Annotated in this window: 85 protein-coding genes and 2 pseudogenes (1 of these 87 running past the window's edge); 39 read left to right on the top strand and 48 right to left on the bottom strand. The window is 61.1% G+C overall.

Translation table 11 applies throughout. The features are described 5' to 3' along the window. The 15 genes and pseudogenes from CHB97_RS20170 to tssA all read right to left on the bottom strand — a co-directional run. Positions 1 to 276 (bottom strand): annotated as a pseudogene (locus tag CHB97_RS20170) (transposase) (its annotated part extends 7 nt beyond the left edge of the window); the annotation flags it as partial. A gap of 162 nt (positions 277 to 438) precedes the next feature. Next, the gene (locus tag CHB97_RS20165; protein ID WP_160106073.1) at positions 439 to 1,158 is read right to left on the bottom strand and encodes an ankyrin repeat domain-containing protein; all 720 of its coding nucleotides are present in this window, start codon (positions 1,156 to 1,158) and stop codon (positions 439 to 441) included. Next, positions 1,155 to 4,097, bottom strand: coding sequence for a type VI secretion system tip protein TssI/VgrG (gene tssI / locus CHB97_RS20160; protein ID WP_089289807.1), 2,943 nt, complete (start codon positions 4,095 to 4,097; stop codon positions 1,155 to 1,157). Before tssI ends, CHB97_RS20165 begins: the two co-directional genes overlap by 4 nt. Before the next feature lie 24 nt (positions 4,098 to 4,121). Beyond that, positions 4,122 to 4,676: a hypothetical protein gene (locus tag CHB97_RS26150; RefSeq protein WP_143271073.1), complete on the bottom strand. Its 555-nt coding sequence runs from the start codon at positions 4,674 to 4,676 to the stop codon at positions 4,122 to 4,124. Positions 4,677 to 4,711: 35 nt separating this feature from the next. After that, the gene (locus tag CHB97_RS20155; RefSeq protein WP_089289806.1) at positions 4,712 to 7,510 is read right to left on the bottom strand and encodes a type VI secretion system Vgr family protein; all 2,799 of its coding nucleotides are present in this window, start codon (positions 7,508 to 7,510) and stop codon (positions 4,712 to 4,714) included. 67 nt (positions 7,511 to 7,577) lie between these two features. After that, a complete protein-coding gene (locus tag CHB97_RS20150) occupies positions 7,578 to 8,240 on the bottom strand; it encodes an OmpA family protein (RefSeq protein WP_089289805.1) in 663 nt (220 codons plus the stop codon). Positions 8,241 to 8,356: 116 nt separating this feature from the next. Further along, positions 8,357 to 10,981, bottom strand: coding sequence for a type VI secretion system ATPase TssH (tssH, locus tag CHB97_RS20145; protein ID WP_089289804.1), 2,625 nt, complete (start codon positions 10,979 to 10,981; stop codon positions 8,357 to 8,359). Next, positions 10,981 to 12,042 carry a type VI secretion system baseplate subunit TssG gene (gene tssG, locus CHB97_RS20140; protein ID WP_089289803.1) on the bottom strand — a complete coding sequence of 354 codons (1,062 nt, stop codon included), beginning with the start codon at positions 12,040 to 12,042 and terminating at the stop codon, positions 10,981 to 10,983. The genes tssH and tssG overlap by 1 nt, the downstream gene beginning before the upstream one ends. 9 nt (positions 12,043 to 12,051) lie before the next feature. After that, positions 12,052 to 13,974, bottom strand: a complete 1,923-nt coding sequence (tssF, locus tag CHB97_RS20135; RefSeq protein WP_089289802.1) for a type VI secretion system baseplate subunit TssF — start codon at positions 13,972 to 13,974, stop codon at positions 12,052 to 12,054. Positions 13,975 to 13,976: 2 nt separating this feature from the next. Next, a complete protein-coding gene (tssE, locus tag CHB97_RS20130) occupies positions 13,977 to 14,480 on the bottom strand; it encodes a type VI secretion system baseplate subunit TssE (RefSeq protein WP_089289801.1) in 504 nt (167 codons plus the stop codon). Then, positions 14,473 to 15,324 carry a type VI secretion system accessory protein TagJ gene (locus CHB97_RS20125; protein WP_089289800.1) on the bottom strand — a complete coding sequence of 284 codons (852 nt, stop codon included), beginning with the start codon at positions 15,322 to 15,324 and terminating at the stop codon, positions 14,473 to 14,475. Before CHB97_RS20125 ends, tssE begins: the two co-directional genes overlap by 8 nt. Positions 15,325 to 15,439: 115 nt before the next feature. Then, the gene (locus CHB97_RS20120; RefSeq protein WP_089289799.1) at positions 15,440 to 15,934 is read right to left on the bottom strand and encodes a type VI secretion system tube protein Hcp; all 495 of its coding nucleotides are present in this window, start codon (positions 15,932 to 15,934) and stop codon (positions 15,440 to 15,442) included. A 78-nt stretch (positions 15,935 to 16,012) separates the two neighbouring features. Continuing rightward, a complete protein-coding gene (gene tssC, locus CHB97_RS20115; RefSeq protein WP_089289798.1) occupies positions 16,013 to 17,512 on the bottom strand; it encodes a type VI secretion system contractile sheath large subunit in 1,500 nt (499 codons plus the stop codon). 5 nt (positions 17,513 to 17,517) lie between these two features. Further along, the gene (gene tssB / locus CHB97_RS20110) at positions 17,518 to 18,021 is read right to left on the bottom strand and encodes a type VI secretion system contractile sheath small subunit (RefSeq protein ID WP_089289797.1); all 504 of its coding nucleotides are present in this window, start codon (positions 18,019 to 18,021) and stop codon (positions 17,518 to 17,520) included. A 71-nt stretch (positions 18,022 to 18,092) separates the two neighbouring features. Continuing rightward, on the bottom strand, positions 18,093 to 19,100 hold the full coding sequence (tssA, locus tag CHB97_RS20105) for a type VI secretion system protein TssA (RefSeq protein WP_160106071.1): 1,008 nt from the start codon (positions 19,098 to 19,100) through the stop codon (positions 18,093 to 18,095). Between the two features lie 322 nt (positions 19,101 to 19,422). Between tssA and tagH the strand changes: the two genes are divergently transcribed. The 8 genes from tagH to CHB97_RS26880 all read left to right on the top strand — a co-directional run bounded on the left by tagH (position 19,423) and on the right by CHB97_RS26880 (position 32,085). Continuing rightward, entirely contained in the window at positions 19,423 to 20,619 is a 1,197-nt protein-coding gene (gene tagH / locus CHB97_RS20100; RefSeq protein ID WP_160106069.1) for a type VI secretion system-associated FHA domain protein TagH, read from the top strand. Positions 20,620 to 20,711: 92 nt separating this feature from the next. Then, positions 20,712 to 22,049 (top strand): type VI secretion system baseplate subunit TssK, encoded by a 1,338-nt coding sequence (tssK, locus tag CHB97_RS20095; protein WP_089289794.1) that lies wholly within the window; start codon positions 20,712 to 20,714, stop codon positions 22,047 to 22,049. After that, positions 22,046 to 23,374, top strand: a complete 1,329-nt coding sequence (tssL, locus tag CHB97_RS20090) for a type VI secretion system protein TssL, long form (RefSeq protein ID WP_089289793.1) — start codon at positions 22,046 to 22,048, stop codon at positions 23,372 to 23,374. Before tssK ends, tssL begins: the two co-directional genes overlap by 4 nt. A gap of 70 nt (positions 23,375 to 23,444) precedes the next feature. Next, complete coding sequence (gene tssM / locus CHB97_RS20085; protein WP_089289792.1) at positions 23,445 to 26,969, top strand: type VI secretion system membrane subunit TssM; 3,525 nt, start codon at positions 23,445 to 23,447, stop codon at positions 26,967 to 26,969. Continuing rightward, on the top strand, positions 26,969 to 27,685 hold the full coding sequence (tagF, locus tag CHB97_RS20080) for a type VI secretion system-associated protein TagF (protein WP_160106067.1): 717 nt from the start codon (positions 26,969 to 26,971) through the stop codon (positions 27,683 to 27,685). Before tssM ends, tagF begins: the two co-directional genes overlap by 1 nt. Then, positions 27,682 to 28,485: a PP2C family serine/threonine-protein phosphatase gene (locus tag CHB97_RS20075; RefSeq protein WP_089289790.1), complete on the top strand. Its 804-nt coding sequence runs from the start codon at positions 27,682 to 27,684 to the stop codon at positions 28,483 to 28,485. Before tagF ends, CHB97_RS20075 begins: the two co-directional genes overlap by 4 nt. 167 nt (positions 28,486 to 28,652) lie before the next feature. Further along, positions 28,653 to 30,512 carry a serine/threonine-protein kinase gene (locus CHB97_RS20070; protein WP_160106065.1) on the top strand — a complete coding sequence of 620 codons (1,860 nt, stop codon included), beginning with the start codon at positions 28,653 to 28,655 and terminating at the stop codon, positions 30,510 to 30,512. Continuing rightward, a complete protein-coding gene (locus CHB97_RS26880; protein WP_244559632.1) occupies positions 30,397 to 32,085 on the top strand; it encodes an alpha/beta fold hydrolase in 1,689 nt (562 codons plus the stop codon). The genes CHB97_RS20070 and CHB97_RS26880 overlap by 116 nt, the downstream gene beginning before the upstream one ends. On the opposite strand, the gene CHB97_RS26145 is transcribed toward CHB97_RS26880, so the two are convergent. After that, positions 32,067 to 32,564, bottom strand: coding sequence for an alpha/beta hydrolase (locus CHB97_RS26145; RefSeq protein WP_143271068.1), 498 nt, complete (start codon positions 32,562 to 32,564; stop codon positions 32,067 to 32,069). The two genes, CHB97_RS26880 and CHB97_RS26145, sit on opposite strands and share 19 nt — an antisense overlap. 123 nt (positions 32,565 to 32,687) lie before the next feature. Between CHB97_RS26145 and CHB97_RS26510 the strand changes: the two genes are divergently transcribed. Next, positions 32,688 to 32,831 (top strand): hypothetical protein, encoded by a 144-nt coding sequence (locus CHB97_RS26510; RefSeq protein ID WP_160106063.1) that lies wholly within the window; start codon positions 32,688 to 32,690, stop codon positions 32,829 to 32,831. A gap of 239 nt (positions 32,832 to 33,070) precedes the next feature. Here the strand turns inward: CHB97_RS26510 and CHB97_RS20055 are convergent, their stop codons facing one another. Beyond that, a complete protein-coding gene (locus tag CHB97_RS20055; RefSeq protein ID WP_089289786.1) occupies positions 33,071 to 36,103 on the bottom strand; it encodes a choice-of-anchor L domain-containing protein in 3,033 nt (1,010 codons plus the stop codon). A 147-nt stretch (positions 36,104 to 36,250) separates the two neighbouring features. On the opposite strand from CHB97_RS20055, the gene CHB97_RS20050 reads away from it, so the two are divergent. Then, positions 36,251 to 38,674: a caspase family protein gene (locus CHB97_RS20050; RefSeq protein WP_160106061.1), complete on the top strand. Its 2,424-nt coding sequence runs from the start codon at positions 36,251 to 36,253 to the stop codon at positions 38,672 to 38,674. Between the two features lie 11 nt (positions 38,675 to 38,685). Beyond that, a complete protein-coding gene (locus CHB97_RS20045; RefSeq protein WP_089289784.1) occupies positions 38,686 to 39,075 on the top strand; it encodes a DUF4280 domain-containing protein in 390 nt (129 codons plus the stop codon). A 428-nt stretch (positions 39,076 to 39,503) separates the two neighbouring features. Here CHB97_RS20045 and CHB97_RS20040 read toward each other — a convergent pair whose 3' ends face one another. Beyond that, positions 39,504 to 40,721: a glycosyltransferase family 4 protein gene (locus CHB97_RS20040; RefSeq protein ID WP_089289783.1), complete on the bottom strand. Its 1,218-nt coding sequence runs from the start codon at positions 40,719 to 40,721 to the stop codon at positions 39,504 to 39,506. Positions 40,722 to 40,733: 12 nt separating this feature from the next. Between CHB97_RS20040 and CHB97_RS20035 the strand changes: the two genes are divergently transcribed. After that, positions 40,734 to 41,507 carry an alpha/beta fold hydrolase gene (locus CHB97_RS20035; RefSeq protein ID WP_089289782.1) on the top strand — a complete coding sequence of 258 codons (774 nt, stop codon included), beginning with the start codon at positions 40,734 to 40,736 and terminating at the stop codon, positions 41,505 to 41,507. A gap of 549 nt (positions 41,508 to 42,056) precedes the next feature. Here CHB97_RS20035 and CHB97_RS20030 read toward each other — a convergent pair. The 4 genes from CHB97_RS20030 to CHB97_RS20015 all read right to left on the bottom strand — a co-directional run bounded on the left by CHB97_RS20030 (position 42,057) and on the right by CHB97_RS20015 (position 47,070). Continuing rightward, positions 42,057 to 43,178, bottom strand: a complete 1,122-nt coding sequence (locus CHB97_RS20030; protein ID WP_089289781.1) for a PepSY domain-containing protein — start codon at positions 43,176 to 43,178, stop codon at positions 42,057 to 42,059. Position 43,179: 1 nt separating this feature from the next. Next, a complete protein-coding gene (locus CHB97_RS20025) occupies positions 43,180 to 45,507 on the bottom strand; it encodes a TonB-dependent receptor (protein WP_244559630.1) in 2,328 nt (775 codons plus the stop codon). A gap of 79 nt (positions 45,508 to 45,586) precedes the next feature. Then, entirely contained in the window at positions 45,587 to 46,567 is a 981-nt protein-coding gene (locus tag CHB97_RS20020) for a FecR domain-containing protein (protein ID WP_089289780.1), read from the bottom strand. Then, on the bottom strand, positions 46,567 to 47,070 hold the full coding sequence (locus CHB97_RS20015) for a sigma-70 family RNA polymerase sigma factor (protein WP_089289846.1): 504 nt from the start codon (positions 47,068 to 47,070) through the stop codon (positions 46,567 to 46,569). Before CHB97_RS20015 ends, CHB97_RS20020 begins: the two co-directional genes overlap by 1 nt. Positions 47,071 to 47,551: 481 nt before the next feature. Between CHB97_RS20015 and CHB97_RS20010 the strand changes: the two genes are divergently transcribed. Together CHB97_RS20010 and CHB97_RS20005 are read left to right on the top strand one after the other, a co-directional pair. Next, entirely contained in the window at positions 47,552 to 49,696 is a 2,145-nt protein-coding gene (locus CHB97_RS20010; protein WP_160106059.1) for a TonB-dependent receptor, read from the top strand. 10 nt (positions 49,697 to 49,706) lie between these two features. Continuing rightward, positions 49,707 to 50,918, top strand: a complete 1,212-nt coding sequence (locus CHB97_RS20005; protein ID WP_089289778.1) for an MFS transporter — start codon at positions 49,707 to 49,709, stop codon at positions 50,916 to 50,918. Here CHB97_RS20005 and CHB97_RS20000 read toward each other — a convergent pair. Both CHB97_RS20000 and CHB97_RS19995 read right to left on the bottom strand, forming a co-directional pair. Next, entirely contained in the window at positions 50,885 to 54,010 is a 3,126-nt protein-coding gene (locus CHB97_RS20000; protein WP_089289777.1) for a hypothetical protein, read from the bottom strand. The two genes, CHB97_RS20005 and CHB97_RS20000, sit on opposite strands and share 34 nt — an antisense overlap. After that, on the bottom strand, positions 54,007 to 54,888 hold the full coding sequence (locus CHB97_RS19995) for an ABC transporter ATP-binding protein (protein WP_089289776.1): 882 nt from the start codon (positions 54,886 to 54,888) through the stop codon (positions 54,007 to 54,009). Before CHB97_RS19995 ends, CHB97_RS20000 begins: the two co-directional genes overlap by 4 nt. A 217-nt stretch (positions 54,889 to 55,105) precedes the next feature. Here CHB97_RS19995 and CHB97_RS19990 point away from each other — a divergent pair, with 217 nt between their 5' ends. The 10 genes from CHB97_RS19990 to CHB97_RS19945 all read left to right on the top strand — a co-directional run bounded on the left by CHB97_RS19990 (position 55,106) and on the right by CHB97_RS19945 (position 68,094). Then, complete coding sequence (locus tag CHB97_RS19990; RefSeq protein ID WP_089289775.1) at positions 55,106 to 56,200, top strand: HlyD family secretion protein; 1,095 nt, start codon at positions 55,106 to 55,108, stop codon at positions 56,198 to 56,200. Continuing rightward, complete coding sequence (locus tag CHB97_RS19985; RefSeq protein WP_244559629.1) at positions 56,197 to 57,750, top strand: MDR family MFS transporter; 1,554 nt, start codon at positions 56,197 to 56,199, stop codon at positions 57,748 to 57,750. Before CHB97_RS19990 ends, CHB97_RS19985 begins: the two co-directional genes overlap by 4 nt. 10 nt (positions 57,751 to 57,760) lie before the next feature. Continuing rightward, positions 57,761 to 59,497: an ABC transporter ATP-binding protein gene (locus CHB97_RS19980; RefSeq protein WP_089289773.1), complete on the top strand. Its 1,737-nt coding sequence runs from the start codon at positions 57,761 to 57,763 to the stop codon at positions 59,495 to 59,497. Further along, positions 59,491 to 61,272, top strand: coding sequence for an ABC transporter ATP-binding protein (locus CHB97_RS19975; protein WP_200820038.1), 1,782 nt, complete (start codon positions 59,491 to 59,493; stop codon positions 61,270 to 61,272). The genes CHB97_RS19980 and CHB97_RS19975 overlap by 7 nt, the downstream gene beginning before the upstream one ends. Before the next feature lie 136 nt (positions 61,273 to 61,408). Beyond that, positions 61,409 to 62,344 carry an AraC family transcriptional regulator gene (locus CHB97_RS19970; protein ID WP_244559628.1) on the top strand — a complete coding sequence of 312 codons (936 nt, stop codon included), beginning with the start codon at positions 61,409 to 61,411 and terminating at the stop codon, positions 62,342 to 62,344. A 103-nt stretch (positions 62,345 to 62,447) separates the two neighbouring features. Then, positions 62,448 to 63,455 (top strand): AraC family transcriptional regulator, encoded by a 1,008-nt coding sequence (locus CHB97_RS19965; RefSeq protein WP_089289772.1) that lies wholly within the window; start codon positions 62,448 to 62,450, stop codon positions 63,453 to 63,455. 223 nt (positions 63,456 to 63,678) lie between these two features. After that, the gene (locus tag CHB97_RS19960) at positions 63,679 to 65,922 is read left to right on the top strand and encodes a TonB-dependent siderophore receptor (protein ID WP_244559627.1); all 2,244 of its coding nucleotides are present in this window, start codon (positions 63,679 to 63,681) and stop codon (positions 65,920 to 65,922) included. Then, positions 65,916 to 66,206, top strand: a complete 291-nt coding sequence (locus CHB97_RS19955) for a hypothetical protein (protein WP_143271066.1) — start codon at positions 65,916 to 65,918, stop codon at positions 66,204 to 66,206. Before CHB97_RS19960 ends, CHB97_RS19955 begins: the two co-directional genes overlap by 7 nt. Then, entirely contained in the window at positions 66,203 to 66,508 is a 306-nt protein-coding gene (locus tag CHB97_RS19950) for a hypothetical protein (protein WP_089289769.1), read from the top strand. Before CHB97_RS19955 ends, CHB97_RS19950 begins: the two co-directional genes overlap by 4 nt. Continuing rightward, on the top strand, positions 66,505 to 68,094 hold the full coding sequence (locus tag CHB97_RS19945; protein WP_089289768.1) for a PepSY domain-containing protein: 1,590 nt from the start codon (positions 66,505 to 66,507) through the stop codon (positions 68,092 to 68,094). The genes CHB97_RS19950 and CHB97_RS19945 overlap by 4 nt, the downstream gene beginning before the upstream one ends. A gap of 291 nt (positions 68,095 to 68,385) precedes the next feature. On the opposite strand, the gene CHB97_RS19940 is transcribed toward CHB97_RS19945, so the two are convergent. From CHB97_RS19940 to CHB97_RS19930, 3 genes are read right to left on the bottom strand one after another with little or no spacing between them, the layout of a single operon-like run. After that, on the bottom strand, positions 68,386 to 69,648 hold the full coding sequence (locus CHB97_RS19940; RefSeq protein WP_200820037.1) for an MFS transporter: 1,263 nt from the start codon (positions 69,646 to 69,648) through the stop codon (positions 68,386 to 68,388). Then, on the bottom strand, positions 69,645 to 70,673 hold the full coding sequence (locus tag CHB97_RS19935; protein ID WP_089289767.1) for a methyltransferase: 1,029 nt from the start codon (positions 70,671 to 70,673) through the stop codon (positions 69,645 to 69,647). The genes CHB97_RS19940 and CHB97_RS19935 overlap by 4 nt, the downstream gene beginning before the upstream one ends. 9 nt (positions 70,674 to 70,682) lie before the next feature. Further along, positions 70,683 to 72,710 (bottom strand): TonB-dependent receptor, encoded by a 2,028-nt coding sequence (locus CHB97_RS19930; protein ID WP_089289766.1) that lies wholly within the window; start codon positions 72,708 to 72,710, stop codon positions 70,683 to 70,685. 162 nt (positions 72,711 to 72,872) lie between these two features. Here CHB97_RS19930 and CHB97_RS19925 point away from each other — a divergent pair, with 162 nt between their 5' ends. After that, positions 72,873 to 73,817, top strand: a complete 945-nt coding sequence (locus CHB97_RS19925) for an AraC family transcriptional regulator (protein WP_089289765.1) — start codon at positions 72,873 to 72,875, stop codon at positions 73,815 to 73,817. On the opposite strand, the gene CHB97_RS19920 is transcribed toward CHB97_RS19925, so the two are convergent. Beyond that, the gene (locus tag CHB97_RS19920) at positions 73,775 to 74,236 is read right to left on the bottom strand and encodes a hypothetical protein (protein WP_089289764.1); all 462 of its coding nucleotides are present in this window, start codon (positions 74,234 to 74,236) and stop codon (positions 73,775 to 73,777) included. The two genes, CHB97_RS19925 and CHB97_RS19920, sit on opposite strands and share 43 nt — an antisense overlap. Then, entirely contained in the window at positions 74,236 to 76,302 is a 2,067-nt protein-coding gene (locus tag CHB97_RS19915; protein WP_200820036.1) for a TonB-dependent receptor, read from the bottom strand. The genes CHB97_RS19920 and CHB97_RS19915 overlap by 1 nt, the downstream gene beginning before the upstream one ends. Before the next feature lie 112 nt (positions 76,303 to 76,414). On the opposite strand from CHB97_RS19915, the gene CHB97_RS19910 reads away from it, so the two are divergent. After that, on the top strand, positions 76,415 to 77,308 hold the full coding sequence (locus CHB97_RS19910; RefSeq protein ID WP_160106057.1) for a helix-turn-helix domain-containing protein: 894 nt from the start codon (positions 76,415 to 76,417) through the stop codon (positions 77,306 to 77,308). Between the two features lie 312 nt (positions 77,309 to 77,620). Here CHB97_RS19910 and CHB97_RS19905 read toward each other — a convergent pair whose 3' ends face one another. The 3 genes from CHB97_RS19905 to CHB97_RS19895 are packed head-to-tail and all read right to left on the bottom strand — an operon-like array spanning position 77,621 to position 80,868. Next, positions 77,621 to 77,803 (bottom strand): hypothetical protein, encoded by a 183-nt coding sequence (locus CHB97_RS19905; RefSeq protein WP_089289763.1) that lies wholly within the window; start codon positions 77,801 to 77,803, stop codon positions 77,621 to 77,623. After that, positions 77,800 to 78,873 (bottom strand): PepSY domain-containing protein, encoded by a 1,074-nt coding sequence (locus CHB97_RS19900; protein ID WP_089289762.1) that lies wholly within the window; start codon positions 78,871 to 78,873, stop codon positions 77,800 to 77,802. The genes CHB97_RS19905 and CHB97_RS19900 overlap by 4 nt, the downstream gene beginning before the upstream one ends. A 6-nt stretch (positions 78,874 to 78,879) precedes the next feature. After that, positions 78,880 to 80,868: a TonB-dependent receptor gene (locus CHB97_RS19895; protein ID WP_160106055.1), complete on the bottom strand. Its 1,989-nt coding sequence runs from the start codon at positions 80,866 to 80,868 to the stop codon at positions 78,880 to 78,882. Positions 80,869 to 81,092: 224 nt separating this feature from the next. Here CHB97_RS19895 and CHB97_RS19890 point away from each other — a divergent pair, with 224 nt between their 5' ends. Then, a complete protein-coding gene (locus CHB97_RS19890) occupies positions 81,093 to 82,022 on the top strand; it encodes a helix-turn-helix domain-containing protein (RefSeq protein ID WP_160106052.1) in 930 nt (309 codons plus the stop codon). Between the two features lie 99 nt (positions 82,023 to 82,121). Here the strand turns inward: CHB97_RS19890 and CHB97_RS19885 are convergent, their stop codons facing one another. Together CHB97_RS19885 and CHB97_RS19880 are read right to left on the bottom strand one after the other, a co-directional pair. Beyond that, positions 82,122 to 83,258 carry an ROK family transcriptional regulator gene (locus CHB97_RS19885; RefSeq protein ID WP_160106050.1) on the bottom strand — a complete coding sequence of 379 codons (1,137 nt, stop codon included), beginning with the start codon at positions 83,256 to 83,258 and terminating at the stop codon, positions 82,122 to 82,124. Between the two features lie 246 nt (positions 83,259 to 83,504). Next, a complete protein-coding gene (locus tag CHB97_RS19880) occupies positions 83,505 to 84,809 on the bottom strand; it encodes an MFS transporter (protein ID WP_089289758.1) in 1,305 nt (434 codons plus the stop codon). A gap of 892 nt (positions 84,810 to 85,701) precedes the next feature. Between CHB97_RS19880 and CHB97_RS19875 the strand changes: the two genes are divergently transcribed. Both CHB97_RS19875 and CHB97_RS19870 read left to right on the top strand, forming a co-directional pair. Then, positions 85,702 to 88,215, top strand: coding sequence for a TonB-dependent receptor (locus CHB97_RS19875; protein ID WP_160106048.1), 2,514 nt, complete (start codon positions 85,702 to 85,704; stop codon positions 88,213 to 88,215). 241 nt (positions 88,216 to 88,456) lie between these two features. Further along, positions 88,457 to 89,368 (top strand): phosphodiester glycosidase family protein, encoded by a 912-nt coding sequence (locus CHB97_RS19870; protein ID WP_160106046.1) that lies wholly within the window; start codon positions 88,457 to 88,459, stop codon positions 89,366 to 89,368. A gap of 179 nt (positions 89,369 to 89,547) precedes the next feature. Here CHB97_RS19870 and CHB97_RS26875 read toward each other — a convergent pair whose 3' ends face one another. The 3 genes from CHB97_RS26875 to CHB97_RS19860 all read right to left on the bottom strand — a co-directional run bounded on the left by CHB97_RS26875 (position 89,548) and on the right by CHB97_RS19860 (position 93,005). Beyond that, entirely contained in the window at positions 89,548 to 90,051 is a 504-nt protein-coding gene (locus tag CHB97_RS26875) for an MMPL family transporter (protein WP_244559626.1), read from the bottom strand. Positions 90,052 to 90,120: 69 nt separating this feature from the next. Beyond that, complete coding sequence (locus tag CHB97_RS19865; protein ID WP_244559625.1) at positions 90,121 to 91,917, bottom strand: RND family transporter; 1,797 nt, start codon at positions 91,915 to 91,917, stop codon at positions 90,121 to 90,123. Beyond that, positions 91,914 to 93,005, bottom strand: coding sequence for a YCF48-related protein (locus CHB97_RS19860; protein ID WP_089289755.1), 1,092 nt, complete (start codon positions 93,003 to 93,005; stop codon positions 91,914 to 91,916). Before CHB97_RS19860 ends, CHB97_RS19865 begins: the two co-directional genes overlap by 4 nt. Positions 93,006 to 93,293: 288 nt before the next feature. Between CHB97_RS19860 and CHB97_RS19855 the strand changes: the two are divergent. After that, positions 93,294 to 93,530, top strand: a pseudogene (locus CHB97_RS19855) (helix-turn-helix domain-containing protein); the annotation flags it as partial. Between the two features lie 290 nt (positions 93,531 to 93,820). Here the strand turns inward: CHB97_RS19855 and CHB97_RS19850 are convergent. Beyond that, entirely contained in the window at positions 93,821 to 94,969 is a 1,149-nt protein-coding gene (locus tag CHB97_RS19850; protein WP_160106044.1) for a cell wall metabolism sensor histidine kinase WalK, read from the bottom strand. Next, the gene (locus CHB97_RS19845; RefSeq protein WP_089289753.1) at positions 94,966 to 95,658 is read right to left on the bottom strand and encodes a response regulator; all 693 of its coding nucleotides are present in this window, start codon (positions 95,656 to 95,658) and stop codon (positions 94,966 to 94,968) included. The genes CHB97_RS19850 and CHB97_RS19845 overlap by 4 nt, the downstream gene beginning before the upstream one ends. Positions 95,659 to 95,829: 171 nt before the next feature. Here CHB97_RS19845 and CHB97_RS19840 point away from each other — a divergent pair, with 171 nt between their 5' ends. Together CHB97_RS19840 and CHB97_RS19835 are read left to right on the top strand one after the other, a co-directional pair. Beyond that, positions 95,830 to 96,510 (top strand): outer membrane protein, encoded by a 681-nt coding sequence (locus CHB97_RS19840; RefSeq protein ID WP_160106042.1) that lies wholly within the window; start codon positions 95,830 to 95,832, stop codon positions 96,508 to 96,510. 38 nt (positions 96,511 to 96,548) lie between these two features. Further along, positions 96,549 to 97,202 (top strand): DUF3313 domain-containing protein, encoded by a 654-nt coding sequence (locus tag CHB97_RS19835; protein ID WP_089289751.1) that lies wholly within the window; start codon positions 96,549 to 96,551, stop codon positions 97,200 to 97,202. Between the two features lie 141 nt (positions 97,203 to 97,343). Here the strand turns inward: CHB97_RS19835 and CHB97_RS19830 are convergent, their stop codons facing one another. From CHB97_RS19830 to CHB97_RS19820, 3 genes are all read right to left on the bottom strand, one after another. After that, a complete protein-coding gene (locus CHB97_RS19830) occupies positions 97,344 to 100,406 on the bottom strand; it encodes an efflux RND transporter permease subunit (protein ID WP_089289750.1) in 3,063 nt (1,020 codons plus the stop codon). Then, positions 100,403 to 101,407: an efflux RND transporter periplasmic adaptor subunit gene (locus CHB97_RS19825; RefSeq protein WP_200820035.1), complete on the bottom strand. Its 1,005-nt coding sequence runs from the start codon at positions 101,405 to 101,407 to the stop codon at positions 100,403 to 100,405. Before CHB97_RS19825 ends, CHB97_RS19830 begins: the two co-directional genes overlap by 4 nt. A 207-nt stretch (positions 101,408 to 101,614) precedes the next feature. Beyond that, a complete protein-coding gene (locus tag CHB97_RS19820; RefSeq protein ID WP_089289748.1) occupies positions 101,615 to 102,232 on the bottom strand; it encodes a TetR/AcrR family transcriptional regulator in 618 nt (205 codons plus the stop codon). Positions 102,233 to 102,332: 100 nt separating this feature from the next. Here CHB97_RS19820 and CHB97_RS19815 point away from each other — a divergent pair, with 100 nt between their 5' ends. Continuing rightward, complete coding sequence (locus CHB97_RS19815) at positions 102,333 to 103,793, top strand: efflux transporter outer membrane subunit (RefSeq protein ID WP_089289747.1); 1,461 nt, start codon at positions 102,333 to 102,335, stop codon at positions 103,791 to 103,793. An 85-nt stretch (positions 103,794 to 103,878) separates the two neighbouring features. Here the strand turns inward: CHB97_RS19815 and CHB97_RS19810 are convergent, their stop codons facing one another. After that, positions 103,879 to 104,391, bottom strand: a complete 513-nt coding sequence (locus CHB97_RS19810; RefSeq protein ID WP_200820034.1) for a TetR/AcrR family transcriptional regulator — start codon at positions 104,389 to 104,391, stop codon at positions 103,879 to 103,881. Positions 104,392 to 104,544: 153 nt separating this feature from the next. Between CHB97_RS19810 and CHB97_RS19805 the strand changes: the two genes are divergently transcribed. The 3 genes from CHB97_RS19805 to CHB97_RS19795 all read left to right on the top strand — a co-directional run bounded on the left by CHB97_RS19805 (position 104,545) and on the right by CHB97_RS19795 (position 107,276). Beyond that, entirely contained in the window at positions 104,545 to 105,327 is a 783-nt protein-coding gene (locus CHB97_RS19805) for an SDR family oxidoreductase (protein ID WP_089289745.1), read from the top strand. 117 nt (positions 105,328 to 105,444) lie between these two features. Further along, positions 105,445 to 106,332 carry an alpha/beta fold hydrolase gene (locus CHB97_RS19800; protein ID WP_200820033.1) on the top strand — a complete coding sequence of 296 codons (888 nt, stop codon included), beginning with the start codon at positions 105,445 to 105,447 and terminating at the stop codon, positions 106,330 to 106,332. A 128-nt stretch (positions 106,333 to 106,460) separates the two neighbouring features. Then, a complete protein-coding gene (locus tag CHB97_RS19795) occupies positions 106,461 to 107,276 on the top strand; it encodes an oxidoreductase (protein ID WP_089289744.1) in 816 nt (271 codons plus the stop codon). Positions 107,277 to 107,332: 56 nt separating this feature from the next. On the opposite strand, the gene CHB97_RS19790 is transcribed toward CHB97_RS19795, so the two are convergent. The 4 genes from CHB97_RS19790 to CHB97_RS19775 are packed head-to-tail and all read right to left on the bottom strand — an operon-like array spanning position 107,333 to position 110,872. Continuing rightward, complete coding sequence (locus tag CHB97_RS19790) at positions 107,333 to 108,346, bottom strand: aldo/keto reductase (RefSeq protein ID WP_089289743.1); 1,014 nt, start codon at positions 108,344 to 108,346, stop codon at positions 107,333 to 107,335. A 12-nt stretch (positions 108,347 to 108,358) separates the two neighbouring features. Next, complete coding sequence (locus tag CHB97_RS19785; protein WP_089289742.1) at positions 108,359 to 108,961, bottom strand: NAD(P)H-binding protein; 603 nt, start codon at positions 108,959 to 108,961, stop codon at positions 108,359 to 108,361. Between the two features lie 40 nt (positions 108,962 to 109,001). Continuing rightward, positions 109,002 to 109,991, bottom strand: coding sequence for an aldo/keto reductase (locus CHB97_RS19780; protein WP_089289741.1), 990 nt, complete (start codon positions 109,989 to 109,991; stop codon positions 109,002 to 109,004). A 47-nt stretch (positions 109,992 to 110,038) separates the two neighbouring features. After that, a complete protein-coding gene (locus CHB97_RS19775; RefSeq protein ID WP_089289740.1) occupies positions 110,039 to 110,872 on the bottom strand; it encodes an SDR family oxidoreductase in 834 nt (277 codons plus the stop codon). Positions 110,873 to 110,999: 127 nt separating this feature from the next. Between CHB97_RS19775 and CHB97_RS19770 the strand changes: the two genes are divergently transcribed. The 3 genes from CHB97_RS19770 to CHB97_RS19760 all read left to right on the top strand — a co-directional run bounded on the left by CHB97_RS19770 (position 111,000) and on the right by CHB97_RS19760 (position 114,269). Further along, positions 111,000 to 111,923 (top strand): LysR family transcriptional regulator, encoded by a 924-nt coding sequence (locus tag CHB97_RS19770; protein ID WP_089289739.1) that lies wholly within the window; start codon positions 111,000 to 111,002, stop codon positions 111,921 to 111,923. Between the two features lie 124 nt (positions 111,924 to 112,047). Further along, entirely contained in the window at positions 112,048 to 112,626 is a 579-nt protein-coding gene (locus tag CHB97_RS19765) for a TetR/AcrR family transcriptional regulator (RefSeq protein WP_089289738.1), read from the top strand. A 203-nt stretch (positions 112,627 to 112,829) separates the two neighbouring features. Continuing rightward, complete coding sequence (locus tag CHB97_RS19760) at positions 112,830 to 114,269, top strand: NAD-dependent succinate-semialdehyde dehydrogenase (RefSeq protein WP_244559624.1); 1,440 nt, start codon at positions 112,830 to 112,832, stop codon at positions 114,267 to 114,269. 60 nt (positions 114,270 to 114,329) lie between these two features. Here the strand turns inward: CHB97_RS19760 and CHB97_RS19755 are convergent, their stop codons facing one another. Next, complete coding sequence (locus CHB97_RS19755; protein ID WP_089289736.1) at positions 114,330 to 115,223, bottom strand: LysR family transcriptional regulator; 894 nt, start codon at positions 115,221 to 115,223, stop codon at positions 114,330 to 114,332. Positions 115,224 to 115,343 lie beyond the last annotated feature (120 nt).

Genomic DNA, 115,343 nt, shown 5'->3' with positions numbered 1-115,343 from the left:
CGGTCGATCAGTGCCTGGCCCCACGGTCCCGCATAGGCCAGGAACACACCAACCTGGCAATTCTCAATCCGGCCCGCCGTGCCCGAATATTGACGGCCGACACCGACCGAATGCGCGCCCTTCTTCACAAAGCCGGTCTCATCCACCACAAGGACGCCCTCCCCGCCACTCAACGCCTCAAGCACATAGGCCCGAACCGGTCCGGCAGACCGCATCCGCATCCCAGCGCGAGCGCCCCAGCAGCGATTGCATCCGATAAGGCCGTGAAAGACCCGCGCGCACGAGCGCTGGGCTGGCAGTCACCAGCATCATATCCGCCAAGGGTCAAACCCTCGGTAGAGTGGTATACCCAAGTGACGGGAGAATCCCGGAACTGGGTATACCTAAGCCCGTGCGGCGTTTGAGCATTTTGCCGAATTTATTAGGCACTTGGGTATATCATTCCTGCCTCCCCTCACCCCGCGGAGGCCAGTCCTCGCGCCCAACCCACGCCCGCACGTCGATCGGATGTGGCGGCGGCCATGGCAACCCGGCATCCCGCCATCGGGCCAGAATTTCCTGACAGGCTGCGCCATCCGGGCTAGCCTTGTTCATACGGGACCGGTGGGCATAGATGCCGATCGTGAAGCCACCCTTGTTGGCCTTAGACAGGGATGCTCCATGATCTAGCAACATTCGGACGATCCGCCAGTTCTCGGCGCCCGCCGCCGCGAAGGAGGGCGGGGTGTCGAAATCGTCCGGCTCATCCACCCGGGCACCAGCAGACAACAGCAGGGCGACACCGTCAGCGGAGCCAATCAGAGCAAGCCGATAGAGAGCGGGCTGCGATGACATCTTCCCATTGGGATCGGCACCGCCGGAAATCAAAATCTTGGCTATAGACAGGTCCGGAAAACCAACGGCGATTGTCAGAGGGGCTCTGTCAGGGGCCCCATCCGGATGAGCACCGGCCTTCAACAGGGTGGAGACCATTTTCAGATTCCGCCGCTCTGTCGCCACCAGCAGAGCCGTCTCGCCATCATGGCCCGCGATGTTGACCAGAGCCTGATCCCTTTGCAAAAGGCGCAGGACAGTGCGCGTGTCACCGTCGGCCACCGCTTCGATGAACTGGCGGGCTGCGGGGTCATCGAAACTGTCCGGCAGGAATTGGTAGGTCACCTTGATACTCCACCTGCGTTACGATGGGCCTTCTCAAGGCCCTTGATAACCGACTTGATTCTATGTCGCTGAAAACTGTTGTCGTCCAGCCAGGAGGCGTCTTCATCAAAAGGCTCTGGTAACGCAACCCGCCGACCATAGGCCCTGGGCAGGGTTGCTCCCAAAGCCTCACTATCCGATCCCACATAGAGGCCGGCAGCAACACCTGCCCATGGGTTGACGGCACCAACAACCAAGCTCGATGGCACCGCCAGAACCAGTTCGCGATTATCCTGCACGTTGGACAGGAATTCGCCGGGAACATAGTAAGCCGTCACATCGGCGGGAGGCGCATCGCTATAGGCTGCAACGGTGTCGGGATGCAGCCCGGCAGCATTAAAAGTTATAGCAGGGCGGCCCGTTGCCACCGCCGCTGCAGATGCCATGCCGCCACCGAGGGAATGACCGGTGAAGGAAACCTTGCCATTGGTGGCAATGTTCATTTCACGTGCCAGCTTGATGGCCTGTTTGTAATGTTCGTTCTCGGCACCAAAAGCCTGAAGGGCATTGTCTTTTATGTCAGCGAACTTGCTGAAGTCTGTTCCACGGTAGGCAACAACATATTCTGGGCCGTCGATGCCATCCTTTTTGTAAACTTCCGCCCGGAAATTGGTCTTTGGATCGTTAAGGGAGGAAGGGTTGATGCCCAACATCCGCAGCTCGTCCTGACTCACCACACTGTATCCAGGCGGAAGCGTCGGATCCTCACCATATACATGCTGCGACAGCAACCCCATATCAAGGGCATGTCTGGCTTCCTGTTCGGGTGAAAGGGGAGTTGGTGTGGTGGCTTCCCCCTCCCCGACCGCTTGCTTACGCAAGTCAGCCCCCGCATCCTCCTCAGCCTTCAGTCGCGCCTGGGCCGCCGCCCGACCGTCTTCCGCCATTCTGGCGGCGATGCGGGCAATACGGTGGCGGTTGGCCGCCAGGCGGCTAATCCTGCGGGCGCGGGGGCGGCCGCCACCCCTGCCCGGCTCGCTGTCGGGGGCGTGCTGTGCCTCGTCCGGTTCGGTAACCTGTGCCTGCAGGGCGCTGGGCGAACCACCGCTATTCACCAGAACCAAGTTGCCAGAGATCGTGACACCCGTGGGGCCGATGGTGATGAAACCGCCGCTGGCTTTCAGCGAGATCGACAAGCCCGCCTCCACCGCCACCTCAAGGCCCGCCTTCAACGCATAGTTCTGACCAATCTCCCGGTGCCTATCCAATCCCACCATCAGCGAGGCGTTCGCATCGACATTCTGATATCGGTCTGTCCAGACGATGTCGTGGTGATTGCCCTCGACCATGGCCTTCTTGTCGCGCCCGACGGTCTGATGGCGGTCGCCGCCCATGCTTTCGCGGTGGCTGGCGCGGACCTTCACATCCAGGGCACGTTGGGCATGGATAAAGACCTGCTCCCGGCCCGCCTTGTCCTCAAACCGGAATTCATTGCCACCCGCCCCACCCTTCGACGAACTGCTGCGCCAGCCAGATTGCGTGGCCCGCTCCGGCAGCCCAAAAGGCGGCTGTGCCTCGCCATTATAGACAGCACCCGTCACCAGCGGGCGGTTGGGGTCACCATCCAGGAAGCTGACCACCACCTCCTGTCCCACGCGCGGCAGAAACTGCGCACCCCAACGGCGACCCGCCCAGGCCTGCGCCACCCGGACCCAGCACGAACTGTTCTCGTCGGCATTGCCTTCCCGATCCCAGGGGAAATGTACCTTGATCCGACCATGCCGGTCGGTCCAGATCTCCTCGCCCGCCTTGCCCACCACCATCGCCGTCTGCGGCCCCCCCATCCGCGGCCAGGGCGTACGTCGCGGTGTGCGGAACGGCACCGTGCCCGGCACCAGCGCGATCCGGCACAGGTACGTATCCTGTTCCCCATCACCGCCCCCGCCTCCCTCATAGGCGTCAGACACCATCTCAATCGAGGTCTGCGTCACCAGATATTCGCGGTTCTGGCTGGATATCGGGTGGTGGGTCAGACGGAACAGCATTCCAGCCGCCAATCCCGTCACATTGCTTTCCGCCAGGATCGTCTCGTGCAATCCCTGCTGCGCCTCAAGCCGCACGCGCGCATAGGGCATGGCGTTCTCACCCCGCCGACCCGAGGGCTGATAGGCCATGTTGGATGGATATTCATACACCTCCATGCCCGACATCTCATGGGCATGCGGCATCGACAGCGGCGTGCGCAATTGGGCGCGCGGGTTCTCAAAATCATAATCGTCAACAATGTGCGTACCCGCCGTCACCTCCCGCGAAAGCGTCCAGCCCGTCACCACACGAAGCCGTTCCCGCTGCCGCTTCTCCGGCTGAAACCGCACCTGGCTAGACGGCGACAGCGGGTCGTGCGACGCCGCACCATCGGCAAGCACCAGAACATGGCGGCCATTCTCGTGGCTGAAATAATAATAGATGCCCTCATGCTCCAGCAGCCGGCTGATGAAGGCGTAATCACTCTCCTGATACTGAACGCAATATTCCCACGGCAGATACGTCCCCGAAAGCCGGTCGGAAAGGTCGGTGAAACCGCGCCCCCGAAGCACCTTCTTCACGATCTCCGGCACCGTCTCGCCCTGGAAAATCCGGCTGTCGCGGTTGCGCGTCAAAAACCAAAGCCAGGGCCGTACCTCCGCCCGGTAAAGCCCGTAACGCCCCTCTGAACCCAGATGCGTGAAACGAGACACCAGACCGTGAAAATAACGCACCGAACTCCCGCTCGTTACACGAACACTCATCTCACGGCCCAGAACCGCGTCAAAATCAACCGACGAAAGCATCGTCAATACATCAATATGGTACAAAAACAGGCCGCCAAGCTCCTCATGCCCAGACATGCGCCGGAACAGCAATACGTCCTCCCCAAGGGAGCTTAATACTGAGATGTCGCGGTAAACTTGCGTCAGCATTATAGACTCTCAATCAAAAAACATTCAATCACTAACCTTGAAAGCGACATATTCGTGATTATCATCTATTACTGCAGAAAAGTTGTATAAATCAGACATGGCGTAGCTTTTTGGAAATAAATATGGATTCATATCATATATATCTCTTGGATTTGATATATTAATATTTTTATTATCATTTACAACCGATAGATAATCGAAGTACACTGAATGTATTTTTCTATCCTCAGTGCCATTTAATTTATCAACAATGTAAAACTTTGTGTAATTCTCCATATCAAACCACCCCTGCCCAATAACTTTTGCTATCCAAAGTTCCCTAATGACCGCACCAGATGTAACGTCACATATATTATATATATCATAATTAATACCAGAGTCTTTTATTCTAAACAACGCTCGATATCTGCCGTCATTTACCCTCGACCCAACCCACATCAACACTTTAAACTTTCTGTATATCTCTCTCCAAAAAATATCATGACTAGAAACGACTGCCATATTAGTGCCAAATTCAATAAGCCATGCAGCCGCCACATCCAAACGGTCAATTACACATCCAACCGAATCTTTTTGCATTTTATTTTCCTTTCCCACTGGACTTTATCACAAAATCAATTCCCAAGTTTTTTATAAGGATTTATGTCACCCTTAGTATGACCACTCCACTTCCAGAACTGGTATAATCTACTTGGAAAGAAATTAAATGAACCAACATATTTTTCGTCAGTAACAAGGTCTCCGTTTTTGTCGAAAACAGCCTCCTGGTACCCATCCTTGCTAACATATTTAGAATTTTGCAGCATACTAATACCAGTTGGTACTTTAACATTAATTCCAAATAAATTCTTATCTTGAAATTTTACATGCGGGTCTATTTCCGGGACATTAATATCAAAAACTCCAAAATCTATATTCCTCACTGGACTGTGATAAATACTTTCATAATCTTTCATTTTTATAAAGCCTCTTTCTATTGCCTCCTTTTCACTTTTTGGTGCATTCATATTCAATATGTATCTATATTCTTTATGAATTGTTTCGTTATTTGTAGTCAATTTTTCAGCAAAATCTTCACTAGTAAACAGCATCTCCACGACAGCTGGATCTAAATTTTTAGATGTTTTTTCCTTATATATTTCAATACTTTCCTCTAAACTCATGCCAGTCCTCTCTTTGAATTTATCCTTAAATTCCGGACTAGCCTCCCCAAGATTTATTTCTGATGAATTGACAATTACTTTGTTGACAGTTTCAATAACGGGCGTTCCATTCAACAGGGCAGTTGCCTGTGCCTCGTTCTCCTTGACCTTGGCCAGCACCTGCGCGTTCTGCTCTGCTGCCGCTTTCCGCTCCGCGTCGGCCTTTGCCTTGGCCTCCGCCCATTCGGCGGCGGCACGTTTATTGGCAATGGCGGCGATACGTCGGCGGTTGGCCGCCAGGCGGCTAATCCTGCGGGCGCGGGGGACGCCTCCGCCCTTACCCGGTTCGCTGTTGGGGGCGTGCTGTGCCTCGTCCGGTTCGGTAACTTGTGCCTGCAGGGCGCTCGGCGAACCACCGCTATTCACCAGGACCAAGTTGCCAGAGATCGTGACACCCGTGGGGCCGATGGTGATGAAACCGCCGCTGGCTTTCAGCGAGATCGACAAGCCCGCCTCCACCGCCACCTCAAGGCCCGCCTTCAACGCATAGTTCTGACCAATCTCCTCATGATTATCCAGGCCGACCATCTGTGAATAGTTCGCATCGACATTCTGATATCGGTCTGTCCAGACGATGTCGTGGTGATTGCCCTCGACCATGGCCTTCTTGTCGCGCCCGACGGTCTGATGGCGGTCGCCGCCCATGCTTTCGCGGTGGCTGGCGCGGACCTTCACATCCAGGGCACGTTGGGCATGGATAAAGACCTGCTCCCGGCCCGCCTTGTCCTCAAACCGGAATTCATTGCCACCCGCCCCGCCCTTCGACGAACTGCTGCGCCAGCCAGATTGTGTGGCCCGCTCCGGCAGCCCAAAAGGCGGCTGTGCCTCGCCATTATAGACAGCACCCGTCACCAGCGGGCGGTTGGGGTCACCATCCAGGAAGCTGACCACCACCTCCTGTCCCACGCGCGGCAGAAACTGCGCACCCCAACGGCGACCCGCCCAGGCCTGCGCCACCCGGACCCAGCACGAACTGTTCTCGTCGGCATTGCCTTCCCGATCCCAGGGGAAATGTACCTTGATCCGACCATGCCGGTCGGTCCAGATCTCCTCGCCCGCCTTGCCCACCACCATCGCCGTCTGCGGCCCCCCCATCCGCGGCCAGGGCGTACGTCGCGGTGTGCGGAACGGCACCGTGCCCGGCACCAGCGCGATCCGGCACAGGTACGTATCCTGTTCCCCATCACCGCCCCCGCCTCCCTCATAGGCGTCAGACACCATCTCAATCGAGGTCTGCGTCACCAGATATTCGCGGTTCTGGCTGGATATCGGGTGGTGGGTCAGACGGAACAGCATTCCAGCCGCCAATCCCGTCACATTGCTTTCCGCCAGGATCGTCTCGTGCAATCCCTGCTGCGCCTCAAGCCGCACGCGCGCATAGGGCATGGCGTTCTCACCCCGCCGACCCGAGGGCTGATAGGCCATGTTGGATGGATATTCATACACCTCCATGCCCGACATCTCATGGGCATGCGGCATCGACAGCGGCGTGCGCAATTGGGCGCGCGGGTTCTCAAAATCATAATCGTCAACAATGTGCGTACCCGCCGTCACCTCCCGCGAAAGCGTCCAGCCCGTCACCACACGAAGCCGTTCCCGCTGCCGCTTCTCCGGCTGAAACCGCACCTGGCTAGACGGCGACAGCGGGTCGTGCGACGCCGCACCATCGGCAAGCACCAGAACATGGCGGCCATTCTCGTGGCTGAAATAATAATAGATGCCCTCATGCTCCAGCAGCCGGCTGATGAAGGCGTAATCACTCTCCTGATACTGAACGCAATATTCCCATGGCAGATACGTCCCCGAAAGCCGGTCGGAAAGGTCGGTGAAACCGCGCCCCCGAAGCACCTTCTTCACGATCTCCGGCACCGTCTCGCCCTGGAAAATCCGGCTGTCGCGGTTGCGCGTCAAAAACCAAAGCCAGGGCCGTACCTCCGCCCGGTAAAGCCCGTAACGACCCTCTGAACCCAAATGCGTGAAACGAGACACCAGACCATGAAAATAACGCACCGAACTCCCGCTCGTTACACGAACACTCATCTCACGGCCCAGAACCGCGTCAAAATCAACCGACGAAAGCATCGTCAATACATCAATATGGTACAAAAACAGGCCGCCAAGCTCCTCATGCCCAGACATGCGCCGGAACAGCAATACGTCCTCCCCAAGGGAGCTTAATACTGAGATGTCGCGGTAAACTTGCGTCAGCATGGAGGCGGGTCCATTGCTCTGGAACGATGCCGGTGCCCTTTATGGGCGAAAAATGATGCGGTGGTGCTTACATCACCTGCCCCACATTGAAGATTTCCACCCGTCGGTTAGCCCCATCAAGGGGGTCCGTCGGCTTGGCAAGACGGTTTGCGCCATAACCCTGCACCTCCAAACGGTTAGCGGGAATAGAGAACTTCTCAACCAGATAGGCACGGGCGGCGGTCGCCCGACGCTTTGACAGGCGACGGTTATAGTCATCTGTCCCCTTCGCATCGGTATGGCCGGCGATTTCGAAACGGGACTGCTTGAAACTTTCGGACGCCAGAATTTCACCAAGCTCATCAAGAACCCGCTTGGCCTCTGCTGTCAGCACATCGGAGTTGTAATCGAACGTTATCTGCAATTCGACGCGCAGCCGTTCATTGACAACGGGCGGTGATGACACCCCAATATCGACACCCATGCCCCTGCAATGTACATCAGGAGGGGGATTGGGCAATTTGCAGGCCTCCCCCTGTTCTGCCAGGCGACGCCTGATTTCCTCCTTTGACAATTTCCCATCATTGGCCCCCGCCATGCCAACGGCAAGCCAGCCGAACAACCCGGCACAGATCAATGCACGCTTGAAACTGATCATGATCAGTATCCTTTCCACCGGCGCAAAGCCGACTTGCTGATAAAATCTGTCATACCAATCTCCCTTGATCGTGACCGATCCAGGGAGATTCATGTTCACTCATGCGCCGGGCGCTGCCTCCGGCAGCTTGGCTTACCCCGCTACCAAGCGGCGGGCCGGCGGTCGCCGGCCTCCAATCCGCCAAGGGTCAAACCCTCGGCGGATTGGTATCAGTCGAAATCGTAAGAGAAGTCGCCACCAACCACACCCAGGCGGACCTGTGCGATGCTCCGGCCTTCCAGCATACGCTGCAGCAGGGCACCGCTGATCTCCGGTAGAATGGTGTTGGTCAGGATCGCGTCGATCATCCGTCCGCCGCTTTCCACTTCGGAACAGCGGCTGGCCACGAGGTCGACCACCGCGTTATCATAGATAAACGGCACGCTATGCGTGCGCTCTACCCTAGCTTTGATCCGGTCGAGTTGGAGGCGGATGATGGTGGCGATCATCCCCCCGTCCAGCGGGTAATAGGGGATGGTCACGATCCGACCCAGCAGGGCCGCTGGGAAAACCTTCAGCAGCGGTTGCCGCAAGGCTTTGGCCAGGGCTTCGGCATCGGGTGCCAGATCTGGGTCCGCGCACATGTTCATGATCAGGTCGCTACCGACATTGGATGTCAGCAGGATCAGGCAGTTGCGGAAATCAATGTACCGGCCCTCCCCATCCTCCATAAAGCCTTTGTCGAAAACCTGGAAGAACAGCTCATGGACATCCGCATGGGCTTTTTCCACCTCGTCCAGCAGCACCACAGAATAGGGCCTGCGGCGCACCGCCTCGGTCAGCACCCCGCCCTCGCCATAGCCGACATAACCTGGCGGCGCGCCTTTCAGGGTGGAAACGGTGTGTGCCTCCTGGAATTCCGACATGTTGATGGTGATGACGTTCTGCTCACCACCATAAAGGGCTTCGGCCAAGGCCAGCGCCGTTTCCGTCTTGCCGACGCCCGAGGGACCGCACAGCATGAACACCCCAACCGGCTTGGACGGGTTGTCCAGCTTGGCGCGCGATGTCTGGATACGACGTGCGATCATGGCAAGACCATGTTCCTGACCGATCACCCGCTGTTTCAGCGTGTGTGCCAGTTTAAGAACAGTTTCGATCTCGTTTTTCACCATCCGGCCAACAGGAATGCCCGTCCAGTCGCCAACTACGGCGGCCACCGCCTGTTCGTCCACGGTCGGCAGGATCAGGGGATCGTCACCCTGCCACTCCACAAGCCTCGCCTGCAATTCCGCCAGTTCCGCCTGCTTTGCCAAGCGCGCATCCGCATCAAATGCGTCTTGGCGCAGGCTTGCACGCAAAGCCAGGATACGGTCCACCAGGGTCTTTTCCTCCTGCCAGCCGACCTCCAATATTTTGAGCCGCTCCTCCTCCTCAGCCATACGCTGGGCATTCGCGGCAGCGCGAGCGGTCGTGACGATGCCGGTCGCACTCTCCTTTTCGATGATCGCCTGTTCCATCCGCAGCGCCTGAATGCGGCGGCGGCAATCTTCCACCCTGGCAGGCACCGCATGCTGGCCGATGGCGACCCGTGCCGCCGCTGTGTCCAACAGGCTTACCGCCTTGTCGGGCAACTGCCGGGCTGGGATGTAGCGGTGGGAAAGCCGTACCGCCGCCTCCAGCGCCTCATCCAGGATCTGGACCTTGTGATGGGCCTCCAGCATCGGGCTAATGGCACGCATCATCAAAATGGCCTTGTCCTCGGACGGTTCCTCAACCTGAATCACCTGGAACCGCCGGGTCAGGGCCGGGTCCTTCTCGAAATATTTCTTGTATTCGGCCCAGGTGGTGGCGGCGATCGTGCGCAGGGTGCCGCGCGCCAATGCCGGTTTCAGCAGGTTGGCGGCATCGCCGGTTCCGGCGGCACCACCGGCACCGATCAGGGTATGGGCTTCGTCGATGAACAGGATCACGGGCTTTGGAGAGGACTGGACCTCGTCGATCACCTGCCGGAGGCGGCTTTCAAACTCGCCCTTCATCGAAGCGCCAGCCTGCAATAGACCGATATCAAGCGTGCGCAGCGATACCTCCCGCAAGGCAGGTGGCACATCACCAGAAACAATGCGCAGGGCGAACCCTTCAACAACCGCCGTCTTGCCGACCCCGGCTTCCCCCGTCAGAATCGGGTTGTTCTGCCGACGCCGCATCAAGATATCGACAACTTGGCGGATCTCATCATCACGGCCCAGGATTGGGTCAATCTCACCCTTGCGGGCCTTCTCGGTCAAATCCACCGAGAACCGGGACAAGGCCGTCTGATTCTGGGTGAGCGGTGGGGCTGCGGAATCACCAACACCGATACCGGCCCGATAGTCCCCCTCCGGTGAGGTACCGACAATGGCAGCATAATTCTCGATAAGCTCGGTCGCCTTGATCTTTCTGAATTCTCGGGATAAGGCAGGAAACAGGTGCTGAAGCTCATCGGTCAGCAGCACGCCCGCCAGGACATGGCCGGTGCTGACGCGTGTGGAGTTGAGCATCAGGGATGCCGTTACCCATCCACGTTCAACCGCTTCGATGATATCGGTGGACAGGTCATCAATTTCGGTTGCTCCACGTGGCAGGCGCTCCAGCGACGCAACGAGGTCCCGCGTAAGACGCGCGCGGTCAAATGCGAAATGGCGGATAATCCGGTGAAGGTCGCTGTCCGGCAGTTGCAGGATCTGGTGTACCCAATGGGCCAGTTCGACTTCAGGATTGCCCCGCTCCTTACAGAACCCCGCGGCACTGGTGATGCTGCTGTTCGCCAGCGGCGTCAGTTTGCCGAACAGGGAAACCCGGTTCATTACCATCATTATTCATTCCCCCAGTTTCCGGGCTTGGCAGTCGTATCAATGACCATGGCCAAATCAGCGCGATCCACAGTGGCGGTGCCGGCCAGCAGCCAGCTGGTCCAACCCAGACGGCTTTTGCCGTCCAGCCGCAGGCGTGGTGTTTCAGCCGCGCGAAGCAACAGGCGCAATTCAAACGAGTATTCGTCGCCGCAGTAACCCCGTATCAGCGCCACCAAAGCCGCAAGCGCCCTGCGCCCCGGCAGCATGCCGGTATAGTCGTCCAGCCCCATGGGCCCGATGGATAGTTTGAACCGATGCTGGACATCACGCACCCGGCGCCCAAGGGGCAGCCCCTGGCCGAGAGCCCCCGTCGACAGGCGGCCCAGATACCAACGCACGTCGTCAGGTAGTATCATCCATGCAGCCTGGAACTCCTCGACCACCACCGCCAAGCCCAGATACCCGACCAAAAGAGCCTTAAGCCCGTCCGGATTGGGGGCCTGATGGACGTATCGGCCCGCATGGTGGAACTTGAAAGGGTCGGCCACCAGATCACGACCGCGCAGGGATGACATCCCCATGCCGATCAGAGAGGCGACGAAACCTTCGACCGGATCAGTGTCAGGTCGATCTTGATTGACCGTCGGTTCGGCACTGGCCCAGGCGCGATAGAACAGAGTCAAAAGCCGGTGATGGAACATATCGACAAAGTGCCAGGGTGTGGTGTCCCCTTGGCTACGGATACGCTCCAGAAACAGTTCGGTCAGATGCAGGGGAAGTGGCCCATTCCCCCCAAACAGGCCCGGACCATGGACCAACAGATGCGGCACGCGCCCTTGCTCGCGGTATTCGATGCCAGCCAATTGGGTGGGGGGAAAGGACATGGACAATGCCTGCCCCACACGGACCGGTTCCTGCCCTGCCCGGACCCTGGCCCCCCCCAGCCGGGGTAAATGCGCATATGCGCATTCGATGCGCCGTAAAGCGCTGAATAGGCTAAACCGGGTGGGGCGGCGGCGTATTTCAGCCAGATGCCGCAAGGCACCATATCGTATTCGGTGGGTCGGGGCAGCGCTGACCATGACCGTCCCCTACAACAAATCGCGTCGGCCAAGGCGGGCTGGCCAGCGGCATATTTCACCGCGCCCGCCGCGCGTCACCGTTTCTGTGAAACTGTTAACCGATACATATTTGGCAAAGAACTCCGCCAGCACCGAACCAAGAACAAAGGTGCCGCTTCCCTCATAGGCCAATTCGTCCAAGGTAACCGCCACTTCCAGGCCACGCGCATAAAGCAGGGCGGTGCGGTTGGGAACCCTGCGGACGATGGCCTTGGTTTCCACGTGGCGAATGCCATCAATCTGTGCCGCCACCTCCGGCGCCGCCAAGGGGGCATACAAGGACAGAAGCTCCCGCAGGGCCGAGGCCCCTTTGGATTCGCCACCGTCACATAGCGACAGATAGTTCAGTGACAAATGGCTGATGAGACGCCAGGAGGGAGCCATGGCGAATGATGAACCCTGCGCATCGTCGGCCTGATGGGGCAGAAACGCCTCAGGTATCGGCGGGAATGGTTTACTCTGTACAACCATCTTGCGGACCGAGGCGACAGGCGCACCATAGGCCATGTCAAAATGCCCGTTGGCCGGTTCCGGCATCTCAATGGGCAGGTGGCGGTTGGTACACAGTACCGTTGCCCCCAGTTGACGCAGGGAATGGCGGTAAGGCTGCTCCTGCGTGTCAACAAGCGAGAGGAAAATGTCGCTGCCAACATAGCCGGAGAGCAGGCTGTTCTGTCGGCGACGCTGTCCGCGGGGCAGTATCGCCGGACGCCGCTGCACAGAGAAAAAGGCCCGCCCCTGGGATTGGGCGTTGTGCTTCTCGTCAATCGAATAAAATGGCGTGAATATCTGTTCCACACCGGACCCGTAGCCGGTCACGGATTGCACGGAATGAACCTCGAAATCCATCGGGCGGGTGCGATCCGGCACCAGATGGAACTCCGTGTCATGCGTGTTCAGATGGATGCGGTCGGCCCGTTTTTCAAAAAGATTGATGGCCGGCGTGCAGAACAGCGCAAAATTGCTGGCATCCACGGCATTGAAAAGACGGCTGTTGGCTCGGTTGAACAGAAAGATCAGGTCCAGTTCCTCCGAGGCGCACTGCTTCAGTGCTGGCTGTAGGCCCTTTGCTTCGAAAAACATAAAGCGGGACGGCAGCGCGAAATATTCCTGCAGCAGCCGGTATCCGTCGAACGATCCGGATGCGACCGGCAACAGCGCTTCGTCCGGCGTATAGCCACGGCGCGTCACTGCCGTGGCAGGCAATGTCATCTGCCAGCTTTCGCCGCGTCCTGCCGGACGCACCGCCAAGCCCACCGATTGCGACAATATCTGTTCCAGCAGGAGCGCCGGAAGCGCACCCACGCCCTGCAGGAAGAAACACAGGCGGTCCAGCGACAGCTCGTCCATGGTCACACCGCCGAGGGTTGAGAGCCGGACACGCAGGCCAGCCTTCGCCCCTTGTGCGCCGCCCGGGACAAGGGCGTTCACCGCACCCGCCGATGGCAGATAATCTGCCTGCCGGATGGCAAGCGGCCACAGCATCACATCATGCGCCGTTCGGTATTCGCAGGGCGTCTGCATCCCATTGCCGATGAAACTGCGTAATGCTGTTTTACGCGGCAACTGATAGCCATCGGTCAGGTTTCCCGCGTACGGGTTGGGCTCAAACCGCACAATCGTCATTGACGGGGTCGGGGCCGTCAGATGCGGATAGACGGCTTGCAGCAAATGGGACGTGAACCGGGGAAACTGTGCGTCAAGCTTCAGTTGGATCCGTGCGGTCAGGAAGGCGAAGCCCTGGAGAAGCCGCTCGACATGCGGATCTGGGCATTCAAACTGATCAAGCCCAAGACGCCCGGCAACCTTCGGATATCGGGCCGCAAACTCCGCACCCACTTCCTGCAAATGGGCGAGTTCACTTTCATAATAGGGGAATAGCCGCGGATCCATGGTTAATACCCCGGCTGACTGAGAACACGGATATGGCCCAGATCAAGATCAACCTCCGTCCGCACAGCGATGCGTACGGGAACCGGCCGCAGCCGCAATTCCCCCTCGATGCGGAAAATCATTGTGTTCCCGTCCTGCAAGTCAGCGGTATCCAGCCGCACTGTCAGGGTGTCCGGCTGGATACGCGGCTCAAACGTGGCCACCACGTCCCACATCAGCCTCTCCAGCGTTCCGGGATCATGGCCTTGAACAAATCCCCCGATGAAAGACGGTATGCCAAAATTCAGAACCGACCGAGCCACGCGAGGAAATGCCTCAGCATCCAGATGGCCGCCCAGGGAGGGCGCGTTAAGCAGCCAGCCCAGATCACGCAACACGCTATCCCGCAGCTTCTTTTCAGAAACGGCGCGTTTGTCACGGCTCTCCTCGGACACACGTCGATCATCATCGCAAAGCCGGTCGATCAATGGCGGCAACAGCCAGTCGCGAAGCGCGGTGTCAGCCATGAGGAGCCCCCGCCCCGATTGCGTCCGTCGCCACAGGCGCACTCCCCAACATGATGCGGCGAATATCGAACAGGGCGTAGGAGCCCTGGTCGGTGGCCAGCATCCGCTGGCCCAGTCCAACGGTCACGCCATCGGGCCGTTGCCGCCAATCCGTTCCTCTGGACAGGAGAAGGTCGTTCGTGCCGTCCGCAGGGGTGCCGGGGTAACGGGTCGGAATGTAACCTGTGACCTGGCCGCCGTTAATAAAGGTGATCTTAACCGGAAACCATACAAGATCGCAGAGCTGCGCGGGGGCCTCGGCTTCCAGCACCGCTATTGCCCGGAACGCAACCCACATGTAGCGGCCATCAATGACGATTTCCAGCATCGGGCCCAAACGGTGGTCGCAATCGGCGATCCAGGCAATCTTGTGTTCGCCGGAAACCTCTACAACATGGCCAGCACTTGGCGGTGCTTCCTCAAATGCCTTTTCACGCAATGCGTCGGCCTGACATCCGTTGCCTTCCAGCCGCAAGGCTTCCACAAGGGACGCCTCCCAGGCTTCCGGTTGGCCCAGAAAAGTCGGGGTCGATTTTCCTGCGAAAATGTCGGTGCGGACCGTCTCGCTATGGACGAGCATCTGATAGGCCATCACCATGGCACGCGCACCAGCATCAAGCTCCGCAATCACCTTGAGTTGCGTCTGTGCCCTTGCCCATTCTCCCGTCAGCGCCAGCATCTGGAACATCAGGATGCGGGGTGCCACCGCGCCCGGTGCTGAACGGACCGCGTCCCGTGCCACCGCCATGGCGGCATCCACATCCCCGTCCTTCAGCAGTTGGGCCACTTTTTCCTGCCCCAGCATCACATCGCCTCAATATGAACAGTCTTCAGACCCACGCCCCACCCAGAAAACGCAAACCCTGCTGGCTGGTCGCGGCAGCGCCACAACCAGCCAGTCAACGCCTGATGAAACCGGTTCAGAGCTTCCGGTTTTCTTTAACGCTCCAGCCGGCCTCCTTGAACGCCTCCTGAGTGCCGTCATTCTTCTGCTTTGAGTAGGAAAGTTTGATGGAGGAGAACTGGATCTCGATTTCCTCCGTGGGCTTGGTGGCTTTATCCCGGTCGGCCGTGGGCTCGCCCACCAAATTGTAAGAAGAAATGATCAGATCGGTGAAAGTAATCTTCAGGAAGTCCTGCAACCCGCCGCCGGATTTGCGAACATAAAGAGTGGCTTTGGCGATATGCCGTCCTTCCGCACAGCACAGGAACAGCAGGTGTGACGCCGTATCGACCACTTTGGTAAATTTGAACGGCTTGAAATCCACCTTGCCGGCACCCCCGCCGCTACCATAGGAAAAGGTGCCAGCCTGTTTGGCATCAAAGCCGAAACTCACGACAGTGATCTTGTCTTTGTACTTGGAATCTTCCGATTCACCAGGAACGCCCTCAATATCGAAGTAAGCGTCGTACATTTAACATTCTCCTTTGCATTAATCGGCCAGCACCGAGGCAGGGGTCCGCCGCCGGTACATTTGGGACAAGGTGGTTGTTCAGCTTTTGCTGGATGGGAGTTTGGAAACCAGCCTCATGGACATGGTCATGCCCTCCAACTGGTAATGGGGGCGCAGAAAGAACTGGGCCTTATAATAGCCGGGGTTACTGGGATCTTCCTCGATCTCCACCTTAGCATCGGCCAACGGCTTCTCTGCCTTGGTCTCATCGGCGGAATTCTCTGGGTCGCCATCGACAAACTGGAAAATCCAGTTCGACAACCAACGCTTCAGTTCATGCTGGCTGGTATATTTGCCAACCTTGTCCCGCACCATACATTGGAGGTAGTGGGCGAAGCGGCAGGAGGCGAACAGATAAGGCAGGCGCGCAGCCAGTGCGGCGTTCGCGGTGGCCTGCGGATCATTGTATTCTGTTGGCTTCTGAAGGGATTGGGCACCAATGAAAACGGCCTCGTTGGTGTTCTTCCAATGCACCAGCGGCATGAAACCATTTTTACTCAGCTCCGCTTCCCGACGCCCGCTGATCAGAACCTCCGTGGGGCATTTAACGTCCACGCCACCATCATCTGACGGGAAGGTATGAATGGGCAGACCTTTGACGGCCCCACCCGTTTCACGACCCCGAATCCGCGACAACCAGCCGTGATCCTTAAACGAACGGTTGATATTGACCGCCATAGCGTAGGCCGCGTTGGACCAAGTGTAATGGGTATGATCGGCCCCGGCAGTATCTTCCTCGAACGCGAAAGCTTCCACCGGGTCTGTCTTGGCACCATAGGGTAAACGGGCCAGCACCCGTGGCATCGTCAGGCCAATGTAGCGGGAATCTTCACTTTCCCGCAGGGCACGCCAAGCATCATATTCGGGCGTCTGGAAAATCTTGGTCAGATCGCGCGGCTTGTCCAGTTCCTGCCAACTATCCATCTGCAGCACCGCCGGTGCTGCTGCCGCAATAAAAGGCATATGGGCAGCGGCGGCCGTTTTGGCGATTTCCCCCAGCAATGCGACGTCTGGCGGGCTCTGATCGAAGTAATAATCACCAACCATGCAGCCATAGGGCTGTCCACCAGGTTGGCCAAACTCTCCCTCATAGATCTTTTTGAAGATCGGGCTCTGGTCCCAGGCGGTGCCCTTGAAACTGCGCAGCGACTTTGTCAGGTCCGTCTTGGAGATATTGAGGACACGGATTTTCAGCATCTCGTCGGTTGCAGTGTTCGTCACCAGATAATGCAACCCACGCCATGTCCCTTCCAGTTTCTGGAGGTCCGGATGATGCAGAATGGCGTTGATTTGCTTGCTCAGCGCCTCGTCCAGCTTGGCGATGATGGCTTCGATTGTCTCAATTGTCTCGCCGGGGATGATATCGACACCCCGCAAGGCATGTTCGGCCAGGGTCCTGACGGCTACCGTTACTTCGTCGCGGACCCGATCGCTGCGGGGCTTGAACTCCTTCTGAAGCAGCCGGGCAAACTCACTCTGTTCCGCCTCAATACTATGTTCGGTGCGGGAGACCTGCTGCAGGCTTTGGCTATCCGACATTTGGTTCACCCTTCCTGCGTACCATCGGGATTACCGACCAGAACCGACTGCAAGGCCTTGTCATTCAGGACCCGATCAACCAGTTCCTCGGCACCGGTTTTGCCGTCCATGTAGGAAATCAGATTCTTCAGCTGTGTGCGGGCCTCGAGCAGCTTGTTCAGCGGCTCAATCCGGGCCGCAATCTTGGCTGGTGAAAAATCGTCCATGCTCTTGAAAGTGAGGTCAATGCTGAGGTTGCCGGTGCCGGTCAGGGTGTTCGGCACTCGCAGCGCCACCCGCGGCTTGGCGCCAGCCATCACCTTGTCGAAATTATCGACATCAATTTCGACAAAGCTCCGGTCCGCGACATTGTCCAGCGGCTCTGCCGGCGTCCCGCTGAGGTCGGCCATAACCCCCATGACAAAGGGCAATTGCACCTTTTTCTCGGCACCGTCGGTATGGACATCATATGAAATGTGGACGCGGGGTGCCCGGTTCTGGGCAATGAATTTCTGACTACTCGCCGTCATCTCTGTTCCCCCAGTTCGATAATTCCGAAAACGTACATTCGCGTCGGCCTTGCGCCCTTCAGAGCAAGGAATTAGCCATCACCCTTTTCAGGCCCACGAACGGTCTGGAACTGTGAAGCCCCGTCGGGTGCCAGATCGCTCAGCAATTCCATGAAATTCTTGCCCAGCAGCCGTTTTGCCCGTTGCAGAAGAAACGGGACCGGGCTGGATGGCTCGGTTCGGGTCAGGTACTCGCAGATACTGTCCAGCATAGCGGCGACATCCTCCCGCCGGCTGACGGCACCGGTTCCGGTAGGATGCAGCACCGTTGGAGAATGGGTGGCTGCCACCTGCAACGGCGCATCGCCGCGGCGTCGGGCTGTATGCTGACTGATCACGTTGCTCAGTTTCCAGAGCAGTTGTTTCAGAGGATCAAGCACATGAGAATTGCCACCCCCAGTCTGCTCGTCGATGAAATCGGCGATCGCCGCCAACGCGCGCCCCGCGTCGGCGATAGAATTGATGATCGGTTGCAGGATATAATCCGTTACGAGGAACCCGTCTTTTTCGTCCCGGGCTGTGAAAACGGCCTTAATTTGATTGTCATCCGACGCGGTAGATAAGATAAGGTCGCGCACCGTTACTGTTCCAACCCTGGGAAGCTCCATCACTTTGGCATTCTGGATTAACGCCAGCAGTCCGGCGGGTGCGCTCAATCCCGCCAGCGCGTTGATCCGTATCGTCGGGTCATTGTCATCCGATACATCCAATTGCGGATGTATCGTCGGCCAGAATTGTCGCAGAAGCCCGTCCAGCAGATGCAACCCTGCCGCCAATCCCGACAGCCCCTGCATCACCACAACAGCTTGGCAAAGGTAGACAGCGATCCGCAGGTCCTTGGTTCTTTCCAGCAAGGCCACCGCTGACGTCGACACCAATCGCCAGTTGGGCGGTGTGCCAGCCTGGATTTCTGAGCCCATGACTCTGTCCGGGGAACCAGCTGCCGCCACCTCCAACGTCCGGAACGCATCGTCGAACTCCAGAGAGGGCCCGGAAGGTTCGGCTTCACTGATCGGGGTCAACAACCGCTTCAGATCCATTTCAACAAAATCCTTATCCATTAGAATGGACATCAGCCACAACGAGCGATCTTGAACTAAAAAAATACTCTATTAAATGAAGTCCAAATGCATACACTACTGCACAAGGACTTTCCGGATATCATTTTGGTAATGCCTAAACGACAATTCTGTCAATATCATATTTAAATTACACATTATATCTTGATACAATCTTTGCCGTACGTCAGCATGGTCGGGCTGCGGGGGCGGCGCGCTTTGCGCGTCAATGTGACAATCAGGTCAAAACATGTTGATATTACGGGTAATTTCTGGACCGATGGCGGGGGAAATGCGACAGGTAATGCGCGATGGCTTTACCGTTGGCAGAGGCATAGATTGTGACTGGGTTCTTATTGATCCTGAAAATATTGTTTCTGGAAAACATTTTTCAATTTCAGAAAAATTTGGGTCATATGCCCTAACCGACAACAGCACGAATGGTGTTTTTCATAATTTTTCGGCAGAACGCATTCCGAAAGGCGGCACCGTCACCCTGCGCAATGGGGACCGTTTGTCGCTGGCCAATTATGAGATCAGTGTTTCTGTGTCCATGGACGCAGGGGAGGCATCGGGACAATGGGGCCACGAATCTGGGCTTAAGCCGCATCCAATGGAAATAGAGAAGGATCGTTTCGGTATTGCCGACCAGCGATCCCCCATTTCCAATCGGATGGAGACGGGTACGGAATATGTCGACCTCCCGCATGTTCATGAAAAACCTGCGGTAGTGCGGACGGGTGAAATTGATTTTGACTTCCGTAAGGAATGGATCAGCCACAGCAATACCAGACAGGCCGATACGCAGAAGGCAGAATCTTCGCCCCCATCTGGCCGCGCGGACAGTCAGAAGGGGGCGGAGTCGTCGGCATCGCTGGAAGCAGACGGTAACGAGGTGCTGAAGGCATTTCTGCACGCAGCGGGACTGGAGGAGGAGGCGTTCCGGGGTGCTGACCCGAGCGATGTGATGCGTCGGGCCGGCAAGACCTATCGCCTTTTTGTCGAGGGTGCACAAAGGCTCCTGGAAATCCGGGCGAAGTTCAAGGCCGAATTCCGTATCGACCGGACCCAGTTGGGCTTTCTGCCCACCAACAACAACCCCCTTAAAGTCTTCATGGATGCCGATGCTGCCACCTTGTCACTTCTGTCCCCACGGCAGGGGAACTTCATGTCCGGGGAAGCGGCTGTCGCAGAAATCTTCCGCCAAATTGAAGAACATCAGCTTGCAGCCACTGTCGGTATGAATGAGGCATTAGCAACTTTGCTGCGCTGCTTCGATCCCAAAACACTGAGAGCTAAGGTGGAGCAGCAATCCGTTGCAAAGAACCTCGCAAAAGGCGGTATCCGTGCCGCGTGTTGGGAGTATTTTACTGAAGAATACGAGGTAATATCCGAAGAATCGAGAATAGATTTCGCGAAGAGGTTGGGGATTGAATTTGCAAAGGCCTATAATGATCAAGTCGATTTAATGAACAGATCAGGAAATAACAAAAATGATTGAAATTTTTAATTAATTTAACTTTAAAGTAGTTTTTGTCATAAAGCACATGCGCCACGCATGAACCTGAATAAACCACATCGCTGGGGAGCGACATGACGGGCAGTTATCGGGTGGTATGGTCTGAAGGAATGTTTATTCTTCCACAGCATTTCCAACAATCCGACCGGTATTTTGAGCAGCTGATCAGGAACAGCACACAACCTTTGCGGTCATTTGCGTGGGGTGTATCCTTCGTAGAAATTGATCAGGCCGCATTGGCCATCGGACAATTCGCCATCATTCGGGCCTCGGGCTTGATGGAGGACGGAACACCCTTCCTCATCACGCCGGAGGCGCTTCCACCTTCGTTGCAATTGCCCCCGACGACGCGTGACTGCATCGTCTATCTGGCATTGCCGCGCCTGGTGCAGGGTGTGGTGGATTTTGCCCCCAAGGGCGATGAAACGCCGTATGCGCGTTATCAAGTATCCGACACGGATGTGCGGGACTGCACATCCATGTCATCTGAAACAACGGCAGTACAGGTTGGCGTTCCGCAATTCCGTTTTGTGCTGGCGACCGACCCACGCCCCGATCTGGTTTGCCTGGGTCTGGCGCGGATATCGGAGGTGCGGGCAGACCGTCAGGTCGTTTTGGACCCCCGATACATCCCCCCCTGCCTGTCCGTCGGCACTGCCCCCCCTCTGGCCCGCTTCCTGACGGAGCTGCAGGGGCTTTTGCATCAGCGGGCAGAGTCGTTGGCCGGACGATTGTCGGAAACCGGCGGCAATGCCGCCCCACAGAGCAACGACTTTCTGCTGCTGCTGACCGTGAACCGGTGGGAGCCGTTGATTTCACACCTTTCAGGCCAGCAGACCATCCATCCTGAGGATCTTTATACTACCCTTTTGCAGCTGGCCGGGGAACTGGCGGCCTTCATCCGCAAGAGCCGCCGCCCCCCGCCCTTTCCCATTTACCGACATGATGATCTGCACGCCACATACCTTCCTTTGATTGAGGAACTGCGTACCGCGTTGACCACAATGATATCCCGGACTGCGGAGAAGCTTGAACTGGAGTACCACGAGGGTGTTTGGTACGCGCCTGTCAAGGACCGGACCCTGTTGTCCAAGACGGCGTTCATTCTGGCCGTGCGGGCGTCTGTCCGGGGCGAAACCCTGAGGACGGAATTTCCCGGACAGACCAAGATCGGGCCGGCAGAGAAAATCTCTGAGCTGATTAACTCGTCGGCGCGGGGTATCGGGCTGGAGGTCCTACCGACAGCACCACGGCAACTGCCCTACCATGCGGGCACCATCTATCTGGAATTGGACAGGCAAGGGGAGCTCTGGCGCAAACTGGAGAGGTCGCCGGGCATCGCCATTCATGTTTCCGGCGAATTCCCGGACCTGGATATGGAGCTATGGACGATCCGTGAGGTGGCGTTATGACCGGGGACAACCGACGCCCAACGGACCGCACAGTCATCCGCCCTACACCGGGCGGATGGCCCACTGGCGGATCGGCCGCCAACGCGCAACATCCGCCCGCTGCATCGCCCGCATGGGGAAGTGGCCCCTTTACCGCGACGCCGCCCGTGGCCGTGTCGCGCAATCCACTTCTGGCCGCCGCATCAGACCTACTGGCTTTTATCAATCATGTGCGCGAACTGCGCACGGCACCGGACGTGCAGCGGCTGCGCGAGCAGACTGAGCAAATTGTCCAGGCATTCCAAAAACAGCTAAAGCACGTGCAGCTGCCTGCCGACATGGTGGATACAGCCGACTACGCGGCATGCATCACTGTTGACGATATCGTGATGAATACACCCTGGGGTCGGCAAAGTAACTGGTCGCAGCAAAGCATCGTCAGCAAGAGACACAAGGAAACATTCGGTGGGGCGCGATTCTATGAGGATCTGCAGCGACTGAAGCAGGAGCCTGGCCGCAATGCCCTGTTGCTGGAGCTGATGTATGTGTGCCTTTCCCTGGGGTTTCAGGGGCCCTTGCGTATGCAGTCCAGTGGATTGGTTGACATCGCCCGATTACGCGAAGATTTATTTCAGCTCATCCGCCCGCATGGCCAGACGGGCGGTGACTTGTCGCCCCACTGGCGTGGGGCCAGCGAGGCCGTTCGTCAGGCGGCCTCAAGTGTCCCCGCCGTTGCGACAGTCTTCATTGCCCTGGCGGTGATGGTCAGCCTGTTTTTAGGATTGCGGTTATCCCTGGGTGCACAAACCGATACGCTGCTGGACCGTCTGGCCGCAGCGCCTGGCCATGAACGAACATTCATCAACCGCCCCCCGCCGCCGCCCCTTCTGCCGCCACCGGACGGGACATCCGTCAAGATTTCTCGGTTCCTTGAGGCGGAGATACGCGAGCGGCTCGTGACGGTCACGGAAAGTGTTGGCCAGATCACGATCCGGCTCCATGACGCTGGCCTGTTCGCCAGCGGCAGCGACAGGATGGAAGGCCGCTTCCAGCCTGTCCTGGAGCGGGTGGCCGCTGCGCTGGAGGAGGAGCCGGGCAGGATCGTGGTGGTCGGGCATACCGATGATGTACCCATCAGCACCGCGCGTTTCCGGTCCAACTGGGAATTGTCGCGGGCACGCGCCGGCACCGTCCGCGACCTGCTGTCCTCACGGCTGTCGGTGCCTGCCCGCCTGTCGGCAGAAGGCCAAGCGGATACCAATCCGCTGGTTCCCAACACTTCACCGGCCAACCGGGAACGCAACCGTCGCATTGACATCATCCTGATTACCGGTGGCGCGGGCTGATCCGCAGGATCTCCCATCACCCACCCGTGGTTTCCCTCCGCGTGATCAGGCCTTTTGGATAAGCGCTTCGATGAACAGCATAATCTCCCTTTTCAAGGTCCGCTGGTTCCTGACGCTGCTGGGGGCCATTGCCCTGGCGCTGATTGCATGGCTGGTGGGGCCGTTTATCGCCATTGCGGACATCCGCCCGCTGGAAAGCGAAATTGCCCGCTTGCTGGCGGTGCTGGTGATCTTGGTCAGTTGGGGTGTTGCCAATATCATTATCCTGAGCCGCGCGCGCCAGACGGATGCGACATTGGTTGACGGTATGCTTCCGGACACCAAACGCGGAGCCGACAGTACCAACAGCCGAGCCGATGACGATCTGACCGCAATGCGGGATCGGCTGCGAGAAGCCGTCCGGCTTCTCAAACAGTCCGGCGGGTCGGGCCGCTGGGACCGACGTTTTCTCTATCAGCTTCCCTGGTACATGATGATCGGCCCCCCCGGCACCGGCAAATCCACAGCCATCGCCAATTCCGAACTGGTCAAGCGGATGGCAGGCAAGCGGGGGCGTCCCGGTACACCCGATCTGGGCACACATAATTGCGAATGGCTATTCACCGACGACGCAGTGCTGATCGACACGGCCGGACGTTACACCAGCCAGGATTCCGACGCGGCCGCAGATGCCAAGGCGTGGCGGGGCTTCCTGGCGCTGCTGCGGAAAACACGGGCGCGGCAGCCGATCAACGGCGTGTTTGTCGCATTCAGCGCCATCGATCTGGCCGGTGCCAATGATGCGGAACGGGCGCGACATGCCCGCACCATTCGCGATCGGTTGAACGAACTGCACACGGCCTTCGGTATCCGATTCCCCGTGTATCTGCTGTTGACCAAGGTCGACCTTCTGCCCGGCTTTACAGAGTTCTTTGACGACCTGGACCGGCGTCAGCGTGAACAGGTATGGGGCGTGACCTTTCCGTTGCAAGCGCAGGACGAAGCAGCTGATCTGATCACCCCGGAATTTGACCTGCTGATGACCGCATTGTCGGACCGCGTCACCACACGCCTGCAGCAGGAAACAGATTTGGGTCGGCGGGGTGCCATTTTCGGATTCCCGGCCCAGGTAGCACAATTGCGCGAACAGCTCCGCCTGTTCCTGCGCGAAGCATTCGATGGCGACCGTTACGAAGCACCGCCCCTGTTGCGGGGCGTCTACCTGACCAGCGGCACCCAGGAGGGATCACCCATCGACCGGCTTGCAGGTTCCATTGCCCGTGGATTGGGCATGGAACAGAGTGTGGCACCGCCGCGTCCAGGAACGGGGCGTAGCTATTTTCTGACCGGACTGCTCCGCGATGTCGTGTTTCCGGAGGCCGGGCTGGTGAGTTTCAATCCCGGCGTGGAACGCTGGCGCCGAGGGGTTGTAATCGGGCTTTACGCTCTTGCAGGTCTGGCGCTTGCCGGGTCCACAAGTGTGTGGATGGTCAGCTATCTTGAAAACCAGGCCATGCTGGCCACCAGGATGGCAGAGGTGGAACGTATCGGCGCCGATTTGCGGGCCATCCCAGCGGACGCAGCCCTATCCCAGAGCTTCGGCACCATCCTGCCGCCCCTGGCTCGCTTGCGCATCCTGGCCCAGACGACCGCAGAGGAACCATCCCTGTGGCAGACATTCGGCCTTTCTCAAGGTGAGGTGGTGGCGGAGCAGGCGCAGTCTGCCTATCACCGCGCGCTGAATGCGCTGCTGGTACCCGTGATGGCATATCGGTTGGAATGGCTGATCCGGTCCCAGCCGGAAAGCAATGAGCTGTATGGGGCATTGAAAGCCTATCTGATGCTGACCGGCCAACAGCCAGGGGCGCTGGACAGGGATTTCCTGCGCCAGTGGCACATCGCGGATTGGGCGGCCATCTACCCCGCCCCCAACGATGCCGCCATCAGAGACGCGCTCGCCAACCATCTGGACGTGTTGCTGGCCGGCCCCGTCACCCCCATCGGACCCGATATGGCGCTGGTGGAGCAGTCACGGCGACTGTTGGCGAATTTCCCGCTGGCAGCCCGCGCCTATGCCCAGCTCAGACAATCCCCCGAAGCATGGCGGCTGGCAGAATGGCGGCTGGTCGATGCGGCTGGCCCCTTGGCTGACCGCGTCTTCGTCCGGCCTTCCGGAAAGCTGCTCTCCAACGGGGTGCCGGGATTTTACACCCGTGCCGGCTTTCGGGAAGTTTTCCTGAACGGCCTATCCGGTGCCGCCGGTGACGTTGCCAAGGATAGCTGGGTGATCAATGGGCAACCCACTGCCGATCTGCGTGATGGTAAGCTGGAACGCGATATTCTGCAGCTCTATCTGAACGATTACATCGCTCAATGGAATGGCGTTCTGGGCGACATTGCCCTGGCGCCGATGCTGTCTTTGGATGATGCTATGCGGGTGACAGCCGCCCTGTCAGGGCCGGGATCGCCCTTAAAGAACCTGCTTACAGCTATATCCGCCGAAACCACCCTGACGGGGGATGATGGAGGCGTACCGCCCGGATTGAAGGCAGCGGCAACCGTGGCGGCTGGCAACCTACCGATCCCCGCGGCCGCGTCGGGCCTGCGGGCATTGGACCTGCCATCAGCCGGTCAGCCCGGCAAGCCCGTGGATGATCATTTCAAAGGCCTGCATGATTTCGTCAACAACAAAACCAGCGTGGCCGGTGGTAACCTGGATGACGTGCTGCGCGTCATCGGTGATCTGTACCTGCAACTCAGTCGCCTGAAGGGCGGAGCCCTCACCCGTGATGTGATGGGGACCCAGGGTGCCACACCCGCAGAGCAGCTCGCCGCTGCTGCTGCCCGCGCACCGGGATCCGTGGGGCAATTACTGGAGCAGGTGGGCAGGTCGGGCTCATCAGCAACAATGTCCAATGCACGCAGCGACCTGGGTCGGCTGTGGAACGCCTCCGTCCGTCGCCATTGCGAACAGGCGACCGGCCGCCGCTATCCGTTCAACCGCCGGTCAGATGCCGATACGCCCTTGCGCGACTTTGCCGAGCTGTTCAAGCCCAATGGGGCCTTGCACACATTCTTCACCGCCAACCTTCAGCATCTGGTGGATACCGGGCCGCAACGCTGGCGCTGGCAGAGGATCAATGGCAATGATCTTGGCATTTCCCCGGCCGTGCTGGACTCCTTCCAGCAGGCAGCGGAAATCCGGGAAGCAATGTTTGCCAACCCCGTCGCACCCTCGGTACGTTTCGACCTGCTGACGTCTACCCTGCCGCCCAGCGTTGCCCATGTCACCCTGGAGATTGATGGGCAGGTGGTCAGGCTGGAACCAGGGCTGGTCCGCCCCGCCACGCTACAATGGCCTGGCATCGGTGCCGGTGGTGCCACGGTAACCATCACCCCTGCCACCGGTGCACCGGAAGTGATCACCCATACCGGACCATGGGCGCTGTTCCGGCTGGTGGATCAATCCCGGCCGATGTCCGCAGGTTCGCCCGAAAGCATCCGGATCACCGTCGGCGCCCTTTATCCAGTGTCGTTCGTGCTGCGGGCCAATACCACCAACAGTCCGTTTACGCTGCCTGCGCTGTCCGCCTTTCAATGTCCGGGGGATTTCTGATGAGCGACGGGGAACAAGAGCTACCGGGGTTTTTCGGCAAATTGCCAATGCTGGGCGATTTCGTGACGCGCCGTCTGCCATCATCGGTGATCGGCCCGCTGAACGACTGGCTGGAAGCAGGCATCATGGACAGCCGGAGGATGCTCGGCCAGGGATGGCTGGATGCCTTTTTGGTCAGCCCGGCCTGGCATCTGGCGCTGGAGGCCGGCATCTGTGGGCCCACCGGCCTGTGCGGCGTGCTGGTGCCAAGTGTGGACAGTGTGGGCCGTTATTATCCCTTAGCACTGCTGGCACCGCTGCCCGCTGGCGCGCCACTGCTGGCCTGGGCCGAAGCCAACGGTAACTGGTACAGACGCGCCGAGGCAGCATTGATGACGGCATTGCAGGATGATCTGGATGCCGAGGGTTTCGATGCGCGGGTGCGTGCGGTTGGGGTGCCGCTGGATACCCTGCCTGCGGAAATGCCTGGACTGCCGGGACGGGTGGCGGCGATGTTGGGGGAGGCGCAACTGCGGCCGGACAGCGGGCCGCTGGGACTGGGCTGGACCCAAGCCGGTGGATCATCACCGACCCTGATCGCGTTTACCGCCATGCCGACCGGTGCGGCTTTCACCAGTATGCTCAATGGGCGGTGGGAAGATACGGAAACTGCCGGTCTTTGCGTCATTTCCCTGGCCGGTGGCCCGTTTGCCATGCCCGCGGACACCCACCGATGATCCCCATACAGCAATCGGCCATCCTGTCTGGTTTATGGGTCACATCTGCTGCGATCACTGATACGGGCAAGGTCCGACAGTTGAATGAGGATGCCGTTCTCAACCGCCCTGAGGCCGGGATATGGGCAGTCGCGGACGGTATGGGGGGGCACCAGCGTGGCGATACCGCCAGCCGCGCCATAGCGGAAACGCTGGCTCGGGTACCGGCACTGCCCGGGGCGTCGGCCCTGATGGCGCAGGTTCGCGCTGGATTGGAAACGGTTAACCATCAGTTGGTCGCCGAACGGCAGAGCCCGTCAGAAATCATCGCCAGCACCCTGGTCTGCCTGCTGATCGCTGAGGGGTATTTCGCCTGTATCTGGGCGGGTGACAGTCGTCTATATCTGCTGCGTGATGGCGCATTGTCGCAGATCAGTACCGATCATAGCGTCGTGCAGCAGCTATTGGATAGCGGTGCCATCACGGCCGATCAGGCCACCACTCATCCGCGTGGCAACGAAGTGACCCGCGCCATCGGCGTCCATCCCGAACTGCCCGTAGAGATCCGTCAGGGCCGGGTCCTGCCGCATGATCAGTTCCTGCTGTGCAGCGACGGCTTGTTCCGGGTGGTCACAGAATGGGAAATCGCCGCCCAGCTTACGGGCTCTCCCGCTACGGTTGTTGCCAACCTGATGGCACTGGCCCTGGCGCGCGGGGCCCCGGACAATGTCTCCATCGTCGTGGTCAGATGTCAGCCCGAACCAGATACCCATCTTGACAAAACACAGATCATCGCACGCATCCCGGTGGTTGCGGGTTGAACAGCTGTTAAACCGGAGAGAATGCCATGTCTGGGTCTGATGATGCCGCCACACCCCCGGACACCGCGCCCAGCCGGGTATCCGTGACACCTGGCGGCACGGTGGTGGTAACCACAAATCGGGTCTGGCCAGATCGCCCGGCAGCGCCATCACAGGATGCACAGATCTTGGAAGGCGCGATATCCCCAGCCGGACCTTTCGATCCGGCTCCGGCGCCCTCCCCTTCTGATACCTCTGCCGAACCACAGAAGAAGGGGACCATACCCCAACCGAACGATATCATTTGCCACACCTATAAGGTGCTGGGGCGCATCGACAGCGGCGGCATGGGGCATGTATTTCGGGCAGTGCATCTGCGGGCCAAAACCATGCACGCGGTCAAGATCATCCTGCCGGAGCTTGCCGAGGACCCGATGCTGGGCGACCTGTTTATCCGGGAAGCCAATATCCTGCGGGGCATCCGCCATGACGCGGTGGTGGCGCATGACGGCCTTATCACCGATGAAGCCGGATCGATGTTCCTGGTGATGGAATTCGTCGATGGCTCAAAGCTTAAGGACCTGCTGATCAACGCCCCCCTACAGACGACAGAGGTGATCGAACTGCTGTACCGTGTCGCGTCTGGCTTTGCCGCCGCACATGAAAAGACCGTCATCCATCGCGATATTTCGCCGGACAATATCATCATCCCCGCCGATGGCGTGCGGGAAGCCAAGATCATTGATTTTGGCATCGCCAAGCGAGCCGCATCCACCGAAAAATCCATCATCGGCAACAGCTTTGCCGGCAAGCAACGATACGCCTCCCCCGAACAGCTAGGCATGTTCGAGCAGGAGGTCGGCCCCCGGTCCGACATTTATTCCCTGGGACTGGTGTTGGCAGAAGCCTGTATCGGCCAGCCGATCGACATGGTCTCCGATCCGCTGCGGTGTCGGCTGCACGTTCCTGACCTGGGGCAAGTACCGCCCCCCCTAAGGGTCGTCCTTGAAAGGATGCTGCAGCCTAAACCGGATGACCGCCTGCAAACGATGCGCGAAGTTATTACATTTTGTGAAGCCGCCTGCCGGGACCATCTGGGGCTTGGCAAGGCAGAAGCGGCTCCCCCCCCGCCCCCGGCAGAGGAAAGCAAACCTGCCATCACCAAACGCCGGTTCCGGATCATGCCAGTGGCAATGACACTGGCCGGGTTAGGGGGGCTGCTTATCGGCATATATGCCCTGACTCGATCGGAACAGACTCAGGAAGTGGTTGGGCAGAATGGGGCCCATATTACCAAACCCATTGCCGATACCCCGTCAGTCAATGCGCCCGGCACCAACCCCGTTCTGCGCCTTGAGGATGTACAGCGCGCGGCGACCGCCACCGCTGCTGGCCTTGCCTGCGCCTATTTCCAGGCTGGAACGGATGGTAATGGGCAGGTCACTGTTACCGGCTTTGTCGGCCCAGGCGATGTGCACGCCACGCTGGCGACGCAGTTTGCGGGCATTGGCCTCCCCTCTCCCCCCACGGCCATGATCACAACCGTGCCGCTGCCGATTTGCCACATGTTAAAGCTGGCACCGCCCGCTGGTCTTGGTGGCCCAGCACAGCCAGTTCACGATGCTCTGAAAGTGAAGATGAACCACCCGGACAATCTTTACCGGGAAGGTGACGAACTGCGGCTGGAGATCACAGCCGGCAGACAGGGTGGTTATCTGACCGTGGATTACATTGATAGCGACGGTGCCGTCGTTCACATGACACCGATGAGCCGCCATCCCAATAGCCGAATCGGACCGGGAGAGACAATGTTGCTCGGCGGCAGTGCCATCGCACCAAATGGATTGAGGCCTGTATATTCCGCTCAAGGTCCATTCGGCCCAAGGCAGCATTTGATCATGATCCTGTTGACCCCAGAACCATTGTTTGGGTCTGATCGCGATCTTGCGGATACGGCCGCCAACTATTTGCCTGTGCTTGGCAAGGCACTGGCGGAAAACCGCATTCTTGCAAATGATGCCATCTTCTTCACCACAACCCCCCGGTGATGAAACGGGCGGGATGCCGGACATGAAGCACTCGCTGGCTCGATATGCCCTGGTTCTGGGGGGCATCATCACCATGATGGGGATGATCGCATTTGGCCTGACCATGCTGTACAAACCGCGTCCTCGCACATCACTGGTGCCCGTGCCGGTGGTGCGCCTGTCGCCGCCTGTTCCGACCTGGGTCGCATGCCCACCCAGTCTGAGCGGCGACCCTGCGGCGCGTTGCCTGCGGTTGGCCGTTCCGGGGGATTGGCAATCTCCGTCATCACCCCGGATTGACCTGTTCGCGACATTGTATCCCGCCCTAGAACCCGGGAGGGAGGATCCGTTGCTGGTGGTGCTGGGCGGTCCAGGCCAGGCCGGCAGCGACCATGCCGACAGGCTGGCCAAAAGCTTGGCTGCAAGCCGCGCCAGTCGCGACCTGATTTTTTTCGATCAGCGCGGTAGCGGCCTGTCCAGACCATCGCTTGCCTGCAAGGGAATTGATCCCTGGCATTATTGGTACGGCACCATTACCGCCAGAGATGCGCTGTCATGCCTGGAGCCCATTCGTGCCGCAGGCTTCCGGTTGGAGAATTTCGATACGGCGCAAAGCGCACACGACCTGCAGGCGCTGCGCGTAGCGCTGGGTATCCGGCAATGGAACATCCTGGCCACCTCATACGGGGCCATTGCGGCACAAGCCCTGCTGCGGCTGGATGGCAACGCGGTCCGCAGCGTCATCTTTAACTCCCCTGGTCTGCCCGGTACCACCTGGTTGGATAAGGATCGGTTCGAGGCGATCCGGTCGGCAATGCTGTTGGCCGTCAGCGATTGCAAGGCCCAACCGGCCTGCGCGCGGACCTTCCCCAACCTGGATGGCATTGTTGAACGTCTGGCCACGGCCTGGACCCGCACCCCACTGACGATCACGTTGTCCACCGGGCGGGATGCACGGGCAATACACGCCGTGGAATGGCATGATATCGCCAATTTGCTGGCCGCCCATGTCGGCAGCGGCAACGGCCCAGCCACTACCCCGCGCCTGTTGGATTATTTGGCCAGGCTTGATCCCAGGGCTGGCGATGCAGCGCTGACCAGAACAGTGTTGATGCCGCCGGCCCTATGGCGGGTCTTTGATGAATTGTCCTACGGCCTCAACCTCGCCATCGGCTGCCGGGAGGAACGGCCCCATATCGACGCATCAGCGCTGCGGGCGGCCGCCGCGCCCTTCCACCCCTATGCTGTGGCTGACGCGGTAGAGACAGATTTCGACGCGGCCTGCCCGGCCTTGATGCTGGAACCTGCCCCTGCCGATTTCTATCGGCCCGTCACCAGTGCCGTGCCGGCGTTGATCCTGACTGGCGTTTACGATACATATGTTCCATCAAGCCGTGCGGATACCCTGGCTACCCGCTTCCCCAATGCACAGGTTTTTAGGTTTCGGGGGCTTGGTCACGACGTGCTTGGGGCATCCCCCTGCGGGGCGGGCATGGTTGCCGCTTTCCTGGTCAATCCGGTTCGCACCCTTGATTTTCCGTGTTTGGACCGTGTGCTGCCACCCCGGTTCGTGCTTCAGCCTTTGGGCGGGTGACCAGCATTCAGGAAAGCCTGCCAGATTTCCGGCCATTGCTTGGACCACTGGCCATTATGGTCCAGACCCTGGAGCACCAGCGCCGGCGCGCCAACACGCCGGGCAAAATCGACGACGAAGTTCGCAGGAACGGTGGCATCCTCGGTTCCCGCCACATGCAATTGACGTAACCCGCGCAGGGCCGCGACGGCCGTGGCAGGATCAATGGATGCGGTCAGGCTGCTGATGTTGTGATGGCTGGTCCACGCCTTAAGATCAAGGGGTGCCGCAACGGTGACCAACCCATCAACATCAACCCGCCGGGCCGCGATCAGGGCCGCAGCGGTCCCCCCGCCGGAATATCCAACCAGGATAAGCCGTTTGCCGCCAGATTCCGCCGCCGCCAGGGTGATGACCTGATCGAGTGCGGCCAGCACGGCGGGTGAAAAGCGCCCATCCGTCCAGACCGCCGCACGGCATTCCGGCTGCTCCTGCGACATTGTATATTGGCAGGGCCGGGCCAGGGCTAGAACCGGCCCTTCAGCATGGGCCGCCGCCAAGGCCAAGCCAATGGGGTGCCATGGTGTGGGGTCGCCGGACGGTCTTTGACGGCTTTCCCACGCATGACCGTCGCCTTCAATGAAAACAATCAGATGGTCACCCGTACCCGGCCGCATCCAACCGGCAAGAATGAAATCACCGGCAGGAAAGCGGCGGGGCGAAAGACCGGCTTGATGCGCCAAAGCCGACGCCGCATCAAGCCGTGAGATGGTGTTTTGTGTGCATCCGGCCAGCAGGGCCAGGGTAAGCCCGGCGACCACAGCCAGACCCCAGACCCACCTGCCAGCCGTTGATTTATACCAACGGTCATAATTCATGGCCGTTGGCAATACTGCGACCGCCGCCACGCCGCTTGGTAGCGGCGTAGCCAAGCCCGCGAATGCTGGCGCCGGCGATTGAGGGGCACGAAAGCGTTACCAGCGGTCATGATTTCGTGCCACCGGTATTAGAAGCTGTAACGGATATTGGCGAAAGCCGAATAGACATGGTCATTCTTACGGAAAGCCTGGGCATTTGCCAGAACGGCACCGGTCAGCCTTTCAGAGATGAAGAAACGTGCACCACCGCCGAAAATGGCACCGTTGCGCGCACCCTCCCCACTGCTGCTGATATCGCCTTCATAGGTTGCGCTGAGGTACGGCTGGAACTTCTCGCTGGCATTGTAGGCCGCTTCCCCACCGATACGAATCTGGGCCAGCCGCGACGGCGTCGGTGAAACAAGCCGCCCCGTGGAGGCATTGTAATCATCATAGCTGTCATAGGCATAGCTGAGACCTGCCAGCGTCGAAAGTTCGTACTTCTTCACCGCCCAGCTGCTGTTCAGGTTGACAGCCGTCATGATGCGCCAGGATGCGAACGTGTCCTTACCAGAAAGCCCCAGAGCATTCTGTTCCAGCTTATTGGACAGAGCACCGGCACCAGCCTGCACGTTGATATTGGAATGTTCATTAATGCGATAACCGGCATAACCCGTCAGCGAACCGCCAAGCGCCTGGCGCCGCCCGTTCAGCAGGCTGGTATCGAGATCGGAATGTTCAATGCCAACGACGGCACCGGCCACCCAATCGGGTGTGAACTGCTTGTCCGCGCCAAACAGCAGATTCTGGCTCCAGCCGGCGAATTTGTCATCTGTGACAGAGTTGATCAGGCGCGATGCGCTGGCATCGGCCCAGACGCTGACACCGTCCAACGGGTTCTCGTCACCCGCAGACATGCCGGTCATGGTATCGGCGGCCGCGGTGCGTTGATTGCCACCTCCCAGCGCCCGGCCGGAAAACACATTCTGCAGCCGGTTGGACACAGCAGATACCGAATTGCGGGTGGTGGTACGAGTCTGGGCTTGGCCAGTCTCACTAACCAGTTGCTGTGATGCCTCGGCCACTACCGCGGCGACATCAATCGGCTTGTTGAGCACCAGATTTAGGCCGCCTGTCGTATAGACAGGCTTGATCTCCAGGCCCGGAATGGCACCGGTAATCTCTGTAAAGGTGCCGGTCAGCGTCGTAGCTGACACGATATTGTAGGTCGTACCCGCCTGATATGTGCCAAGGGCGGGCAGTACAGCTAAGGTGCCACCAAGGTTGGCAGTACCAGACACCTGCAATTTGTCAGACCCGCCCGCGGCATCCACCTTGATGTTCAGCACGCCGCTCGCGTTCTGGGTGAAGTTACCGTTCACCCGCATGATGCTCATGGCATTGGCATCACCGGCCATCGTGCCAGAATTGGTGACAGACCCGACCGTTCCGCTGTTGCGCAGGATGCCGCCGCTGGCAATGGTCAGGGCACTGGAAAGATTGCCGGTCACCGCCAATGTGCCGCCATTCACCGTCGTGGTCCCAGCGAAGCTGCTATTACCCGAAAGGGTCAGGCTGCCGCTGCCATTCTTGGTCAGGCTGCCGGTGGAACCGGTGATCACCCCGCCATAGGTATCGGTTCCCGTACCATTGATGTTCAGGGTACCGCCGTTGATGGCCAGCGTGCCGCCAGCGGTGCCGCCAGATGCAAGCTGCGCGGACTTCAGCCCCGCCACGGTGAGGGATTTGCCGTTAAGGTCGATGGTACCCTGGAACGTTGTGGGACCCTGTCCGTCATTGCCACTTGGGCCCTGCCCCTGGGTGAAGGTCAGGGTTCCAGCGGCGGCAATGGCATTATCCACGCCCAGCTTCAGCGTGCCCTGAGCGACCATTACGCCGCCCGTCTGCGCCATCTGGCTGTTGACGGTCAGCGTGCCCCCCCCGCTTTTCACCACATAACCGGAACCGCTGATGGCGCCGGCATAGGTGCCGTCAACATCCTGATTGAAGTTCACAAAGGCGGAAGCGTCCGACAGCAACACCGTCCCCGGCATGTTGGCCGCATTCGCGACGACAAACCCTTCTTTGACCGTCAACTTGCCCGTATAGGTGCTGGCACCACCGAACTGGATGCCCAAACTACCAGTCTTGAGCAGATCGCCCGTACCACCGAGCGCGCCGGAAAAGATACCGGCATAGCCGTTGCTGTCGATCGTACCGCCAGCCTGTCTGACGAACACTGCCGCCTGTGTGGCAAAACCGTTGGTGAGTTTGAGCGTACCGCCATCGAAATTAATCGACGCACCAGTGGCGGCAGAATCTTCCTGGGTATAGAAGGGCTTGGCGGTGTCGATGGTCTGCACCGGCACCGCCTTGACGGCACCGGTGCCCAAGAAGACGGCAGAATTATACCCCGCATCTCCAACGTCAGCGATTGCAATCTTGAAGGTATTCTTTTGTCCTGGAGTTACATTTGCGACAACCACCATCTTACCGTCGCGGCCAACCAAACCATCAAGATTAACCGGAACCACCCGGCCCTGATTGTCGAAATAATACTCACTATTTCGGAGGTGGTTCACGGAATTAATGGCAACTGGATTTGTGGTTCCTGGGATCAGGGCCACATTCTTACCATTTACAAAAAAGCCAAATACATCGTTATAACTTTTCCCAACATATTCAGGATATTCATTAGATCCGAATACATAGGAATAAGATATTTGATCACTGGCAGGAATGAAGCTGAACTCCAGCACCGCGGCATCGAAGGTTATTCCCCCGGTTAAGGCTGACAGGTCCGCATCCCCATTAGTACCCAGAACTTCCTCCTCATTCGATCCGAGAAGGCTGGATACACGACCCGAGGAAAGCACCACGCCATTTGTGAATGGAAAGATGGAACCTGTGTCGGCGAAAGTGCCAACAGCCAGGTTGCTGCCGGTGAATTTTGCCGATCCGGCCACAAGGGAAACGCTGTCGCTGTTAATCAAGATGGCTGCCAGAGCCGCCGCATCGGTGTTCGGCGTCACCGTTGATGCCTGAACCGCCCCGCAGAACAATGCGACGACGGAAGCGCCGCCCATAATTGCATTCAAGAATCGAATTTTCTTCTCCGTGCGCTTACCGTTCATCTTGCCCCTCTTCATCAGCAATAGTGTATGCGCTTGATTATTCTTCATTGAATCCAAGTCGCATTTCACGGCTAAAATCTATTTATTGATTATATAACTGTTATTGTTATAATTTGGTAGATGATAATTTACAAAATCTCCCTTAGGTTGATTACTAGTTTAAACATCTTAACCAATCGGCCAGGGGGCAACCTTATGGCTGATTGCAAGCTGGCCGCCGTATACCCAAAGGGGTTGGACGTGAGTATGAGAATCATGAGCTGGTGGTTCATTGCTGGCGTTGTGGCCCTGATGATCGTCACCTTGTTACAGGTGCCCCCAGCGCAGGCGCAGGGCATGAACCAAACCCGTATCATCAACCAGGCCATCAACAACCAGAGCCGCCTTGCGTTCAGGCCTCGGCTGGTGGTGCGTGACAGTGCTGGTCCGGTCGATGCCATCGACCTTGATTCCAGCCAGCGCTATCTGGCGGCAGCGTCGCGTGACGGGCTGGTGCGGATGTGGGATCTGCAGTCCGGCAAGCAGGTCGGCCGTGTTAAGGCGGGCCCAGTGCGGGCGCTTGCCATCCAAACCGGCAGCCGCGTTGCCGCTATCGGCACCGGTACAGGTGATGTCATCATCCACGATATGGGGACGGGCCTTGAAATCCGGCGGTTTTCTGGCCATCAGGGTATGGTGCTTGCCGCGCGTCTGTCACCGGATGGTTCCATCCTGGCGACCGGTGGCGCGGATGGAACCATCCGGTTGTGGGACATGACCAACGGCGTGCCTCTCGCCACCCTGGATGGGCAGGCAGGACCCGTGGCGGCGCTGGCATTTGACGTATCCGGCCGCACACTGGCCAGCGGCATTGGCCGGACCGTCCGGCTGTGGCCGGTGGCGGGTGGCCCACCGATGATCATGGAAGATGCTGATGCGGAAGTCCGGGCCCTGATCTTCGCTGCCGACAGTACCCTGACAGCCGCCCTGAGTGACGGGATGGTGCAAAGCTGGCAGCCCGGCAACAGCCGGAAGATGCGTGGCAGACCCGGCCTGGACGGAACCCCGTCAACTTTGGCCATCGGGAAGAATGGCACGCTGTTGCTGGCTGGCGACGGCGGAGCCGTCTTGCTGGGCCGTAGCGGCCGTCGGCTTGCCACGATTCCCGTCGGCACCATGGCTGTGTTCGCCCCTGGTGCCGACAGGGTGCTGGTCGCTGACCGCGATGGACGCCTGCTGTTATGGGACAGCGAAAGCGAACGCCGACTAGCACAATTGCTGATCACACGCCGTGGCTGGGCCATTGTGGACGCTCAAGGCCGCCATGACGGCTCGGGCCCTGGGCTGTTGGATATGTCATGGCAGACCGATACAGAAATCTTCGAGATGGTGAATTTCTCAGAACCCTATTACGAACCCGGACTGTTGGCCAAACTGCTGCTGGCCCCCGATGCATTGCTGACCCCGGATGTTCCAACGATCGGGGATGGTATCGCGCCGCCGCCACTGGTCAGGTTGTCCATTGCTGGGGCACCACCGACAGTGCCCGGCCCAGGACGCATCATCGTAACGGCGCAGGATCGTGGCGGCTCGATCTCGCGGATCACCCTGTATCATAATGGCAAGGCGTTGACGGATCGGCATGTGGCCGACACAAGGGACACGGTCGAGAACGGCGCTGCCATCCGCACAGTGACCTACAATATTGACCTGATTTCCGGCGACAATCATCTGCGCGCGGTGGCCGCTGCCAGCAACCTGGTGGACAGCGTTCCCGCCGAAACCACGATCACTGTCGGTGGCCCGACTTTGTCGGCGGAAAAGCCTGCCCTCCATATGGTGGTGATTGGCATCAACCAGTATGCAAATCCATTACTAACTTTAAATTATGCCGTCGATGATGCGCGTGGCCTGACCAACTGGGCCCAACAGAACGCGAAGGGACTGTTTAGTGAGATACAGTTGCATCCACTGTATGACAAGGCTGCCACCAAACGAGCGATCTCCGATCTGTTTGGAAAGCTGCAAAGCACCCGACCGCAGGACATTGTCGTCATCTATCTGGCGGGGCATGGCGAGAATTCAGACGGGAGCTGGTTTTTCCTGCCCACGGAATTCGGCGAAGGGTTGAGCTTTCCCGACAGCAACATGGATCGCCGCAACATCGCGGCACTGCGCGGTAACTTGCGCCAGGCCGTCGTCACCAGCGGTCTGGCAGCCCACACCATACAGCAGGCGGTGGGGCAGATCGGCGCGCAACGCATCGTCCTGCTGATCGACGCCTGCAAGTCGGGAAGCGTGCGCGACCTGTTCGAGGGGGATGCCGACATCAAAAGCCTGCAAATGCTTTCCAAACAGGCCGGCATCCATCTGCTGGCTGCCACAGAGCAGGATCAATTCGCTGTAGAAGTAAAGGAACTGAAGCACGGCGTTTTCACCTACATCATGCTTAAGGCTTTGACAGGAGAGGCTGACATACCACCAAGCGATGGCATGGTCAGCGCTGTGGAACTGCTGTATTACACAGCAGAAGAGGTGCCCAGCATGGCATTCAACAAGGCCAAAAGCGCACAGTTTCCCACCATCTATTCCCGTGGCGTCGATTTCCCACTGGGTATCAGCAGCCGCTGGGAACGTTAAGGAGATAGCCAATGCCATTACAGGTGGTACAAGGTGCGACCCTGGTTTGTAGCTTCGGAACCGCGCCTTCGGTTCTGGTCGTACCGCCCGTATCCAGAACCCTGGATGGCGGCCCACCAGCGGCCAACATTCTAGATCACAAGCCGATGGTCAATATCCTGCCCTTCGGCCTGTGCACCAGCATAGCCAATCCTGTCGTCACATCGGCGACCGCCGCGGCAATGGGAGTGCTGACACCAATGCCGTGCATTCCAGCCACCCTATCCCCCTGGATTCCCGGGGCGCAGATGGTTAAAGTTGGTGCGGCGATGGCCCTGGATAATATATCGACCTGCATGTGCAATTGGGCCGGGATCGTCAAGGTCGCCAGCCCAGGACAAAGCACGACTTTCGAGCCCTGAGACCCTAAATCGGAAATAGAACACCCAGATGCCTAGCGCATGTCCACTAGAGCCGGGTGCGTTTAAACGGAAACGCACCCGGCTCTAAATTCTTGTTCAGCGAGCGAATTCACGCTCCAAAGCGATTCCGCTTTTCCGCGATCCGCTCTAGGGCCTGTTCAGATTTTGGCTTCCATCGGAGGCGAGAGCGTGATTCGCGCATCGGATGGAACTCCTGATACTGAAGGATGCCCAATGCCTCCGGCAGCTTGGCTTACGCCACTACCAAGCGGCAGGCCGGCGGTCGTCGGCCTCCAACCCGCCTAAAGGTCAACCTTTAGGCGGGTTGGTATGAGAAGGAACAAAGCTGACGGTTTCTGGTCACCTCTCTGGACTGGAACGCGCCTGCTGTCATCGAGGCCCTGGCCCAAGCCCGCGATGCCGCCCGCCTATTTCCCCAGCAACTCTGCATAGACAGACAGGGTGGCGTGGCACATGCCGGCCTTGGTGAAATTTTCCCGCACATGGCGCATCCCGTCCATACCCACGGCCTGGCGCTGCAGCGGGTCCAGGTCCAGGGCGGCGCGGATGGCCTTGGCCATCGCCTCCGGGTCGTTGGGCGGCACCACCAGCCCGGTGGTGCCGTCGATCACGGTTTCCTTGACCGCCCCCAGATTGGTGACGATCACCGGGCGGCCCATGGCCTGCGCCTCGGCAATGATGCGGCCGAACGCTTCCGGCTCGGTCGAGGCGCTGACCACCACGTCGGACAGCATATAGGCCGCCGCCATGTCGTTGCAGTGGCCGGCAATGGTGACATGGCCGCCCAGGTTCAGCCGGCGGATCTGTTCTTCCAGTTCCTGGCGATATTCGGTGCGGCCCTGATCATCGCCCACCAGCACGGCGCGCACATCGGCGCGACCCAGCCGGGCGATGGCATCGATCAGCAGGGTCTGGCCCTTCCAGCGGGTCAACCGGCCGGGCAGCAGCACGATGCGCTGATCCTCCGGCAGGCGCCATTGCTGGATCAATTGCGCCATGCGGGCCTGGGTCACCTTTTCCGGCGACATGATATCCACGTCAACGCCACGATGGATGAGCCGCAACCGGTCCGGCCCCACGCCGTAATTCTGCGCCACATGGTCATAGACAAAGCCGGAAACAGCGATGATGCGGTCGCCCTGCGCCATCACCGAATTGTACCAGCGCTTCAGCCGCGACTTGAAATTATAGGGCGCGTGGAAGGTGGTGACGAAGGGAATGCCAGTGCGCCGCGCCGCCCACATCGCACTCCAGGCCGGGGCACGGGAACGGGCATGGATCAAATCCACTCGGTTTTCGCGGATGATCGCCGCCAGCCTGGCGGCATTGCGCCGCATGGTGAAGGGGTTCTTGGATTGCACCGGCAGGGTGATGTGCTGGGCGCCATAGCGTTCCAGTTCCCGCGACATCGGCCCGCCAGCCGAGACGACGATGGCCGTGCCGCCCGCCCGCTGCACGGCGGCGGCAATGTCGATGCACCCGCGCTCCGCCCCGCCGGTCACCAGGGTGGGGATCACCTGCAGGATGGTGGGCCGCCCGTTACCAAACAGGGGGTACGGGTCCACGGGCGGGTTTACCGCAACATCATCGCTGGCTAGGGTACCAGCGCTATCGGAAATGGACATGGGATGCGACTGATGGGTGACGAAGAGCCGATACATAGCCTGGAAACGGCTGGCACCACCATAGCCTATCGGCGCACGGCAGGGCGGAATCCGGGGCTGGTCTTCTTAGGCGGTTTCCGATCGGACATGACGGGCATCAAGGCAACAGCGCTGGAGGCCTGGGCCCAGCGCGAAGGCCGCGCCTTCATCCGCTTTGATTATCAGGGCCACGGGGCCAGCGGCGGGGCGTGGGAACAGGGCAGCATCGGCCAATGGCGCGATGATGCGCTGGCCGTGCTCGACCGGCTGACAGACGGGCCGCAGATCCTGGTCGGGTCCAGCATGGGCGGCTGGATCGCCCTGCTGGTGGCACTGGCACGGCCGGACCGCGTGGCGGGCCTGTTGGGCATTGCCACCGCCCCGGATTTCACCGAACGGATGATATGTTCCCGGCTGGGGCCGGACCAGTTGGCGGCCCTGGAACGCGACGGACGCTTCATCGCGCCATCGGCCTATGATCCCGCCGGATATCCCATCACCCGCCACCTGCTGGCGGAGGCAAGGGCCCATCTGCTGCTGCCGGGGCCGATCCCCCTAACCTGTCCGGTCCGCCTGCTGCATGGCCAGCGCGACCCGGATATCCCCTGGCAGACCAGCCTGGAACTGGCCGGGGCGCTGGCTGGCGATGATGTGCGGGTGGTGCTGGTGAAGGACGGTGACCACCGCCTGTCCCGCGATCAGGATATTGCCTTGATGCTGCGGCTGGCGGGGGAACTGGCGGAGAAGACCAAGGGGCATGGAACATGACCCTTGGCGGCCAGCGACTGCTACCCGCGTGCTTTTGGACGCATAAGCCAAGGCGGCGGATGCCGCCGCCCGGCATTTCCCCGGATTTGTCACCGGCTGCTGGCATATTTTCGGATTTATTTTTGATATTATATACCCAAGCGCCGAATAAATTCGGCAAAATGCTCAAACGCCGCACGGGCTTAGGTATACCCAGTTCCGGGATTCTCCCGTCACTTGGGTATACCAATCCGCCGAGGGTTTGACCCTTGGCGGATTGGAGGCCGGCGACCGCCGGCCCGCGCCCGCGTGGGCGCGTAAGCCAAGGGCGCGGATGCGCCCGCCCGGCGCCTGAGGGAACAAAAAATCTCCCTGGATCGGTCACGATCAAGGGAGATTGGTATGAGACCGATTTTTCAGGCGAAAAATTCCCGTGACGAATCCGGGTGCTTCAGCCGGCTGTTGGCCTTCAAATGCTCGATTCAGGTCGAGGACGCCGGTTCAGAATCACGGGTCGACACTTAATCAATGCCAGCTTTTCTTGAACCACAGGCGCGACGCGAAGAGCGCCTAACGTCGCCGCCACCACAGCCATAGGCCTGTGATGCAAAGGCCGGCAGTGGCCAACCCGGCCAGCAGCACCAGAATCCGGCCGGGTAGACCCAAGCCTTTGCCGGAATGCAGGGGGTACTGCCAGGCAAAGAACAAATCGCCTCCCCCTTCTCCCCGGTCGTGCCGGCTTCCTAGAAGGCGGCCATCCATCATCGACACATAAACCCATAATCGACCATAACCATCCATGTCGCGGTCGTCGAAACGGCGAACGCCATAGACGCCATAACGGGGTAGCGGCACCACACTGTCCACGCCCCCACCAGCGAAGGCGACGGCTTGCTCCACCCCGATCGCAGGTGCCGCAACCGGTAGCACCGGAAACCCGTAATGCAGTCGTTCTGACACCGGCACCAGCAGCCGGGCTGCATCCCGCGTTTCCTCATGCCAAGTCAGGGTCAGGGAAGTGACAGCCAGGATGAAGGTGATTGGGAACAGCCACAGGCCCCCGGCGCGGTGCAGATCAAACAGCCATTTCAGGCTGAATCCGCGACCGCCCACGGCAAAGGACGCACGCCACTTAGCCAGGGCGGGGAAGGAAAGGGCCGTGGCGATGATGTGATCGATAATCCAGAACAAAGCCATCAGCCCCAGAATCCAGACCATCACCGGCCCCAGCATCAGATCCATATGCAGGGCGTAAAGCGTATCCATCAGGTGGCGGCGGTCAAAGGACAGCACCTCCGTCTCCCGCCAACCCAGCAAGGATCCGTCACGCGGATCAGCGAAAAGCTGAACGGAAACCGCTTCCCCGCCCCCCATCGGCGCTGATCCGACGATGGCGATGCTGTCACCCGCCCGGTTTGGAATATCCACGAAGCGCGCCGTGAAACCAGGCAGTTGCTGTGACGCCGCCGCCAGGGCCCGATCCAGGGCCGGCGGGTTGTCGCTTAATGCAACCGTCCGCCAGTCTGGATTCAACCAACGATCCAGCTCGTCATAAAATGTGATGGCCGACCCGGTCAGCGCCAGGGGCAGCAACCACAGCACGGCCAGCAGCCCGAACCAGCGATGCAGTCGGCGCGCCAGGGGGCGCCATCGCCAGGATGGTGCCCCCCTTTCCCCGGTAATCTTGGCCATATCAGTAGCGGACGGCTACCGACAGGCGGACATCCCGCCCCGGTTCATAGACGCCAGCCACCCCTTCCCAGCCAGGAATGGCATTGTAATCGGCGACGCTGGCATGGGCCCGGTACAGCTTGTCAAACAGGTTATAGACACCGGCTGTCACGGTAAGGCTGTCATCGCCCAGCGGCTGCCAGCGGGCAAAAAGGTCGACCACCGTATAGCCAGGCTTGCTGACATATTGCGTTTCGTCGATCCAGCCGATGGCAACGCCGCGCTGCAGAACCTCGATATCGTTCAGCGCATTGAACCGAGTTACCGCCACCTCAAAGCCCAGATCCTGCGTGGGGGCATAGCCCGCGGTAACGCTCCAGTTATTACCGACAGAGTTGCCCAGGCCGATATGTTCATATCCCTCGATCAGGTCGCCGTTGAGGCGTGACCGGTAATGGTTGTAATAGGCGTCGATGGCGAAAGGACCATGGCTGTAGCCAGCCCGCAATTCGACACCCTTGGCCCGGAAACGCCCAATATTCTCATAGTAGACCGCATCCTGGGGGGGCGCGCCATTGCCCAACTGGTCCAGGATCACATCCTTGATGCGCATGTTGTAATAGGCAACCGAGGCGCGGAACCCATCCTGGTCATAGGCCAGACCCGCCTCGAAATTGCCGACCTTTTCCGGTTTCAAGGTTGGCGACAGTGAGATACGGCGGGGCCGCTTTTCCAGGGTGAAAGCGTCGCCGATCTCCTTGCCCCGAAACGCCTGCGCATAGCCGATATTGGCCGACACGGCATCGGTGACCTGGTAGTTCAGGCCCGCATTCAGGCTGATCCCATCGCTGTCGGTACCGTTGGCATAGGTTACCTGCTCCAGATCATAGGCGTCATAACGGGCACCAACGCTCAACAGCAAGGGTTCCGCCACCTGCCAATGGTCCTGGATATAAAAGCCCAGCACTTCGCCCTTTTCCTTGAAGCGACCGACAGCGGCACTCCAAGCCCATTTGCCCCAGACCGCCGGATCACCCAGATATTCGCCGATCACCTGATCGTCACGATATTCGCTGCCGACCGTAATGTCGTGAGCCCCCAGATCGACGCGGGCACGCAGGTCGCCTCCCAGGCTGCGGATGGAGCCGCCATACAGCCCCCAGCGATCATAGCGGTCCTGGATAAAGCGTGACCGGGTCCAGTAGCCCGTCGCCTCCAGTTCCACCAGCCCCAGATCGCCCTGGTAATTAACGACACCCGTCTGCCGCTTGCCCTCTGCCGGGAACAGTTGTGCCCCCTCCAGCACCGGCCAGTTGGGCCGCTGTCCAAAGGACGCCTTCTCGTTACGTTGCTCAAAGCTAACGCTCAGTTGATGATCTTCAGCGACATGGCCACCCAGCTTCACAAAGCCAAGTTCCTGTTCTGCTGAGGTTCCGCGCAGCCGGTTGCCCGCCCCATCCTTCATGTCGTCGCGGTCAACACGGACATAGGAGCCGACAAAGCCGATATCACCCGCGAGACGCCCGTAAAGTGTGCCGCTTAACTTGTAGCCGTCATTGCTGAACCAGCCGGCCTTGGCGATGCCGCCCATGTTGCGATCCGGTGCCAGCAGGTCTTCGGCATCCTTGGTGCGAAAACGGATGGCACCACCGATGGCACCGAAACCGGCGGTCGCCTCACCGGCACCGGCCTGAACCTCCACGCTTTTCAGCAATTCCGGTTCAATGGAAACGCGCCCGACATGGTGGAATAGCGTGCCGCGCTGGGGAGCACCGTCGACGGTGACATTCAGCAGGCTGTCCTCCAGGCCCCGCACATAGATTTTCTGGGCGATGCCAACAGACCCGCCAACCGACACCGATGGCACCTGTCGGAACAGGTCAGACAGGTCGGATGCCTGCCGCATTTCGATTTCCTTCTGGTCGATGGCAATATCGGTCAGCACGCCAACAACCACGATTTCAGGCAGATCGGCTGCCGCTTCCTGCTCGCGCACAGCAGGGCGCACAGCAGCCGGCAGCGGCGAGAGGCTGTAGGTGCCACCCGGCCCTGCCTGTGCCCGCAGCCCAGTGCCGGCCAGAAGGTGTTCAAGCGCCGCCACGGGCGCGAAGCGGCCTGACAGGCCTTGTGTCTGCTTTCCACGGACGAGATCAGGATCGGCAGTGATGATGATCCCGGCCTGCTGGCCCCATCGGGCCACCGCCGTTCCCAGGGGGCCAGCGGGAATGTCAAATCCCTGTTCGGCGACCGCCTGTGCCAAGGCCGACGGCGCCGCCATAATCCCGGCCCCGGCCAGCAGCGCCACCGTCGCCGCCATCTGCCCCATCTTCATCCAGTTGCGCACCATCATCCTGTCCTTGGCAAAAATTATCTTCCACCATGGGGGACGGGCGAGTTTGCAAAACGGGACAGGACAGACAGCGAAAATTTTAACGACGGGCCGACAGCACCAGATCACCATCTGCCGTGCGCGTCAGGCCCAGGCCGGTGGCTGCCGCCAGTGCTTGAGCCGCCCGCTCCGTATCGTCCAGCGGGAAACTGCCCGTGACACGCCGACCGGCCAGGGACACAGGATCAAAGCGGATGGGACGTTGGCGCTGCCGGTTCAACTCTGCCAGCAGGTCGGTCAACGCCATATCGTCGGCTTCCAGCCAGCCGCGTGCCCAGGCGGCTGCCGCGCGGGGATCGATATCCGACAAGCGCTGGATGCCCGCACGTGTAATCAACGCCCGTTGCCCGGCAGACAGGTTCCGGCAATCCACATTTTGTTCATCAGCGCACACCTGCACATGCGATTCCACCACCGTGACGCGTGTGCCATCAGCCTGCTTGCGCACGATGAAGGCCGTGCCGAGCGCTGTCGCCGTGCCGTCCGTGGTGGCGACCGTGAAGGGACGCGCCACGTCACGTGCAACCACCGCCTGCACCTGGCCTTGGAACAGGGTGATACGCCGCACGCCAGAAGACAGATCGACGGCAACGGCACTGTTCCCGTCCAACACAAGTTCCGATCCATCGGCAAGCGCCAGAGTTCGGCGTTCCCCTATCCCCGTGCGGTGATCAGGAAATAACGGCGCCAGCAGGGGCGGCAGCGTAAGCCAGCCGCCCCCCACCACCAGGAACAGCACGGCCAGCGCTGCAATGGCAGGTCGCAGGCCCCGGCGCGCCCGGCGGGCGGCTGCGACAGTCAGCGCCTCACGTCCCACCCCGTCCAGCCGATCGAAGCGTGCGGCCAGTCCCCGCATACGCTCCAGAGCCACACGGTGTCTTGGATCCTGGCCGCACCAGCGCTCGCAGGCATCGCACACCTGTCGGCTGACATCGGCATCATCCAGAAGGGCGGCCCAATGGGCGGCACGCGCCACAATTTCCGCAGTCGGCTCAGAATCGGGAACCGCGGCGGCCGGCATCAAGCCTCTCCGTAAGCGAGCGCATAGCAATGGGCGTAAGCCGCCGCGATGTACCGCTTCACAGTGCGATCCGACAGGCCCAGCGCGGTCGCGATATCCGCATGGCTCATGCCCTCCAGCCGGCGCAGCATAAAGGCCTGCCGGGTCATCGCCGGCAAGGTATCCAGCAGCCGCAAGATACCGTCCAGCAACTGCACTGCCTCGGTAATCCGTTCCGGTGTCAGATGGTCGGCGGTGCCATATCGGTCACCCAGCACGTCCAAGTAGGCGCGCTCCACCTCACGCGCACGAATATCGTCGATCAGCAGGCGTCGGGCCACCGTTGCCAGATAGCGCTTGGCGTCATCAGGCAAAGCCGGACGGCGTTCCAGCAACCGGCAAAACGTGTCCTGCGCCAGATCCGCCGCCCTTTGCGGGCAGCGTGTCTGCCGCCGCAGCCAATCGCGCAACCAGCCACCATGCGCAGCATAAAGCCCTGCTATATCCGCAATGGCGTTGCCCACCAGAACCCCCAACCGGCTTCATCCGTTCCGCATATGAGTTAGCCAAAGTGCAATTGATTATCAACACCGATTGCATGACAGCGAGGGCGGTTGTCATTAGCCGGTTCGGAGCCTCCTCCTGTGTGTCATATCCTCGCAAAAATCGGCGTTTTCTAGGGTGTCCATCTTGCGTTTATGCCCAGGCCCCTCATTGCGTCAGGATAATTCCCAATAGGGGGATTTATAGACGGGTTCGGGGAGCAGACCTGGTGGTCCCAAAATAATTATCATTCCTAGTAAATCATCCATGCTGGTTCTCCCAGCTACAGCAGCCAAGTTAAGGGTTAATACCTTGATTTATTGAGAATCCGCAGAGCTCCCACCGATGTTGTCACAGACATCGGATGGTTGGGTGTTGGCCGCCTGGTTCGATGGGCATCCGGGGAATTATGGCCCCTCCTCCACCCTACAACCGCTTCATCCATCAGAAAGCATCCTTCCCATGTCCATGCGCTTTTCCCGGCCCCGCTGCCTGACCGCCATGTCCCTTGTTCTGGCCCTGACCGGCACGGCCGGCGCGCAGCAGGCCACCAGCACCGCCACCCAGGTGGCGGAAATGGCCAATGTGGGGGATGAGATTGTCGTCACCGCCCGCCGCAGCGCTGAAAAGGCCGTGGAAGTGCCCTTCGCCGTCAGCGTGATCGGCGGGCAGGATATTACCGAGGCGCGGCTGCAGAATCTGTCGGAAACCCTGCTGTCGGTGCCGGGGGTGGATATCAACGCCTCTGGCGGACCGATCGATTACAATGTCCGCATCCGGGGTGTCGGCTCGCTCTACAAGGTCAGCGCTGATGATAATTCCGTGGTGCTGAATATTGACGGGGTGGCCCTGTCCACCGCTTTCCTGTCGCTGGGCACATTGGATATTGAACGGGTGGAGGTACTGAAAGGCCCGCAAGGCACCCTGTTCGGTCGCAACAGCGAGGCCGGGGCCATCAACGTCATCACAGCCAAACCAACGCAAACGACCGAAGGTTATGTGCGCGGGGAGATCGGGCAGGAAGGGCACCGGCTGGGTGAGGCCGCCGTGGGCGGTGCCATAACCGATCAATTGAGCGCCCGCATCGCCGTCCGCTATAACGAGGCAGACAATTGGGTGGACAATGCCCGCGATGGCAAGCCGCTGACCACAATGTCCGATCTGGCCGGGCGTTTCAGCCTGGCCTGGGATAATGGCAATGGCACCGACGCCCTGTTGACGGTGGAGGGGCAGCGGGCCAAGGGCTATCTGAACATGATCCTGCTGCGCCCCTACGGCGATGATCCGTCGCTGGATATCACACCCGGTGCCTTTGATGAGAACAAGCGCACGGCAGGGCGTTATTCGGCTGAAATCAATCATGATTTCAGCTTCGCCCGCCTCACCTCCATCACGGCGGCCACCACATCGGATTATGTGGGCTGGAAGGCCTATGACACGGTCACGTATCAGGCCATGTACGGGATGCCGATGGAATATCTGGTGCGCGACAGTTCCAAGGAAACCGGCTTGAGCCAGGAATTGCGGTTGGCCTCCCTGCCGGATTCACGCCTGTTCTGGGTGGCGGGCGTGCTGGGCACCCATAGCGACCTGTCCTTCGACACGCGCGACCCTTTGCAGGGCCAGCAGCGTTTCCGTGATTTTACCTCCAAGAGCATTGGCATTTTTGCGGAAGCGACCTATCCGCTGACCGATGCGCTGAAGCTGACCGGCGGTATCCGCCAGTCGCATGAAAGCAAGGATTACGACGCGCGCTATATCAACACCTTCACCGGCACCACCACGCCCGACACGCGCGACCTGTCCGACAGCTACACCACAGGCCGGCTGGCCCTGTCCTATGAACTGGCCAAGGATACCAACCTTTATACCACGCTGGCACGCGGTTATAAGTCGGGTGGTATTTCCTATATGGCCACCAGCGTTTCGGACAGCGAGCCCTACAAGGCCGCCACGGTGAACAGTCTGGAAATCGGCTTCAAAACTGCCCCGGTCGGGGGGGATTTCAGCCTGAATGGTGCCGTCTTCCTGAACCAGATCAAGGATGATCATATCCTGAAATATGACAGCGCCACCTTCGCCATGTCGGTGGTGAATGCCGATGTGCGCAGCATCGGGGCGGAACTGGAAGGAAGCTGGCGCATCACCAAAGGGTTGGTGCTGAATGCCGGGCTGGTGCGGGTGAATTCGGAAATCCGCGACAATGTGCTGGGCCTGACGGCGGGTGATATTCGCGCCGGCAACAAGGTGCCCGATGTGCCGGGCTGGAGTGCCAATAGCAGCCTTGCCTATGAAGGGCAGGTTTCCGACGCCGGGCTGGCGGGGCAGCCAACCCTGCTGAACGCGCGCGTCGGTTATCGCTGGGTGGATAGCCGCCCCGCCGATGCCCAGAATAATTTCGACCTGGACGCCTATGGGGAGGTGGATGCCCGTATCGGCCTGTCCAGCGGCGGCAGCGAATTCTATCTCTGGTCCTCCAACCTGTTCGACAGCAAGCACGATGTTTATGGCTATGGCGAACTGGCCTTCACCGTTTTCAGCATCCACCAGTTGGGTGCCCCGGCGCGCGGTCGGGTGATCGGCATCGGCGCTTCACATAGTTTCTAAGGGCGGCGATATGACAACGAAAACCACGCCGTCGGCCTGGACGCTGCTGGCCAGCCTTTACACCACGCAATATCTGGGTCTGGGCTTCCTGGTGGTGGCGTTGGTTGCCATCATGATGGAACAGGGGGCCAGCCTGGAACAGGTGGGCATGGTCTATATGCTGGGCATGGTCTGGCCCTTCAAATTCATCTGGGCCCCGCTGGTGGACAAGATCAGCTTTGGCCGGCACGGCCATTACCGGGTCTGGCTGATCGTGACCCAGACAGCGTTGGCCCTGGTGCTGGCCCTGATGGGACAGGTGGATCTGAAGACGGATTTCACCACCGTCTATCTGCTGGGGTTGGGGGTGGCGGTGATTTCCGCCACCCAGGATATTGCCGTGGATGGGCTGGCTTTCCGGCTGCTGGCCCCGTCCGACCGGGGACTGGGCAATGGCATCCAGATTTCCGGCAACCTGCTGGGCAATATGCTGGGCGGCGGGCTGGTGCTGCTGGCCTATCCGTGGCTGGGCTGGCAGGTGGCGATGCTGCTGCTGGCCGGCGGTACGCTGATCTCCCTGGTGCAGCTTGTTTTCTTTAAGGAACCGGTGCAGGCGGTGGCGGGGGTGGTGCATGCCAACCCCTTCCGCTGTCTGGCTGCCTTCTGGCGGCGACCGGGCGGGCGGCGCTGGCTGCTGCTGCTGTTGATCTACCCGATCGGCAGCAGCCTGGGCTATGCGCTGATCACGCCCATTCTGGTGGAAGCCGGCTGGGGCATGGACCGGATCGGCTTTTTCGTCAATGTCATCGGGTCGGCCCTGGGCATTGCGGCAGCCATGGCCACCGGCTGGCTTTTGCAGAAATGGCCCCGCCGGCGGGTGATGCTGGGGGCGGCGTTGTTGCAGACACCGGGTGTGGCCGTCATCGCCGCCCCGGTGCTGGGCTGGAATGGCGATCTGGCCGTCAGTCTGGCCGCTGGCCTGTTCTTCCTGCTGTACAACCCGGCGGCGACCGTGCTGGCAACGTTGATGATGGATCACGTCTCGCCGGAAACGCCGGCGACGGACTACACCATGCAATATAGCGTGAACATGCTGTTCGCCATGGCGGCCATGTCGGCATCCGCCTGGCTGGCGGCGTCACTGGGCTATCTGGGCTTGCTGGGCATTGCCGTGCTGGCCGCGGTGGCGGCGGCGCTGCTGTCCCGGCATTATCGCGACGGGACGATGGCCGCCTTATCCTGAAGCCGGGGGGCGGCCAGCAGGCGGGCCGCCCCTTCCCGCCCCAGCAATGTTTCCAGGGCCGCCGGCACCGTCGCCCCCTGGTGGACCAGATCCAGCAGCCGGGCAAGCCCCTCCGGCCCCTGCCCATTCAGCCAATCCAGCGCCGCCAGCGGGACATAAGCAGAGGCCCAACCGTTGGGGGCGGCCCTGTCCAGCGGGCCAACCGGCACATCGCTGCCGGCCACGGCCAGCCGGGCCTTTTCCTGCTGGCGGGCCAGCACCTGGGCGAAGGCATCCGCCCCATCCGTTTCCCGCACACAGGCAAGCCCGATGGCGCCGGCCACCCCATCGGCCAGCCAAACGGAACCCGGCCCCTGGCGCAGGTCGGACCTTGCCAGCAGGTCGGCGCGGGCCAGGGCGGTGGCGATCTCCACCCGGCGCAACCGGCGCCCCGTGCCCTGATCGGCCACATCCCAGCCCGGTGCTTCGGCCAGCAGCAGCAGATCATCCACCCGCGCCGTCTGGCTCAGGCCACGCGGCCATTGCGCCAAACGGGTAACGGGGGGCACCGCCCCCAGCCAATGGCCCACACAGGCGCGCATGGCCGTAACATCCTGCACCAGGGCCGGCACCATGCCGCTGCGGCTGGCATCATGGCTGACTTCCACCCCGTCCAGCCGCTGGGTGATGGCCCCCGGTGCCCAAAGGGCAGCAAAGGTGAGCGGGCCATTGACGCGCCCCTGACCGATCAACTTTTCCCCCTGCAGCAGTTGCCAGCGCCAGTTGCCCGCCGGTGCCAGGCCCGCCGCCGGCACGGCAAGGGCGGCAGGCAACGATGGGATATCAGCGGGCAAGCCCTGGCGCTGCCGGGGCAAGGTGGCCCGCAGCAGCCGGGCCGGGTCCAGCCCCAGCCGGGGGGCGATATCGCTTTCACGCAGCCAAAGTCCGGCCCTGGTCAACCAAGTGGGTTCCCCTTCTGCCGACCATTGCGGCACCTGCACTGACCAGCGGAGTTCCAGGCTGCAATCGGTGCAGTCGCCAAGTTCCAAGATCAAATGGTCGGCCACCTGTTTTGCCAGAACCGGTTGCCCCCCGATACTGGCCGCCTGCAACTGGAACCCATGCGGTAATTCCGCATCCAACCGCCGGCCCTGTACCCCGTCCAGCCGCCATTCCCCCCGCACCACACGGCTGGCGGGGTCGATGCTAAGGCGCAGGTCGCCGCCGGCCACGCGCAATGGCAACAGATCGGCTGTCCATAGCCGTTCCCAGGCCGCCCCCTCCAACTCGGCATTATGCCGGGAATGGCCCCCATCATCGGCGTCCAGTCGGCTGGCAAAGGGCAGGCCGATGCCGGCCAACAGCAGCAGCGCCACCACGCCCGCCAGCCCCACCGGCCCGCGCAGGCGTGCCCAGGCCAGCGACAGGCGGCCTTCCTCCGTTCCGCGCGGCAGGGCCAGCCCAGCCAGCACCACCAGCAGCAGGCAGAGCGCCAGCTTGAACCCATCCAGCGCCAGCAGGTATGAGAGCCACGGTCCCCAGCCGGTCAGCCCGGACAGGCTGGCCTTGGGCGCAATGCCCATTTCCGCCAGCGGGAAGCTGACCAGTTCCAGTTCATGATTCAGCACCAGAAAGAAGGTCAGCAGCATGGAAGCGGCATAGGCCAGCCCCGCCCGCCGACAGATGGCGTGCAGCAGCAGCGCCAGCAGCGCCAGTTCCAGCAACGGCGGGGCCAGCATCAATAACGGATATGACAGCGCAAAACCGGGATCGACCGCAGCCCAGGGTGCCGCCAACAGCGCCACGATCAAGCCCGACAGGCCGGGCAGCAGCGACAGCATCAGCGTGACCGCCAGCACCGCCAGCGCGCGACCGAAAAGACGCACATAATCAGGGGCGGGCGCGGCATCCAGCATTTCGCCAAAGCCGGGCAGATCATCGGCCCGCGCCAGCAGACCGGCCAGGGCTGCCACGGCAAAGGCGATCACCAGGAAGATGGCGCTTTTCAACAACGGCAGCGACAGTTCCAGCCGGGGCACCATCGGCCCTTCGGCATGCCAGACACCATGAATAAAGGCCGACAGCACACCCAGCGCCAGCAACAGCAAGACCCCGGCCCGGAACGCCCGGCCCCGCAGCAGCCGGCCCGCCTGCCATGCCGCCTCTGCCAGCAAGGCGCGGCCCCAGTGCAGGCGTCCCGTCCCATCCAGCGCTGGGGGCCGTGGCCCGGCGGGCAGCAACAATGCCGCTTTCTTCACTTTCTGCTGGCGGGCGGTTCTTTCCAGCGCCAGATCCTCCCGCCTTGTGCGGGCCAGCGCCCAGGCCAGGGCCAACAGCGGCAACAGGCACCAGAGTGCGCGGTTGGCCAGCAACGGCACATCCAGCGGCAACAGGCCGGTGGATTTCTGCGCCGGCCCCCAGCCTTCCACCGTCTGCAAGACGTGGGTGAACAAAGACGGGTCGATGGAAGCCCCCAGCACCGGGTTAATATGCCCTTCCTTCAGCACCACCACGGCAAACATCCAAAGCAGCATCAACCCCGCCGCCACGGCAAAGGGGGCAGCCAGCCCCCGCCCGCGCAGCGTCGCCAGAAAGTAAAGCGCGCCCAAGCCGCAGGCCGCCGGCACCAGCAGCCACAGAAAGGCAAAGCCCAGCGCCATCCAGGGCACCGGCCCGATGGCACCATCAGGCACCAGCGACAGCCATTCCAGCACCGGCGTCACCAGGAACCCGACCAGGATCGAGGCCGACAGCAGCACCGCCAGCAAGGCGGCTCCCAGATAGCGGCCCCAGAGCAGGGCCGTCAGGTTCACCGGCAGGGCCAGCACCACCTCATGCAGGAACACCGACCGGTCGCGCAGCAGGGGGCGGGCAAAAACCCAGGCCCAGGCAAAGAACAGAAAGAACATGCAGCCCGACGCCATCAGATAGATCAGGCTGGCGGCATTGCGGGGGACTTCTCCACCGCCCATCTTCTCCACATAGCCGGCATTGGTCAGGCACATCAGCAGATAAAGCGTCAGGCCGATAAAGATCAGCGGCACGATGCCGCTGTGCAGGCCGGCGCGGAATTCCGCCACCGCTTCCCGCCGCATGACCGCCCAGCCACTCATGCCGCTTCCCCACAACCGGCCTGCGCCAGGGCCATATAATAAATATCCTCCAGCCTTGGCGGATGGGGCGTGAAGCCGTGGTCGGGCGGGGTGTCGCCCAGCGCCACCACCCGCGTGCCGGCGCGGGTGGCCACCAGATGCAGGGCCGGTGGTACCGCCTCCCCGCGCGGCACCAGCCGGGACCAGAGGCGACCGGCGCAGGTCGCCGCCAGCTCATCCGGCGTGCCCTCTGCCAGGATGCGCCCCCCGGCCAGGATGGCGACGCGGGCGCACAGATTCTCCACATCCTCCACAATATGGGTGGAGAGCAACACCACCGCATCTGCCGCCACATCGGCCAGCACATGGTGAAAGCGGTTGCGCTCCGCCGGGTCAAGCCCGGCGGTGGGTTCATCGACAATCAACAGGCGCGGCTGGCCGATCAGCGCCATGGCGATGCCGAACCGGCGCAACATGCCACCGGAATAGGTGGAAACCGCCCGATGTGCCACCTCAGCCAGATTGACCTTTTCCAGCAGGTGCCCCACCTCCGCCCGGCGTTCGGCCTTGTCCGTGCGACCCTTCAGCCAGGCGAACCGGTCCAGCAGATCGCGGGCCGAAACGCCGGGATAGGCACCGATGGTTTGCGGTAGATAGCCCAGGCGACAACGCAGATGCTGGGGATCGGCCAGCACATCCACCCCATCCAGCAGGATTTGCCCGGCATCGGGGCGCTGCAGCGTCGCCAGCGTGCGCATCAGGCTGCTTTTGCCCGCACCGTTCGGCCCCAGCAGCCCATACATGCCGGGCGGCACATGCAGCGACACCCCATCAAGCGCCTTCACGCCGTTGCGATAGGTCTTGTGCAGATCGACAATATGCAGGCCGGGCAGTGCCATGGCGATGCTCCCCCAGAATGGTGAAGCGACCGACGATAGGGGTTTTATCCCCTGCCGCTGCCCCGTTCGGTGCGACCGCTACCCGGATCGGGCTGAAACTGCGTGATGGCTGGAAAATTGACCCGATCGGAGTGAAAGCCACCCCGATCGGGGTGGCAGCAAGATTGCGGGTGATTATCACTCCGGCCCTTGCCCTCTCCCCCTGCCCGGAAGACCCATGGCCAGTGACACCCCACCAAACCGCCACCGCCGTAAAATCATCATGCTGGGGGTCGCCTGCGCGCTGCTGGCCGGTGGTGGCTGGCTGGGTTGGGATTATCTGCACTATGGCCGGTTTCAGCAGACGACGGACAATGCCTATGTGAAGGCGGATTTCACCATCATCGCGCCCAAGGTGGCCGGGATCGTGGCCGAGGTATTCGTGACCGCCAACCAGACAGTCAGCACCGGCACCCCGCTGGCCCGCATCGACAGCGCCGATTACGAGGCCAAGATGGCGGAAGCCGAGGCCCTGATCGCCGTGTCAGAGGCCGAGGCCAACAGCCTGCGCGCCCAGGTGGGCGAACAGAAGGCGTTGGTGGAACAGGTGGTGGCCGAACTGGCTGTCGCGCGGGAGGAACTGGATTTCGCCCAAGCCGAGGTGCGCCGTTATGAACCGCTGGCCGCCAGCGGTACCGGCAGCCGCCAGCAGATGGACCAGTTGCGCAACCAGGAACGCCAGGCCCGCGCCACCCTTGCCGCCCGGCAGGCGGCGGTATCCGGGGCAGAGCAGCATATCCAGTCGCTGGAAGCCGGCATCCTGCAGGCCGAAGCCCAGGCCCGTTCCGCCCAGGCCCAGCGGCGGGCGGCGGAAATCAATGTCGCGGCCTGCCTGATCCGCGCCGGGATCGATGGCATTATTGGCGACCTGACCGCCCGCCCCGGCCAATATGCGGAGGCCGGCCAGCGGCTATTGACGCTGGTGCCGGCCCGCCAGCGCTATGTGGAAGCCAATTTCAAGGAAACCCAGGTCGAACATATGCAGCCGGGCCAGCCGGTAAGGGTGATGGTGGATGCCTTCCCCGATCAGCCGATCCAGGGCCACGTCGCCAGCTTCGCCCCCGGTACGGGGGCTGAGTTCTCCATCCTGCCGCCACAGAACGCCACGGGCAATTTCACCAAGATCGTGCAGCGCGTGCCGGTACGCATCACCCTGACCGATACCGCCGGGGCCACCCGGCTGGTGCCCGGGATGTCGGTGACCGTATCGGTGGATACGCGCAACGCCACCAGCGCCGCCCCCCAGGTGGCCGCCAGCGGGGCGGCACCGTGAGCGGGGGCATAGCCGATCCCATGGCCCGGCCACCCGCCACGGTGGAGCCGGGGGCCTGGCTGGCCGTTATCGCCGGGGCGCTGGGCAGCTTCATGGCGACGCTGGATATCTCCATCGTCAATGCTGCCCTGCCCACCATCCAGGGTGAAATCGGGGCCACGGCAACGGAAGCAACCTGGATCGCCACGGCCTATCTGGTGGCGGAAATCATCATCATCCCGCTCAGCGGCTGGCTGTCGCGCCTGTTCGGGCTGCGCAGTTTCCTGCTGGGGGCGACCCTTGGTTTCACCGGCTTTTCCATGCTGTGCGGCGTGTCGGACAGTTTGGGGTTGATGGTGTTCGCCCGTGCCGGCCAGGGGCTGACCGGCGGGGCGATGATCCCCACCGCCATGACCATCATCGCCACCCGCCTGCCGCCGGCCCGCCAGCCCATCGGCAATGCCATTTTCGGCATGACGGCCATTTTGGGCCCAGTGCTGGGGCCGCTGGTCGGCGGGCTGATGACGGAATATCTGTCCTGGCATTATGCCTTTTTCATCAATCTGCCCATTGGGATGGTGCTGCTGTTCCTGCTGTTCACGGCCCTGCGCCATGAACGCGCCCAACTGGATCGGCTGGGGGAGGCTGATTGGCTGGGTGTGGCGGGGCTGACCTTGGCACTGGGCGGGCTGACCCTGGTTTTGGAGGAAGGACAGCGCGAACAATGGTTTGAATCCAGCCTGATCCGCTGGCTGTCCGTCGCCAGCCTGCTGGGGCTGATCCTGCTGCTGTTGGGGCAGAAATACGCGGCAAGGCCGGTGATCCGGCTGTCCCTGCTGCGCGACCGCGCCTTTGGTGCTGTGGCCGCCATGGGGGTGCTGATGGGGATGGTGCTGTACGGCACCTCCTACATGATCCCGCAATTCCTGGCGGCCTTGGCCCATTACAACGCTTTCCAGGCCGGCAGCATCGTGCTGATCGCCGGATTGCCCAGCCTGATCATGATGCCGATGGCCCCCCTGCTGTTCCGCCTGTTTGATGCAAGGGTGGCGGTGTTTGCCGGCATGATGATCATGGCCGCCAGTTGCTGGCTGGAATCCGCGCTGACGGCGGATGCGGTGGGAGCCGATTTCGTGCTGTCGCAGATCATGCGCGGCGTGGGGCAGGTGTTGGCCATCCTGTTTTTGAACCAAGCGGCCATGGGGTCGGTCCCGCGCGATCTGGCCGCCGATGCCGCCGGCCTGTTCAACGCCGCCCGCAACATCGGCGGTTCCCTGGCTTTGGCCGGTATCGCCATGCTGCAGGATCAGCGGATGTGGCTGCATAGCCGGCACCTGGAACAGACCCTGTCCGCCAACGCCCCCACCACGGGCGACTATATCAGCCAGTTGGGCGGCGGGAATCTCGCATTGGGAGTGCGCCTGCTGGCCAACATCATCCGGCAGCAGGCGTCGGTGATGGCCTTCAACGACCTGTTCTGGCTGCTGGGCACCGGGGCGGGGGCGGTCAGCCTGCTGGCCTTCATTTTGCGCCCGCACCGGCCCCCGCCGAGACTACTCGATCAGGCTTGAGGTCACGGTAATGACGTCGATCATTGACTCACCCCTGGCGGCCCTTCGCCGCCCTGCCATGGGGCTGGTGCGGCTGGGCATGGTTCTGGGGGCAGTGGGTGCGATATCGCAACTGCTGCCCTTCATCTTCATCGCCCGGCTGGGGGAATTGCTGCTGGCCGGCTCCCCACCGGACAGGACGGCCCTGGCGGGGTTGGGGGCGCTGGTGGTGGCGGGCCTGTTCATTGGCTGGGCCGCCAATGGGGCGGCCCTGTGGCTGACCCATATTGCCGACCATCGCATCCAGGCTGATGTACGCCGCGCCCTGGTGGCCAAGCTGGGGCGGGTGCCGTTGGGATGGTACGCGGACAATACCACCGGGGCCGTGCGCAAGGCAGTGCAGGGCGATCTGGAAGATTTACACCATATGGTGGCCCACCATTATGTCGACCTGACCGCCGCCATCGCCCTGCCGCTGGGGGGTATCGCCTATCTGGTCTGGCTGGATTGGCGGCTGGCCCTGCTGGCCGTGGCCAGCTTCCCGATCTATGCGCTCGCCTATGGCTGGATGATGCGGGGCTTCGGGGCCAAGATGGCGCAGTTGGATGCCAGCTTCGCCCAAGTGAACGCCGCCATTGTGGAATTTGTCCATGGCATTGCCGTGGTGAAGGGCTTTGGCCGTGCGGGTGAGGCGCACATCGCCTATCGCGCGGCAGTCGATGGTTTTTCAGAGCGTTACGCCGGCTGGGTAAGACCGCTGCTGCGGCTGGAGGCGTTGACCTCCATGGCGCTGTCGGTGCCGGTGATCCTGCTGGTCAGCCTGTCGGGCGGGGCCTGGCTGCTGGCCCAGGGCCAGATCGCACCGATGGACCTGCTGGCCGAAATCATGGTGGCGGTGATCCTGCCGCAAAGCCTGCTGACACTGAACCAGGGGCTGATGGCCGAGCGCAAGGCCGCCGCAGCGGCCAGCCGCATCGATACGTTGTTGCGTACACCGGAATTGCCGGCGGCGGTGCATCCAAGGCTGCCGCGCGATGCCACCATCTGTTTTGAAAATGTCAGTTTCCAATATCCAGACGGGGCAACCGCCCTTTCCGGTATTGATCTTTATTGCCGCCCCGGCACGGTCACGGCCCTGGTCGGCCCGTCGGGGGCCGGTAAATCCACGCTCGCCAAGCTGGCCGCCCGTTTCCACGATGCCAGCAGCGGGGTGGTGCGGATCGGCGGTGTCGATGTCCGCGACATTGCCGGGGCGGCGCTGTACCGCCATGTCGGCTTTGTGCTGCAGGAGGTGGGGCTGCTGCATGGCAGCATCGCCGACAATATCCGCCTGGGCCGCCCGGATGCCCCCATGGCAGCGGTGATGGCAGCGGCCAGGGCGGCGCAGATCCATGACCGTATCCAGCAACTGCCCCAGGGTTATGACAGCATAATTGGCGCCGGGGCGCAGCTTTCCGGTGGGGAGGCGCAACGGCTTTCCATCGCCCGCGCCCTGCTGGCCAATACGCCAATCCTGATCCTGGATGAAGCCACCGCCCATGCCGACCCGGATTCAGAGGCGCGTATTCAGGACGCCCTGTCTGCCGCTGCGCGTGGCCGCACCGTGCTGGTGATCGCCCATCGCCTGTCCAGCATTGCCGGGGCTGACCAGATCGTGGTGATGCGCGACGGCACCATCGTGGAATGTGGCCGGCATGGTTCGCTGCTGGCGCGCGGCGGTCTCTATGCCGCCCTGTGGCAGGCCGAACAGGGGGAACCCGCATGTTGATCGCCGATCTGCTGAAAATCCTGGGACCGCAGCGGCGGGGGGCGCTGTACCGTTATTTCGGTTGGCTGCTGGCCTATGGCGTGTTGGAGGGGCTGGCCGTCACCCTGCTGGTGCCGGTGCTGCGCGCCCTGCTGGCCCAACCGCTGGACATGGGCGCCCTGACCGGCTGGCTGATGGCATTGGGCGGGGTGGTGCTGTGCTGCTGCATCGCCCGCTATCAGCAATCCATGCAGGGTTTCAATCTGGCCCTGGTGGTGCTGACCAGCCTGCACCGGCGGCTGGGCGACCATGTGGCCACCCTGCCGCTGGGCTGGTTTTCCGGGGAACGGATCGGGCGGCTGTCGCAGAGCGCCACCAACGGCACCCTGATGGTGACCAATATCTTCGCCCATCTGCTGACCCCGGTGGTGACGGGGCTGGTGACGCCCTGCATCATCGCCCTGGCCATGCTGATTTTTGACTGGCGATTGGGCCTGTGCGCCCTGTTGTCGGCCCCGCTGATCCTGCTGGCCCATCGCCGGGCATCCGCCGCCATCGGCCGGACGGAAGAAGCGGTGGACCATGCCGCAGCCCAGGCCGGCAACCGGGTGGTGGAATTCGCCCGCCAGCAGCCGGTTCTGCGCGCCTTTGGCCAAGCATTGGGAAGCTATCCGCCGTTGGAGGCCGCCATCGCAGCGCAAAAGCAGGCCGGCGGCTCAATGCTGGACCAGACCTTTCCCCGCCTGTTCGCCAGCGGGCTTGCCGTGCAACTGGCCTTTCTGGCGCTGATCCTGACCGGGTTGGCGCTGGCGGCCAGCGGGGCCGCCGATCCGGCGGGGTTGGTGGCGCTGCTGGTGCTGGCCGCCCGCTTCGCCGGCCCGTTGACGGAGACGGCGGCGCGCAGTGGGCTGCTGCGCATGGCGGGCAATGATCTGCGTCGGCTGGCCGCCATTTTCGATGAACAGCCCCTGCCGGAACCGGCTGAACCGGTCCGGATGGATCAGCCGGGTTGCATCGCCTTTGATAATGTCCATTTCGGCTATAATCCGGCACAGCCGGTGCTGCGTGGTCTGTCGTTCCAGGTGCCGTCGGGGTCGATGGTGGCGGTTGTCGGGGCGTCCGGGGCTGGCAAAAGCACCATTATCCGCCTGATCATGCGATTTTTCGATGTGCAGGCGGGGGCCGTGCGCGTCGGCGGGGCCGATGTGCGCGAGGTTGCCACCGCCGACCTGATGGCAGCCATCGCCACCGTAACCCAGGATGTCTATCTGTTCGACGGCACGCTGGAACAGGCGGTGCGCCTGGGCCGGGCCGATGCGACGGAGGCGGAGTTGCGCCATGCCGCCGATCTGGCCGGGGTGACGGAGATTGCCGCCCGCCTGCCGCAGGGCTGGCAGACACGGGTGGGCGAAGGCGGTGCCCTGCTGTCGGGTGGGGAGCGTCAGCGGGTTTCCATCGCCCGCGCCCTGCTGAAGCGGGCCCCCATCCTGCTGCTGGATGAGGCGACGGCGGCGCTGGACCCGGAAAATGAACGCTATGTGCAACGCTCCATCGCCGCCCTGCGCGGGCGGGCCACGGTGCTGGTGATCGCCCATCGGCTGCGTACCGTATCCATGGCTGACCGCATCCTGGTGCTGGCCGATGGACACGTGGCGGAGGCCGGCAGCCATGCGGAATTGATGCTGGCCGGTGGTGCCTATGCCGCCTTCTGGCAAGACCGCCAGCGGGCGGAAGGCTGGCGCCTGCTGCCGAGAGATCCGCCGATGGCACCCGCCCGTGACCAACCATCGCCCTGATACACAAACCCGGGGATGTCAGGGTTGCAAAATCCACCTCCTGCCGCCGTGTGATCGGCATAGAGTTGCGAATGATTATTAAGTAGGCTGCTCCACATGTCCTGACCGCAATCCGTTGCAGGAGTGGCCTTACGCCATGAATGAGAGAACTCCGCTGAGCGACTGCGTAAGCTGCGGCGAGCCGCTTCTGTCCCAGGCTGATCAAAAGGCCCTGTTCAAGCAACAGTCCTGCAGCAAGGACGACACATTGGAGAGCATCAATTGCCGTTTGGTGGAACTGCGCCCCGGCATGGTCGCAGCGCTTTATGGCGGCAACGGGCGGACACTGACGCAGGGCCGGATGCAAAGCAACAGCCGCTATGTACATTTCTCCTGTCTGATGCAGGACATGGCACAGGCCGAAGTGCGTAACCATCGCTGTCAGCCGAATGTCGGCTCCGGCCATATCATTTTCGCCCCCGGCGAGTTTTTCAGCGCCCGCTATGGCAAGGACTACATCAGCCTGGATCTGATGGTGGAACCCGAAGCGCTGGCCGATGTGGCGGCAGATGATTATGACCGGATCGAACCGGATATCCGCCAGGGATTCCTGGTTCGTCAGAGCGTAAACAACCGCCAGATCATGCACGCAGCCCATATCCTGGCCAGCCGGCTGGACCACCCGCGATGTCAGCAATTGCTACTGCAGTCCGCTGCCCTGGAATTCCTGGGTGCCCATTTCAGTTCCCTGGAAGGCACCCAACGGCCGGCGACGTTGCCACAGCGGGAGCAGATGCGGGTGATGATGGCACGGGACCGGCTTCTACAGGATCTCAGTTCACCGCCAACGATTCAGCAACTGTCACTTGAAGTCGGGTTAAACCAGTTGAAGCTGAAGCAGGGTTTCAAAACCCTGTTCGGCAGCAGTATCTATGCGCTGTTCCAGAAACACCGGATGGAACATGCCAGATTGCTACTGCGAAACCATAATGTCACGGAAGTCGCCATGACCATGGGTTACAGCAATATCAGCCATTTCAGCGCAGCCTATCGCAAACAGTTCGGAATACTTCCTAAATATGATCGGAATTAATAATATCACTTTTATGGATCAATGCATTATTTCTACACAAATTCATTCATAATTACGTTCAATCTCTCTGGCCATCCAAAGACGAACAGACAGGAATGCCGACATGCAGATGCGGTCACGGCTGATCGAAGGGGAGTTCGCCGTTACCGACATCGTGCGCGAAGTCGCAAACCTTTATCTGACGCATCCTGCCGGGGATACCGGCGGACAGCGCGCACTGGATGGGGAGTTTCGCGGCTGGATGTGGATGGAGCAGGTGCAGCCCGGCCTGCTTGGTTCTGCCTGCGACCTGACGGCAATAAGGGACACCACCATCGACCGGACAATCGAGCGTTCGATCATGCTGGCCCTGCTGCTGCGCGGCGGCAATGGCCAGTTCCGCACCGAAACCGGCATCGTTCCTCCGGCGGAGAACGGTTGCATGCAAATCCTGGGATTTGGCCATGCCCAGCGTTGCTCCCGCACCCTGCGGGCGGGGGAACAGGGTGTCCGGGTCGGGCTGACAATCAGCCCGCATTTGGCTGAGCAGTTTGCCATCGCCATGCAGGGGGCCGATCTTGACCTGCTGGACATGTTGACGAGCGGGGGACTGCATAACCTTACGCTGCCCCGCAGCGAACTGCTGATACAACTGAGTGCTGGGCTGATCGACATGCCCTATCGCGGTCCGTTGGGTATGCTTTTTCGGGAAAGCGCCATCACCCAGATCCTGTTTCATTCGCTGCAGTTGCTGCGGCAGGATCAGGCTCTGCTGCGGGGCCTGGGGCGTCGGCACCATGATGCCGTCCTTCATGCGCGAACGTTGCTGGACGCCGATTTGACCAATCCACCGGGAACTTTGGAACTGGCCCGTCGCGTAGGCTTGAATCGTAATGCCCTTCAAGCCGGATTTAAGGCCATGTTCGGCGCCACCATCTTCGGTTATGTCCGGGATCAGCGGCTGGCCATCGCCCGCATCTTGATTGAAGAACACGGATTGGGGGCGGCAGAAGCCGGATACCGCGTGGGCTTCGCGAGCCCGTCGGCCTTCGCCGCGGCTTTTCGCCGTCGCTTCGGGCACCCACCGACCGGGACGGCCGGTAACAGTGCCGATCTGACAACACGCCACTGATACAGGGGCGCCCGGCGAGTCATGCTGGCGAGCACCGGTGAATTGATAACCTTCTGCCTTACGCGACAGCAATTGTGCCGGATGCGACAGCATTCCTCTTTGCCTATGCATCCCCACAATCGCTACTGATAGGCAGTCGCATCCTCGCGTGTGCTTACTAAGCTGCTAAAGCGGGTCATCGGGGGAGGTGCGCCGGTCTGTCATCCGCACTTCGGGGGTTCTCTTGCTCGTCAGTTCAAGGCTCCAAGGCCTTTCCGCCGCCGCAATCGCCATTGCCGTCGGCGCCCTCGCCCCGATGGCCGTGGCCGAACAGGTTGCGGCCCGCCCGGATATTGAAGAAATCGTGGTCGTCGCCACCGGTCTTTCCAAGGCAACAGCCACCACCAAGACCGATACGCCGGTCATTGAATCCCCACAGCAGATTTCCGTCATCAGCCGGGAAGAGATCGACCGCCGTGCCGCCGCCACCATCGCCGAGGCCCTGTCTTACACCGCCGGTGTACAGGCAGCCCCCTCTGGCGTGGACAGCCGGGTGGATGAGGTGTCGGTACGCGGTTTCGGGGCTGCCGGCTTCTCCTCCAACAACAATTTCGTCGATGGTCTGCGCACGGCTGCCGGTGGCGAAGGCACCTGGATCCGCCCCGCCTTTGACAGTTTCGCCCTGGACCGGATCGAAGTGCTGAAAGGCCCCTCCGGCGCGCTCTATGGCCAGTCGGCACCGGGTGGCGTGGTGAATGTGGTCAGCAAGCGGCCCACCTTCACCCCGCATGGGGAATTCCTGCTGCAAGGCACCGGCTATACCGGTCTGTCGCAATGGAACGGCGAGGTCGGGGTTGATGTCGGCAACCGGTTGAACGAGGAAGGTACGCTGGCGGGGCGCTTTGTGGCCATGGCCAGATCAGGCAATACTCAGATCGACGGGGTGAAGACCGACCGGTACTACATCTCCCCCAGCCTGACCTGGGCCCCCACCGACCGCACCAGCTGGACCCTGATCGGCCAGTATCAGCGCGATGAAGGGGGTTCCAGCTTTCAGTTCCTACCAGCCCTGGGCACGCTTTACGCCAGCAATGGCCGCCACATGGATAACAGTACCTATCTGGGGGAACCTGACTGGAATACCTATGACCGCAACCAGTACCTGGTGGCGTCGCTGTTCCAGCATGATCTGACTGACAATCTGACCATCCGCAACAATTCCCGCTACATGCACCTGGATATTCTCTATCGGGGTGTCGTGCCGTCGGGCAATACGCTGACCCGCTGTACTGCCGCCATCACCGGCTGTGTCGCCGGGCAAACCCTGAACCGGCGTGCCGTGCAGGGCGATGGGGAATCCGACGGCATTGCCACCGACACCCAATTGGAGGCGCGCTTCGCCACCGGGGCGGTTGACCATACGCTGCTGGGCGGGGTCGATTACTTCCGCACCGAATGGGAACACACCTATTCGCTGGTCAAGACCAGCCTGGTGTTGCCCATGCTGAACATCTTCGACCCCGTGCCACGGGGGGCGACCGGCTTTGCCGACAACCTGTCCACCGTGATCGACAGCGCCACCACCAGCCATCAGGCGGGTGTCTATTTGCAGGATCAGGTAAAGATCGGCCAGTTGCGCCTGACCCTGGGCGGTCGTCAGGATTGGGCGGAAGACGATACGCGCAACCCCACCACCGGCACGCATCTGAAAACCAAGAGCGACGCCTTCACCTGGCGGGCCGGGGCCGTCTGGCTGTTCGACAATGGCTTCGCCCCCTACTTCTCCTATTCGGAGAGCTTCCAGCCCATGGTGTCGAACCGCGATCCCTCCGTATCGCAGGTTGAAGGCAACAAACCCTTTGTGCCCACCACTGGCCAGCAATATGAGGCGGGGCTGCGCTATCAGAGCGGTAATAATATCTATGTGACGCTTGGCGCTTATCAGGTGACCCAGCAGAATATCGTCACCCCCGACCCCGAAGGGACGTTATGCGGCACCTCCGTCTGTCAGGTGCAGACAGGTGAAGGCCGGGTGCGCGGGTTGGAGCTGGAAGGCAAGGCCGTTCTGCCCTGGGGCATGGCCGTGATTGGCACCCTGACCCGCAGCGATGGGGAAATTACCGAAACCAATACGGCCAGCCAGTTGGGAAACAAGCTTATTCAATTGCCCAACTGGATGGCCTCCCTGTTTGTCGATCAGCATTTTGACGAAGGGGCCATGGCTGGCATCGGCATCGGCGGCGGTGTTCGCTATACCGGTATTTCCTACGGTGATACGGCAAACACGCTGAAAATCCCGGCCTACACTCTGTATGACTTGTTCCTGCGCTATGATTTCGGGGATCGCGACCCGTCGCTGGCCGGCTGGTCGACATCCGTGAACGCGGCGAATGTGATGGACAAGCGTTATGTCGCCAGTTGCATTGCCGCCGGCTGTTACATTGGCCAGGGCCGCACCGTGACGGCGCGGGTGCAGTACAAATGGTAATCGGGGAGCCGATGCTGGTGGCCGCAGGGGATGCGGCCACCGTGATGGGGGCCATGCTGGTCTATCTGGCGTCACGCAACCAGCCCCTGATGGGCAACGCAAAGCGGCGGAAGCTGGCCGGCTGGATCGGTGCCATTCTGCTGATCGCGGGGCTTGTGCTGCTGTTGGCGAGTATGCGTCCGGCTAACGCCGTCTTTACCGCCATCACCTTGGACATGCTGGTCTGGTCCGTGGCACCGCTGGCCGCAGCATGGTGGTGCCGGCCACAGGAGGAACAGCCATGACCGCCATCACCAAACGCCCGCTTTCCAGCCGCGACTGGTTCGGCAAAACCATGGCGGGGCTGGTCCTGGGTTTCTTTCTGGCACTCGGGCTGGCGGGCCTGCTGCGGGTGCTGGTGAATGGGGGCCTGCCCTTCTTCTCCGCCCGTGGTCAGCTTTCCATGTGGCTGATGGCCCCCGTCTGGGGGGTGATCCTTTCCTTCTGTTTTCTGTTCCGGTCAAGCCTGCGGGCCTGGGGTTGGCTGTTTCTGGCCAACCTGCCCATCTGGTGCCTGACCGCGCTGCTTGGGGGGCTGCGGCTATGAAGCTGCCAACCGATATCCTGAAGATGTACAAGGAGATCCATGGCTGGGTCGGGATCATTTCCGGGCTGGCCCTGTTCATCGCCTTCTACGCTGGCGCCATCACCATGTTTGAGGGCCCGTTGCAGCAATGGGCCTCACCGCCGACGCGGCTGGCCCCGGCCCCTTCGCTTGAACAAACGCCCGATCTGGTCGCCAAGGTGCTGGCCGCACACCCGGAAGCGGCGGCCAACTATACCGTCAATCTGGTGATCGACCCCACCCATCCGGCACGTGTTTCCTGGGTCGTGGCGGAAGACGCCGAGGAGGCTGAACATGGCGGCGGCACCATCCATTATGCCAGCCTGACGCCCGGCGGGGAATTGCAGGTGGAAACCCGTGGCCCTTCGCCGGTGGCGCAGTTCATCGATGATCTGCATCGCCAGGTGGGGCTGCCGCTGGACCATGAAATCGCCATGCCCGTCATGGGGGCGGTGGCTTTGCTCTATGTCGTGGCGATGGTTTCCGGGCTGATCGTGCTGCTGCCCAGTCTGGTGAAAGACCTGTTCATCCTGCGGACAGGTCGCAATGTGAAGCGCATGTGGCTGGACGCGCATAATGTGGTGGGGCTGTTCAGCCTTCCTTTCCATATTATCATGGCGCTGACCGCTGTTATCTTCGCCTTCCATGATCAGTTCTATATGGCGCAGGGCATCGCCTTCGACAAATCTGGCGGGCCGGTGCGGGCTGCGATGGGGCCGGCACCGGCGCAGGGTGCCGCGCCCTCTGCCCTGAGCCCGCTGGATTTGCTGGCACAAATCCGCACCCAGGTGCCGGAATTCCAGCCCTTCCAACTGGCCTATGCCCATCTGCCCAATGGTCGGGCCGTGGTGCGTGTCAGCAGCGGCGACCCGGATTACAATATCCGCACCCCGCTTTATGGTCTGGTGACAGCCGACCCGGTCACCGGCAAGGTGATGTCGGTGGATTACATGCCGGGCCGCCAGGATGGCTGGTCGGCCAGCGTCACCAGCTTCTTTGCCCTGCATTATGGCAGCTTCGGCGGCACGCCGGTTCGCTGGGCCTATTTCCTGCTGGGGCTGGCGGGGGCTTTTCTATTCTATAGCGGCAATCTGCTGTGGGTGGAATCGCGGCGCCGGCGGGAACGCAAGGGCGGTGCGGTGGAACAGACCCGCGCCACCCGCATCCTGGCCGCCCTGACCGTGGGTGTGCCGGTGGGATGCGTGGCCGGCATCGCGGTTACCGTGGCAGCGGCCCGCTGGCTGGGGGATGGGGCAACCTTGGGGATGCACAGTCTGATCTATCACGCCCTGTTCCTGGCCTGCACCGCCTGGGCCCTCTGGCGCGGTGCGGCACGCGCCGGATGGGAACTGCCGCTGGTCGCCTGCCTTGCCATGCTGACAATCCCGTTGGCCGGCTTGACTGCGGGCGGCAACTGGGAGCAGCCGCCCAGCCTGATGCTGATCGATCTGGTCGGGCTTTGTCTGGCCGCCATGCTGGCCATTGTGTCCCAGGCGGCGCGGCGGCGCTGGCGCACTGGCCCCAGGGACAGCGTGTGGGGTACAGGGGCCAGCCTGTCGGCGGGATGAACCTTCCCGTTGGCGACAATGCCAGCCTGCCCCACCGCAGCCGCCGTGATTGGCAAGAGAACCGGTAGGGATGCCCGCATACTCACCCGTGTGCCGGCAATGGCCGGCGGAACAGCAGCACGATTCCCAGCAGCGGAATCAGGGCTGCCACCGCTACCGCAGTGCCATAGCCTGCAACCCCGGCAAGGGCCATGGCGGCTGACGCGGTGGTGATCTTCCCCAGATCGGGGCTAAATTATTTGATCATGATTCCCACGCCAGTCAATTGCCATGCAGCGATAAGACGACCGTTCAAGACCCGGTCCCTCCGCTGGCGTGGGGATGAATGACAATGCGGTCGCGGCTGAACCAAGCCAATAGAACAGCCAAGCCCAGGCCGACAGCAAGGCCCGTCAGCATCCCGCTATAGCCAAGCCAATCCAGCAGGATACCGGCCAGCAACGGCGCCACTGTCCGGGCGGTAATGAACAGACTGGATTGCAGCCCATAGTCAAGCGCCGCCAGAGACGGTCGCGCATGGTTCATCATCAACCCGAACAACAGGCCGGCGCTGGCCCCCATGACCAATGCCAGGGCGAGAGAAGCTGCCATCAACGCCCCGCTGCCGGGGAAAGCCGACACCACAACGGTCAACGTCACCATGACCAACAGGTTCAGCCCTGCGAACAGCGGCAGCGCTGTTCGGGGACCAATTGCCCGGATGACAGGGCCCGCAACCATGCTGGCAATGGCGGCGATCAGGCCGCCAGCGACGCCGATGCTCCAGGCGATCTGTTCCTGTGCGAAGCCCTGATCCAGCATCAAGGGCTTCATATAGATCCAGGCAGCACCAATGGCCGGAAAATAAAACAGCAGCAGCAGCGCCCAGACCCGATGTTGGGCAATATGGAAGTAACCGATCCACTCCCGCAATCCGGCGCGAGTGACCTGTGTGCCGGGCGGGTCGCCCCCCTCCTCCTCACCCGGCGCAATCCAGCGCAGCAGAAGCAGGCTGGACAGGATGGCCCCCGCCATCAGCAGGAAAGGCCACGCCCAGCCCAGCCGCGCCTGCAGCACCAGCATCAGCCCACCCCCCAGGATGGCAGCCAGGGAGGCCGCCCCAGACCGAATGGTGCCCGCCCGAATACGTTCCGGCGGCGGCAAAATGCGGATGGCCAGCGCATTCACCGGAATATCAGCCCAGGTTCCCAGCAAGCTGGCCGCCATGGCCAGGGTAAACAGCACCGCATACGGGGTCCCGGAAAGATCCGTTGCCGCCAGCAACCCCAGCACCAGCGCATATCCCACCCCCAGCACCAGGGCCCAGTTGCGATAGTTCAACCGGCCCAGCCGCCAGCGATCCAAAGGTGTGGCGAGCAGGAATTTCAAGATGGCCGGCAATCCCGCCAGTTGCAGCAGCCCGATCTCCGTCCCGCTCCAGCCCTGCTGACGCATGACCAGCGGAAGACCAACGAACAGGTAGATGATGGGGGCCGTCAGGACCAGATTGAACCAGCCGATGAGAAGTTGCTGCGGCCACCAGGAACGTGCTGCCGCCTCGTGGGGAAGGGTCACGCGCACCTCCCCACATGCAGCCACACCGGTGCCATGGGAAAATCGATCCGCCCCAGGGATTGGATTTCGTGCAGACCCGCCGCTTCCATCATCGCGGCAACCGCCCCTGGACGGGGCAATGGGTTGCCGCGCAAGGCCACGGTGCCATAGAAGGGCAGCACCCGCGCCGCCACGCCGGGATCATCGGTCTGTTCGGCATGGGCCAACACCAGCAGGCCGCCGGCATTCAATGCATTCGCCGCCTTGCGCACAGCCTCCTGCGGATCGCGCAGGAAATGCAGCACAGCCGAACACCAGATAAGGTCATAACCCCCACCCGGCATGTGCGTGTTCAGATCGCACCCCAGAGCCTGGAGACGATCCGCCAGGCCGGCCTTGTCGATGTTTTCCTGCGCCACCATGGCCGTTTCCGGCTGATCACACAGCACGCCCTGCCACCCGGTCAGGCGCTGCGCCAGGGCAATGCCGACATGACCGGGGCCGGCACCCAGATCAAGCAGACGCCCTGTCTGCGGCAGGGCCGGCAGCATCTCCAGAAGGCGCAGCACCGCCGGTACCGTGACGGCGCGCTGTTCCTGACCGATCTGCTCGCGTGCCGCCTGGGCCCAACTGCCCTTTGGCGCCGCCTCGCCATGCAGGTCGAATCCCTGATTCAGCAACGTTTCCCATTGACCGGCGAAGCGTGCCAGAAAACGGGCGCGATACAACCATGCCTGTGCGCAATTCTCTTCCGAAGCGGTGTGGAAATAGCGCAGGGCCAAGGGCGCGGTTCGGTAGTGCGGCGTCTCGGGCGCATCGGCCAGATGATACCGCGTCAGCAGTTCCATGCTCCATAACAGGTCCAGCCAAAGACCGGTGGCTGTCGGGTCCAACTGGCATTGCCGGGCAACATGGCCGGCGGTAGCCGCGTCCTGCAATATGTCGAAAAGACCAAGTGACAGCGCCTGTTCCAGCGCCTGAGCCTGGAGAGGGGCAGCAGCAATGTTCCAGAAAGGTTGCAAAGGATGGGGGGTATGGAAATTCATGGTGTCACCTCACATCCGCCAGGTCAGGCGCAAGCCCGCTTCGCGCGGCAGGCTATAGACCGTGACAAAGCCGTTCTGATACCCGACGGCATCATGGGTTTTTTCCGACAGATTGTTGATATATGCGGAGATTTCCCAATCGCCGATCCTATATCCCGCCACCATGTTAATCACATGGTAGCCGTTGCGACGGTACTGGTTGGCGGCATCAAGATAGACTTTGCCGGCACCCGCCATGCTGGCCTCTGCGTACCAGCCCTGCGGCGCGTCATATCGCAGGCCGACATGGCCGGTCAGCGCCGGCACAAAGGGATTGGCATTGCCGGCATAATCCGCCGCACCATCGCGGAACCGGTCAAAGCGGGTGCGGTTCCAGGAGATGCCGGTCCTAAGCTGCCAGCCATCGCCCAGCAAATAATCAAGCTCCGCTTCCAGCCCTTTCGATGTCGCCGTGGCGGCACTGGTGATATACATGACGCCCGGCATGGGCATCTGCAGCACCTGCATATCCTTGATATCCATGATATAGGCCGCCGCTGAATAGCGCAGGCGCTTTCCCCAGGCCCAGCCTTTGAGGCCCGTTTCATAGGACCAGTTGTCCTCCGGCTGGAAAGCCGCAAAGTTGGATGCGGCCGACAAGGCATTGAAGCCACCGGACCGTACGCCCCGGCTGACAGAGGCATACCATTGATGCTCGGCAGAGAACTGGTGATGCAGCGCCAGCTTGGGCGTCAGTTGGGTCCAGTCCCGGTCCTGGCTTGCGGCCCCTTTGGGCTCGATTTTCACGCGGGTCCGCTCCACCCGCGCACCGGCGGCAAGCGTCCAGCGATCAGACAGCGGTACGTTCCAATGGGTGAACAGGGCCATTGCCCGGCTGTCCAGATCGGCCCGCAGGTCTTCCACCTGTCGCATCCGCCGCCCGACATTGTGAAGATCATTGTCATGGTGGTCCAGATAGAGGCCCGTCAGCCAATCGGCCGTCCCCAGCCTGTCCTCCAGCCGGAATTCCTGCGAAAGCGTGCGCAGGTCATGATCCCGGCGGATATGGGTGATATCCGCCGGCATGAAATCCGTATCCTGCTGGATATCGTCGTTGAAATCGCTCCAGGCCGTGACGGACCGCAACTGAAGCCCATTATCGAATAGGTGCGAAGCGTTGAGCGACAGTGACTGGCCCTTGGACCGGTTCCAGCTATCCGTGCCCGACGCAACCTGTTCCCGCGTCGCCGTCGGGGCCCCCCACAAGGCCGCGCCATCATCATAATCCTGGAAGGCATAGCGCAGGACCAGATCGGTGACGGCGCTGGGCGTCCAGCGCAGCCCGAATTTCAGGTTGCGCCGCTCCCGATCATCGGCTTTCCCGCCGGAATTGATATTGGAGATGAAACCATCCTGCTTCAGCCAGGAGCCGGACAGGCTGGCATAAAGCCTGTCCTCGACCAGAGGCTGGCTGAGCGACAGGCGGGCGGCGCGCTTGTCCCGACTGCCCATTTCCGCGGAGACGCTGGCGCGCGGTGTTTCATCCATCGGCAGGCTGTAAATGGCGATCACGCCCGCTTCGGCATTGCGGCCATAGAGGGTGGATTGCGGGCCGCGCAAAATCTCGATGCGATCCACATCGATCATCGCATCCTCAAAACCCTGCGCCGTATGCTGTGGTACACCATCGACCAGCAGCAGCGTTGAGGTCGAGAAGGCATTGAAATTCGCTGTCAACCCACGCATGACCGGCGCGTTCAGGCCAGCCTGGCCGAATGGCTGGAATGAAAGTCCCGGAACACGTCCCTCCAGCTTTTCCATGCCGGTGATGTGGGATTGTTCCAGATCCTGCCCGGCGATGACCGCCACGCTGGCCGGAACATCCTCCAGCGGGCGGGCAATCTTGTCTGCCGTGACGATGATCGCTGGCAATCCGTCCGGGGCGTTCTCCGCCTTGGTAACGTCGACAGCAATTTCGGCCATCGCCGCCGTCGCCGGAAGAAGGCCCGGCAAGGCCAGCAGGATGGCGCGATGAACCGTATTCAGCGCATGTTTCATGTGCAGGCTCGGAAAGAAATGAGGTGCAGATCACAGCTGACGATCATAAAGATGAGTTGCGAGTGATTATCATTTGTTGTTTAGGTGATCCGGATTGTTTCTTTGGCATTCCGGAGCGCAGCAAGCGCGGCGACCGGGAAAGGCCAGAGCGAGGGGAGAGTCATGGCCTATCATCTCGACAGCACGGATATCGGCGAACCGGTGCGCCTTGGCCGGGGTCTGTGGTGGCGCTCCCGATTGCCGGAACAGGCTGGCGACTGCGCCATCGACATGTGCCGGCTGGATGATGGCCTGGCCCTGGCCTATGCCCAATATCGTCCCCGGCATGATTTGCTGGAACGCAGCCGCATGGAACGGGAAAGCCGTTCGCTGACCATCACCCTGGGGCTGGAGGGACAGTCCAGCACCATCAGTCATGATGGCCAACGTTTCGATTTCATGGCCGGCCATAGCACCCTGGCCGCCTTCACAAGCGTTCGGGGGGAACGCCGCTTTCCGGCAAACCGCGCCATCCGCCAATTACGGCTGATTGTGGGTGAAGCACTGCTCTGCCGTTACCATCTGGACCATTTGCTCGACGATATCCGTGACGATCATTCCGCACGGCACGTCCATTTCGGCCTGCATAATGTCGCGACCCAAAGGCTGGCGCAGACACTGGTGCATCTGCACGGAAGCGATGCCAGCCTGCTCGATCTTCAGGTCGCGGCCCTGGGCCTGCTGGCCGAACAAACCCGGACGTTCCAGCCAAAGGCGGTGACGATCGGCAAATTGCGGGAAGATGAGGAAGTCCGCCTGTTTCAAGCCCGCGACATCCTGATGCGCGACTATGCCAAACCCATAACCGTCGCGTGGCTATGCGCAACAGTCGGCATCAATGAATTCACGCTCAAGCAGGGATTCCGGAAGCTGTTCAATACCAGCCCCCATCGTTTGCTTACGGATATCCGTATGCGGAAGGCCCATGAGTTGCTGGAGACGGGGCCCCATGTTTCCATTGTAGCCTATCAGGTTGGTTATCAGCATCTGTCCAGTTTCAGCGCCGCCTTTCAGCGTTACTATGGTTATCCGCCGAAATCTGTGGCGGCCCCGCGCAAACAATCCTGAACCACCGTCGTTACACATTCCCACTGTCCGAATTCGGGAAAGCGGGAGCGCAGCCAGTCCAGACCTTCCGGCAGCCCTGCCGCAATCAGGCCTGGAACGCCGAAGACCTTCTCCACACTCAACACCGCCATCCGCGCATAGGCGGATGGCGGCACGATATTAACCATGGCATCGACCTGTGACCGGATGGCATCCCCTGCCCCGTCGCTGAGCCATTGCTTCGTCGCGCGGGCGACACCATCAGCCTGTTCCAACGCCGCTTCATCCATGAAGACGCGCAACACGATGAAGCGCTGGCCGCGCGCGAACCAACGGTTCCAGTCGGCCAGATGCGCCAGATGATCGTCCAGCGAGGCAGGGCCATGATAGACGGCGATGGCCAAGGGCCAGATCGCCGTGTTTGTGCGAATGGGCGTCATCAGAATGTCACCTTCACACCCGCCATGAAGGTACGCGGCTGAACAAGAACCGCACTGTCATAATCGCTTTCCGCGCCGCTGCCGCCGGTCGGCACGACACCGGGATAGCGGGCAAGTGCCGCCCGGCTGTCAAACAGGTTCTTCAGCGATCCGAACAGCCGGAACCGACCAAGATCATAGGATGCCTGGATATCGGCGATCATACGGCCATCGGTGCGGCCACGCGGGCGGTTATTGACATCCGTGAAATAGGCACCGGTATAGGTCAGGGCGCCCGACGCGGTAAGGTCGCCATGCCGCCATTCAACACTCCCGCCCGCCGTGACATCCGGGGCTGTCAGCAGATCATTCCCCTCCAGGCCGGAACCTGGGTAATGCGTGATCCGGGTCCGCAACAGGCCAAGCTGGGCACGCGCCGTAACGCCATCCACAACAGCGCCCTCGATACCCAGCTCCGCGCCTGACGTCTCCACACGCGGGGCATTGCGCACCACGAAGGCTTCGTCATGGGTATTGCCGGGCGTCAGGTCGAAGGGCAACTGCATGTTGCGGTACCGGGAATGAAACAGGTTCTGTGTTGTCCTGAACTTCCCGCCCGCCCATTTCTGGCGGCCGAACAGTTCCGCCGTCCAGACATATTCGGGACCATATTCATAGTTCACGATGGGGATGGCAAAAGCAATGCCACCGCCACCGGCATTATATCCGCGCGAAATCTGCGCGCCCCAGGTCATGCGATCATCCGGGTGCCAGGTCAGGCCGAGCTTGGGCAGCAATACATCATATGTCGCGTCAGAGTTGATGCGGGCGATGGCACCGGCAGCATCGCCGCCATTTCGTTCACGCTCCTCCCGCTCGTACCGCAGCCCCGCCGTCAGGTCGAGCGTGTCACTAACCGGCAGCAGACCCTCGACATAGGCAGCGGCAGTATCGGTTTTGTCGCGGAAATTCTGGGCCGTAATGAACTCGATAAACTCCTTCTGTCGCGCCCGATACAGATAGAGGCCGGTGACCAGCGATGTGCCATCCGCCGCCTCGTACCGCAGGCGCGGTTCGGCGATATATTCGTCAGTGTCGATGCGGGCATTGGAGCTGTTGGGAACAGCCCGGCGAAGGAAACGGAAATCGGTGTAAGAGGTGGAAATCTCGACCTTGTAGCCATCAGCCAGGGGTATCCAAGCCTCCATGCCCAGGCTGTTCGTGCGGGGCTCATGCACCGGTTGCTGCGGAAAATTGGAGCGGCGGTTGGCAAAGGGCCTGACAATGATCTCGCCATTGGGGCCGCGATGGTCGACATGCGCGCCCGTCACCAGTAAGCGCAGATCAGGATCGGAAGGTGCTGTGAACAGCAGCTTGCCGCGCAGCACGGTTGATTTCACCCGGCCAGGGTCGCTCACCCCTTCATAGCTGTCATAGTTGGTCACGGAATCGCGCTGATAGCGATCCGCCGAAAGGCGCAGGGCGACGCTGTCAGCCACCAGCGGCAGATTGACCATGGCGGATGCCCGGCGCTGATCATAATTGCCGGCCGCAATCTGGGCCGCCCCTTCCTGAACGAAGGCCGGGTCCATTGTGTCCACCACCACCGTGCCGGCAATGGCATTGCGCCCAACCAGCGTGCTTTGCGGACCACGCAGAACCTCAATACGGTCAATGTCCCACAGACCGATATCGCCGAACACCACCTCATTGTAACTGGCGGGTCGGCCATCAATGCGCCAGTTCAGCCGGGCGCGGCTTCCGGCGAAAAAGGCATTGGCGTTTTCCGCCGGTCCGGTGCCATCCACGCCGCGCACGGTGGGGGCCTTGCCGGTACCGGTCACCAGGGTAATATTGGGGATGGTGTCCAGCACATCACGAACGGTATCAAGCCCCGCCTGATCCTGAATGTCCTTGGCCGTCAGGATGACCGCACTATTGCCCGTCAGCATCTGCGACCGGCGGATCATCTCCGCCGTGACGATGATTTCCGGGATGTCAGAAGCGCCCTCATTTTCCTGGGCAACAACAGGCACGACGCCCGCCAAAACGGAAAGGGCGCTGACACTGGCGATCCAACGGTTCATCTCTCTCATACCCCGAGCGCGAAATACGATATTGCGAATAATTCGCAGTCATTGTTTCCTTACCGCATCTGGCGATGCCCGCCACTCCACTCCTGGGGAAATTGCTCCAATCATGTCGAAATCGACACAGGCGAACCTGGAAATGGATGCTCAGGCGGAATTTGATGCGCTCCGTCAACGGGCCGCCGCCCTGGGCGTCATCCCGCAACAGATTGCCATGGCACCGGATGGGCGGGTGCGCATGGCGGTGCTGGATTATGCCCGCTTTGCTGGCGACCTGCCCCCCGCCGGCTATATCAGCCTGGGCCTGTGTACCCGCTCCATCGCCCCGATCAGCCGCCAGTCACGCCAGGGAACCCTGTCCGGTGTGTTGCGGCCTGGATCGGTGATCCTTTCCCCACCGGACGAAGGGGCAACCGTCCGGTGGGACCGCTGCCGGATGATCGCCATCGGTATTGATCCGGAAGGGCTGGATGAACGGCTGAACCTTGCCGATAGCCGCCGCCTGCTGTCATCGGCGGCGTTGCGGATCCATCGCGATCCCTTGCTGACCGCCATCATGACCGCCCTTTGGCATGAAAGCGCGGTGAACGGACTTTCCGGGGACTTTTTCGATCATTGCATCGGGCGGGTTTTCAGCCGTTTGGGAGAGTTGGCCGGCGATCCGCCCACACGGCGGCGCGACAGGCCCCTGACGGCTGCCCAGGTCATAAAGGTCAAAGAGTTTATAGCAACCCATCTGGAAGAAGGGGCGGGTGTGGCAGCAATGGCCGCCCTGGTCGGGCGCGATCCCGCCAGTTTCAGCCGGGCTTTCCGGGACGCAACCGGCCTGCCGCCGCACCAGTTCCTGACAAATGCCAGAATGGCGCAGGCTGAAGCCCTGCTGCGTGACGGCATGTCCGTAACGGCAACGGCAACCGCAGTTGGATACACAAATCCCAGCAAATTCAGCGCTGCCTATCAGCGCTATCGGGGCACGAAGCCATCCCGCTGCCGCCAGACATGAGACAGGGGCACGGGGGCAGCAGCTCCATTCCGAAATGACAATAAAACGGCAACGCGCCGAGATTGGCGTACCGGCAAGGCATTGCGATCACAATGGGAACTGATACCAATCTCCCTTGATCGTGACCGACCCAGGGAGATTTCGTGTTCCCTCAGACACCGGGCGGGCGCATCAGCGCCCTTGGCTTACGCGCCACGTGGTGCCGTGCCGGCAGTCGCCGGCCTCCAACCCGCCTAAAGGTCAACCTTTAGGCGGGTTGGTATGAGAGCATAAGGTGTGTGCCCGATCTGGCAGCGCCTCGCAAATTGTGAATTATCGGCCCTTCGTCAGGGTGCGGAACCGGTAATTGGCAATGGCAGCGATGAGCGGCGGCACCAGCAGCAGCAGGGTGGCCGCCGCATCACCGCCCCCATCCATGACCAGCGCCAGAACCAGCCCCGCCAGGGTTAAGGCCGCACAGAGGGCGGGAAAAGCGAATATCTGAACCGCCTTCATGCAACACCCCTTCCCCGCCACCACAGCCGCAGCCCCGTCCACAGCACGGCAATGGCCACCAGATCCAGCGCCGCCCAAAGCAGTTTCAGCGCCAGACCGCCATAATCGCCAAAATGCAGCGGCTGCGACAGCAACAGCCCGGTAATGTACCAGGGGATGTCGGGCACCGATGCCACCACCCCATTTTGCGTATCCACCAGAACCGCCCGCATCAGCCGGCTTTCCAGGGCACTGCCGCCGCGCAGATAAATCGCATAATGACCGGGATCGCTCATCAGCGACCCCGGCATGGCGATGATCGCGGGGGCATGGCCGGGCAGGGCCGCAAGCGCCGTCTGCAAGGCGGCACCGGCTGACACCAGCGGCGGGCGGATCACCGCATCCGGTGGGGTCGGCGCCATGGCCGTCACCTGCCAGATCTGGAAAATATAGCCACCCCAGGCATTGATCCAGCCCGTGCCGCCCACGACCAGCAACCAGGCGGCGGTGACAATGCCCAGCAGGTTGTGCCAATCCAGCCGGCGCACCTGGACACCGCGATCCCGCCGGACAGCGCCAAAGGGCAGCCGCCGCATGAAAGGGGCATAAAGCACGATGCCCGACAGGAGGGAGAGCAGGAAAGCAATGGCGATCAGCCCCAGCAGCGGCGGCCCCGCCGGCCCCAGCAGCAATTGCCCGTGCAGCTTCAACACCAGTTCCATGATACCGGCATCCCCCCCGGCCACCGGTTCACCCGTCGCCGCGTCCAGTAGGACGCTGATATTATCCGACGGATAGGCGGTGGCCGTGGCAGCCATGGAGAGGGTGATCTGACCGGGCGTCTCCGGTTCCCAGACGATGAACTGTACAACCCGGTCAGGCTGCAGGGTGGAACCGGTGGCAACGACCTCCTCCAACGACCGTGCGGGGGTGGCAGCCGCCACCGTTCCCGTGCCTGTCAATGCCCGGTCAATCTCCTCCCGAAAGATCAGTGGCAGGCCCGTTACGCACAGAAGCAGCATGAACAGGGTGCAGAGCAGTGACGACCAGCGATGCAGAACCGACCAGCGGCGAATGGTTTGCGGGGTCATGGCGGATCAGAAGCCTGTCTGCAGCCGCACACCCAACTCGCGTCCCTTGCCCAACTGATAGGCGTTACCAATGCCGGGGCCAGCATTGAAGGCATAGGTGGCGAAGCGACGGTCGGACAGGTTGTCGCCATAGAGATCAAGGGTGAAATTCCGGCTCACCTGCCAGCGGAAACCCGCATCCAGTAACGTATAGGCTCTCTGGCCGATGCTGTTCGCCTCGTCAAACCAGCTTTTGCCCACCAGGCTGATCCCGGCATGGGGGGTGAACCGGCCCAGCGGCAGGTCGAACCCATATTCCAGATTGGCATTCAGCGTGGCGGAGGGTGCGTAGGGCAGCTTGTTGCCCGACAGGTCAATCCCCGGATTGGCCGGATTGTCATAGCGGCTGAACCAACTGTCATTCAGCGCCCCCGCCAGGGTCAGGACCAGGCTGTCCACAGGCTCCGCGCGGGCGGTCAGATTGATGCCCTTGCTTTTGGCCGTGCCGACATTCTGGAGATACATGCCGCTGACCGGCCCGACGGAGAGCTGGAAGTCTGTGCTGACAAGGTAATAGGCCGCCGCCCCCAGTTCAAAGCGTCCGTCGGCGCTGCGCAAGCGTCCGCCGACCTCGTAATTGTAACTATGCTGCGGATCATAGCTGTAGGCGATGGTGGCCGGCGTCACGGCGCGGGTGAAACCACCCGCCTTGAAGCCGGTACTGAACACGGCATAGAGATGCAGTGCCTCGCTGGCCTGATAGCCAAGGGCAAGCTTGGGCAGCAGGCTGGTCGCCTTATCCTGGTTGTTCAGCGCCGTGGCACCGAACCAGGTGTCAGCCTTGGTCCGCTCGTTAGAAATGCGCAGGCCGGGGGTCACGTCGATGGCGTCCGTGGCGTGCCAGGTCAACTCACCAAAGGCGGCCAGGGTGCGGATATCCTGGCGCGATCCCAGCGCATAAGCCGGCACCGTGCGGCGGAAACGCAAATCCTCGTAGTAAAGACCGGCAACATAATCGACCGCCCCTTCGGTTTTCGATGCAAGGCGCAGTTCCTGACTGAAGGTCCGTTGCACCTCTGGCGTATAGCTGCCGAACACGGTGCGGTCGAAATCACGGTCCTGATAGCCGGTCAGGGCGGTCAGTGAGGCGAAGCCAAGATCAAAATCGGCATTGATCCCGAAACTGTCGGTCTGCAACCGGTAATGGGATGGCACCTCCAGCGCCCGGCGCTGATCAAGGAAGGCCTCCGGCACGAAATATTCCTCGTCGGATCGTACCACGCTGCGCTGGGCGGACAGCATGATATCCGCCACCCCGCCCACCGGCGCGTACCGTACACGCAGCCGCCCGGTTTCCCCCTTCGACCCGCCCAGTTCCCCGCCGCTGGTCAAGCCCGTCAATTCGCCCTTCTCCCGCCGCGCAGCGAACAGGCCGTCAACATGCAGTGTGTCAGCGATGACAGGCAGCGTTACCAGGGCCTGCCCCGTCTCCCCCAGTTCTGTGACGGTGCCGACCGCCGCCACCGCCGCGTCACCGTCAGGCCGTCGTGTGACGACATTGATAACCCCGCCAACGGCACCACGCCCATAGAGCGTGCCTTGGGGACCATAGAGCAGTTCCACCCGGTCCAGCCCGACCGGCAGCAACTGGAAAAACAGCGCCTGATCCTGCGGCAGTCCATCAACGTAAAGCTGGGCGGAAGGATTGTAGAAATCGACCGAGGACTGGCCACGGATCGTGACATTGCCATAGGCGCGGCTGGACCGGGCACGTATCGACAGATCGGTGAACAGCCGATCCAGTTGCTCCACCCCCTGCAATCCGCGCGGGTCCAGCCGGTTGGCGGCGGCCACGGCCACCTGCCCGTCAATGCTGGCCAGAAGCTGCGGGCGTTTGCCCGCCGTAACGATGATTTCCTCCATCACGGGGACAGGCTCGCTGGATCGGACGGGACCGGCAAGCAGGGCCAGGCTGCTGGTCAAGCCCAGGAAGGCAAAAATACGAACGGCAGACAAACTCATCTCCTGCGGACGAACGGGCAGATAGGAACAGGCGGGGCGCAGAATGTCGGGTCGTTCCGGCTTGCGCTAACGCGATCGGGGACGGAACCGATGTGATCAGAACTTAATTGACTGTGATTTTCATTCGCATACATAATTCGCTTATGTCCCTTTCGCCTAATCTCCCCCACTCCAGCCTGGATATCGCCCAGCGCCCCCTGGCCCAAGCTGGCGACCTTATGTCAGAGCCTGTCGGCTTGCGACCGGAACAGCATTTCCAGGGTGCTGTGCGTCCTGCCGGGCGTGGCGTGCGCCTGAGCGTGCGCCCGGGTTTCGACCTGTCGGTCTATGAGTTGGAGGTGAACGGACGACCGCCGGTTTCCGCCACAACACAGCCCTGTCTGGCGATCGTCGTGCTGTTATCCGGTGCTGGCGAGGGGCAGATTGATCCGAATGGCGACAGACCGCTGCCCCCCACCCCTTACCGTGCCGGACATCTCTATATCTCGCTGGCGCGGGAGACGGTAACGGGAACAGCCCGTGCCATTGGGGGGGAGTCTTTCCGTCTGGTGGAACTGCGGCTGTCGCTGGCCTTCCTGGAAAAAACGGGGGCGCTTGGGATCTTCACGCAAGCCGATGTGACACACAGGCTGCACCATGCCTCCAATGCCCGGCTTTGGCTGGGTGTCGCTCCGGCCCCACGTGCCATCCTGACGGATGCGCAGACAATGTTCCGTGACGTGCTGGACGGTGCCCAGGCCGATTTCCGTGTGGAGAGCCGGGCGCTTTCCCTGTTCGAAACGGTGATGGACCTGATGCGCACGGGCACACCGACAGCGATGAGTGCCGCGCCGCCAATGCGCGACGCCACCCGCCTGGACGGGGTGCGTCAAGCCATGCGCCGCGATCTTGCCCATCCCTGGACGATTGCCGAACTGGCCCGCTTGGCCGGCCTCAACGACAAGCGGCTGAAAACGGGCTATCGCGCCCGCTTCGGCAGGCCCGTCCATGCCGACCTGCAGGCGATGCGTGTCGAACAGGGACGCCTGTTGCTGCTGGACGGTGCATCGGTGACGGAAGCCTCCCTGTCGGTCGGCTATGCAAATCCCAGTCACTTCGCCCGGCTTTTCCGCCGCGTCTACGGCATGACACCCAATCAATGCCGATGACCGGTTTCCCATTTTCCATAACTGTGACGTTGAAGTCTGGATATTTGATGGATGATGAGCCCAACACCGAGCCTGAGATTTTGCTGGAACGGGAAGAGATCAGGCAAAGAAATGCAGTTTCAGCGGCAGGATGGCCGCCCCCAGCGCAGTGACATCACCCGTAGCCTCTGAAGCCACAATCCGGGGAAGCGGGCGGTTCAAGCCACGGCGGGGGATTTCCCGCAGGTTGATCCGTTCAATCATCCGGTTCGCCAACCCCTGCGGCAAGCGGCCGCCCACAACAATGGCCTGGGGATCGACAATGGCGGCACAGATGGCGCAGACAAGGGAGAGGGAATCCCCGATCCGCCACAGCCAATCATCCACGGCTGGCGCCTCAATGCTGATCGCCGCCAGCATGTCGGCAATGGTCTCGTAGGCTTCGCCTTTCAGGGCGAAACAGTGGCGCAGCAATTCCAACGTCGGGGAGGTGTAAAGCTGTGTCGGCAAGCTGGCAGCAAACTCCCCGGCATTGCCATGGGTACCACGCATCAACCGGCCATCAATGACCAGCCCGCCGCCAAAACCGGTCGCGACATAGAGATAGGCGAAGTGCCGCGCCCAACGCCCGACACCAACCAGGCTTTCCCCCACCGCGGCGACATTGCCATCATTGTCCGCCCAGGCAGGACGACCGAATTCCGCCGCAAACAAAGCAGCGACATCAACATTGAACCAATCATCCAGTGGAGAGGGCGGATTGAAACGACCGGCATCCCCGAGAGCAAAGCCGGTGATACCGACCCCAATCCCCAACACCCGCACCGGGTCAACCCCGGCCTGATCACATAATTGCCCGAACCCCTGCCTGACCACGCCCAGCACACCCGCCCGCGACATCGGCTTTGGCTGGGCAAAGAAATAACCCCGCTCCCGCCCCTCAAAATCCACCAGCATGACGGAAACAGCATCCGCCATCACCGAAACGCCCAGCATATATAGCCGGTTGGCATTCAGACTGAGCAGAGCGCTCGGCTGGCCTCGTCGCCCGCGGGAAATGCGGACACCTTGCTGCAAAAAACCCCGCTCAATCAGATCCCCGATGACCCGCGACACGGTTTGCTGGCTGAAATCCGTGCGCGCGACAATATCGCTTTGCGTCACGTCATCCCCGGCAGCGACGAGCGACAGAAATTGCCTTTCCGTGGTGGTGACGGTGGGCCAAACCTCCGCAGGATGCTCCAGTTTCACCTTCACCCGCCACTTCCAATCCATCCAGGGCGGGCAAGATGGCCCATTTCCCGGCTGCAGGTCAAGGCAGGTTGAACATTCACACTAAAACTCATAGAAAGTTTATTGATGCATTGCAAAGTCGTATGAAGCCGAGAAAATTAAAAAAACTATCACGCCCACGGCCTGAATATAGGTAGAATCCAAAATTAAACACCTGTATGGAGTGATAATTTTCCCAGTCAACCGCGTTGTCGCAGCATGCAGCAGGCGTCACACGGGTGACCAGACCGGTTTGGCGGACAAGCCTGTCCGGGCTGAGAGGGTGATGGCCAGGAACAGACAGATTACCCCGGCCATCAGGGGTGCCCCAGCCATCAGGGCAGTGAGGATGCCGCTGCTTTCCGCTGCGCGATAATCAAACAGCGACAGGATGGCACCCAACGCCAGGGCAGAAATGGCCTGCGCCATCTTGGAAGCGAAGGTGAAGCGACCGAAATAATGCAGGCTGCTCTGCGGATCACTTGCGGCAACCTTGGCCAGCAAAGCCCATAAAACCATAAGCACGCCTCCACTGCCGGCCCCAAAGGCGAAGGCGCATAGCAGGAAAGCCGCCTTGCCGCCCGCAATGGCAAGGGGAAACAGCACGCTGGCCGCCATCAGCACCAGAGCGGCCCGGCGATAGACCGACGGCAAGCCCAGTGCGACCACCAGCCGGGACCAGATGAATTGTGATGCCGCCTGGCCCACCCCCACCGCCAGCATCAGATACATGGCCGCCGTCCCCAACCCGACAACCGGGGCAACATAGGCGATGAAGTAAGCCTCCAGCTTGCTGAAAACCGACAGCAGGCCCGAGACGACCAGGATGGATCCCAAGACATAGCCCCATAGCCGGGGCGGGACAGGTTCGGTCAATCCCGGTGGGCGCCCGCCTGCTGATCCGATTGTGGTTTGCGACCGTCCCGCCAGATGCAGCAGCAGCGAAACGGCCAGCACCATCAGGGCAAGGCCAAGTGAAAACCACAGGAAGTCATCAAGCCGCCGCCCCTGGCTGATCGCGGCGGCCCAGGGGCCGACCAGAATGGCGACCAGAACAACGGCCAGCCCCGAGCCGATATAGCGCATACCCGCCACCTTGGCGCGGCTGTCATCATCGGATGTCACCAGCGCCATGATGGCGTTCTGCGGCACATCCAGCACCGAATAACCGATGCGGAAAAGGCAAAGCGTTATCAGCGCATGGGGGAAACGAAGTTCCAGCGGCAGAGAGGGAGAAAGGGCGAAGATCGGCAAGGTCATGCCGCAGACCAGACTGCCCAGCAGCTGCAGCCTGGTGGCGTTGGCAAGGGTCTGCACCCGGTGACGCAAGCCCCAGCCCAGCCCCAGATCCGCAAAGGCATTCAAGATCAAGGACAGGGCCAGCAGCAGCCCCATCGCCGCCGGTGACAAACCCACCAGTTCAGTCAGGAAAAAGGCGAAAACCAGGTTGCTGCTATGCCAGAACAGGCTTTTGCCGAAATGGGCAAACCCATAGATGGTCAGGAACGGTACTTTCGACAGCGATAATCCCCGCATGGCCGTCGGCCCCCGATCGCCTCACCCGGCGACAGGAAGCAGGGAAAAGAAGGTGGAGGCAAGCGGCAAGGTTGCAGCCCCCACCGCCGCAGCGCGGGAGAATACTTCTGCCGGCAGGATCTGGGGCAAGGGCATGGCCCGCCCACGCTGGGCTGCGGCATCCAACGCCGCATGATCAAAGGCGGCCCTTTCCGCCAGACGCCTGGAAAGAGTCGGCGGTGGACGCCTCCCCCAGCACCATGGCCTGCACATCAAGAACATGCTTGGCCCGCCGCATCGCCGGTATTTCAACCGTAGGCGGGCTTGATCCGACAAAACCGCGACACCTATCAGCGTGTCACCATCCGGGCACCGGAACCGAAATACATAACCTGATGACCCTGGACGGGGCCCCCTGGCCAGCAGCGAATGAGCGGCGCGCGGTGCACGGTTGGAACAGTTCCCCAGCTCCCTGGTCTCGCGCATCGAATCGGTGAAGACTCTGATGGCCCAATATGACCCGCATGGGTTAGCGGTCAGATCAGCATCGTCTCCCACAGCGCCTTCGATGCCAAGCGCACCCCTGCCCTGACAGCACCGCCCCTGCCCCACTGTGATACCCGATCCTGCCAGGGATCAGTGATACTGACCCCTGACATTAAATCCCATATAGAGTTTTTTTATCCACCCCCTTTCCCAAGAAGCCCAAAAAACAAGACGAAAGCCCCTGATAATCCTGCCCTTCCTGAAGGGTATGGACGGAATATCGCGTTAATTTTCCAAACCCTCGATAAAATGTAATATTAATCACCTATAGAGAGTGATATTAATTCCCGGGTTGATCGGGGCCTTTTCGGGGGAGATCAGGATGCAAAAAAGGACAATATCAGCCCGACAGCACTGGCTGTCGGGAATGGCGATGCTTGCACTGTCCGCCACGGTGCCGGCGGCAGGGGCACAACAGACGGAGCTGTTGGAAGAAATCGTCGTCACCGGCTATGCCCGGCAGAATGCCCGCGCGGTGGAAGCCAAGCGCGATGCAGCCCAGATCGGCGAATTCATGTCCGGTGACGATATCGGGCAGCAGCCGGATTATAATATTTCCGACAGTTTCCGCCGCCTTCCTGGTGTCCAGACGGTTTTTGACGAGGATGAGGGGCGTTATGTCGGGGTGCGGGGTCTCAACCCCAATTTCACGTTCGGCGCGCTTGACGGTTCCGCCATCGCCACGGCGGAACGGGGCAACCGGCAGCTGAATATGGAGGCGATCCCGACGACGGCGGTAAAGCGCCTGGAAGTCTATAAATCCCGCACACCGGATATCGAAGGCAATGCCATTGGCGGGACTGTCAATCTGGTGACCCGTTCCGCCTTTGATTCCAGACGGACCTATATTGTCGGCTCGGCCTTTGTGGGAACGGGCGACAGCAAGGACGTGCCGGGCAAAAACTTCAACCGGAAAAGCGATGATGGCATCAATTTCCGGGGCGACGGCACCTTTTCCACCCTGTTCGGGCCGGAGGAACAGTTCGGCCTGCTGCTGACCGGCTCCTTCAGCCGCAAGCGGCGCGACCAGGAACGCAACAATCCTGGCAATTATACGCTCACCAATGGCGTGCCGGTAGCCAGTTCCATCCTGATGAGCGGTTACCCCAATACAGTTGACCGTTATGGCGGCACGGCCAAACTGGAATGGCAGCGCGACGCGGATTTGAAGGTCAGCCTCAGCGGCACCTATTTCTCCCAGGATGATAACGAGGTCCGCCTGTCGCACCAGCTGACACGCGGCGCCGTCGATGCCGCCGCGACCGGCGGCAATAAGGCGCGTGTCAGCAGCGCCGGCGGTTTTGTTCGCTTCAATGATTTCCCCATCGAGAAACCATTGAGGGTGATCCAGGGCAATGTCGATTGGAATGCTGATGAAGATCAGACGATCAAGCTGCGCGGCTCCTACTCGAAGGCCACATTTCTGGAAGCCTCCAACCAGCTACAGTTCAACCTGCCCACCTCCACCGCCAATGCCTATGACTATACGATCAAGGACGGGATTCCGTCCTTTACGCTGATCAACCCGTCCAGCTTCAACAATCCTGCCAATTATGCTTTTGCGTCCTACAATCCATACCGGGACAAAAGCGACGATGATATCCGCGAAGGGGCCATCGATTACGGCTTCAATACCGAACGCGGTGATCAGGGTTGGGGCTTTGGGGTGGGGCTGAAATATCGGGAAAATGAACGTAATTTCGATACCCGTCAGGAAATCTATCGATTAGCGCCGGGCCGCAGCTTGACCCTGGCCGATGTGCTGCTACCGAGCAGCTATGTGCCGATTTACTCCAGCAATCCGATGCTGATCATCGATTATCGCCGGTTCGATAGTTTGAAGACCAGCAACCCGTCCCTTCTGGTCCGCGATGAGGCGGCCACGGCGCTGAACGCACTGCGCAATGATTACAAGGTGACCGAGAAGGTCAAGGCGGTCTATCTGCTGGGCCAGTACGCCGGGGATGATTATACGCTGATCTTCGGCGGACGGTATGAACAGACTGACAGTTCGGTTGATGGGTACCGGGTGGCCGGCAGCAGCCTGACGCCGCTCCGGCGCAAGGGTGATTATGATGATTTCCTGCCGTCGATCAGTGCCAATTACAATATCACCGAGGCGCTGAAACTGCGCCTTGCCTATGCCAAGGCCATTGGCCGGCCCAATCCCAGTGACCTGGGAACCAACGAAACCCTGAATCAGGCGAACCTCACCCTGACACGCGGCAACCCGGAACTGACGGCGCGCAAGGCGGATAATTACGATCTGTCACTGGAATATTACCTGCCGGACGATCATGGCATCCTGTCGGCGGCCACCTTCTACAAGGATATCAGCAACGACATTTTCAGTGCCGCCATCGGCACCCAGTTGATCGACGGGACGCGCTACAGCGTTACCCAGCCACAGAACCTTTCCGGCTCCCACATCTATGGGGTGGAGCTTGGCTTTATCCGCAACCGCCTGGATTTCCTGCCGGGATTTCTGGCGAATTTCGGTGTCTCCGGCAATGCCACCTGGCTGCAGGCCCAGGCAGACCTGCCGGGTGGGGTCACGTTCGATCGTCTGACACAACAACCGACCTGGCAGGCTAACGCGGCCCTGTTCTATGAACAGGGGCCGTTCAAGGGCCGTATCTCTTACGCCTACACGGGAAAGCTCTATACGGCAATCAGCGCCAGCGACCCGACAAGCAACCGTTATGACAAGTCCTTCAAGCAGTTGGACCTGCAGGCCCGCCTTCAACTGGGTCCGTATGATCTGATCGGCGAGGCCCGTAACGTCACCAATGAACATCGGGAAAATTACGATGGGCTGGGGGTACGCGATCTGAACTATTTCGGGCGCCAGTTCTGGCTGGGCGTGGCCTTCAGGCTGTGAGGCAATGGCGGTCGGGTGCCCCTGGTGTGCGACCGCCATATCCCATCGAGGAATTGTACCAATCCGCCAAGGGTTTGACCCTTGGCAGATTGGAGGCCGGCGACCGCCGGCCCGCCGCTTGGTAGCGGCGCAAGCCAAGGGCGCGGATGCGCCCGCCCGGCGACTGAGGGAACGCAAAATCTCCCTGGATCGGTCACGATCAAGGGAGATTGGAATTATGGGAATTCCGGAAATGACCATCATGAAAATACTCAAACGCCCTTTCCATCTGGGGGCGGGCCTGACATTCCTGCTGCTTGCCGCCTGTTCTCCGCTGCCAGGTATCCCGCTTGCCCCCGGGATCGGCTATGAACAGAAGATCGAAACCGGGGCTGTCCCCGAACGGGTCCATATCGTTTTCATTGATCTGCAACAACCGGGGTTGCGTTTCGCCGTAACTTCCGGTGACAACACACGCGGCATGGAACATGTGGCTCGACTGACCAGCGCCTATCTGGCGGAAAGCGGCGCAAGGCTGGGCTTCAATGCCAGTTACTTCCTGCCCTTCAAAGGTGGCAGCAAGGGTGGGGAAGATTATTATCCCCATGTTGGCGACCCGGTGAATGTCTCCGGTGCCGCCATCGCCCAGGGCGTGGCTATCTCCCCAGTGGAAACCGACCTTGATGACAGGGTGGACAGTATGCTCTGTTTCAAACAGGCGCGGGTGGTGATTGTGGATGGTCAGCAATGCCCGGCCCACTACACCGACGGTGTGGCCGCCGGCCCCCGGTTGCTGCGGGCCGGACAGGCCGTTGCTTCCACCCTGCCTTATGCCACCCAGCGGCATCCGCGCACCGCTTTTGGTATTTCAAAGGATGGCCGGCGAGCCTGGGTGGTCATTGTCGATGGCCGTCAACCCGATAGCGCCGGCATGCCCTTGGCAGATTTGACAGCCTTGTTCGTCACCCTGGGGGCCAACGATGCCATCAATCTGGATGGCGGCGGCTCCTCAACCCTGGTAACCGCTGATGGGCATGGGGGTGCAAAGCTATTGAACCGCCCCATCCATACCGGCATCGTGGGGCGGGAACGACCGGTGGCCAACCATATCCTGCTGTTCGTACCGGGAAAACCCGGCCCATTGCCCGATCTGAATGTACCCGCGACACCCTGAATTATACCGCGTCCCGGTGATTGGAGCCGATAACCGGGACGCGGCGTTAATGAACTACCCGGAATTGCACCGCCCCTCAACCCGAGACGGAAAAAGGCGACCTTGAGCCTTCGCGGAACCACCACCCACACCGCGACCAGCCACTCTCCAGGTTTCAGGTATCTTCGCCATCTTTGTCATCAGGCGCTTCTTGCATGCGCTGGCCGCAACAGGAAATGTGCCAGGGCCGGCAGCAGCACCAGCGCCCCCACCATGTTGCCGATGAACATGAAAGCCAGCAAAATCCCCATATCGGCCTGGAACTTGATGGGCGACCAGGCCCAGACCGCCACGCCAACCGCCAGGGTGACACCGGTCAGCATCACCATGCGACCGGTGAACAGCAATGCCGCCTCGAACGCATCCGTCAATGCCTCTCCCCGGCGCAGATGGGCCAGCAAAATGCTCATGACATAAAGCGCGTAATCCACGCCGATGCCGACGCCCAGGGCGATCACCGGCAGGGTGGCGACCTTCACGCCCACCCCCAGCACCACCATCAATGCCTCGCACAACAGCGAGATCAGGGCCAGTGGCAACATGGGACACACCACCGCCCGCCAGGATTGGAAGGTGACAAAGCAGAGGATCAGCACCGCGCCATAGACCCAGAGCAGCATTTCCCGGTTGGCCTGCTGCACCACGATGTTGGTGGCCGCCTCGATCCCGGCACTGCCACCGGCCAGCAGGAATTGGGCATCGGCACTGTCATTCTACTTGGCGAATTCCGCTGCCACCGTCACCACGCTGGTCAGCGTGTCGGCACGGTGATCCTGCAGATAGGCGGTCAGTGGCAGCACCGAGCAGCTGTCATTGAACAGGCCGCGCGGGGAATTGGACGTAATAGTGTTCAGCATGGCGCTGTTCGTCGGCAGCTCATACCATTTCGGATTGCCTTCGTTATAGCCGCTCATCAACAGGCGCTGCTGGCCCGCCAGGGAAACAGTGTTTTCCACCACCGGCAGGCTGCGCAGCTTCCATTCCAACGCATCCACCCGCATCAACGTGTCATAGGTGGAACAGGCCCCTTCCGGGGTGCGGACCATGACGATGAAGGCGTCGGCGCTGGCCCCGTACTTCTGCTTGATATAGGCATCATCAAGGTTGTACCTGGAATCCGCCCGTAATTCCGGTGCGCCGGGGTCCAGGTCGCCAATCTTCAGATGCAGGCTGACCATGAACGCCCCCACGGCCAGCAGACCGCAGAACACCACCGTCGCCAGGGCACGCCGCCTTTCCGTCAACCGGCCCAGCCAGTGCCATACCGGATGGCTCTGCCCCCGTTCCGCCCGCAGGCTGCGCTCCGCCGCCAGCGGGCTGACGCCGATATAGCTCAACAGGATCGGCAGCAGGATCAGGTTGGTGAAGATCAGGATGGCCACGCCCAGGCTGGCGATCATCGCCAGTTCCTGGATGACGGGAATATCAATGATCAGCAGCACGCCAAAGCCGACCGCATCACAGAGCAGGGCCGTCAGCCCGGCCAGGAACAGGCGGCGGAACGTATAGCGTGCCGCCACCTCCTTCGGTGCCCCGCGCCCGACATCCTGCATGATGCCGTTCATCTTCTGGGCACCGTGGCTCATCCCGATGGCGAAGACCAGGAACGGTACCAGCACGGAATAGGGGTTCAGGTCAAAGCCCAGGGCCGGCAGCGCACCCAGCTGCCAGACCACCGCCACCAGCGAACAGACAACCACCAGCCCGGTGCTGCGCAGGCAGCGCGTATGGGCATAAAGCACCGCTGCCGCCAGCACGATGGACAGCAGGAAGAACAAGGCGATTTTCTGCAAGCCGGCAATCAGATCGCCCACCACCTTGGCAAAGCCGGATATCTGCATGGGCACGCCCTGTGCCTCATAGCGGGCGCGTATTTCCTCCAGCCTTGTGTTCAGCGCGCCATAATCAATCTGCCGTTTCAGTTCGGCATTGTCGGGCAGCAGGGGCACGGAGATCAGGGCCGATTTCTCATCAAAGGAGACGATCTTGCCGATTTCCCCCGACCGGTGGACATTGACCCGCAGCTGTTGCAGATCCTCCGGTCGGCCCTGATACTCATTGGGGACCAGGGGGCCGGCATCAAACCCTTCCTCCGTCACCCCCTGCCAGCGGGCATTGGGGGTCCACAGGCTTTTCAAGCCCACCCGATCAACCTCGGCAAAGGCTACCAGCTCGTTGGTCAGGCGTTGCAGCTTTTCCAGGAAAGCCGCGTCATAAATATCCGCGCCGGGCGCGGTGACGGCGATGCGCAGCACATTGGGGTTGGGCAGATCGCTTTTCATCGTCAGATAATTGACGATGAAGGGATGATCGCTGGGGATCATCTTTTCGAAACTGCCATTGCTGTGCAGCCGGGGCAGCTGGCTGGCGGCCAGGGCGGTGACAATGGCGCACAGCAACAGGATCAGGGAACGGTAATTGAACAGCAGCCGTTCGATCCGGCTGCCAGAGCGGGGATCGAAGGGAAGCGCGCCATCTTCGGGATGCCGGGTGGCAAGGGATACGGTCATGGCGTCACACTTTCAATCGACAAGCCGGCAACACGGGCGGCACCCTGGCTGCCGCTGACGACAAGGCTGCCATCCGCCGCCAGGGCCAGGGCGGATGGATTGCCCAACGGGGCCGTTCCCACCCGCGACAGCGCCTCACCCGCCAGCCGGTAAAGCCCGCCTGCCTGATCTGCCAGCAGGATGGACTGGTCGGGCAGGCGCAGGCTGGCCGTCAGGGAAACCGGGGCCGGCAGAGCCAGGGGGGTGAAGCTGTTCCCCCCATCGCTGGAACGGAAACCATTGCCGCGCAACCCGGCCAGCACCATGCCATCCGCCCCCAGTTGCAGGGTGAACATGCTGCCTTCATAGGGAAGGTCCAGAACCTGGAAATTTTCGCCATCATCAATGGAACGCAGCAACAGCCCCTGTTCCCCGACAATGACCACCTGTCCTTCCCAAACTTTCACCGCATAAAGATGACGGTCGATATTGCCCAGATGGGAAGACCAGGCTTCCCATTGCTGGCCATCATTGCTGCGCATCAGCACACCATAAGCAGCGGCCAGCCAAAGCCGGCCCTGGGCATCCATGGACAGATCCAGCCAGGGGCTGTCCCGTTCATCTGTCGCCAGTTGTTCGGCCTGCCGGCGGGCCAGCCGGGCACGGTCATCATCCTGCCCGCGTTGCGTGGCCAACTGTTCAGCCGCGCGTTGATGCAGAAGCACCACATCGCGCCGGTCCAAGACCCGCTGCCAGGTGGCGCCGGCATCGTCGCTGCGCAGCAGCACGCCATTATGACCGGCGGCCCAACCCTGGCTGGGACGGGTGAAAATGATGCTGATCAGGGTCACACTGACCGGCACGCGGGCCTGTTGCCAGCCGACCCCGTTATCATCGGAATAAAGGATGATCCCCCGCTCCCCCACGGCCACCAGCCTTTCCCCCGCCCGTGCCAGCCCCAGCAGAACGGTACGGGCGGCCTGGGGGCTGATCAGGGCAGGCTGTTCCAGCGGCGGGGCCTCACGCGCGCTGGCGTCCATCGCCCCCATGCCCAGGATCAGCGGCAGGCAAAGGCCCAGCGCCCGCCACTTTTGTGCGGCAACATCCATCGAAATCTCTCCAACCGGCACGCCCATGGCAAGGGCGTGCCGTGCAAAGCGTGGGGCTGATACCAATCCGCCGAGGGTTTGACCCTTGGCGGATTGGAGGCCGGCGACCGCCGGCCCGCCGCGCATGCGGCGCAAGCCAAGCTGCTGGATGGCAGCGCCCGGCGACTGAGGGAACCTGAAATCTCCCTGGATCGGTCACGATCAAGGGAGATTGGTATGATATCAGCGGAGCTGGTTACCGACCATGGCGTCAGGGGCGAAATCCCCATCCTTTAGCTGTGAAATCCGATGACATCCTTTCAACTTTGTGATCGCCGCCGTTGTGGCATCTCGCGGCCTACGCTGCGCAAATGGTGGCGCCGCTATCAGGCTGATGGCGAGGCCGGCTTGGTAGAGCGCAGTCGCCGCCCTCACCGGCTTGCTGCCCAGAAGGTTTTTGGTGATCAGGCGGCCTTGATCCTGTCACTACGCCGGGAACGTCGGCTCGGGGTCAAACCCCTCTCCGCGAAGCCGTTGACGCAGCATACGACAGTAGCCGAGAGCGCATCAGGATTGCCGATTACCGCCTCGACACTGCTGTCGCTTCGTTGAAATGATGTCACCAGACCCTACAGCTTATGAATGAACCTAATTAATCATTCAGCGAAGCACGTGTCCCACGGAAGCATCCCTCTCGGTGGATCGCAGACGGAAAAATAGAAGCGCCCAGATCAGACGATTGAGAAGGTGGGACACTCAGGAAGGGCGTGATACCTGGAAAGCTCGCTCCAGTCCTGCCCTGCTCCGTGACTGCATGGAGATAGGATCGCGTCAGCCTATTCGGTTAATTGCAACAAAGGCAGCCACACGGCAAAACAGGCGCCAGAGCGGTCGGTACGGTTTTGGGCAGTGATGCGTCCGCCATGGGCTTCGGCCAGTTTGGCAGCCAGCGCCAGGCCAATACCGCTGCCCGGTCGGCCCAGGCGCTTGTCAGCGGCACCGCGCCAGAAGGGAATGAACAGACGCTCCTCCTCGTCTGGAGCGAAGCCGACGCCTTCATCCAGAACCTCAACCACACCCCACCCTCCCCGCTGGCAAAGCTGCACCGTGACCAATGTGCCGCGCGGCGCATGTTTGATGGCGTTGGTCAGCAGGTTGGTGAAGACCTGCGTCAGGCGGACGGGATCGCCCTTGACCAGCAAGGGCTGGTAATCCTCCAGCAGTCTGACATCCGCCTGTTCTGCCGACGCAGCCAGATCTGCGACGGCCGTGTGCAATACCTGATCAATGCGCAAGCGGCGCTGATCCAGGCCCAGTTCATCGGCATCGGCATGGGCCAGGGTACGCAGATCCTCAACCAGACGCGATAATTGCTCCACCTGTCGCAGCAGGCGATGCGCCTCGCCGGTGGCCGGGTCGATCACCCCGTCAGCCAAGCCATGCAAGCGCCCTTTCAGGATGGTCAACGGCGTGCGCAGCTCATGCGCGATGCCAGCCGTCAGCACCGTGCGTTCGCGTTCATAGGCCTGGATTTCGGCAGCCATGCGGTTGAAACTGTCCACCAACTCCCCGACCTCCCCCGAAACGCCGCCCCGATCGACCCGCGCCGAACGGTCACCGGCAGACACACGGGCCGCGGCGCGGGCAACATCGGCGATGGGGCGGCTTATTCGCCGCGCCAGCACCACCGACACACAGCCCCCGACCAGGATGGAAATAAACCCGATCAGCCCGATCATGCCCAGATCGGTAACGCCAGGCAGATCGCCGCCATAGCGTTCATACAGCTCGAAATACCGATCGCTGCCCCGCTGGCCTGCGGCAATCAGTTCCTGTAGCTCAGCCTGCGCCTTGGCCGGCATGTGGTGCGTGATGTTATGCCACTGATAGTATGTTGATAAATAATAGGTAATCAACCCCACAGCCATGGTGATCAGCGTGGTCAAGCCCGCTAGCATCAGCAAGCGGCTGACAATCCGTTTCATTCCGCGGACCATAGACGATATCCTATACTTCGCACCGGCTCGATCATATCGGCACAGCCCACGGCAGACAGCTTCTGGCGCAGTTTGGAAAGGTGGCTGTCGATCACCCGGTCATAAGCGCCGCTTTCCGGTGCCACCGCCTTCAGCAGCTCCGCCCGGGAAAAGGCCCGACGGGGCTGACGGGCCATATGGGCCAGTATCTTGAACTCGGTCGGGGTCAGGGGCAGACGCACCTCCTGATCATCCTCATCGGGGCGGTAGAAGGCAATGCAAGCGTCCAGCTCGATCACCAGCCGGCCGACGCTGAGTGTACGACGCCCCACCATACCCTGCACCCGACGCAGCACGGCGCGGATACGCTCGATCACCTCTGACGGATTAAAGGGCTTCACGACATAGTCGTCAGCGCCGATGCGCAGGCTGCCAAGCTTGCTCACATCATCATCATGGGCCGTGACCATGATGATCGGTGTATCAAAGCGGCGGCGGATGCTGGTCAGCACTTCCAGCCCGTCGCCACCAGGCAAGCCGATATCCAGGAGCACCAGATCAGGCCGCAGCCGCGCATGATCGCGAATAGCATCGGCCACATTGGTAGCCCGGCCTATGTCGAAACCGGCCTTCACCACGTAAGCAGCCAGTAGATCGGCGATTTCCTCTTCATCCTCAACAATCAATATTCTGCCCATGCGGCGCCCTCCTCCATGTGAGCATCATCCATAATAGATACTTATGGATGGATTATGGAGGGCGAACTCCACAATTCCTCCATCGATCCTGGCAACGGAATCCACACGGAACAGGCATTCACTTCGCAGACGCCGGCCTTCCCGGCCGCCGCATTCAAGCGAGGTTATTCCATGTCACACTTTTCACGCCCCCTGCTGCTGGCTGGTCTGTCCCTGATGATCGTCGCCGGTGCTGCCGAGGCCCAGGAAAGACCCGGCAGCACCGGCTTCTATGCCGTCGCCCGGGGCGGCGGCAGCATCACGCCGAAACAGAAGCTGGACCTGGATGAAATTTCATCCTCCTTTCCCAAGGATGGCAAGTACAAGGTGGGCGTCACCGGCCAAATTGGCGGCGGGTATGATTTCGGTGGCATCCGGCTGGAACAGAGTGCCGTCTATTTCAGTAATGATCTGAAATCGTCGGATTTCGGGAAAAGCGGCTTTCGCGGTGACGGGCGCACCCGTGCCCTGGGCATGAGCATTGCCGGATATCTGGATATCCCCGTCACCGACATGATCGTGCCCTATATCGGTGCCGGCGGGGGGGCAGCGCGCGTAGAAACACGCCTGTCCGGAGGTAACAGCCTGAGCCGAACCAATATCGAGGTCGATGGCAAGGACTGGGGACTGATGTGGCATGTCGATGCCGGCGTCGGCCTTCACCTGTCACCACAACTGGTGTTGGAAGTGGGCACCCGTTACAGCCAAATCAGCGGCCTGAAATATGCCGCTGCGGGTACCGGGTTCACTGGGGACTTCGAACCGGAACTGTCCAACCTCTCCGGCACCGTGGGCATTCGCTATCATTTCTGATGCGGTACCGCTCCGTATATATCATTGGGAGACATGAGATGCGGATGTCCTGGAACATCCCGGCGCTGGCGTTCTGCCTTGCCCTGGCCGGCTGCGCCAGCCCCGACCCCGTGCCCTATTCGGGACTGGCTTCCACCGACTATATGCGCCCGTCGGGTCCGGACGGGGACCGGCGCATTCCCTATATCTATGAGACCGCCGTTGACTGGCGTTTCTATCGTAACGTTATCCTGGAGCCCGTCTCGCTTTACGACGGTCTGGATAGCCAGTTTGGCGACCTATCGCAGGCCGAGCGGATCAGCCTGGCCGATTACATGTACCGGCGTTTCGGCGATGAATTGTCGAGGCACTTCCGGTTGACCAATCAGCCCGGACCGAACACCCTGCGTATCAAGTTGACCCTCACCGGCGCCAGCACGACGACCCCGGTATTGGGCCCGCTATCCCGTTTTGACATCGCGGGTGGGCTTTATAACGGCGTTCAGTCCTTCCGAGGGGGCGAAGGAACGATGACCGGTTCTGTGATCTATGCGGCCGAAATCTATGATGCGGCCGACCTGCGCCTGCTGAAAGCTTTCATCGCCAAGCAATACCCCAACTCGTTCAATATCGGTGCCACATTCGGGTCAATAGACGCAGCCGAAACAGGGATCGACAAGGGGGCGGAGGCGCTGGTGGAACAACTTCGCTGAGCAGCACAGACCATAGGCGACCATGCAGGGCGGGGCCGACAGCCTATCGACGGCGACAGCAGGATCCCCACGCAGAATTGGTACAGGCCAGCCCCGATCTGCCGGATAATACCGGCGGGTCAGGGCTGGCAGTTGTCAGCTTTACAGCACCACTGGTCTGATCTTGAACCAGATGGAATACATGGCCGGCAGGAACACCAGGGTCAGAACGGTGCCCGCCAGCGTCCCGCCGATCAAGGTATAAGCCAGCGTTCCCCAGAACACCGAATGGGTCAGCGGAATGAAGGCCAGGATCGCCGCCAGGGCGGTCAGGATCACCGGGCGGGCACGCTGCACCGTTGCCTCCACCACCGCATCAAACGGGTTCAACCCTTCCTGTTCATTGTGGTGGATCTGCCCGATCAGGATCAGCGTGTTGCGCATCAGGATGCCGGACAGGGCAATCAGGCCGACCAGGGCATTGATGCCAAATGGCTGCTGGAACAGCAACAAGGTCGGCACGACACCGATCAGCCCCAGCGGACTGGTCATGAATACCATGATCATTGCCGACATCGACCGCACCTGCAGGATGATGACCAGCAGGGTAAAGGCGATCATGACCGGGAACAGCGGCAGCAACGCCGCAGACGCCTTCCCGGCTTCTTCAATGGAACCCGCCAGTTCGATGCGATAGCCGGGCGGGAGTTGCGCGATAACCGGCTGCAACTGCGCCAGCATCGCCGTAGAGACGTCTGGCGGCTGCAATCCGTCAGCAATATCGCCCCGCACGGTCAGGGTGGGTGTGCGGTCGCGGCGGCGGAGGATAGGATCTTCCATGCGTATTTCGACGCTGCCCACCTGCGACAGCGGCACGCGCTGTCCTGCCGACCCGACCAGGGTGAAATCAGCGATCTTTGCCGGGTCGAGACGGATATCCCCAGCGGAGCGGCCAACCACCTGAACAGAGCGGATATCCTCGCGCACCTGGGTCAGCGGCGCCCCGCTCAACAGGAACTGCAACTGCAAGGCCACTGAATTGGACGTCAGCCCGACCGCCTGCAACCGGTCCTGATTGAGGGTGAAATGCAGGGTCGGTACGCGCGTTCCCCAATCCGTGTTGACGGTGCGCATCATCGGGCTGGCGCGCATCACAGTCTCCACCTGCGTTGCGATGGCCCGCAATTGGTCGGGGTCCGGCCCCATGACGCGAAACGCGACAGGAAAGGGCGACGGGGGCCCGAACACGATCTGGGTGACGCGCACCTGCGCCTCCGGTGCCAATCCGTCGGCAATGGCTTGGCGCAGCCTGTATTTGAGGGCTTCCCTCTCCTTATCATTACCAGCAAGAGCGACAATCTTGGCGAATGACGGATCGGGCAATTCCGGCGACATGGCCAGGAAGAAACGGGGGGCACCCTGGCCGATATAGGCGGTCACGACCCTGGCTTCTTCCTGCTTCGCCAGCCAGGCTTCGATCTTTGCGGTGGCAGCACTGGTTTGTTCGATGGAGGTGCCATAGGGCATCTGCACCTCGACCAGCACTTCGGGCCGGTCAGAGGTGGGGAAGAACTGCTTCTTGACCAGACCCATGCCGACAACGGCAAGGACAAACGTGCCCACCACAGCACCGGCAACCAGCCATTTGCGGGCAATGACACGGCCCAGCACCTGTCTGAACCGGTTGTAGTTGCGCGTATTGTAGATCGCTGCGTGCCCACCTTCGACCGGCTTGATGTCGGGCAGCATCTTCACGCCCAGATAGGGCGTGAAGGCCACGGCCACCACCCAGGAAACGATCAGGGCAATGCCGACGATCCAGAACATGTTGCTGGTATATTCGCCCGCCGTGGAACGGGCGAAACCATTGGGCATGAAGCCGATGGCCGTGACCAGCGTACCGGAAAGCATAGGCGCTGCCGTATGGCTCCAGGCATAGGCCGAGGCGGCGACCCGGTCATAGCCCTCCTCCATTTTCACGACCATCATTTCGATGGCGATGATGGCGTCATCGACCAGCAGCCCCAAAGCCAGGATCAGGGAACCCAGCGTGATCCGGTCGAAATTCTTGCCCGTCGCTCCCATGATAATGAAGACGGCGGCCAGGGTCAGGGGGACCGCTGCGGCAACGACAATGCCCACCCGCCAGCCCATGCTGACAAAGCAGACGGCCATCACCACCAGCAAAGCCACGAAGAACTTGACCATGAATTCATCAACCGCCGAACTGATATTGACGGCCTGATCGGTCACTTTGGAGAGCGACATGCCAAGCGGCAAACCAGCATTGATGGCAGCGACTTCTGCTTCCAGCGCCTTGCCAAGGTCCAGCCCGTTCCACTCGTCGCGCATGACAATGCCCAGCAGCAGCGCCGGTTCCCCATTGTTGCGCACCTGGAAGGTGGCGGGATCCTCATAGCCGCGCTCAACAGTCGCCACGTCCGACAGCTTCAGCGTCCGCCCTTGGGCGGTAATCGGGGTCTGCCTGATCTTTTCCAGCTCGTCGAATGCACCGTCGACGCGAATGAAGACCTGCGGTCCCTTGGTCTCAATGGAGCCGGCTGGGGTCAACATATTCTGGCTGCTGAGCGCTGCGAAAATGTCCTGCGGCGAGACACCCAGGGTCGCCAGCTTTTCATGGGAGAAGGATACGTAGATACGTTCCGACTGCTCCCCGATGATGTTGACCTTCTTGACGCCGGGCACATGCAGCAAGCGCTGACGCAGGGTTTCTGCATCGCGCACCAGCAGGCGCTGCGGTTCACCCTTGGCCTTGAGGGCAAAGAGCGCAAAGGTCACATCGGCATATTCGTCATTGACCATCGGCCCGATGACGCCGGGCGGCAGATTTCGGGCTTCGTCAGATAATTTCTTGCGGGCCTGATAAAACTCCTCCTGCACTTCCGATGGCGGGGCGTCGTCGCGCAGTACCACCATGGTGAGGGCCAGACCGGGGCGGGTGAAGGTTTCCGTCCGGTCATACCAGCGCAGTTCCTGCAGGCGCTTTTCCAACGGCTCTGCGACCTGATCCTGCATCTCCTGCGCGGTCGCACCCGGCCACACGGTGATGACAGTCATCTGCTTGATCGTGAAAGGCGGGTCCTCCGCGCGTCCAAGCTGGAAGAAGGCAAGAATGCCTGCAACGGTGATCAGCAGGATCAGAAACAGGGTGATGGATCGCTCCCGCACGGCCAGTGCGGAGAGATTGAAGCGGCCTGTGCTCACGGCTTGGCCCCCCCGGTAATGGCTTGGGACTGGCCGGCAACCCGCACCAGCGCGCCATCGCGCAGCAGATGCGCCCCCAGCGATACAACCCTGTCACCCTGATTAAGCGGCCCGGCAATGCGTGCGCTGTCGCTATCCAGATGCTGCACGGTGATGGGTTGCCATTTCACCTTGGCAGGTTCACCAGCAATGACCCACACACCCGGTCCCTTGCCCGCATCGAACAGCGCGCCGATCGGCACCTGCTTCACGCCTTCCGTGGACGCGATGTCGTCGGCGATGCGGACGGTGACGGTGGTCCCCAAGGGAGCACTGGCCAGTTCACCCTCCAGCACATAGCGCGCATCGAAGGTTCGGGTCAGCCGGTCGGCGGTATCGGAAAGCTGACGTAGCTTGGCAGGGACGGCAATATCTTCCTTGCCAAACAATGTGGCCTGGGCACTGGAGCCAATAGCCGGACGCAAGGTTTCCGGCAGTTGGACGATGGCTTCCCGGCGCCCAGCATGGGCCAGACGCACAACCACTTGCCCTGCACTGACGACCTGACCGGGCTCGACCAGGGCTTCCATGATCACGCCATCGGCGTCCGCCACCAGCTCCGCATAGCGGTTGGCATTCAGCGCAACCTCTGCCTGGGCCTGGGCGGCCTTAAGCTGGGCTTTGGCCGAATCTGCCGCCGCCTTGATCTGGTCGTAGGCAGAGGCAGAGATTGCACCCGTTCCAAGCAGCTCCCGATAGCGGGCTTCATCCTGCGCTGTCTGCTGCGCACGGGCGCGCGCAGCGGCGACTGCTTCCTGCTGTGCATGGGCGGCAAGTTTCAAATCGACCGGATCGATGCGCATAAGCACCTGACCGCGCGTGACAGTCTGGCCGGTATCCACAAGCCGTTCCAGAACCTTGCCGGAGACACGGAAGCCCAGATCGCTCTGAACCCTGGCGGCGACCGTGCCGGTAAAGGCGCGTGAAACGACACTGGCATCTTGGACCACCGCGGCACGCACCAGCGGCGCTTCGGTACGGGGGTCAGCATGCGGTTCATCACCGCATGCTGCCAGCACAAGGGGCAATGCACAGAGAGTGCAAGAGATGGTGATAAGGCGGCGCAGCATGAGAGTCCCATCAGCAAGGTGATCAGGGTTCTCATACTGATTCTTGTGACCAATTTAGTCAATAGTCACTACATGAATAGCAGCACTCGAATGGCAGCTTTAAGGGGACAGGCTGCGAAGCACCAGACTGGATAGCTGCAACGGCGCGTCATCGGCGTGGTTAAAGCTATATTGCAGGAACAGGGGGTTCAGGTAGGGACGCATGACCAGATAGATCGCCCTGGCGGCTTCATCGAGGGGGGTTTTGCGCTCGAAATCCCCCGACGCCCGGCCTTCCTGCAATATCTCCTGCAGCAGTTTCTGAAGCCGCTCTTCGTAGGCGACCGCCGCCTGCCAGCGCTCCATCGCGGCGGATGCAGCGATCTCGTAAAGTTTACGATCCTGGGAAAACAGACGCAGGCTTGCGTCAATGCCCACTTTAAACATGCGCCGCAGCTTTTCGGATGGGTGTGGAGCCTCCGTCACGGCGGCCCTGATTTCCATCTCAATCCCGCGCAGGCAGTTGGCACAGATCATTTCGCCAATGGCCTGCTTCGACTCGAAAAACTTGTAAATATAGGCCTTCGAGAAGCCGATGGCCTTGGCGAGATCGGAGACCGTGGTTTTCTCATATCCGTAGCGGCTGAAATGTTCTGTGGCAGCGCCGACAATCTGGTCTCGTACGTCGTGATCGGCCGGACCACGGGCCGAACCTGAATAGGTGGCTGCTTTGCTCATGGCTTGATGCTTATCCCCAGCATATGAATTGCAAGACGAGTGACTATTTTGTATATTGGTCACAACTCCATATTCTAGCCCCCTCTGCCGGAAGAAGTCCATGCCCCCCAACCGTCTTCTCACCGTTTTCATTGCATCCAGCCTGCTGACCGGCTGTGCGATCGGTCCCGACTATGCCAAACCGGAACCATCATTGCCGGGACAATATCTCAGCCAAACGGCGATGGCGCAGCGACAGGCTGCGACCAGCGCGGATATTGTTACGTGGTGGACGGGGTTTGGTGACCCGATGCTGGCCAGATATGTCACAACGGCCATGGAACAAAATCTGGATCTTGCCCAGGCCGCTGCCCGCGTCACGCAGGCACGTGCGGGTTTGGGGGCCGCCAATGCGGCCCTGCTGCCGTCCGGCACGATCAGCGGTCAGGCCGCCAGGGGCTATCAATCGGTTGAAACGCCGCTGGGGCAAGTCCTGAATTCCACACCTGATTTTGATCGGACCGGCAATTCCTATGAGGCCAATCTGGGTGCCAGTTGGGAACTGGATGTGTTCGGCGGGCTGCGCCGGGGGCGCGAAGCTGCCTTGGCGGAATACCAGGCATCGGAAGCCGGTGCCGCAGCCACCCGCCTTGCCGTGGCCGCACAGACGGCCGATATCTACATCACCATCCGGGGCCTGCAAACGCGCCTTGCCGTGGCGCGCCGACAGGTGGAAACGCAACGGGATTTGCTTGCAACCGTAAGCCATCTTTATGGCAAGGGGCTGGCCCCCGAACTTCAGGTACGGCAGGCCGAAGGTGCGCTTGCCCAGGTTCAGGCCTCCATCCCGGTGCTGGAAGCCGGTTTGGACACTGCCATGAATGCCCTGGATGTGCTCCTGGGCTCGGCCCCCGGAACCCATCGGGCGGAACTGGCAGAGGCTCGTCCCATTCCAGTCGCTCCGCAAATTACCGCCACTGGATCGCCCGGCGACCTGCTGCGGCGTCGGCCCGACCTGATCGTGGCCGAAAGGCGTCTGGCCGCCGCCAATGCCCGCATCGGTGTTGCCATCGCCGAATACTACCCGAAGCTCTCCTTAAGCGGGCTGATCGGCAGCGCGACATCGGTATCCAGCGGTAATCTATTTACCGATGGTGCCACACAAGCCTCAGGCGTGTTGGGCCTGCGCTGGCGTCTGTTCGATTTCGGTCGCATTAATGCACAGATTGATCAGGCCAAGGGGCAGGAAGCGGAGATGCTGGCCGCCTATCGGCTGGCGGCACTGCACGCCACGGAGGATGTAGAGAATGCCTTCTCCACGCTGGTGAAGCGGGAAGAACAGATCGGCGTGCTGAATCAGGGGGTGAACTCACTGGCCCGTGCGCGGAACGCATCGTTTGCCGCTTATCAGAAAGGCGTCGTCAGTCTGATCGAAGTTCTGCAGGCGGATGAGAGGTTGCTGGGGGCATCCGATGCCCAGGCACAGGCCCAGTCAGAGGCGGCACGCGCTGCGGTCGCCGCCTACCGGGCGCTCGGTGGCGGATGGCAACCGCAGGAAATCGACCTCGCTTCCAGCAGGTAATCGCTTAAGCCCGCTGAAACGGTGCTTTTCTCTGCGCTCATTCCCCGGAAGGATAGGGATTGGGTATGGAGAAAAGCCCCTTCCATCAATTCTCAGCGTCCAGAAAAACGCGCGCCGCTACCAGGATTTCATCGGAAAGCGACTCCGAATTGGCGATCCTCGCCAGTACCATGGCACCGATCATTGTCGCCCAAGTGCCGATTGCTGTCACTCGCCGCGCTTCCGGCTCCTGGCCCGAGACAATGCTGGCGAATTTCTCAATCTGCTGTTCAATAGCGTTGGTGAGGACATCGCGGGTGGATTGCGGCGCCCGCGCCATTTCAGGCCCTAGCGCCGCGAAAACGCAGCCGGCCCCCGGCATCCCGCGATGTTCCGGGCGCAGATAGGCCCGGGCAAACGCTTGCAAATCATGCATCGGCAGCGATGGCTGCCGCGCGTCCGCAGAGAAAATTTCCGCGAGCGCTTCGGTAATCAGCTCTTCCTTGCTGCTGAAATGTCGGGGGAATCCGCCATGCGTCAGCCCCGCACCATCCATCACCTGCGCAACGGTAACGCCGTCGAAGCCCTTCTCCCGAAACAGCTTGGCCGCAGAGCGCATGATTGCCTGCCGGCTTTCCGCCTTCTGCTTTTGACTTTTTGCCATCCTTAAATCTCCTTTCCGAAAAATTATAGATGACAGCGATCATCTTTTCAATTAGATGATGATCATCATCCACATGAGCGATACGCTCCTCGTTTCGGAGAACAAGCAATGTCCACGACCTTGATCACGGGCGCATCGGAAGGCATTGGCGCCGTCTACGCCCGTCGTTTTGCTGCCCGCGGCCACAACCTGGTCCTTGTGGCGCGCAATACCGAGAAGCTGGAGGCCCTGGCCGCCGACCTGCGCGCGGCCCATGGGATTGCGGTGGAAGTGTTGACGGCTGACCTGACTGACGCGACCCATCTCGGTCTCGTGGAAAAGCGTCTGCGTGACGGGGCACCCATCGACATTCTTGTCAACAATGCCGGTGCCGCGCTGGTGGGGCCCTTCCAGGGCAGTGCCCCGGAGAAGATGGAGACCTTGATCCGTCTCAACGTCACTGCACCCACCCTGCTGGCATCGGCAGCCATTGGCGGCATGGCGGCGCGTGGCAGCGGCGCCATCATCAATATCGGCTCGGTGGTGTCGCTGATGCCGGCCTATTTTCCGGGCATCTATTCCGCAACGAAGTCCTATATCCTGACGCTGTCCCAGGGACTGGCGGCAGAATTGGGGCCCAAGGGCATATATGTCCAGGCCGTGCTGCCGGCCGCAACCCGCACCGCAATTTGGGAAAAGTCCGGTGTGGATGTGGAACAGATCCCCAATGTCATGTCGGTCGACGACCTTGTTGACGCTGCCCTGGTCGGCTTCGACCGTCGGGAGGCCGTCACCATTCCGCCGCTGGCCGATGCCGGTCTGTGGGAGGCGTTTGAAGGTGCACGCGCCACGCTGCCCTCGGGCCTGGGCGGTGCGCCCGCGGAACGTTATCGCGTCCCCGTCAGCGCCTGAGCCAGCCGTTTGCCCCACGCCGGATAGGGCGTGGGGCCAGAATAGGCAGTCGGCGCCCTCCCCTGGTGAACAGGGGGAACGCAGCCGGGTACACCTCCATCATTAGGAACCGAACAGATGACCACCGCCTCCAATCCCAATATCCTGCAATCCGCCCCCAACTCCTCGGCTGCCCGAACCCAGTTTGTGGAAAGCGATGGCCGGCGGCTCGCCTACCGCGTCGTTGGTGCCGGCAAACCGCTGCTGCTTTGCAACCGCTTTCGGGGTGTCCTCGATCTGTGGGATCCGGCTTTTATTGACGCCCTGGCAGCCCAGGGCTTCCAGGTCATCACCTTCGATTATTCCGGCCTTGGCCAATCCACCGGCGAAGCAACCTACAACCCCCTCGCTCTGGCCAAGGATGGGAAGGATCTGATTGAGGCTCTTGGCCTCAAGAACCCCGCGATCGGCGGGTGGTCGATTGGTGGCATTGCGGCCCAGATTCTTCTGGCGATGACCGGTGACATGGCAAGCCATCTGGTTTTGCTGGCGACCACCCCTCCCGGACCGCTGGTGAAGTCGGGCGAACAGCTTTTTTATGATACTGCCGCCTTGCCGGGCATCAGCCTCGATCAGTTTACCACCGTTTTCTTCGAGCCGGCGGATGCGGCAAGCAGGCAAGCCTCCAAACGCTCCTTTGAGCGGATCACCGCCCGGACCGAGGATCGGAGCCCCGATGTACCGGCAGAATGGGCCATCGCCCAGATCGGCAGTGAGCCCCGCAATCCCCTGTTCCCGTCGCCGGAAATTCTCCAGCTTCTGAAGGCAACCAACATCCCCGTTCTGCACCTGGGCGGGGACCATGACATCGTGATGCCGGTGGAGAACTGGTATGCCCTGAACGGCGAGTTGCCGACGCTGCACCTCGTCACCTATCCGCGTGCAGGCCATGGGCCACACCATCAGCATCCGCAGATGGCCGCGGCGCAGATCGCGGCCTTCATCCAGGGTACGCACCGATCCTAATCACAACAGCCTTTGCGGCAAGGCGGGCTGCTTGTCTCAATGGGACCGCTTAATAGCCACAGCGCGCTGTGGCTACAACACAAAGCAGCCCGTTTCCGCACTCATGTCAGGCAGAAGGATAGTTTTCCATGAGCACCGCAAATCGTGGCGTTGCCCTTGTCACCGGCGCGTCCGTCGGGATCGGACATGCCACCGCCAAAGCGCTAAAGGCCGCCGGCTACAAAGTTTTCGGCACCAGCCGTAAGCCGACTTATGACCTCGCATCTGGCATCACCATGCTGCCATGCGATGTGACAGACGATGCCTCTGTCGCGGCCGCGGTGGAAGAAGTGATGCATCAGGCTGGTCGCATAGACCTGCTGGTCAATAATGCCGGTGCCGCCCTGATCGGTGCGGCAGAGGAAACGTCCGTGGAGCAGGCGAAAGCCCTGTTCGACCTGAACCTGTTCGGGATCATCCGGATGACTAACGCCGTCCTGCCGATCATGCGCCAGCAGGACAGCGGTCGTATCATCAATATCAGCTCCGTGGTCGGATTCCTCCCCAGCCCTTATGCCGCAATCTATGCGGCTACGAAGCACGCTGTGGAAGGCTATTCGGAGTCCCTCGACCATGAGGTACGCGACCTGGGCGTCCGCGTGCTTCTGGTGGAGCCGGGGTTCACGCGAACCGCAATCGACCACAATGCACCGAAGCCGGACCGACCGTTGCGGGTTTATGAGGCTGCACGCACCGCGATGAACGCGGTTTGGAACAGCGCGATAAAGGTCGGGGACACGCCCGAGACCGTCGCCGCCACCGTCGTCGAAGCCGCGACCACCCCGACGCCCAAACTGCGCAACCCGGCGGGCAAAAGCGCCAGACAGTTGCGCGTGCTGCGCCGCTTCGTTCCCTCCGCCATGTTTGACAAGAGCCTGCGCAAACAGATGAAGTTGCCTGCCTGATCCACCGCTACCAGCGGCATGTGTGATGAACGCATGCCGCTGGCAGGAGCAGCGGATCAGTTATTTGCCTTCAAGGGGGCCTCAACGCCGGCCATCGCGTTGGCAGCAGCAGCATACCGGTCGCCTTCCACATTCAGACCGGCGAGAGCGGTTTTGATCTCGTTAAGGTCCGCTGTGGTCAGTTCCACGGATGCCGCACCAAGATTTTCTTCCAACCGGTGGCGCTTTGTGGTGCCCGGGATCGGCACGATATAGGGACGCTGCGCCAGCAGCCAGGCAAGCGCGACCTGAGCCGCCGTGGCCCCCCGGACCGCCCCCACACGCTTGAGCAGATCGACAAAGGCTTCGTTCTTTGCCAGCGCCTCTGGCTGGAAGCGGGGGGTGTTGGCGCGGAAGTCGGTCTTCTCCAGCTTGGTCTGCGCCGTAATCGCCCCGGTCAGGAAGCCCTTGCCAAGCGGGCTGTAGGGGACGAAGCCGATGCCAAGCTCATCGCAGGCAGCCAGGATGCCGTTCGTCTCCGGCGCACGCCACCAGAGTGAATATTCGTTCTGCACAGCGGCAACCGGCTGCACCGCGTGGGCGCGGCGCAATGTCTGTGCGCCTGGCTCTGACAGGCCAAAATGCCGTGCCTTGCCCTCAGCGATAAGATCGCGGACAACGCCCGCAACATCCTCGATCGGCACCGTCGGATCGACGCGATGCTGATAGATCAGATCGACCGTCTCAATCCCCAGCCGCTTCAGCGACCGTTCCACAATGGCGCGGATATTCTCCGGGCGGCTGGAGACACCACGCATCTGGCCCGTGGCTGGATCAATGTCGAAGCCGAACTTCGTGGCGATCACCACCTGGTCGCGGATCGGCCGAAGCGCTTCTCCGACCATCTCCTCGTTGGTGAAGGGGCCATAGATTTCCGCAGTGTCGAAGAACGTGACCCCACGTTCGGCCGCATTGCGGATAAGGGCGATGCCCTCCTCCCGGCTGATCCGATGGCCGTAGCTGAAATCCAGGCCCATGCAGCCGAAGCCGATCTCGCTGACCGCGAGCGTGCCAAGCATACGTTGCTTCACGATATTCTCCTGTTAACGGTCCCGATCACCGTGGACACCGAAGCTGTCACCGATGCCAAAACGCGGCTGCGTGACCAGCCTTACGATCAGATCGGCAATACTGGCGCGTGAAACAGTGTCCGAGGCGTTGGCGAATGGCTCTCCCTTACGGGTGATGCCATAGGCGATCTCGTCATCATCATTCAGCCAGGCGGGGCGGATCACCGTAAAGTCGAGGCCGGAATTTTCCACGACCGCCGCGCTGTCACGGTAGGGGTCGAGGATGCTGCGATAGCGTTGACCCGGAACCTCACCATAGATCCCCATGGAACTGATGAAGATCAGCCGGCGCACACTTGCCTTCTTCATCGAAGCGACAATGGTCTGTGCCTGCCGCTTCATATCACCGGCAAGGTTGGCATAAACGATGTCCTGGCCAATCATTGCCTGATCCAGCGTCGCTGCGTCCGTCGCGTCGCCTTCAACCAACCGGATGCGCGGGTTCGACGCCAGCGAACCCAGCCGCCGGGCATGGCGGAGATAGAGGGTCAGCGTCGCATCCGTCCGCTCCAGCAATTGCCTGGTGGCAACCCGTGCGATCTGCCCGTTTGCCCCGATGATGAGGATATTGGTCATTGTGGTAGCACCGTCCATGCGGTTTCTGATGTGCCCCGGCTCAGCGGTAGGAAAGCTGCAGGACATGCGGCGGTAAACGTTCGCCCTTGATTTCCATCGCCCTGAAGGCGGTTTCGATTTCCTCCATGTCGGCTGCTGCCAGGGTGACAGACGCCGCCCCCAGATTCTCCTCGATCCGATCCAGACGGCGCGTGCCGAAGATGGGGACAATGAAGGGCGCACGGGCCAGCAGCCATGCAAGGGCGACCTGAGCCGGTGTGGCCCCCTTGACCGCCGCGATCCGCTTCAGCAGGTCGACAAGGGCTTGGTTCGCCGCGCGCGCTTCTGCCGTGAACCGGGGAGAGTGGGCGCGGAAATCCGTGCTGTCGATAGGCGTCGCCGCGTCAATCTTGCCGGTCAGATAACCGGCCCCCAGCGGGCTCCACGGCACAAAACCGATGCCAAGCTCGGCGCAGAGCGGCAGTACCTCTGCCTCCGGGTCGCGTGTCCATAAGGAATATTCGCTCTGGACGGCCGTAACCGGGTGAACGGTATGCGCGCGCCGGATTGTCGAGGCGGCGGCCTCTGACATACCGAAATGGCGCACCTTTCCGGCCAGGACCAGTTCCTTGACCACGCCCGCAACATCCTCGATGGGGACGCTGGGGTCAACCCGATGCTGATACAATAGGTCGATGGTTTCGATGCCCAACCGCTTCAGGCTGTTATCGACGACCTGCCGCACCTGTTCGGGGCGGCTGTTGACCCCCGCCCCCCGTTGGCCGGTCCCCTGGTCAATGTTGAAGCCGAACTTTGTCGCAATGATCACCTGATCGCGGATCGGGCGCAGCGCCTCGCCCACCAGTTCCTCGTTGGTCCAGGGACCATAGGCCTCGGCTGTATCAAACAGGGTGACGCCAAGATCATGCGCACCGCGGATGACGCGGATCGCCTCGGCACGGTCCGGCGCCGTGCCATAGGCCGATGCGAAACTCATGGTGCCGAAGCCGATCTCGCTGACGGCAAGACTTCCCAAATTACGGTGCTTCATGATGCTGGTTCCTTGACCGCTGAATGTCATCGGGTTGCGGCGACCGCTCAACCCGGGGTCGGCAGACGACCGGCGCGCATGGCCGCGATAACGCCGCCATCAATCAAAAGGTCGCTGCCGGTAATGAAGCCGGCATCCGGCCCCAGCAGGAAGCTGGCGGCGATGGCAATTTCGTCGGGCGGGGCCATGCGCTTTGCCGGGGAAGCTGCAACCATGGCACGGTAGATATCACCGATTTCCGAGTTCAGCTCATGCGCTGCCAAGGGCGTGACGATGATGCCAGGGCTGATCGCGTTGATACGGGCACCGCGCTCACCCCATTTTACCGCCTCTGCCTGCACCCGCAGAAAATTCGCGCGCTTGGCAACCATGTAGGCAACCAGCGTGTTGGGAATGGCATCGGGCTGCAGGCAGGGCAGCGCCAGCAATTCATCCGCCGGAACAGTGGCAAGAAGCTGTTCATCTTCCAGCGGCAACGGACGCATCATGTGACCGGCCATGCTGGAAATAATCAGACCAGCACCACCCGGCGCGATGACTTTGCCGAATTCCTCGAACACAACGGCTGAACCATAGAGGTCAACCTCCAGCACCTTGTTCACCGGCGCCATGTTGGGCGAAAGACCGGCGGTATTGATCACCTGCATGATGGGGCCAAGGGCGGCGGCGGCTTCCGCCAGTGCCTGCACCGATGCGCGCGAGGTAACGTCCACCTGCTGCTGCACGACCGCGTAGCTGGCGTTGCTCAGGTCGCTGGCAGCCTTGGCCAAGGTTTGCGTATTTGCATCCGCGAGCAGGACAGTCTTGCCAAACCCCTGACGGCGCGCAATCGCCTGACCGATACCGCCAGCACCGATCACCACGATCACATCTTTAGTCATGTCATTGCCTCCGCAGAAATCCGTCGGTCCACCGGGGCCGACATTCATCATGTGGAACAATGTAGATGATGGTCATTGGCCTTATTAGACGCTAAGTTCTGCATGTAGTTATATCTGGAGCTTATGAATGAGGCGTGAGGAGCTCAACGATCTGGCTGTTTTCCTGGCTGTCGCCGAAGCCCGCAGCTTCACGCGGGCAGCCGCCACCCTGGGCACATCCCAATCCGCGATCAGCCAGATCGTGCGAAGGCTTGAAACCTCGATCGGCCTGAAGCTTCTCACCCGGAACACCCGTAACGTCGCCCCGACAGAGGCGGGGGAGCAACTGATTGCAACTCTTCGGCCCGCCTTCAACGAAATTGACACGCGCCTATCGGCCTTGAGCGCGCTACGTGAACGCCCCGCCGGGACGATAAGGATCACGTCGAGCCGCCATGCCGCCGAAACGGTCCTTTGGCCCGTCGTCAGCCGGATGCTGAAAGATTATCCAGAGGTGACTGTCGAGGTCTCGATCGACAGTCACCTGACAGACATCATTACTGATCGTTTCGACGCCGGTATCCGTCTGGGGGAACAGGTCGCAAAGGACATGATCGCTGTCCCCATCGGCCCCGAACTGCGGATGGCGGTGGTCGGTGCGCCCGCCTATTTTGCGGAGCGTGGGCGTCCCCTTACCCCCCATGAGCTGACATCCCATCGCTGCATCAATATCCGTATGCAAACCAAGGGTGGGCTTTACACCTGGGAGTTCGGGCGGGATGGCCGCGACCTGAATGTGCGTGTCGAGGGGCCATTAATCCTCAACGATGTGCCCATGATTTTGACGGCGGCTGCCGAAGGTATCGGGCTCGCCTGCGTGATGGAGGATCAGGCTGACGCCTTTCTGAAGGCGGGCAAGCTGGAACGGGTGCTGGAAGACTGGTGCCCGCCCTTTTCAGGCTATCATCTTTATTATCCAGATCGCCGACAGCTTCCGCCGGCATTCTCGCTGTTGGTGGACGCTCTGCGCTATCGTCAGGCAACGCGGCGGCGGCAGTCCCCTGTCAGCTGATGCCAGCGGACCCTGAAACCACCCATTGGCCTGAAACACTCAAATCTGGCTTCTCTCCCCGACATTTGTCACTGAGTGACTTTTGTGAGATCGTCCGTGCCGTGATCATTCAAATGGGTGCGATGTGAGTCTTCGTGAGCGTAAGAAGGATAAGACGCGCGCCGACCTGCTGGCGGCGGCGTTAGATCTTTTTAACAAGCAGGGTTTTGCTGAAACCACCATCAACCAGATCGCAGATGCGGTTGATGTGTCTCCACGAACGCTCCTACGCTATTTTCCCACCAAGGAAGATATCGTCGTCAGTTGGGTCGAAGACGGCATGTCCGTCTTTCTGTCCAGTTTGGCGGAACGCCCCGCGGGGGAACGCCCCCATGCCTCCCTGCTGTTCAGCGCGCGGACGATGTTGGCGCATTATCAGTCCCAGGCCGCATTTTATCTGACCATAGAGCGCGCGATAGCCGCGTCGCCCGCCATCAAGGCCCGCAAGCTGGATATGTCGGCAAGGCTCGCCGAACAGGTCACAGAACTGCTGAGGCAACGTCATAGCGGGTCCGCGACACATGACTGGCAGGTCTTGCTTTATCCAGCGCTGGTTTTTTCCATTCTACGGATCGTGATCGGTCAATGGGTCGCAGGCAATGGAAGCCGCAGCCTTCTCGATCTGTTCGACGAGGCAAGCGCCCTGGTGACGTTTGGGGAATGAGAAACCTCCCCCAATAAAAATGTCACTCATTGACAAATGTCATCTGACGCCATAAATGAGCATTAAGAGAAGGCGGCGCCATGGCGTGCCCCTCTCTCACGCGGGAGCGCTCCTTCGGGGCGCCCTTGTCCCTTTTGTGCGCAACGATGCCGCCCCGCTTCGCGCCGCCGCATCGTTCCACCTGCTCGTTATGGAGACGCTCAGTGACCTCCCTTTCCTATGTTCCGCTCTATCAATGGATCGACGGCAACAAACTGTCCGGCGACGGGCGCGAGACCAGCGATGTTCTGAACCCGTTTGACGGCACCGTACTGGGTTCCATGCCGCACGCGACCGAGGCTGACCTGCAAGCGGCCTTGGAATCGAGCCAGCGTGCATTCAAGCAATGGCGCAAGGTGCCGGCGTGGGAGCGTTCGGCCATCATCCTCAAGGCGACGAACCTGATCCGTGAGCGCCTGGAGCAGTTTGCGACGATATTGACCCTTGAGGTTGGCAAGCCGCTGGCCGAAGCCCGCATGGAACTCAACCTGACGGTTGAGTCGATGGTGTGGGCCGGCGAAGAAGCAAAGCGCATCTATGGGCGCACGGTTGAATCGCGTCTGCCGCACGGTCGCGCAATCATTTCCCGTGAACCGATCGGGCCGGTTGCTGCCTTTGCGCCGTGGAACGTGCCGGCCCTGCTGACCGGGCGTAAGATCGCGGCCGCACTGGCGGCGGGCTGTTCGATGATCATCAAGCCGTCGGAAGAAACGCCAGCCACCTGCCTGATGATCGCCGAGGCGTTTGCCGATGCCGGGCTTCCGGCCGGTGTGCTGAATGTCGTGCTTGGCGAGCCCAGCATGATTTCCAAAACGCTGATTTCATCGCCGATTATTCGCAAGGTCTCCTTCACCGGTCCGACACCGGTCGGCAAACAGCTTGCCGCACTGGCCGCACAACAGGTTACGCCCGTCACCATGGAACTGGGCGGCCACGCACCGGTGATTGTGTGCGATGACGCCAACATAGACGCGGTCCTGGCCTTCTCCGTGCCGAACAAGTATTTCAACGCGGGTGCAAGCTGCATTGCGCCGACGCGCTTCTACGTCCAGGACGGCGTGTACGACGCCTTCGTCGAAAAGTTCACCGCCGCCGCCAGCGCGATCAAGGTCGGCAATGGGCTGGACCCGGAAACCAGGATGGGCCCGCTGGCCAATGGTCGGCGTCTGCAGGCGATGGAACGTCTGATCGCTGATGCCGTCTCCCATGGCGGAACCATCACCACCGGTGGCAAGCGGATTGGTGACCAGGGCTTCCTTTATGAGCCGACGGTGCTGGTCAATGTGCCGGAAAGCGCGCAGATCATGAATGACGAGCCCTTCGGCCCCGTTGCCATCATCTCCCGTTTCACCAACGTGGAGGAGGCGATCGAAAAGGCCAACCGTCTGCCGTTCGGGCTGGCTGCCTACGCCTTCACCTCCACAACGGCCAGGGCGAATTTGCTGGCCGATTGCCTGGAAAGCGGGATGGTGGGCATCAACACCTATTATTTCGGGATGCCGGAAGCGCCGTTCGGCGGCGTCAAGCAGAGCGGCTATGGCAGCGAGAACGGCACCGAAGGCATAGACGCCTATCTGGTGACCAAGTTCGCCAACTACGCCTGAAACCAGGGTAGGTGCGGTAATGCGAACCGGCATGGGTCAGGGCATCCATGCCGGTTGGTATCACGCCCGGTAGCGCAAGGCGTCGACAAGCAGGGTGAAAGCAGCCGATGGCTGTTGCCGACTTGGGTAATAGAGGTGATAGCCAGCAAACGGAGGCGACCAATCGTCCAATACCCGAACAAGACGACCGCTTTCCAGGTATGGTGCCACCCGATCAAGCATCACATAGCCCAATCCATGACCGGCAAGCGAAGCGCGGATGACCATCTCGACATTGTTGAATGTAAGCTGGCCGTCAACACGCACCCGCAGTTCCCGGCCATCCTTTTCAAATTCCCACAAATAGATATTGCCCGCGCTCAACATGCGTAGATTTATGCAACGATGTTCAGACAGATCCTGCGGATTACGCGGCGTTGACCGGTTGCGGAAATAGTCTGGGGAGCCGACCACCGCCATACAAAGATCCGGTCCAATTCGGACGGCGATCATGTCTTTTGCCAGGGATTCCCCCAGACGAACACCCGCGTCGAAACGCTCCGACACGATGTCGGTGAACCCGGAATCAAGGCTCAATTCGACATGAATGTCGGGATAGTTGGGCAGCAACCGGTCCAATACCGGCCAGATAACGGTATTGGCCGCATGTTCAGATGTGGTGATCCGTATCAGCCCTGCCGGCGTCTCCCGCAATTGGCCCAGCGAGATAAGCTCGCTGCGAATATTGTGGATGGCCGGTCGCAACGTCGCCAAAAGCCGCTCGCCGGCCGCCGTTGGGGCAACGCTGCGGGTTGTTCGGGTCAACAGCCGAACGCCCAATCGTTCTTCCAGCCGCCTGATCGTATGGCTGAGCGCAGATTGAGAGGTACCAAGACGGGCAGCCGCCTTGGTAAAGCTCTGTTCCTCAGCGACAATAAGGAAGGCGTTGAGATCGACAAGGTCTTCGCGTTGCATTCATGAGATGTAGGCGCGAATGAAGTGTAAAAGCATGGATTTGATCTGACAGTCACGCTCACCGATGCGGGTGTCCGGTGATGTTGAGCTGTCCGACGTTCACGCGGCAGCGATCTGCTT

The organism is Azospirillum sp. RU38E, assembly GCF_900188385.1.
Classification (GTDB): domain Bacteria; phylum Pseudomonadota; class Alphaproteobacteria; order Azospirillales; family Azospirillaceae; genus Niveispirillum.
The sequence above is the reverse complement of the archived record's forward strand: the minus strand, read 5'-3'. Positions and strand labels throughout refer to the sequence as shown.

Excerpts from the sequence above, each read along its gene's own strand:
- tagF (WP_160106067.1), top strand. The coding sequence starts at position 26,969 with ATGAGCGACGGGGAACAAGAGCTACCGGGGTTTTTCGGCAAATTGCCA.
- CHB97_RS19965 (WP_089289772.1), top strand. The coding sequence starts at position 62,448 with ATGCAGATGCGGTCACGGCTGATCGAAGGGGAGTTCGCCGTTACCGAC.
- CHB97_RS20040 (WP_089289783.1), bottom strand. The coding sequence starts at position 40,721 with ATGTCCATTTCCGATAGCGCTGGTACCCTAGCCAGCGATGATGTTGCG.
- CHB97_RS19970 (WP_244559628.1), top strand. The coding sequence starts at position 61,409 with ATGAATGAGAGAACTCCGCTGAGCGACTGCGTAAGCTGCGGCGAGCCG.
- CHB97_RS19905 (WP_089289763.1), bottom strand. The coding sequence starts at position 77,803 with ATGAAGGCGGTTCAGATATTCGCTTTTCCCGCCCTCTGTGCGGCCTTA.
- CHB97_RS19810 (WP_200820034.1), bottom strand. The coding sequence starts at position 104,391 with ATGCGCTCTGCGGCCAAGCTGTTTCGGGAGAAGGGCTTCGACGGCGTT.
- CHB97_RS19935 (WP_089289767.1), bottom strand. The coding sequence starts at position 70,673 with ATGAATTTCCATACCCCCCATCCTTTGCAACCTTTCTGGAACATTGCT.
- CHB97_RS19865 (WP_244559625.1), bottom strand. The coding sequence starts at position 91,917 with ATGACCGTATCCCTTGCCACCCGGCATCCCGAAGATGGCGCGCTTCCC.
- CHB97_RS20030 (WP_089289781.1), bottom strand. The coding sequence starts at position 43,178 with ATGGCCAAGATTACCGGGGAAAGGGGGGCACCATCCTGGCGATGGCGC.
- CHB97_RS19815 (WP_089289747.1), top strand. The coding sequence starts at position 102,333 with ATGCCCCCCAACCGTCTTCTCACCGTTTTCATTGCATCCAGCCTGCTG.
- tssA (WP_160106071.1), bottom strand. The coding sequence starts at position 19,100 with ATGGATCTGAAGCGGTTGTTGACCCCGATCAGTGAAGCCGAACCTTCC.
- CHB97_RS19980 (WP_089289773.1), top strand. The coding sequence starts at position 57,761 with ATGACGTCGATCATTGACTCACCCCTGGCGGCCCTTCGCCGCCCTGCC.
- CHB97_RS19775 (WP_089289740.1), bottom strand. The coding sequence starts at position 110,872 with ATGACTAAAGATGTGATCGTGGTGATCGGTGCTGGCGGTATCGGTCAG.
- CHB97_RS19880 (WP_089289758.1), bottom strand. The coding sequence starts at position 84,809 with ATGCGGGGATTATCGCTGTCGAAAGTACCGTTCCTGACCATCTATGGG.
- tssE (WP_089289801.1), bottom strand. The coding sequence starts at position 14,480 with ATGGCTGACACCGCGCTTCGCGACTGGCTGTTGCCGCCATTGATCGAC.
- CHB97_RS19950 (WP_089289769.1), top strand. The coding sequence starts at position 66,203 with ATGACCGCCATCACCAAACGCCCGCTTTCCAGCCGCGACTGGTTCGGC.
- CHB97_RS19845 (WP_089289753.1), bottom strand. The coding sequence starts at position 95,658 with ATGGGCAGAATATTGATTGTTGAGGATGAAGAGGAAATCGCCGATCTA.
- tssF (WP_089289802.1), bottom strand. The coding sequence starts at position 13,974 with ATGGATCCGCGGCTATTCCCCTATTATGAAAGTGAACTCGCCCATTTG.
- CHB97_RS20010 (WP_160106059.1), top strand. The coding sequence starts at position 47,552 with ATGTCCATGCGCTTTTCCCGGCCCCGCTGCCTGACCGCCATGTCCCTT.
- CHB97_RS20005 (WP_089289778.1), top strand. The coding sequence starts at position 49,707 with ATGACAACGAAAACCACGCCGTCGGCCTGGACGCTGCTGGCCAGCCTT.
- tssH (WP_089289804.1), bottom strand. The coding sequence starts at position 10,981 with ATGATGGTAATGAACCGGGTTTCCCTGTTCGGCAAACTGACGCCGCTG.
- CHB97_RS19875 (WP_160106048.1), top strand. The coding sequence starts at position 85,702 with ATGGCGATGCTTGCACTGTCCGCCACGGTGCCGGCGGCAGGGGCACAA.
- CHB97_RS19820 (WP_089289748.1), bottom strand. The coding sequence starts at position 102,232 with ATGAGCAAAGCAGCCACCTATTCAGGTTCGGCCCGTGGTCCGGCCGAT.
- CHB97_RS20155 (WP_089289806.1), bottom strand. The coding sequence starts at position 7,510 with ATGCTGACGCAAGTTTACCGCGACATCTCAGTATTAAGCTCCCTTGGG.
- CHB97_RS20025 (WP_244559630.1), bottom strand. The coding sequence starts at position 45,507 with ATGATGGTGCGCAACTGGATGAAGATGGGGCAGATGGCGGCGACGGTG.
- CHB97_RS20035 (WP_089289782.1), top strand. The coding sequence starts at position 40,734 with ATGGGTGACGAAGAGCCGATACATAGCCTGGAAACGGCTGGCACCACC.
- tssL (WP_089289793.1), top strand. The coding sequence starts at position 22,046 with ATGACCGGGGACAACCGACGCCCAACGGACCGCACAGTCATCCGCCCT.
- CHB97_RS19990 (WP_089289775.1), top strand. The coding sequence starts at position 55,106 with ATGGCCAGTGACACCCCACCAAACCGCCACCGCCGTAAAATCATCATG.
- tssK (WP_089289794.1), top strand. The coding sequence starts at position 20,712 with ATGACGGGCAGTTATCGGGTGGTATGGTCTGAAGGAATGTTTATTCTT.
- CHB97_RS20050 (WP_160106061.1), top strand. The coding sequence starts at position 36,251 with ATGGCTGATTGCAAGCTGGCCGCCGTATACCCAAAGGGGTTGGACGTG.
- CHB97_RS19930 (WP_089289766.1), bottom strand. The coding sequence starts at position 72,710 with ATGAAACATGCGCTGAATACGGTTCATCGCGCCATCCTGCTGGCCTTG.
- CHB97_RS26145 (WP_143271068.1), bottom strand. The coding sequence starts at position 32,564 with ATGTCGCAGGAGCAGCCGGAATGCCGTGCGGCGGTCTGGACGGATGGG.
- tssI (WP_089289807.1), bottom strand. The coding sequence starts at position 4,097 with ATGCTGACGCAAGTTTACCGCGACATCTCAGTATTAAGCTCCCTTGGG.
- CHB97_RS19770 (WP_089289739.1), top strand. The coding sequence starts at position 111,000 with ATGAGGCGTGAGGAGCTCAACGATCTGGCTGTTTTCCTGGCTGTCGCC.
- CHB97_RS20150 (WP_089289805.1), bottom strand. The coding sequence starts at position 8,240 with ATGAATCTCCCTGGATCGGTCACGATCAAGGGAGATTGGTATGACAGA.
- CHB97_RS19860 (WP_089289755.1), bottom strand. The coding sequence starts at position 93,005 with ATGGATGTTGCCGCACAAAAGTGGCGGGCGCTGGGCCTTTGCCTGCCG.
- CHB97_RS19785 (WP_089289742.1), bottom strand. The coding sequence starts at position 108,961 with ATGACCAATATCCTCATCATCGGGGCAAACGGGCAGATCGCACGGGTT.
- CHB97_RS20000 (WP_089289777.1), bottom strand. The coding sequence starts at position 54,010 with ATGAGTGGCTGGGCGGTCATGCGGCGGGAAGCGGTGGCGGAATTCCGC.
- tagH (WP_160106069.1), top strand. The coding sequence starts at position 19,423 with ATGCGCGATGGCTTTACCGTTGGCAGAGGCATAGATTGTGACTGGGTT.
- CHB97_RS20055 (WP_089289786.1), bottom strand. The coding sequence starts at position 36,103 with ATGAAGAATAATCAAGCGCATACACTATTGCTGATGAAGAGGGGCAAG.
- CHB97_RS20125 (WP_089289800.1), bottom strand. The coding sequence starts at position 15,324 with ATGCTGGGGCAGGAAAAAGTGGCCCAACTGCTGAAGGACGGGGATGTG.
- CHB97_RS19780 (WP_089289741.1), bottom strand. The coding sequence starts at position 109,991 with ATGAAGCACCGTAATTTGGGAAGTCTTGCCGTCAGCGAGATCGGCTTC.
- tssG (WP_089289803.1), bottom strand. The coding sequence starts at position 12,042 with ATGGTCAGCGCTGCCCCGACCCACCGAATACGATATGGTGCCTTGCGG.
- CHB97_RS26510 (WP_160106063.1), top strand. The coding sequence starts at position 32,688 with ATGACCGTCGCCTTCAATGAAAACAATCAGATGGTCACCCGTACCCGG.
- CHB97_RS19910 (WP_160106057.1), top strand. The coding sequence starts at position 76,415 with ATGTCGAAATCGACACAGGCGAACCTGGAAATGGATGCTCAGGCGGAA.
- CHB97_RS20045 (WP_089289784.1), top strand. The coding sequence starts at position 38,686 with ATGCCATTACAGGTGGTACAAGGTGCGACCCTGGTTTGTAGCTTCGGA.
- CHB97_RS19840 (WP_160106042.1), top strand. The coding sequence starts at position 95,830 with ATGTCACACTTTTCACGCCCCCTGCTGCTGGCTGGTCTGTCCCTGATG.
- CHB97_RS19850 (WP_160106044.1), bottom strand. The coding sequence starts at position 94,969 with ATGAAACGGATTGTCAGCCGCTTGCTGATGCTAGCGGGCTTGACCACG.
- CHB97_RS19890 (WP_160106052.1), top strand. The coding sequence starts at position 81,093 with ATGTCAGAGCCTGTCGGCTTGCGACCGGAACAGCATTTCCAGGGTGCT.
- CHB97_RS19870 (WP_160106046.1), top strand. The coding sequence starts at position 88,457 with ATGAAAATACTCAAACGCCCTTTCCATCTGGGGGCGGGCCTGACATTC.
- CHB97_RS19900 (WP_089289762.1), bottom strand. The coding sequence starts at position 78,873 with ATGACCCCGCAAACCATTCGCCGCTGGTCGGTTCTGCATCGCTGGTCG.
- CHB97_RS19945 (WP_089289768.1), top strand. The coding sequence starts at position 66,505 with ATGAAGCTGCCAACCGATATCCTGAAGATGTACAAGGAGATCCATGGC.
- CHB97_RS20020 (WP_089289780.1), bottom strand. The coding sequence starts at position 46,567 with ATGCCGGCCGCCGCGGTTCCCGATTCTGAGCCGACTGCGGAAATTGTG.
- CHB97_RS19925 (WP_089289765.1), top strand. The coding sequence starts at position 72,873 with ATGGCCTATCATCTCGACAGCACGGATATCGGCGAACCGGTGCGCCTT.
- tssM (WP_089289792.1), top strand. The coding sequence starts at position 23,445 with ATGAACAGCATAATCTCCCTTTTCAAGGTCCGCTGGTTCCTGACGCTG.
- CHB97_RS19995 (WP_089289776.1), bottom strand. The coding sequence starts at position 54,888 with ATGGCACTGCCCGGCCTGCATATTGTCGATCTGCACAAGACCTATCGC.
- CHB97_RS19795 (WP_089289744.1), top strand. The coding sequence starts at position 106,461 with ATGAGCACCGCAAATCGTGGCGTTGCCCTTGTCACCGGCGCGTCCGTC.
- CHB97_RS19755 (WP_089289736.1), bottom strand. The coding sequence starts at position 115,223 with ATGCAACGCGAAGACCTTGTCGATCTCAACGCCTTCCTTATTGTCGCT.
- tssB (WP_089289797.1), bottom strand. The coding sequence starts at position 18,021 with ATGACGGCGAGTAGTCAGAAATTCATTGCCCAGAACCGGGCACCCCGC.
- CHB97_RS19800 (WP_200820033.1), top strand. The coding sequence starts at position 105,445 with ATGACCACCGCCTCCAATCCCAATATCCTGCAATCCGCCCCCAACTCC.
- tssC (WP_089289798.1), bottom strand. The coding sequence starts at position 17,512 with ATGTCGGATAGCCAAAGCCTGCAGCAGGTCTCCCGCACCGAACATAGT.
- CHB97_RS20075 (WP_089289790.1), top strand. The coding sequence starts at position 27,682 with ATGATCCCCATACAGCAATCGGCCATCCTGTCTGGTTTATGGGTCACA.
- CHB97_RS26150 (WP_143271073.1), bottom strand. The coding sequence starts at position 4,676 with ATGCAAAAAGATTCGGTTGGATGTGTAATTGACCGTTTGGATGTGGCG.
- CHB97_RS19955 (WP_143271066.1), top strand. The coding sequence starts at position 65,916 with ATGGTAATCGGGGAGCCGATGCTGGTGGCCGCAGGGGATGCGGCCACC.
- CHB97_RS19805 (WP_089289745.1), top strand. The coding sequence starts at position 104,545 with ATGTCCACGACCTTGATCACGGGCGCATCGGAAGGCATTGGCGCCGTC.
- CHB97_RS19835 (WP_089289751.1), top strand. The coding sequence starts at position 96,549 with ATGCGGATGTCCTGGAACATCCCGGCGCTGGCGTTCTGCCTTGCCCTG.
- CHB97_RS19915 (WP_200820036.1), bottom strand. The coding sequence starts at position 76,302 with ATGAACCGTTGGATCGCCAGTGTCAGCGCCCTTTCCGTTTTGGCGGGC.
- CHB97_RS19920 (WP_089289764.1), bottom strand. The coding sequence starts at position 74,236 with ATGACGCCCATTCGCACAAACACGGCGATCTGGCCCTTGGCCATCGCC.
- CHB97_RS19975 (WP_200820038.1), top strand. The coding sequence starts at position 59,491 with ATGTTGATCGCCGATCTGCTGAAAATCCTGGGACCGCAGCGGCGGGGG.
- CHB97_RS20120 (WP_089289799.1), bottom strand. The coding sequence starts at position 15,934 with ATGTACGACGCTTACTTCGATATTGAGGGCGTTCCTGGTGAATCGGAA.